A 113,481-nucleotide genomic window follows, 5' to 3' on the forward strand; every position below is an offset into this window, starting at 1 on the left:
GGGGCATCAGCCCAGAGCACGTCGTCGGCGTCGATGGCGTCATTCCCGATCCGAAGACGGTCGACGATCCGGCGCGGCGCGCCGCGATCGAGACCGCGCTCGACTATATGGGCCTGCAAGGCGGCGCACCGATTGCCGGCACGCCGATCGACTGGGTGTTCATCGGCTCCTGCACCAACAGCCGGCTGAGCGATCTGCGCGCCGCGGCCGAGGTCGCGCGTGGCCGCAAGGTCGCGGCCGGCGTGCGGGCCTGGGTGGTGCCGGGCTCGGAAAACGTCAAGCGCGAGGCGGTGGCCGAGGGGCTCGACAAGATCTTCATCGACGCCGGCTTCGAGTGGCGCGAGCCGGGCTGCTCGATGTGCCTTGCCGCCAATGGCGAGGTGGTGGCGCCCGGGCAGCGCTCGGTCTCGACCTCGAACCGCAATTTCGTCGGCCGCCAGGGGCCGCGCGCCCGCACGCATCTGGCGAGCCCCGCGAGCGCGGCGGCCTCAGCCATTGCCGGCGCGATCGCCGATGTCAGGATGATGGGACGCCAGTGATGCCGAAACCGTTCGACAAGCTCACCGCAACCGCTGCGCCGATCATGCGCGCCAATATCGACACCGACGTCATCATCCGCATCGAGCGCCTGGTCGGCAATTCGATCCGCGGCACGCTCGGCAAATGGGCGTTCGGCTCGCTGCGCTATCTGGCCGACGGCTCGGAGAATCCGGATTTCATTCTCAACCGCGAGCCGTACCGCGAGGCCGAGATCCTGGTGACGGGGCCGAATTTCGGCTGCGGCTCGTCGCGCGAAGGCGCGGTGTGGTCGCTGCAGGAGCGCGGCATCCGCGCCATCATCGGCTCCGGCTTCGGCGACATCTTCTTCGCCAACTGCTTCCAGAACGGAATCCTCCCCGTCATCGTCGACAAGGCGGTGGTGGATTCGCTTGCCGCCGACATCGAGGCGACGCAGGGCGCAGGCAAGGTCTCGATCGATCTGGAGGCCCAGACCATCGTCTCGCCGTCGGGCGCGCGGCATTCGTTCGAGATCGACCCGCGGCGGCGCGACGGGCTCCTGAAGGGGCTCGACGAGGTGGCGCTGACGCTGCAGCGCGACGACGAGATCCACGCCTTCCAGGCCGCCGACCGCGCGGCGCGGCCCTGGATTCATTCTACAAGGACACCCGCTTCAAGGACACCTGCATGAGCACGCAATCCAACATGGTCAAGGTCGCCGTCGTCGGCGGCGAGGGCATCGGCCCCGAGGTCACCGCGCAGTCCCGCCGCGTGCTCGACTGGTTCGCGGCCAAACGTAACGTGCCGATGACGCTGCGCGAGGCGCAATACGGCCTGATCCCGTATCTGGCGACCGGCAAGGTGCTGCCCGAGGACACGGCCGAGGCGATGGACGAGGCCGACGCGATCCTGTGGGGCGCGACCGGCGGGCCGGAGACGACCGAAGTGCCCGCGGCCGCGCGCAAGGCAGGCAGTCTGCTGGGCCTGCGCAGCAAATACGATCTCTACGCCAATTTGCGGCCGATCGTGGCGAGCCCGGCGCTGTCGGCGTCGGCGCCGCTCAAGGCCGAGGTGCTCGACGGCGTCGATTTCGTCATCATCCGCGAATTGACCAGCGGCATTTATTTCGGCGAGCCGCGCGGCATTGAGACATTGCCCGATGGCCAGCGCCGCGGTTTCAACACCGAGCAATACACCACCAACCAGATCCGCCGCGTGGCGCGCTCGGCGTTCGAGCTGGCGCGGACCCGGCGCAACAAGGTCTGCTCGGTCGACAAGGCCAATGTGCTGGAGACCAGCGTGGTCTGGCGCGAGGAGGTGATCAGGCTGCACAAGGAGGAGTTCTCCGACGTCGAGCTGACCCACCTCTATGTCGACAACGCCGCGATGCAGATCGTGCGCGAGCCACGGCAGTTCGACGTGATGGTGACCGGCAACATCTTCGGCGACATCCTGTCCGACTGTGCGGCGATGGCCTCGGGCTCGCTCGGCATGCTGCCGTCGGCCTCGCTCGGGCCGGTCGATCGCTTCGGCCGGCGCAAGGCGCTGTATGAGCCGGTGCATGGCAGCGCGCCCGACATCGCGGGCAAGGGCATCGCCAATCCGCTCGGCTCGATCCTCAGCGTCGCGATGCTGCTGCGCCTGACGCTGAACCGCCCCGAGGATGCCGACCTCCTGGAAAAGGCGGTGCAGACCGCGCTGGCGTCCGGTGCGCGCACGGCCGATATCGCCGAGGCCGGCGCGAAAAAACTCTCGACCGTCCAGATGGGCGATGCTGTGCTCGGCGCGCTGGACAGGATTTCGGCCAAGGAGCACGCGTGATGGCTGATGTCGCCATGCCCCACATTTCGAGGCGATCGGCGCTGACGGTGATCGCCGCCAGCGGCGCGGCGCTGGCTACGGGGCGTGCGTGGGCGCAGGCGGCCACCGGCCGCGCGATCTATCCGGTCGCGGTGCCGGTCTATCAGACGCAATTTGTTGCGGATCGCATCGGCTTCTTCAAGGAAGCCGGGCTCGACTGCAAGCTGCTGCAGGGCGGCAGCGGCGTGAAGACCCGCGAGATCATCGCCTCGTCGCAGGGCGATATCGGCATCGGCGACGTCACCCATCCGATGCAGCTGACCAATCACGGCCGCGCCGCGCGCGTGCTGCTGCCGGTCGACACACGGTCGAACTCGGTGATGTTCATCATCCGCAAGGATCTGAAGGACCAGGGCATCAACTCGCTGGAGGCCTTCACCCAATGGAAGCGGCCCGACGGCCGCAAGCCGATCGTCTCGGTCTCCTCGCTCGGCGGCACCAACCATGTCTGGGCGTCCTACTACATGGAAACCATGGGTCTCGACGACAAGGTGACCTGGATCGGCACCGGCAATGTCGACACCATGCTGGGGTCGCTGAAATCGAAGCAGGTCGATATCCTGGTCAGCTCGCTGTCGCTGCTCAACGAGGCACAGCAGCAGGGCTGGGGTGAACTGCTGTTCGACGGCACCGACGAGGCGATCTGGAACAAGCATATTGGCGGCAAGGTGCCGGTGACCGCGCATTTCACGCTGCAGGCAACCATCGACAAGGACCCTGCCAAAATGCAGGCCTTCGTCACCGCGCTGTGGCGTGCGTCGCAGTGGATCAAGACGCACAAGCCGACGGAGGTTTATGACGCGATCGAGCCCTATGTCGGCAGCACCTCGCGTGACGCCAATCTGCTCGAGATCACGGCGATCCAGAAGGTCGCGGACTATGAGGGCACGATCGACGCCGCAAGCTTTGCGCGCGGCGAGAAGGTCTGGTTCCGCGAGATGACCGGCATCAAGCCGCTCAAGATCGCCGACGTGGTCAACTCCAACCTGATCGACGCGGCGCGAAAGGCCTATCCGGGTTGAGCGCGCTCGAGACGAGCGTCACTCTGTCACCGCGCGCCTCGGCCGACCGCCGCGTCGAGGTCAACGGCCTGTGCAAGTCGTTCCAGCTTGCCAAAACCACGATCGAGGCGGTGCGCGACGTCACTTTCGACGTCCGGCGCGGCGAGTTCGTCGCGCTGCTCGGGCCGTCGGGCTCGGGCAAGAGCACCGTGCTCAACATGATCGCCTCGCTGATCCGCCCCACCGGCGGCGAGATCCTGATCGACGGCAAGCGCGTCGTCGCCGGCAAGGCGACGCCCGATGTCGGCTACGTCTTTCAGCGCGACACGCTGTTCCCCTGGCGGACGGTGGCCGACAATATCGGCTATGGGCTGGAGCTCGCGGGCGTGGCCGTGAGCGAACGGAAAGCGCGCATCGCGGAATGCGTCGCGCAGGCTGGGCTGAAGGGATTTGAGAACGCCTATCCGTCGGCGCTGTCGGGCGGCATGCGGCAGCGCGCGGCGTTGATGCGGACCCTGATCGTCGAGCCGCAGATCCTGTTGATGGACGAGCCGTTCGGCGCGCTCGATACCCACACCAAGATCGACATGCACGAGGTGCTGCTCCGGATCTGGGAACGCGAGCAGCAGACCGTGCTGTTCGTGACCCACGATCTCGGCGAGGCGCTGACACTCGCCGACCGCATCATCCTGTTCTCGGCGCGGCCGGGCCGGATCAAGGACATGTTCGAGGTCGACTTCGCCCGCCCGCGCGATGCGGTGAAGGTGCGCGAGACCCCGCATTATGCCGAGCTGTTCCAGCACATCTGGCATTCGCTCGGCGAGGAATTCGTCAAGGGCCGCAGCCCATGAAGCGGTACAGCATGATGAACACGATCGGCTGGCAGGTCCTGATCTGCGCAATCGTGCTGTCGGTGTGGCAATGGGGCTATGACCTGCGTACGAAACTGCCGTGGCTGGTGCCGGATCTGCTCGATCCCTACTTCATCTCGAAGCCGTCGATGATCTACGAGAATTTCCTGATCCAGAGCTGCCTCAAATCGAAGCTCGGCGTCTTCAACGGCTGGTTCAACGGCGACTTCGCAAGGTGCCTGGCGCGCAACGAGAACAATCTCTGGGCGGCGACCGCCATCACGCTGAAGAACACCTTCTTCGGCTTCGTCACCGGCGTGGTCAGCGGTTTCGTCGCCGGGCTGATCCTGGGGCGATCCGACCGCCTCAGCGCGATTTTCCAGCCCTTCATCACCGCGGTGAATTCGATCCCGCGGATTGCGCTGGCGCCGATCATCGTGCTGGCGTTCGGGATCGGCGACATGTCGAAGATCGTGACCTCCTGGATCGTCGTGGTGTTCCTGGTGTTCTTCAACACCTTCGAGGGCGCGCGCTCGATCGACGAGGGTTTTACCAATGCTGCGCGTCTGCTCGGCGCCAGCGAGTGGCAGATCACCCGCACCGTGGTGATCCCCTCGACGATGGCCTGGGTGTTTGCCTCGCTGACGCCCGCCATTTCCTTTGCGTTGATCGGCGTGATCGTCGGCGAATTCATCGGCGCCGAGCGCGGCATCGGCCGTCTCATCATCGAGTCGGAGGCGCGCGGCGAGGCCTCGGGCATGATGGTCGCGGTCGTGGTGCTGATGCTGGTTGGTGTCGTGCTGTCGGCGATCATCTGGCGGCTGCAGGCCTATCTGCTGCGCTGGCAGCGGCAGCGCAGCGCCGAATAGAAAGCGGCCCGCGGCGACATTTGATTTATCGCGCACGGGCCACCTTGGGTGTTAGGCCGCCGTTTCCGACGGCGAGCTCTCGCCGTCGAGCCAATCCTGCTCCTTGGCCAGCGCGCGCCAGGCCGCTTCCATGCGCTTGAAGCGATTATAGGTCGGCTCGTCGTCGGCGCGCTCGGCAAGCTGCGCGCAGTTCTCCGCATTGTCGAGAAAGTGCTGCGATTGTTTCATGGAACGTCCTCCTGTTGCTGAGGACGTGGGACATCAATTCGGGCGATTCAACGCGCGGAACATGAGCATTTCGCCACGCTGGTGAATGTCTGTTCAGCGAGTTCCATGCGCGTTGATGATCGGCGCCGGTCCTAGGTCACCGGCGCCGGGTTGAACAGCGTCAGATCGTTGTGGATGCCCCAGCGATCCGACCACGGTTTTGTCCGCCCGCTCGCGACGTCGAGGATCAGCCGGAACAGGTCCCAGCCGGTCTCCTCGATGGTCTTCTCGCCGGTCGCGATGCAGCCGGCGTCGAAATCGATCAGATCCTTCCAGCGCCGCGCAAGCTCGCTGCGGGTCGCGACCTTGATGACGGGTGCGGCGGCGAGGCCATAGGGCGTGCCGCGGCCGGTGGTGAACACCTGCAAGGTCATGCCGGAGGCGAGCTGCAGCGTGCCGCAGATGAAGTCGCTCGCCGGTGTCGCCGCAAACAGCATGCCCTTCTGCCGCGCCTTCTCGCCGGGCGACAGCACGCCCGCGATCGGGCCGGAGCCCGACTTGACGATCGAACCCAGTGACTTCTCGACGATATTGGCGAGCCCGCCCTTCTTGTTGCCCGGCGTGGTATTGGCGCTGCGGTCGGCGCCGCCGCGGGCGAGATAGGCGTCGTACCATGCCATCTCGCGGATCAGCGCGCGGCCGACATCCTCGTTGACGGCGCGGCGGGTCAGAAGCTGGATCGCGTCGCGCACCTCGGTGACTTCAGAGAACATCACGGTGGCGCCGGCACGCACCAAGAGGTCCGCGGCGAAGCCGACGGCGGGATTCGCGGTGACGCCGGAGAACGCATCGCTGCCGCCGCATTGCAGGCCGATCACGAGATCGGCGGCCGGGCAGGTCTCGCGCGTGCGGGCGTTGAGGACCTTCAGCCGCGCCTCGGCCTGGGTCATGATCGCGTCGACGATGGCGCCGAAGCCGTCAAAGGCCTCGTCCTGCATCCGTACGATGGCGTCGCTGATGCCTTCCGGCACCAGCCGTTCCGGCGCGAGCTTCTCGCAGCCGAGCCCGACCACGAGGATCTCGCCGCCGAAATTCGGGTTGAGCGCGAGATTCTGCAACGTGCGGATCGGCACCACGGCATCGGGAGCGGTGATCGCGACGCCGCAGCCATAGGCATGGGTCAGCGGCACGACGTCGTCGACATTGGGATATTTCGGCAAGAGCTCAGTACGGATGCGCTTGACCGCATATTCCATCGTGCCCTTGACGCATTGCACGGAGGAGGAGATGCCGAGGATGTTCTTGGTGCCGACCGAGCCGTCGGGATTGCGATAGCCTTCGAAGGTAAAACCTTCGAGCGGCGGCAGGGCAGGCGGCACCGCGGTCGCGATCTCGAGCTGATCGAGCGGCGGCGCGTCCGGCATGCGGATGCGTGCCTCGTCGACCCATTCGCCGGCCAGGATCGGCTTAAGCGCATGGCCGATCACCTCGCCATAGCGGATGATCGGCGCGCCCTCGGCGATGTCTTCCAGCGCCGTCTTGTGGCCCTGCGGCACGAAGGCGCGCAAGGTCAGGCCGCAGGCGAAGCGGGAGCCCGCCGGCAGGCCGAAATCATTCACGACGATCGCGACATTGTCGCGTTCGTTGAGCTTGATGTAGCGGGGCTGCTCCTTCGCGCCGATCGACTGGTCCATGAGGGCTCTCCTGAGGTTTCGGCGCCAACGGCTTTCTTGCTTTACCCTTCCCGCTTGCGGGGGAGGTCGGCACGCGTAGCGTGACGGGTGGGGGCTCTCTCCGCGGTATGACTCGTGGAGAGAGCCCCCACCCCAACCCTCCCCCGCAAGCGGGAGAGGGGGCGCACTTCCCGTGCAATGGGTCTCAACCCGGGAACGTATAAGCCGTCTTCACCGTGGTGTAGAACTCGCGGGCATAGGCGCCCTGTTCGCGCGCGCCGTAGCTCGAGCCTTTGCGGCCGCCGAACGGCACGTGATAGTCGACGCCGGCGGTCGGCAGATTGACCATCACCATGCCGGCCTCGCTGTTGCGCTTGTAATGCGAGGCGTATTTCAGGCTTGACGTGCAGATGCCCGAGGCGAGGCCGAACTCGGTGTCGTTGGAGATCGCGAGCGCCTCCTCATAATCCTTGGCGCGGATCACGCAGGCGACCGGGCCGAAGATCTCCTCGCGGGCGATGCGCATGGTGTTGGTGGCTTCGGTGAACAGCGCCGGCTGCAGGTAGAAGCCGGGCGTCTCGCGGTTCAACAGCTCGCCGCCCCAATGCAGACGGGCGCCCTCATCCTGGCCGATCTTGATGTAGCGGAGGTCCTGGTCGAGCTGGCTCTGGTCGACCACAGGGCCGACATGCACGCCGCTCTTCAACGCGTCATCCACCGAAAGCCCCTTCATCCGCTCGGTCATCGCGGCGACGAAGCGGTCGTGAATCCCTGCGGTGACGATCAGGCGCGAGGACGCGGTGCAGCGCTGGCCGGTCGAGAAATAGGCGCCGTTGACGGCGACCTCGACCGCGACCTTGAGGTCGGCGTCGTCAAGCACGACCAGCGGGTTCTTGCCGCCCATCTCGAGCTGGAACTTCTTCATGGGGTTGGAGACCACGCAGGCCTGCGCGATCTTGCGGCCGGTCTGAACCGAGCCGGTGAAGGAGATCGCGGCGACGTCGGGATGTTCGAGCAGGGTCTGGCCGACCACCGAGCCCGAGCCGACCACGAGGTTGAAGACCCCTGCCGGAATGCCGGAGCGCGCGATGATCTCGGACAGCGCATGCGCCGAGCCCGGCACCAGCTCGGCCGGCTTGAACACCACTGAATTGCCGTAGCAGAGCGCGGGCGCGATCTTCCAGGCCGGGATCGCGATCGGGAAATTCCACGGCGTGATCATGCCGACGACGCCGACCGGCTCGCGGGTGATCTCGACATCGAGACCCGGACGAACCGATGCGCCCTTCTCGCCGATCAGCCGCAGCGCCTCGCCGGCAAAGAATGCAAAGATCTGCCCGGCGCGCGCCACCTCGCCGATGCCTTCCGGCAGCGTCTTGCCTTCCTCGCGCGCCAGCAGACGGCCGAGCTCTTCCTTGCGGGCGAGGATTTCGACCGAGATCCTGGTCAGCGCGTCAAAGCGCTCCTGCGGCGTCGCGCGCGCCCAGGCCGGGAAGGCGGCCTTTGCCGCGGCGATCGCCTTTTCGGTCTGCGCCTTGTCGGCCTTGGCGTATTCGCCGACGACGTCCTTGGTGTTGGAGGGATTGATGTCCCGCGTAATGCTTGTTCCGTCGACCCATTCGCCGGCGATGAAGTTCTTCTGGTGAGCGGTCATGTTTCCAACCTTTCTTTTCTAGCGCACGAGGCAGGGACGCTTGTCGTCGAAGGTCCAGCCGGGGATCAGGAACTGCATGGCCAGCGCGTCGTCGCGGGCGCCGAGGCCATGCTGCTTGTATAGCGCGTTCGCAGCTTCAATGGCACCGCGATCGACCTCGATGCCGAGACCCGGCCGATCCGGGATCGCGATCTTGCCGCCCTTGATCTGAAGGGGCTCTTTGGTCAACGCCTGGCCATCTTGCCAGATCCAGTGGGTGTCGATCGCGGTCACCTTGCCGGGCGCGGCGGCGCCGACATGGGTGAACATCGCCAGCGAAATATCGAAATGGTTGTTGGAGTGCGAGCCCCAGGTCAGGCCGTTGTCGCGGCAGGTCTGCGCCACCCGCACCGAGCCCTGCATGGTCCAGAAATGCGGATCGGCGAGCGGGATGTCGACCGCGCCGAGGCGCAGCGCGTGGGAGAGCTGGCGCCAGTCGGTCGCGATCATGTTGGTTGCGGTCGGCAGCCCCGTAGCGCGGCGGAACTCGGCCATGATCTCGCGGCCGGAGAAGCCGGCCTCGGCGCCGCAGGGATCCTCGGCGTAGGCGAGCACGCCACCCATGTTGCTGCAGAGCCGGATCGCCTCGTCGAGCGACCAGGCGCCGTTCGGGTCGAGCGTGACGCGGGCGTTGGGGAAGCGCTTGGCGATCGCGGTGACGGCCTCGATCTCTTGTTCGCCGGCGAGCACGCCGCCCTTGAGCTTGAAATCGGCAAAGCCGTAATGCGCCTGCGTCGCTTCGGCGAGGCGCACGATCGCGTCCGGCGTCATCGCGACCTGATGGCGCAGGTTGAACCAGTCCGGCTTGCCGGTCTCGCCCTCGACGTAAGGCAGGCTGGTCTTGCTGCGATCGCCGACGAAGAAGAGATAGCCGAGCGTCTCGACGCTGGCGCGCTGCTGGCCTTCGCCGAGCAGCGCCGCGACCGGGAGATTGAGATGCTGGCCGAGCAGATCGAGGAGTGCGGATTCCACGGCCGTCACCGCATGGATGGTGACGCGCAGATCAAAGGTCTGCTTGCCGCGGCCGCCGGCGTCGCGGTCGGCAAAGGCCTGGCGCATCGACGCCAGGATGTTGTTGCAGGCGCCAATGGTCTGGCCGACGACGAGGTCGCTTGCGTCCTCGAGCGTCTTGCGGATCTTCTCGCCGCCCGGCACCTCGCCGACGCCGGTGTGGCCGGAATTGTCGGTGAGGATGACCAGGTTGCGGGTGAAGAACGGCGCATGCGCGCCGCTCAGATTGAGGAGCATGCCGTCGCGGCCGGCCACCGGAATCACCTCCATCGCCGTGACGACGGGGGCGCCGGTAAAGCCGGTGCGGATCGTGTCTTGAATCATCTGCTCCTCCCTTGGTCTTCTTTCCGTTCTTGCGCCGCTTCGGCCTATTCTGCCGCTTGCTGTCTCGCAGCCTGCGGCAGCTTGGCCACCAGCGCCGCGAGCTCGGCGATCTCCTGCTCGGTGAGATCGGTGAGCGGCGGCCGCACCGGGCCGGAATCGCGGCCGATCACCTTCATGCCGGCCTTGATGATCGAGACCGCATAGCCCTTCTTGCGGTTGCGTATCGCGATCAGCGGCAGGATGAAATCCTTCAACCCTGCATGGATGGTCTGATGATCGCGCCGGCGCACCGCGGCATAGAAATTGGTGGCGAATTCCGGCACGAAGTTGAACACCGCCGACGAATAGGTGGTCACGCCCATGTCGAGATAGGGCAGCGCAAAGGTTTCCGCCGTGGGGAGCCCGCCGATATAGGTCAGGCGGTCGCCGAGTTTGGTGTAGACGCGGGTCATCAGCTCGATGTCGCCGATGCCATCCTTGTAGCCGACTAGGTTCGGGCAGCGCTCGCACAGGCGCGCCAGCGTATCGGGCTGGAGGATCGCATTGTCGCGGTTGTAGACGATGACGCCGATCTTGACCGACGCGCACACCGCCTCGACATGCGCGGCGAGGCCGTCCTGCTCGGCATGTGTCAAATAAGGCGGCAGCAGGAGCAACCCGTCGGCGCCCGCCTTCTCGGCGCCGATCGCGATCTCGCGCGCGATCGCGGTGCCGTAGCCGGTGCCGGCCAGCACGGGAACGCGGCCCTTGGTCTCCTCGACCGCGACCTTCACGACCTGCGGAACTTCGGATGGCGTCAGCGAGAAGAACTCGCCGGTGCCGCCGGCGGCGAACAGGCCGGCGACGTCATAGCCGCACAGCCAGTCCATATTGGCGCGATAGGTCGCCTCGTCGAACGAATGGTCCGCGTTGAACGGGGTCACGGGGAAGGACAGGAGGCCGCCACCGATTCTCGCGGCCATCTCCTGAGGGGTCATCTTGCTCATGGCACCACTCCTAAAATGCTGTTGGGAACGGATGCGCGAGCAGCGCGCGTCCATGGCGAGATTTCTAGGAAATCGTTCGATGCGCGTCCAAGCCAAACGCGGTATCGAGCGATGCACAATCTGCATCAATCGCCGCGCAGATGCGGGCCAGCGATTTCGGTGGCGATCTCGATCAATGCCGGCAGCAGCTGGTTCTCGTGATCGCGCCGCCATACCATGAACAGCTCGACCGGCACCGGCGTGCGCAGCTTCAGCGGCTTCAGCCGGACATCCGCGATTTTTAGGCTCGCGGCCGCTTCCGGCACGATCGCGACGCCGAGCCCGGCGCGCACCATGGCGAGGATCGAGTGGATCTGGCTGAGATGCTGGACATAGCGGGGCAGCACGTCGGCGCGGGTGAACATCGAGACCAGCAGATCGTGGAAGTAGCGCGCTTCATAGGGCGAATACATCACGAAGGGCTGGTCGTCGAAATCCTTGATGCTGACGGTCTCGGCCGCGGCCAGCGGATGCTTTTTCGGGATCGCCGCAAGCAGCGGCTCGGCCACGACGCGCCGGCTGGCGAATTCCGGCCGCGCGATCGGCGGGCGCAGCAGGCCGGCATCGATCTGGCCGGTGGTCAGCGCCTCGAACTGATCGCCGGAGACCATTTCCTTAAGGGAAAAATCGACCTCCGGCAGGCGGGAGCGGGCGGCCGCGATCAGGTCGGGCAGGAAGCCATAGGCGGCCGCGGCCGTAAAGCCGATCTTGAGCGAGCCGGTCTTGCCGAGCGCGATGCGCCGGGCGACCTGCGAAGCGGATTCCGCGAGCTTGAGGATACGCCGCGCCTCCGGCAAGAAGCTGCGTCCCGCCGGCGTCAACCGCACCGAGCGGCTGGTGCGCTCCAGCAGCGGCGCGTCGATGATGTGCTCGAGCACCTGGATCTGCCGGCTCAGCGGCGGTTGGGTCATGTTGAGCCGCGCGGCGGCGCGGCCGAAGTGCAATTCCTCGGCCACCGTGACGAAACAGCGGAGCTGGTTCAGGTCGAACATCGATGCTAGCCTGGAATGGATCGTTCGAGGATTTGTACGTTCTAGCATCGATGCCTCCCACTGGCCAAGAAGACAAAGACGGCGGCCGAAGCCGCCGTTGATGTGTCGTTATTCTCGCGGCGGCCCTATTGCGCCGGACTTGCCTCACGCCGCCTTCAGCTGCACCCGCTTGATCTCGCCGACGATGAAGAGGTAGGCGATCGCCGCGACCAGCGCGTTGGCGCCGACGAACACCAGCGCGCCGTTGAACGAGCCGGTGGCGGCCAGGATGTAGCCGATGATGATCGGCGTGGTGATCGAGGACAGGTTCCCGAAGGTGTTGAACAAGCCGCCGGAGACGCCGCCGGCTTCCTTCGGCGAGGTGTCCGAGACCACGGCCCAGCCGAGCGCGCCGATGCCCTTGCCGAAGAAGGCCAGCGCCATGAAGCCGACCACCAGCACCTGGCCGTCGACGTAGTTGCAGGCGATGATCGACATCGACAGCAGCATGCCGCCGACGATCGGGATCTTGCGCGCGATGGTCAGTGAGCCGGTGCGGCGCAGCAGGTAGTCCGAGATCACGCCGCCGAGCACGCCGCCGATGAAGCCGCACAGCGCCGGCAACGTCGCGACGAAGCCTGCCTGCAGGATCGAGAGCCCGCGCTCCTTGACCAGATAGACCGGGAACCAGGTCAGGAAGAAGTAGGTCAGGGTGTTGATGCAGTACTGACCGATGTAGACGCCGAGCATCATGCGGTTGGCGAGCAGCTGGCGGATGTGGTCCCAACTCGGGCCGCTGTCGTGCTTTTTACCGTCCTTCGCCGCGTCCATGTCGACCAGCGCGCCGCCCTCTTTGATGTAGTCGAACTCGGCCTCGTTGATCGCGGGATGCTCCTTCGGCTCGTGGATCGTCTTGATCCAGGCGATGCCCATGACGATGCCGAGCCCGCCCATCACGTAGAACACGTGGCGCCAGCCGTATTCGTGCGCGATCCAGCCCATCAGCGGCGCGAAGATCACGGTCGCGAAATACTGCCCGGAGTTGAAGAAGGCCGATGCGGTGCCGCGCTCATTGCCGGGGAACCAGGCCGCGACGATGCGGGCATTGGCCGGGAACGATGGCGCTTCGGCGAAGCCGACCAGAAAGCGCAGTGCGAACAGCAGGCCCACGGCCGCGCCCGCTGAGAGAAACCCGACCAGGCCCTGCAGCGCGGTGAAGATCGACCAGACGATGATGCTGATCGCATAGACCCACTTCGAGCCGAAGCGGTCGAGCAGCCAGCCGCACGGCACCTGGGCGATCACATAGGACCAGCCAAAGGCCGAGAATACGTAACCCATCGCGACGGGGTCGAGATGCAGTTCCTTGGAGAGCGCGGGGCCGGCGATCGAGAGCGTGGCGCGATCGGCATAGTTCACGGTGGTGACGAGAAACAGCATCGTCACGATCAGAAGCCGGACGCGGGATCGCCGCGCGTCCGCAGCGGACACAATCGCGCTCATTAGCGCCTCCTTGAAAAAATTTCCTCGGGGGCAGTCCTAGAGAGATGACGACAATGGGTCCAAGCCGAAACGGGTATTGATCCATACCGATTTTGAATGGATCGGCCCGGTGCGATGCCACCTTCGCCCCTGTTGCCTCGGCTCCCGAATTAATGTACTACAAGTACAGTTATTGTGAGCGCAGCGTCGCGCCCTGCATACTTGAGGTCGAATGCGCATGACCACGCCACGCGACTATGAGGTGTTCGAGGCCGGTGACGTGACCCTGCAGGGCGGCGCCGTGTTTCCGCAGCTGAGGCTGGCCTACAAGACCTACGGCACGCTCAACGCGGCCGAGGACAACGTCATCCTCTATCCGACGTCGTTCGCCGCCCAGCATTGCGACATCGAATGGCTGGTGCAGCCGGGCGGAGCGCTCGATCCCGAGCGTTACTTCATCGTCATCGCGAATCTGTTCGGCAATGGCCTGTCGTCCTCGCCCTCGAATTCGGGCGAGGTGCTCGGCGGCGCGCCGTTTCCAGCCTTCACCTATCATGATGCGGTCGCCGTCCAGCGGCGGCTGCTGGTCGAGCGGTTTGGCGTGACGAAGCTCGCGCTGGTGTACGGCTGGTCGATGGGCGGCATGCAGGTCTATCATTGGGCCGCGCGCTATCCCGACATGGTGGAGCGCGCAGCCGTGGTCTGCGGCAGCGCGCGGTGTTCGCCGTATAACCATGTGTTCCTCGAGGGGGTGAAGGCCGCGCTGACCGCCGATCCCGCCTACCGGGATGGCCGCTTTGTCAGCAAGCCTGCAGCAGGTCTTCGCGCGATGGGGCGCGTCTATGCCGGCTGGGCGATGTCGCATGAATTCTATCGCGAGGAGGTCTGGCGCGAGGCCGGCTTCAACTCATTGGAGGACTACCTCGCGGGATCGTGGGACGGCGCATTCGCGCGGCGCGATGCCAATGATCTGCTGGCGCAGATCGCGATCTGGCAAGCCGGTGACATCAGCCGCTGCGATGAATTCGGTGGCGACTTCGACCGGGCGCTGGCGGCGATCAAGGCGCACATTCTGCTGATGCCTGGCCGCACCGACCGCTATTTCGACCCGCGCGACAATGAGGATGAACTCGGCCGCCTGGTCAACGCGCGCTCCGCGGCGCTGCATGCCATTCCGTCGATCCACGGCCACCGCGCCGGCAATCCGGTCAACAACGCCGTAGACCGCGCCTTCATCAACGCCGAGATCTCGGCGTTGCTGCAACGCTGACATGTGAGACCGACCATGAGCACCGCAGAGACCAGTGCTGCCGGACCTCGCCTGAAGCCGCTCAGCCCGCTGATCCTCCGCGACCTGTCGACCAAGTCGAACCTTTCAGGCGCGGTGCGCGCGGCGAGCCATTACGGGATGATCGTTGTGGTCGGCGCGCTGATCTCTTTGCTCTCGTCGCGCTACGGTTTGCCGTGGGCGGTGCCGCTGATTGCATTGCAGGGCTACTTCGTCGCGTTCCTGTTCATGGTGGTGCATGAGACCGCGCACAAGACGGCGTTCCGCAGTCACGCCCTCAATCTGGCGGTCGGCAATCTGTCCGCCTTCATGATCGGATTGCCCTACCAATATTACTGCCTGTTCCACTGGGACCATCATCGCTACACCCAGGATCCGGAGAAGGACCCGGAGCTGATCGTCGGTCCCAAGCACGCGTCGGACACCCAGCTCGCGATCGCCTATTCCGGCCTGCTGCAGGTATTGGTGCGCATCCGCCTGATGTTGCGGCACGCGCTCACCGGGAAGGTGACCGTGCCGTGGATTCCGGAGCACAAGCGGGCGGCGATCGTGCGGGAAGCGAGACTCTATCTCGCGGGCTATCTGCTGTTGCTGGTGGCATCACTCGCGCTGCACAGCGCGATCCTGCTATGGGTGTGGATCGTGCCGCTGCTGGCCGGTCAGTTCGTCCTGCGTCCCTATCTCTATGCCGAGCACACCGGGTGCGAGCGGACGCGGAGTGCGTTCGAGAACACGCGCACCACGATGACAGGCCGGATCATGAAATGGTTCGCCTGGAACATGCCTTACCATGTCGAGCACCATGCCTATCCGACGGTGCCGTTCCATGCGCTGCCGAAGCTGAACGCCATCGTCGATGGCCATATCGTGTATCGCGGCAGCAACTACCGCGCCGTGACGCGCGAGACCTGGGCCTGGTTTCGCCGCCAGCGGCAGCACTCTTGAAGTTTGAGCATGATCTCGTCGGAAAACCGCGACGCACTTTTCCGGATCATGCTCTGCCTGATGAAGTTAGGCGTCTGCGTTCGGCCGGAGCACCAGATTGACGAGATTGCGGGCATAGGCCGGGGTCAACGGCTTGATGCCGAAGACGTAGCGATAGAACAGGCTGCCGTAGATCGCGTCATAGATATCGCCGGGCACGCCCGGCGCGCCGATGCTGCCGTCCTTCTGGCCGGCGGTGATGATCTCCAGCATCCTGCTGCGACGCAGACCGAGATAGCGCTCGTAGAACAGCTCCGCTGCGCCGGTCTTGGAGATGCATTCCGAGATCACCGCGAGTTGCACCCGCCCGAACTCGCCCTGCAGCGCCTCGACATAGGTCGCGACATGGCGGCGGATGCGAGCGACCGGATTGCCGGTTTCGGGCAACGGCACGGCGCGCGAGGCCTGGTCGAGGAAGGCATCGATCAGCAACGCCTCGCGCGACGGCCACCATTTGTAGATCGTCATCTTCGAGACGTTGGAGTGTTTGGCGATCGCATCGATGGTGGTGGCGGCAAGGCCAGTGGTCGCCATCAGCGAATAGGCGCTTTGCAGGATCGCGGCCGTGGTCGCGGCGGAGCGCGGCCGGCCGCGCCGCCCCGTTGTCGCATCCTCCGTCTCCGCCTTGCTGCTCGCCATGGCCAGGCTCGGTTTCCTGCGCCTTTGAATCATTGCACTGCATGCGGACATAGCATGAAATCGCGCGCTGTTTCAGATCATCGCCGCCGCTGGTAGTGTACAACGCGCAAGCCAAGGCTTAGCCCCGCCGCTGATCGAACAGGAGTGTCCCGTGAAGGCCGTCTACAGTGATCTGCACCGCAGCCATGATCCGCAATTCTTCCTGGTCCGCGGTGTGGTCCAGCGCACCACCGAGCAGCCCGAGCGCGCCGACCGTCTGCTGGCGGGCCTGAGGGCCGGCAAGCACACGCTGATCGAGCCGACAAAGTTCGGGCAGGGGCCGCGGGCGCGGGTGCACAGCCCGGAATATCTGAGCTTTCTCGCGGATGCCTGGGATGAATGGTCCGCGCTCGGCAATGCCGGGCCGGAGATGATCGCCAACATGCATCCGGTGCGTAACGCCGGCACCTATCCGAGCCATATCGTCGGCAAGCTTGGCTGGCACACGGTCGACACCGCGGCCCCGATCGGCCCCGGCACCTGGGCCGGCGCCTGCGCCTCGAGCGACGTCGCGGTCACCGCTGCGCAGATGGTGCTTGACGGCGAGGACGCGGTCTACGCGCTGTGCCGTCCGCCCGGCCACCATGCCTACCGCGATCTCGCCGGCGGCTTCTGCTTCCTCAACAACAGCGCCATCGCGGCCGAGCATCTGCGCCAGAAGCACGAGCGCGTCGCGATCCTCGATGTCGACGTGCATCACGGCAACGGCACGCAGGGCATCTTCTACGAGCGGCCGGATGTCTTCACCGTCTCGATCCACGCCGATCCGTCGTTCTTCTACCCCTTCGTCTGGGGGTACGCCCATGAGCGCGGCGCCGGAGGCGGTCTCGGCACCAATCTCAACATTCCGCTGGCCAAGGGCACCGGCGACGACGGCTACATGAAGGCGCTGGCGGCGGCGGAGCGGGCGATCCGCTCCTTCGCACCGACCGCGCTGGTGGTCGCGCTCGGCCTCGACGCGTCCGAGAAGGACCCGCTCGCCGGCCTCGCGGTCACCACCGACGGCTTCCGCCGCATCGGCGAGGGGCTGGCGCGGTTCGGCCTGCCGACGGTGCTGGTGCAGGAGGGCGGCTATCTCTCCGATATCCTCGGGGCCAATCTGACGGCCGTGCTGGGCGGGTTCGAGGCCGCGCGCTAGACGCGGTCTTGAGAAACGGTCTTGCAACGGGGCGTGGCGGATTTTCCGGATTGCAACCAAACCAAGAGCGTGCGGTTAATGTTGGGCGCTGACCCGTGGTCTTGCGCTGAGAGTGTTTGCCGATCAGGGCAGCCGACAACACGAGGACGGGCATGAGCGACTTGCTGCGTATCGCTATTGTCGGCTTCGGCGAGATCGCGTGCCGGCAGCATGTGCCGGCGATCGCGAAGATTTCGGGTGCGGCCCTGGTTGCGGTCGCCGATCCCGCCAAATCGCCCGCGGGCCTGCCGCATTTCCGCGACCTGCACGAACTGCTGCGCGACGGGCCGGAGATCGATGCGGTCGCGCTGTGCACGCCGCCGCAGATCCGTCACGCCCAGGCCGCCGCCGCACTCGCCGCGGGCAAGCACGTGCTGCTGGAAAAGCCGCCGGGCGCGACCGTTGCCGAACTCTCGCCGTTGATCGCCGCAGCGCATCAAGCAGGCCGGACATTGTTTGCGACCTGGCATTCGCGTTATGCGCCCGCGGTCGGGCCTGCGCGCAAGCTGCTCGCCGGCCGCACCATCAACAAGGTGACCATCATCTGGAAGGAGGACGTGCGCGTCTGGCATCCGGGCCAGGCCTGGATCTTCGAAGCCGGAGGTTTCGGCGTGTTCGATCCCGGCATCAACGCGCTCTCGATCCTGACCGAGATCCTGCCGCGCCCGCTTCTTGTCAGGAGTGCGACGCTGGATTTTCCCTCCAATCGGGAAGCGCCGATTGCCGCGGAACTCGAGCTCTCCGACGACAGCGGCTTGCCGATCCGTGCCGAATTCGATTTCCGCCAGACCGGTCCGCAGACCTGGGACATTCTTTGCGAGACCGATGCCGGGCTTGTGACGCTGTCAAAGGGCGGCAGACAGCTGCGCGACGGCAGCATGCTCGTCGTCGATGCCGCCGACGAGGAATATCCCGCGCTGTATCGCCGCTTCGTCGCACTGACGTCGGACGGCAAATCCGACGTCGATCTGGTGCCCTTGCAGCTTGTCGCCGACAGCTTCATGCTGGGGCGGCGGCGCCTTGTCGAGGCGTTCGAGGACTGACGATGACATCAGCCGGAACTAGTTGCGCGCCCTTCGGCATGTTGCCCGATGGTACCGTGGTCGAGCGCGTGACGCTGCGCGGCGAGCACGGCTTTGAGGCCGCCATCCTTCCCTTCGGTGCGACGCTGCAGGCGCTAGTAACGCCGGATCGCAACGGACAGTGCGACGACATCGTGCTCGGTCACGACGCGTTCGACTGCTATCTCGCGCAGCGCAAATTCTTCGGCGCGACCGTCGGGCGCTACGCCAACCGGATCGCCGGCGCGCGCTTCATGCTCGATGGCGAAACGGTGCGGCTCGACGCCAACAACGGCCCCAACGCGCTGCATGGCGGGCTGCAGGGTTTTGATCGCAAGCTGTGGCGGATCGCCGAACTCAGCGACGATCCGGGGCCGACGCTGGTGCTGGAGCGCGACAGCCCGCATGGCGAGGAGGGCTACCCGGGCAATCTGGCGACGCGGGTGACCTATCGCGTGCGCAGTCCGATGGAGCTTTCGGTGACCTATGAGGCGACCACCGACCGGCCGACCTGCCTCAACCTCACCAATCACAGCTTCTTCAATCTCGACGGTGCGCGCTCAGGCACGCAGATCCTCGATCACCGGCTCACGATCGCCTCCGAGCATTTTCTCGCGGTGGATGCCACGGCGATCCCGCTACAGGGGCCGCCGCGGCCGGTCGACGGCACGCCGTTCGACTTCCGCAAACCGGTCGCGATCGGCGCGCGGATCAGGATGAATGACGAGCAGCTGCAACTCGGGCGCGGCTATGACCACAATTTCTGTCTGGCCGAGGGGACCGGACCCCGTTTCGCCGCGCGCCTCGAGGCGCCGTACAGCGGCCGCGTGATGGAGCTGTTCACCGATCAACCGGGACTGCAGTTCTATTCCGGCAATTTTCTCGACGGCTCGACCGCCGGCAAGGGCGACCGGCTGTACCGCCAATCCGATGCGCTGTGTCTCGAGCCGCATGCCTGGCCCGATGCGCCGAACCGGCCCGACTTTCCCTCGGCGCGGCTCGATCCCGGGCAGACCTACCGGCGCACCGCCATCTATCGATTCTCGACCGTGTGAGTGATGCCATGACTGACCGTGCCGCCGAGCCGCTCATGGAAGAGGTGCCGACATCCGTGTTGTCGGCCGAACGTTGCCATCTCGGCGAAGGCCCGACCTACGATGCGTCAACCGACACCGCGTGGTGGTTCGACATCCGCGAGCGTCGCCTGTTCGAGCATCGTTTTGCCAGCGGACGGACCGTGATCCACAACCTGCCGAACATGGCGAGCGCGTTGGCGCGGATCGACGGTGAGCGGCAGCTTGTTCTCACCGACGACGGGCTCTATGTGCGGCAGATCGCCAATGGCCGCATGGAGCTGTTCGCTGCGCTCGAGGCCGACAACCCGGCGACGCGCTCCAACGATGCGCGCGTGCATCCGTCCGGCACGTTCTGGCTCGGCACCATGGGGCGCCAGGCCGAGCAGGGAGCGGGCGCAATCTACGCCCTGCACCGTGGTCGCATCACGCAGCTTTATCCTGACATCACGATCCCGAACGCGATCTGCTTTTCGCCGCACGGTGACATCGGCTATTTCGCCGATACCGCGCGCAATGCGCTGTACCGGGTGCCGCTCGATGCCGAGACCGGACTGCCGGTGGGGCAACCCGCCGTCCTGATCCAGCATCACGGCACTGGCGGGCTCGACGGCGCGATCGTCGATGCCGACGGGCTGATCTGGAACGCGCGCTGGGGCGGCGGCTGCGTCGACATCTATGATCCACTGGGCAAGCGTCTACGCTCGCTGCGCGTGCCGGCAAGCCAATCGAGTTGCCCGGCCTTTGTCGGCCGTGACTTCTCACGCGTACTGGTGACCTCGGCCTGGCAGGACATGGATGACGCGCAGCGCGCCGCCGATCCCGGGCATGGCAAGACCTTCCTGCTCGATGCGGCCGCGCGCGGCCGAGCCGAGCCCGACGTCAAACTGTCCTGACCGCGCGCTTGCCGGCCGCCTCGTTGACGCGACCTGATTATTTGGACGATAGTACAAATATGGTCCGCAAACCTGCCAAGTCTGGCGTTAAGGCCGACGTCAAGGCCGCAAGCTCACGCAAGCCCAACATGCGCGAGGCGATCCTCGCCGCCGCCGAGGAGTTGTTCTCGACCTACGGCTTCAACGCCGTCTCGGTGCGCGACATCGCGCAGGCGGCAGGCGCCAATCCCGGCAGCGTGACCTATCACTTCAAAACCAAGGACGGCCTGCTGCTGGAAATCTACCGGCGGCATTGTGGTCCGATGAACCGGCGGCGCTCCGAGCTTTTGGCGGCGGCGCGACGCGTGCGCGATTTGCAGGACCGGCTGGAGGCAATCGTGCGCGCCTATGTGCTGCCGGCCTTCACCTCGGGCAGCGACCTCGCCGGTGGCGGGACGCGGTTCACGCGGCTGCGCGCGATCATGTCGGCCGAAGGGAACGAGGTCGTGCGCAAGATCATCGCGCAGACCTTTGACGACACCAGCCACGCCTTCATCGATGCGATCCATGAAAGCCTGCCGCATATTCCGCGCACTGATCTGGTCTGGCGCGGTCACTTCCTGCTCGGCGCGCTCTACTACACGCTGGTGACGCCGGAGCGCGTTTCGCGCCTGTCGCGCGGCAGCGCCGACGGCACCGACGCCGGCCACGCCATCGAGGAACTGGTGCGCGCGACGGTGGCCGCGCTGCAGGCTCCTCCACTCGATCCTGTGACGCCTGCCCCGCGCAAGGCACCGGGTGCAATTCCCGGACGAGCGCTGACCTGATCCCGCGGAGGCGATCGCCATGGAGAAACTTCGGCTCCGCACCGTGCTCGGCAATCACCCGCACATCCAGGCCGTGAAGGATGGTGAGCTGCGCTCGGAGCTGTTCGACCTCGACTTCACCGAGTTCACGCCGACCAACGCCGCGTTCAAGCCGATGGTGCGCGAGCAGGCGTTCGACGTCTGCGAGATGGCCATCGTGACCTATCTGATGGCCCGCGCGCACGGCAAGCCGCTGGTGTTGTTGCCGGCAGCGATGGTCGGCCGCTTCCAGCACGGTCACGCGCTCTATCGCGCCGATCGCGGCGCGCTCGCGCCTGCCGACCTCGAGGGCAAGCGGGTCGGCATCCGCTCGTTCACGACCACGACGGGAGCATGGATGCGCGGCATCCTGGCCAACGACTACGGCGTCAACCTCGACAGCATCGACTGGGTGACCTTCGAGGACCCGCATATCGCCGAATATGTCGACCGCACCGAACGCGCGCCAAAGAGCAGCACCATCATCCAGATGCTGAAGGACGGCGAGCTCGACGCCGTGCTGGGCGAGACCTCGAGCGATCCCGCGCTCAAGCCGCTGTTCGCCGATCCGGCCGGCGAGGCGGCGCGGTGGTATGCGCGGCATGGTGTCGTGCCGGTCAATCATCTGGTGGTGGTGACAGAGCGGCTCGCGACATCGCGGCCGGATGTGGTGCGCAGCCTCTACGAGCTCCTCAAGCGCGGCAAGGCCAGGGCTGGTCCGTCCGGCGTGCCGGACCTGGTGCCGTTCGGCGTCGAGGCGAACCGCAGGCCGCTCGAACTGATGATCGACTATTGCGTCCAGCAGGCATTGATCCCGCGTCGCGTCGCGGTCGACGAACTGTTTGACGACACAATACGGGACTTGAACTGATGACAATCTCTAGCGATCCGCGGCAATGGCAGATCGGCATGCTCGGCTATGGCGAGGTCGGCCGCATCCTTGCCGAGGATCTGCGCAAGCAGGACGTCAAGGTCGCCGCCTATGACATCAAGCTCGATCGCGGGCAGGGCGCGCCGCTGCGCGCACACGCGGCGGAGATCGGCGTCGCGCTCGCGCAATCCCACGCCGATCTCGCGGCGCGGGCCGATTTCATCATCTCGGCGGTGACGGCGAGCCAGGCGGTGGCGGTGGCCGAGGCCTGCGCGCCGGCGATCGGGAAGGGCGCCTGGTTTCTCGATTTCAACTCGGCCTCGCCCGGCGCCAAGCAGCGCGCCGCCGCTCACATCGATGGCGCCGGTGGCCGCTACGTCGAGGGCGCGGTGATGACCTCGCTGCCGCCGTATCGGATCAAGGTGCCGCTGCTGCTCGGCGGCTCGGGCGCGCGGGAGCTGGCGCCGCTTTTGGTTGCGCTCGGCTTCGCGGCCAAGGTCGCGAGTGACGAACTCGGCGTGTCGTCGGCGGTCAAGATGTGCCGCAGCATCATGATCAAGGGCCTGGAGGCGCTGGTGATCGAGAGCTTTACCACCGCACGCGCCTATGGCGTCGAGGATGCGGTGCTCGCCTCGCTCAAGGAGACCTTCCCTGCCATCGATTGGGAGAAGCAGGGCGCCTATTTCTTCCAACGGGTGATCGAGCATGGCCGACGGCGCGCCGAGGAGGTGCGCGAGGTGGCGGAGACCGTGCGCGAGGCCGGGCTTGCGCCATGGTCTGCGTCTGCTACCGCCGAGCGGCAGGGTTGGATCGCCGATCTTGCCGATGAGGGCGTGTTCGGGCGTAAGGGAACGCCGGACTTCGCCCGCAGCGCAGACTGGCGGACCGAGGCCGATAGAATTCTCGCGCGCATCAAGTCCTGAAACCTGCTGCGGAGAATCCGTCGCGTTCCCTGCGGACGCGCGATGCGCTATTGCTCCTTGAACAGTTTTGGTCTGGAGGCACTTCCATGAAGAATTCCGACAAGGTCGTCGCCATCACGGGGGCGGCGCGCGGCATCGGCAAGGCCTGCGCGGCGCGTTTCCTGTCCGATGGCGCCAGGGTCGTCATCTCGGATGTCGACGCTGCTGGGCTCGTCCACACCGCCAACGAACTCGGACATGAGGATCGGTTGCGGGCCGTCGAAGCCGACGTCAGCAAGCGCGCCGATGTCGATCGCATCGTCGCTACGGCGGTCAAGGAGTTCGGCCGGCTCGACGTCATGGTCAACAATGCGGGCGTGGCGCGCAACCGCGACTTCCTCGAGATCAGCGAAGCCGAATTCGACGACGTCATGGGGATCAACCTCAAGGGCGCGTTCTTCGGCGTCCAGGCCGCAGCGCGGCAGATGATCGCGCAGGGCGGTGGCGGCGTCGTCGTCAACATGTCCTCGGTCAATGCGCTGCTTGCGATCCCCTCGCTTGCGACCTATGCGATGTCCAAGGGCGCCATGAAGCAGCTGACCTCGGTGGCCGCGGTGGCACTGGCGCCGCACGGCATTCGCGTCGTGGCGGTCGGGCCGGGCACGATCCTGACCGAGATGGTGGCGACGGCGATCTTCTCGTCGGAGGATGCGCGGCGCAGCGTGCTGTCGCGCACCCCGGCCGGCCGCTGCGGCGAGCCGAGCGAGGTCGCTTCCGTCGTGGCCTTCCTCGCCAGCGAAGATGCCTCCTACATCACTGGCCAGACCATTTACCCCGACGGCGGGCGGTTGATCCTCAACTACACGGTGCCGGTCAACGAGAAGAAGTAGAGGGCAGGTTCAATCGCGAGCACAGCGAAACTCCTCGGCCTGCCGTTGCAAGGGCGCATGCCAAAATATCGAAAACAACCCCATGCAAAGTAGCCCGCGGCCGGCGTTCGACACGGCAACTTGACATGTCGGGCAAATCGGCGGTATTATTCCGTTATTCAGAAATCACGCAAGTGGCGTCCTCATCCTCACCTGTCATCGCCCGGTTTAACCGGGCGACCCAGTACGCCGCGGCCCATCGGCTCAGGCACGACCGCCTCTGGAATACTGGATCACCCGCATGCGCGGGTGATGACACCGGATGGCTAGCGGCCCTTGAACTGCGGCTTGCGCTTCTCCATGAAGGCGCTGCGGCCCTCGCGGAAATCCGCGCTGTCCATGCAGTCGATGCCGATCTGCTTGATCGCGGCCATGTCGCGATCGGCGGGGTCCTTCAGCACCTGCGCGATGGTGATCTTGGCGGCCTTGATCGCCAGCGGCGCGTTGCCGGAGATGGTGCGCGCGATCTCCATGGTCGCGTCCCAGAGCTCGGCATCCGGCAGCACGCGATCGACGAGGCCGATCCGCAGCGCTTCGGTGGCGTCGATCCGCATGCCGGTATACATGATCAGCCGCGCCCACGACGGGCCGACCAGCGACACCAGATGGCGTAAGCCCTCATAGCCATAGGCGATGCCGAGCTTGGCGGCGGGAATGCCGAACTGGCCGCTGGCGCCGGAGATGCGGATGTCGGTCAGCATCGCGACCTGCATGCCGCCGCCGAGGCAGAAGCCGCGGATGCAGGCGATGGTCGGCTTCGGATAGTCGGCGAGCAAAGCGCGCTGGGCCGCGCTGCGCCGTGAATATTCCTCGGAAGCCTCGGCGTTGTGCCTGGTCTTCTCGAACTGGCTGATATCGGCGCCCGACACGAAGGCCTTGTCGCCGGCGCCGACCAGGATCACGACGCGGACATCAGGATCGTCGCGCAAGGCGATCAGCGCCTCGCCGAGCCCTTCCCACATCTCCAGCGACATCGCATTGCGCTTGTCGGGATTGTTGAAGGTGATGACGCCGACGCCATCGACCACGCTTTGCAGGATCTTGCCGTCGGCAAGCGATTGATCTGACATGTTTGGTATCCGAGGGTCCGGTCTGATTTCGGCCAAACCTAGCACCTGGGTGGAAGCCGGAGCAGGCGCTTTAGGGCACGGCGCGATTGCACCGGCGTGCGGCAACTCTCCCGATAGTTGTGTGGTCTGTAAAATAAACCGCTGCGCGCGTTACGCCAGCTGTTCCGGATCATCGGCCGCGCGTACGCGCGCAATACCCTCTTCGGTCGCATTCGCACCGGCCGCCGCGATCGCAATCTCCCGCGCGAGGTTGGTGCATTCGGCCCACAGCAGGAAGAACACCAGCGGCGGCCGTTCGCGCGCCTCCAGCATCCGCCGGCAGCGCTCCGCCGCACCGTCGAGCGCCCACCACTGCCGGGCGACGACCATGACCTTGCGGAAGCTTCGCAGCGTGCCGGAGAACTTTTGCGGGTCGGCACCCACGATGGTGCCGCAATGGTTCAACCAGTTCAGCCCGGCGTAGATCGCAATCCCGTAATCCTCGATCGGGGTGCCCGTGAAATCGACGACCGTGTTGTCGTGCGCGCGCTGGCGCAGGAAGGCGTCGATCATCTCCGCCTGGCGGGACGGATCGGCCAGCAGCGAGGTGTCCTGCCGCGGCACCATCGGAACATAGCGCATCGCTTCCAGCCGGGTGTGCTCCCAGATCGCTCTGGTATCGCCGAGCAGGTCGCCGGACTTGCGCTTGCAGGCCGGATAGACCAGCACGCCGTTGTCGGCGAGATCGAGATAGCGCGGCACGACCTTGTCGAGTGCGGCGAGAAACGCCAATGGATCGGTGAGGCCGCGCAAGTCGCCGGCGGCGTCCTCCGCGGGTGCAGGCTTGTTGACGCGTGTCCAGCCGAAATTGGCCATCCCCGGGCGCCCCGATCTCAACCTGTCCGTCAGGTTAAATGGAAAATGCGCCAAATCAACTGCGGCATTTGCCGCAACGCGCCCGCTGCTGCCGGTTGACGCGGGAAACCGCCGCGCCTAGCTCATGGTTAATCGGTGCGCAACGCGGTTGCCGCCGCCGCTTTCGGAACGTATCGCCCATGACTGCATCCGACCGCCGATCGCATTGGCAGACCGTCTATCTGACCAAGGGCGAGCAGCAGGTGAGCTGGTCGCAGGCCGATCCGCAGCCGTCGCTGCGCCTGATCGAATCCGTCGCGCCCGGGCGCGACGCATCGATCATCGATGTCGGCGGCGGTGCCTCGCGGCTTGTCGATGCGCTGCTGACGAGCGGCTTTCACGATGTCACGGTGCTCGATCTCTCAGAAGCTGCGCTGGCGAGCGCGCGGCAGCGGCTCGGCACGGCGGGCGAAGCGGTACGTTGGGTCGCCGATGATGCGACGGTCTGGCAGCCCCAGCGGGCCTTCGACATCTGGCACGATCGTGCGGCGTTTCATTTCCTCGTCGAGGAAAACGATCGCGCGGCCTATCTCGACCGGCTGCATCGCGGCGTCCGGGCAGGCGGCCACGCCGTGATCGGCACCTTCGCGCCTGATGGTCCGGAGAAGTGCAGCGGCCTGCCGGTGCAGCGCTATGATCCGGCAACGCTCAGCCGGACCATCGGTCCGGCCTTCGAGCTGATCGCCGAGGAGCGGCATCGGCACGTCACGCCCTGGGGAGCTGCGCAGTCGTTCCAGTTCAGTGTGCTGCGGCGGAAGTGACCGGCCGAAGAGGCGCGACTTGCCAAATCTGTGCAATATGTCGGTGAAGGTAGAGGCAGCCGAATTCGATGTCGCTGCCGGCCAGAAGGAGAGCGGAGATGACGGATGCGCCGCGCCCGATCCGCGAGATCGCGAGCTATCACGCCCATGTTTATTACGACCCCGCGACCAGCCGGATCGAGGCGGAACGGCTGCGCAACTGGATCGGTGAGCGCTTCCTGGTCACGCTCGGGCGCTGGCACGACGTCAAGGTCGGTCCGCACGATCAGGCGATGTATCAGGTGGCGTTTGCGGCCGAGCTGTTTCCGACCCTGGTGCCGTGGCTGATGTTGAACCATGGCAGCCTCAGCATCCTGGTCCATCCCAACACGACCAATCCGCGCCGCGATCATCGCGACGATCCGCTCTGGATCGGCACGCCGCTTGCCGTCCACGCCGACAAGCTGCCGGAAGAGTCCGAAATGGAGCAGGCGCCGGCGCCGAACACGTCGCCGACATTGCGGCCCTGAGCACCCGGTTGCCGGGATGCGTAAAGTTTGACGCAATTGTATTAAACAGCAAGGTCGATCGCGCGATGGTCGAGATGATCACCAAGACCGCGAAGATCATGCAGAAGCAGGTGGTCGCGGAATTCGTCGAGAGCCTCGCGATCCTGGACGAACTGCGCCAGATCGGGGTCGACTACGCCCAGGGCTACGCCATCGGGAAGCCGGTCCCGGTCTTCACCCTCTGGGAAGAAAAGATCGCCTGAGGCGCCGAAATTGTCCCGAATCGGGACTTTTTGGGCCATTTCGGCCCGCCGAGCGCTGATTCTCAGCCACTTTCCATCCGAAAAACGTTTAAAAAACCTCTCGTTGCCCGCTCTGTCTCGATTATGCCTTACTCTAATTCCCTGATATGATGAGTGATCGGTGAATCCCACGTGGGCCGGGCAACAGGCCCCAGAGCACCGTACTTGGGGATGATGGGTCAACGTACGACGAAAGCTGCCGGGCGTAGGTCGAGCCGCGGCATATCCCTGATGGGCAGCACGGCGTTTGCCGTGAGCGCGCTTGCGCTGTCGGCTGGCCTTGCCGCCTGGGCAGTCGGCATCGATCCCACCGCGTGGCTGCACGGACCGGCGCTCGCCAACAGCAGCGCCGCGCTGAGCTTCGAAGACCGGTTCGGCTCGCGCTCCACGCTCAATTCGGCCTCGCTTTATTATCCACTGCGCCGCGGGTTCCGTTCGAGCCGCGGCGATTTCAACACCGAGTTCGATCAGATCGAGGATGCGCTGGCCGGCCAGTTGCGTGACACGCAGACCGAACAACCCAGCCAGCCGGCGACGGCGTCCGTCGCCGCTACGATGTCTACGACGACGTCCACGGTGCCGATGCCGCGGTCACGGCCGGCCGAAGCCAATCTGCTGGCGCGGAACGATCAGCCCCCGCAGGCGCCGGTGCCGCAGGGCGACAACCGCACGTTCCTGCAGAAGATCGCCGACATGATGCCGGGCAAGCTGCAGCTTGCCTCGATCGATCCGAACGACGGATTGTTGTCCGGTCCGAGCCCCGATCTCGGCGCGCTCGGCTACGACAGCACCACGGCGGTCTACGACATCACCGGCCGCATCGTGTACATGCCCGACGGCACCAAATTCGAGGCGCATTCGGGCCTCGGCAATCTGCTCGACGATCCGGCACATGTGAATGCCCGTAACGCGGGCGCGACGCCGCCCGGCATCTACGAGATGAAGCCGCGCGAGAAGCTGTTCCACGGTGTGCCTGCGCTGCGCATGACCCCGGTCGATGGCAGCGACCCGTTCGGACGGGTCGGCCTGCTGGTCCACAGCTACATGCTCGGGCCGAACGGCGATTCCAACGGCTGCATCTCCGTGAAGCACTACGACAGGTTCCTGCAGGCCTACCGCAACGGTACGGTCAAGCGCATCGCCGTCATCGTCAGCATCAAGGACGTTAAGTCGGCATCGACGCGCGCGCCGTCGAACTCGTAGGCCGAGTATGGCGTCGCCAGCGTCGCTGGCGACTGATTTTTGCCTTATCATGCTTGGTCGGCGACGGCGGTTAGCCGATCTCTTTCCTGACCGTCGCGGCAGCGTCGCACATCGCCTTCAATTTTCCGAACGCGACGTGGCGCGGCATGTATTTCATGCCGCAGTCCGGTGCCACCACCAGCCGCTCCGCCGGCACATGCTTCAGGCCGTTGCGAATCCGATCGGCGACGACGGCGGCGGATTCGATCTCGGGATTGCCGAGGTCGAGTACGCCGAGCATGATCTTCTTCGATGAGAGATCCCTGAGCACGCCGAGATCGAGCTTCGGTTGGGCCGCCTCGATCGAAATCTGATCGGCGATGGTGTCGTCGAGCTCGGCAAGGAAGGAATAGCCGGCCGGCTTGGTCGAGCCCGGCACCACCGCGGCATAGCCGAAGCAGAGATGCACCACGGTCGGGATCGTGATGCCCTCGAGCGCACGATTGATCGCCTTCACCGCATAGCGCTTGGCGAGATCCGGATTGTTGCGCACCCAGGGCTCGTCGAGCTGGATGACGTCGGCGCCGGCATTCTCGAGGTCGCGTGCCTCGGCATTGACGGCCGCGGCGAAGGCCATCGCGAGCTCCTCGTCGTCCTTGTAGAACTCGTTCCTGGCCTGCTGACTCATCGTGAACGGGCCGGGCAGGGTGATCTTTGCGGCACGGTCGGTGTTGTTGCGCAGGAACTGCATGTCGTGCAGCTCGACCGGTCCCCTGCGCTTCACAGGGCCGACCACGCGCGGCACCGGCGTCTGCGCGTTGCCGGTGCGTGCCGTGATCATCGCGGGGTTGTCGGCATCGATGCCGTCAAGGGCGGTGGCAAACCGGTTGGAGTAGCTCTCGCGACGGATCTCGCCATCGGTCACGATGTCGATGCCGGCGCGCTCCATGTCCCTGATCGCCACGATGGTCGCGTCGTCCTGTGCTTCCTCGAGATGCTCGGCCGGCAGCCGCCACATTGCGTGCATGCGGGTGCGCGGCACCGACTTCGACAGCATGGCGCGATCGACCAGCCATTCCGGCTGCGGGTAGCTGCCGACGACGGTGGTGGGCAGCAGATGCCTGGGCAGGTTCATGATGTCCTCCTTCTTCTTGTTGCGTGGCCGGCTCAAGCCGCCCGCGTTGCAGTTGCCGCAACTTCGTTCTTCACCGGGTTGCGCAGCACGCCGATGCCGGAAACCTCGACCTCGACGACGTCGCCATCCTTCATCCACAGCGGCGGCGTGCGATAGGCGCCGACGCCGCCGGTGGTGCCGGTGACGATGACGTCGCCGGGCACGAGCTCGGTGAAGGTCGAGCAATAGGCGATCAGCGTCGCGACGTCGAACACCAAGTCGGAGATCGGCGCCGCCTGCACCTCGACGCCGTTGAGACGGGTTGCGATGTGCTGCTTGCTGATGTCGGAAAGTTCGTCGGTCGTCACCATCCACGGCCCGAAGCCACCTGTGCCGACGAAATTCTTGCCGGGCGCGAATTGCGAGGTGTGGCGCTGCCAGTCGCGGATGCTGCCGTCATTGTAGCAGGCATAGCCGGCGACATGGCCGAGCGCGGCCTCGCGCTTGATGCGCCGGCCGGCCTTGCCGATGATAACCGCCATCTCGCCCTCATAGTCGAAGCGCTCGGACTCCAGCGGCCGGATCATCGGCTGTCCGGCGCCGACCTGGCTGTTGGCGAAGCGGGTGAAGATCATCGGATGTGGCGGCGTCGGATGGCCGCTCTCGGCGAGATGCGTCGCATAGTTGACGCCGATGCAGAAGATCTTGTCGGGATCGGGCACCGTCGGCAGCAGCTCGATGTCCTTCAGCGCGTGATCGGCGCGCTCGCTTTGCAGCTTCCTCAGTTCATCGAGCGAGCCGCTCGTCAGCAGCGCCTTCAGCGTCGGGTACGCCGTCAGCCGCTTGCCGGCGTCGATCACCCCTGCATCGGTGACGATGCCGTAGCTTGCGGTACCCGCCGCCTTGAAACTTGCGATCTTCATGGTCTCTCACTCTCTTCGATGGAGGAAACATAGTCCTGGATAGGAAGTACGATGTCGCCGTTGCGGATAGGGACGCATTGCGGCGGAAAGTCCTGACGGAAGCGGGCGCCACTGGTCTCGGCGCGATCGAGGAAGCGGTCGAGATGCGCCATCGCGCCGGTCGGCAAATCGTGCAGCACCAGCAGCGTCCAAGGCTGCGCGCGGCATTGTTCGAGTGCACGCTCAGTCCAGCCGTCGGGATCGTCCCAGTCGCGCGGGATCGCGTTCCAGAGCACGCAGCTGTAGTTGTTGTGGACGAGATAATCGACCACGGAGGGTTTTAGCAGCCGATCGTCGAGATTGCCGCCGCCGCCAAACGGCCGGAACCAGCGGTTCGGGTGAGAGAGCTCGCCGATCGCGGCCTGGGTGCGGCCGATCTCGCGCTGGGCCGTGTCCGCGCCGGGCTGCTGGCCGAGCGGAACGCTGTGCGTATAGGTGTGATTGCCGATCCAGTGGCCTTCGTCGCGCGCGCGGGCGGCGAGGCAGCGGCGCGCGGGGTCGCCGAGTTTCTCGCCGATCACGAAGAATGTGGTCTTGATGTCGCGCTCGCCCAGGATATCGAGCACGCGTGGCGTCACGTCGGGCTCCGGTCCATTGTCGAACGTCAAGGTCAGGTCGAACACGTCGCGATCCCCTTACGTCGCCGGCTGCATCGCGCCGGAGCCGACTTCGTCGGCGGCGCTCTGGCCGGCGCGCGTGCCGGTCTGCCAGATCGCGGCCTTGCGCTCGACCCAGCGGATCGCGGTGTTGAAGGCGATCGCCATGAACAGCACCAGCAGCACGCCGGCGAACACGTGCGGGCTGTCGAGAATGGTGCGGTAGCGCGAGATCAAATAGCCGATCCCGGCCGAGGAGATCAGCATCTCCGAAACCACCACGCCGACGATGACGAGCGCGCCGCCGACCCGCAGGCCCGACAGCACGGTCGGTATCGCCGCGGGGATGATGACGCGGACCAGGCGCTGGCCCAGCGTCGCGCCCATGCTGCGGGCAGCGAGCAGCAGTTGCGGGTCGATGGTCTGAATTCCGGCCGCGGTCGCCAGCATGGTCGGCAGGAAGCCGTAGATCGAAGCGAAGGCGATCTTGGACTCCGAGCCGATGCCGAGCCACACCGTGAACACCGGATAGAGGATCACGAGCGGGACCGCATAGAGGCTCGAGACCATCGGCATGATCAGAAGCCGCGGCCGCGGCAGGCTGCCGACGATGGCGCCGAGCAGGATGCCGCCGCCGCAGGCGAACGCCATCGAGACCGCGACCTCGTAGAGCGTCACCGCGAGCGCATGGCCATATTCGGCGGCGTCGTTCCAGCCGGCGAGCAGGGTGGAGGACAGCGACGGCAGGAACAGTTCGGGGATCAACCCGGTGCGCGGCAACAGCTCCCACAGCGCAATCAGCGCTATGACGATCAGATGGCGAAGTGTTCTCGCGCTCATTGCTGTCTCACGCCGATTTGCGGATGTGGCGCCAGATGCGGTCGCGCAGCGCGCCGAAGGCGTCGCCGCTCAGCATCTCGTAGGTTCGCGGCCGCGGCAAATTGACCTGCAGCTGATCGACGATGCGGCCGGGCCGCGGCGACATCACGATCACCTCATCGGCGAGATAGACCGCCTCGGTCAGGCTGTGAGTCACGAACACGACGGTCTTGCCGGTCGCGGCCCAGATCCGCAGCAGCTCGTCGCCCATCGTCATGCGGGTCTGCTCGTCGAGCGCGGCGAACGGCTCGTCCATCAACAGCACCGGAGGGTCCTGCACCAGGCCGCGCGCGATCGAGACGCGCTGCTTCATGCAGCCGGAAAGCTCGTGCGGGTGACGCTTGCCGAAGCCTTCGAGGCCGACCAGCTTGAGCGCGTCCTGCGCCTTGGCCCGGCGCTCCGCCTTGGCGACGCCGCGCAGCGCCAGCGGAAACTCGACATTGTCTTCGGCGCTCAGCCACGGAAACAGGCTCGCTTCCTGGAACACGACGCCGACACGGTTCGGGTCGGGCTGCGGGATCGGCGCGCCGTTGATGGTGATGGTGCCTGAGGTCTGCGCGCGCAGCCCGGCCATCATCATCAAGAGCGTGGACTTGCCGCAGCCGCTCGGGCCGACCAGCACGACGAAGCGCCCCGGCTTGATGTCGAGCGAGACGTCCTCCAGCGCGACGACGTCCTGCGACCTGGTCCGGAACACCTGGCCGACATTCCTCACCTCGATCGCGCCGGCGCGCGGCGGCGGCTTCAATGGTGTCACGTTCGCCAATGGCTGCATCGTGTTTCCACCCATCTGATCAGTTCATTGAAGGTCATGGCGATCGCGGCGACCATCACGACGCCGGCGAGCAGCTGCTTCATCTGGAAATTCTCGCCCCAGGTCGCGATCTGGTGGCCGATGCCGTCGCGCGAGGCGTACATCTCGGCGAGGATCACGCCGGTGAGGTTGAAGATCATCGAAATCCGCAGCGCTTCCAGCAGCACCGGCAGCATGCTCGGCAGATAGACGCGGAATGCGGTCTGGATGCGCGTCGCGCCATAGGAGCGGGCCACCGTCAAATGCTCGACCTTGACCGATTCTACCGCCGTCGTGGTCGACATGATCACGATGAAGATCGTCGAGAAGAATCCGAACCCGACCTTCTGCGCAAAGCCGACGCCGAACACCAGGATGAACATCGGCAGGAAGATCGATTTCGGAATGCTGAAGGCGAAGAACAGCAGCGGCTTCGCCACATCGGCAAAATAGCGGTTCTCCGCGATCAGGAAACCGATCAACGCACCCATCGGCACCGCGAGCGCAAAGGCGGTCAACACTTCGGTCGCGGTCACCAGGAGATCGGTCCGCACGCTCGACCGTTGCAGGAGGTCGCCGAGCGTCATCAGCGTGTCCGATGCCGACGGCAGCAGGCGCGGATTGACGATGCCGGTCCGCGACAGCATCTCCCATAGCGCGAAGATCGCGATCACGATCGCAACCCGAGCGAGCTTGATGGCGAGGGTGGCCTGCATGTTACGGCTTGGTCGGCACCGGCTTGAACTTGGTCGAGATCACATCCCCGACTGGAACGATGTCCTTCAGTCCGCCGAGCTTGGCGAGATCGAGCGAGAGCTGCACCGCCGCCGGCACATTGGCCGCGCCCATGTTGCCGTCGGTCTCCAGCTTCATGATGGTGTTGTCGTATTCCATCGCGGCGATCTCGGCCGGCATCTCGTAGAGGTCGGCGATCAGCTTCACGGTGACGTCGCGGTTGGCGCGCATGAACTGCACGGCGCCATAGAGCGCATTGACGGCCTTCTGGACCACCTCTGGCTTGGCCTCGGCGAACTTGTCGAGCACGATCCAGCCCGCGGTGAGGTTCGGCGGTGCCGCGGTCGCATAGTCGAGGATGGTCTTGGCTTCGCCCGACTTGGCGACCTGGAAGCTCAGCGGCGAATAGACGACGGCGGCATCGACATTGCCGGCGAGCAGGTTCGGCACCAGGCCGCCGCCGCCGACCGGCACGCGGGTGAAATCGATCTTCCTGTCCTGGATGGTCCAGAGCGCGAGCAGGTCGGAGCCGGAGCCTGCTGCGGTGATCCCGACCTTCTTGCCGTTGAGATCCTTGACCTCGAGCGTCGACTTGGCCGGCACCATCAGTTGCCAGCCGAAATTGCCCATCGCGGCATTGGCGACGATCCGCGACATCACGCCCTTCTTGCGGCCGGCTGATACCAGCGACGGCGGATCGAGGATGATGTCGGCAGCACCGGCGGCCATGCCCTCGAAGGTCTCGGCGCCGCTGCGGTAGACGGTCAGCTCGGCCTTGATGCCTTCCTTCTCGAACAGTTTTTGCCGGACCGCGGTCTCGGCGATCGTCGTCGGCCAATAGGTCTTGGTGGGCAGGCCGACGCGGATCGTTTCGGCAGCATAGGCGGGGCCAGCCAGCACAGTGGTGGCGATCAGGGTTGCCAGCGCGCGGCGGCGCGTGATGCTCATGGTTCTGTTTCTCCCGGATTATCGATTGTTGTTATTTTCGTCGCGTCGCGCTCCGCAGAATCAGGTGGTGCCGTTGACCTCCGCAATGCGCGGAGCGGCGAGCTCGACGAATTCCCTGGTGATGCCAAAATGCTTTGACAATGCGCGAACGGCCGCATCCGCATCGCGTGCCAAGACGGCCTCCACGATCGCGGCGTGCTCGGCTTCGACGTCGCGCGTCCTGCCGACCTCGCGGCGGATCGAAAGCCGCCGATAGCGCTCGCTCTGCTCATGCAGCACATCGCGGAAGCCGAGCAGCCATTGCGAGCCGCAGGCATTGACCAGCGCGCGATGGAAAACGCGATGACGGACCACCCATTCCTCATAGTGCACGGTCGGATCGTCGGGATAGCGATGGGGAACGGCCTTCAGCGACTCCCAGGCGGCCGAGACCGAGTGCAGCCAAGCCTGGTCGCCGCGCTCGATCGAGCGCCGCAACGCCAGTCCCTCGATGTCGATCCGGGTCTGCGTGACGTCGGCGAGATCGGCGAGCGAGACCGGGCAGACGCGGAAGCCGCGCTGGTCGGAGGCCTGCACCAGGCCGTCGGCCACCAATCGTGACAACGCCTCGCGGACCGCGGCGAGGCTGACCGAGAACTGCTTGGCGAGGCCGGCGATGTGCAGCTTCTGGCCGGGAAGCAGCCGGGTCGACAGGATGTCGGCCCGCAGCCGCTCCTGAACCGCCGATGTCAGGCTTCGCGGCCCGTCGCCGGCCAAGCCCTCGCGAAAACTCAACCCTATGTTCATGGCCGGCAGACTGGCCGACGGCCTTTTTGCCGTCAATCGAAAATCGATTTTATGTGCCGGATTGGTCTAATAGTGCAGTTATGTATACTGAGATAATGGATTTCGGTGAAGATTTCACAAAACTTGCCGGACAATCGGAGATAATGTATACAGATAGAATTCAGATTAGGGAGGATAGCGTGCAAAAGCCCTTTCCAATGAACGCGTGGTACGCGGCCGGCTGGGATGCCGAGATCAAGCACGCGTTGTTGCCGCGGACGATCTGCGGCAAGCATGTCGTGATGTACCGGAAGGGCGACGGCGAGGTCGTGGCGCTTGAGGATGCCTGCTGGCATCGCCTGGTGCCGCTCTCCAAGGGCCGGCTCGATGGCGATACCGTGGTCTGCGGCTATCACGGCCTGAAATACAATGCGCAGGGCCGCTGCACCTTCATGCCCTCGCAGGAGACCATCAATCCGTCGGCTTGCGTGCGCGCCTATCCCGTCGTCGAGCGCCACCGCTTCATCTGGCTCTGGATGGGCGATCCCGCGCTGGCCGATCCCGCGCTGGTGCCCGACATGCACTGGAACCACGATCCGGCCTGGGCCGGCGACGGCAAGACCATTCACGTCAAATGCGACTATCGCCTGGTCGTCGACAATCTCATGGACCTGACGCACGAGACCTTCGTGCATGGTTCGAGCATCGGCAATGAGGCAGTCGCCGAAGCGCCGTTCGACGTCACCCATGGCGAGAAGACCGTCACCGTGACGCGCTGGATGCAGGGCATCGAGCCGCCGCCGTTCTGGGCCAAGCAGCTCGAGAGGCCGGGCCCGGTCGATCGCTGGCAGATCATCCGCTTCGAGGCGCCGTGCACCGTCAATATCGACGTCGGCGTTGCTCCGGCCGGATCGGGCGCGCCGGAGGGCGATCGCTCGCAGGGCGTCAACGGCTATGTGCTCAACACCATCACGCCGGAGACCGAGAAGACCTGTCATTATTTCTGGGCCTTCGTCCGCAATCACCGCATCACCGAGCAGCGCCTGACCTCGGAAATCCGCGATGGCGTCGCCGGCATCTTCCACGAGGACGAGATCATCCTGGAGGCGCAGCAGCGCGCGATGGACGAGAATCCGGACCGCGTGTTCTACAATCTCAACATCGATGCCGGCGCGATGTGGGCGCGGCGGGTCATCGACCGCATGGTGGCGAAGGAAAATCCGCCGCAGCAGCTGCAGGCGGCGGAGTAGGCCAAGCCATGGCGGAACGCGAAGCCGATCGCTCAGTGTCGCAGACCGTGCGGGCGCAGCTTGCGCTGCGCGACCTGGTTCTCTCCGGCCGGCTGCGACCGGGCGAGCGCATCTCGGAACTGCAGGCGGTCGAGATCACCGGGGTGTCGCGCACGCCGGTGCGGATGGCGCTGGTCCGGCTGGAGGAGGAAGGCCTGCTGGAGGCGATCCCGTCCGGCGGCTTCATGGTCAAGGCATTCTCCGAGCGCGACATTCTCGATTCGATCGAGCTGCGCGGCACGCTCGAGGGGCTGGCTGCACGCTTTGCCGCCGAGCGCGGCGTCTCGTCGCGCGATCTCGAGCCGCTGAAGCAATGCCTCAGCGAGATCGACGGCCTGGTGCGGCAGGATCCGATCTCGATGGAAGCCTTTTCGTCCTATGTCGCGCTCAACGCGCGCTTCCACGCGCTGCTCACCGAGCTGTCGCGCAGTCCGCCGCTGATCCGGCAGATCGACCGCGCCTCGGCGCTGCCGTTCGCCTCGCCGAGCGGCTTCGTGATGGCGCAATCGGCGTTGCCCGAGGCGCGCCAGATCCTGCTGATTGCGCAGGACCATCATCGCGTGGTGGTCGACGCCATCGAGAACCGCGAGGGCGCGCGCGCCGAGGCGATCATGCGCGAGCATGCCCGGCTTGCGGCGCGCAATCTGCGGCTGGCGCTGCGCAACCGCACCCATCTCGATCTGCTGCCGGCGCTGGCGCTGATCAATTCGGCGGCCGGCTGAGCGGAGCGTACCATGCGATTCATCGAAACCTGGACCTCCGCCACGCTGCTCGCGACGCACGACCTCACGCCCGGCATCCGCGAATTCCTGCTGCGCCCCGACGGCTTTGCTGCCGCGCCTTACCCCGTCGGCAGCCATATCAATGTCGGCGTCACCATCGAAGGCCAGCCGCAAACACGGTCCTATTCGCTGGTCGGCGAAGTCGATCCGCAAGGCTATCGGATCGCGGTGCGGCGAGCGCCGGATTCCCGCGGCGGCTCGCATTATATGTGGTCGCTCGCGCCGGGGGCGCGGCTCACCATCACGCTGCCGGCCTCGCTGGTCCAGCTCGACTGGACGCGGCGACAGTTCTGCCTGATCGCGGGTGGCATCGGCATCACGCCGATCGTCGGCGCGGCGCAGGCGCTGGCCCGCCACGACGCCGGCGTGACGCTGCACTATGCCGTACGCACGCGCAGCGATGCGGCGTACCTCGACCTGCTCGAACAGCTGCTCGGTGACCGCCTTGTCGTTCATGCCGGCGACGAGGGCAGCCGGCTCGACCTCGACAGTGTGTTCGCGGCGTTGCCGCCGGAGACGATGGCGTTGTTCTGCGGCCCGATGCGGATGCTGGATGCGGCGCGGCGCGCCTGGGAGGCGTCCGGTCGCCCGCTGTCTGATTTGCGCTACGAGACCTTCGGATCGAGCGGGCTGCTGCCGACCGAGGCGTTCCGCGTCCGGCTCAGGGGCCAAGGGACCGAACTGGGGACCGAATTCGTGGTCCCGCGCGACCGCTCGCTGCTGGACGTGCTCAACGAGGCCGGCCATGAGGTGATGAGCGACTGCCGGCGCGGCGAATGCGGCGTCTGCGCGATCGATGTCGTCGATGTCGACGGCGAAATCGACCATCGCGACGTCTTCTTCAGCGACCACCAGAAGCAGGAGAGCCGCAAGATCTGCGCGTGCGTCTCGCGTGCCCGCGGCACCATCACGGTCGACACCCTGCATCGGGCCGACGCGCTCTAACAGGCTCGACCGGTCACGGCATTCGATCAGGGCTACGCCGCGTGCACCGAGTGCTGCGGATCGTGATCGAGCAGGGCCGTGATCTCGCTGGCCGACATCGGCCGGCCGATCAGATAGCCCTGAACTTCGTCGCAACTGGTCTGGCGCAGATATTCGAGCTGATCCGCGGTCTCGACGCCTTCGGCCACCACGCCGATCTGCAGGTCCTGCGCGAGGCCGATCACTGATTTGACGATCGCGGCGCAATCCGGCTGGGTCAGCATGTCCCGGATGAAGGATTGATCGATCTTGATGCGGCTGAACGGCAGCTTGCGCAGATAGGTCAGTGACGAGAATCCGGTGCCGAAATCGTCGAGCGCGACCGTCAGGCCGAGTTCGAGCAGCGCGTTGAGGATCGCGGGCGCCGATCCGTATTTCGAGATCAGCATCGATTCGGTGATTTCGATCTCGAGCCGGTGGGGCGCGACGTTGGTCTGGGCAAGCGCGTCGACGATGGTCTGCAGGATGCCGACGTTCTGAAACTGGACCGCGGAGAAGTTGACCGCGATCCTGATGTCATCAGGCCAGCGCGCCAGCATCGCGCAGGCGCGGCGGATCACCCATTCGCCGAGCTGGTGGATCAGCCCGCTCTCCTCGGCAATCGGAATGAAGACGCTCGGCGGGATCAGGCCACGCGTCGGATGCTGCCAGCGCAACAGCGCCTCGAAGCCGGTGACGCGGCCTTTGCGGATGTCGAGGAACGGCTGGTAGACGAGGAACAACTGGTCCGCCTCGATGGCATGTTCCAGATCCCGCTGCAGGGCGCGGCGGTCGCGTGCCGACTCGTCGTCGCTGGCCTCGAAGAAGCAGATGGTGCCGGGACCGGATTTCTTCCCCCGGTAGAGCGCGATGTCGACGTGCTTGAGCAGATCGTGCGACGTGCTGCCGTCCCGCGGCGCGAGCACGATGCCGATGCTGAGCATTCCGTTGATCTCGAACCCGTCGATCGTAAACGGATCGGCAAAGGCCGCGACGAACCGCTCGGCGATCGCGAGCGCATCCTCGGGCCTGGTCAGGTTGGACATGATCAGCGCGAATTCATCGCCGCCGATCCGCGCGACATGCTCGGCCGCGCGCGTGCAGCGCTGCAACCGGGCCGCAACCTGCACCAGGAATTCGTCGCCCGCGGGATGGCCGAACCTGTCGTTGACCTCCTTGAAGCGATCGAGATCGAGCAGCAGCACGGCGAATTCCTCGCCCGAGCGCGCCAGCCGGTTCAACGCGCCGTTGAGCGCCTCGTTGAAGGCGACGCGGTTTGGCAGATGCGTCAGCGGATCCTGCCGCACGGTCCGTTCGGCCTCGTGCTGGGCGATGATCCGCCGCCTGAACTCGAACGCATTGACGAACACGCCGCGCAGCAGCACGGAGCCGTAGACCAGAACGAGGACGGCCAGCAGGAGATAGACGAAGTCGCCGTCCCGGCCGAGGCACATCGCGGTGCCGACGAAGATTGGTGCGGTGAATGCAATCGCGGCGATCGGGATGGTGGAGAAGGCGAAGGCGCCGCCGGCCAGCATGCCGGCGCACAGGCAGGTGATGACCAATTGTGCGCCGCTCGACGCGTTGGCGAAGAAGGCGACCGGGACGACGCCCCAGGCCGCTCCGAGCGCCAGCGCATTGCGCACCAGCCGGTACATGGTTCGGCGCGACACGAATTGCGGCTTGGCGATGCGGCGCGCTGCGCGCGCTTGCAGGCCGAAGAACAGCGCTGCGCTGCTCACGGCGGCGGCCCAGATCAGCGCGAAGGCCCAATCCGGCGATTGCCACAATGCAACGGCGAGCACCAGCGCGTTGCAGGCGTTGGCCAGCATGATGCCGAAGGAATAGCCGAGGACGAGCGACACCTGCTCGGCGCGGATGTGACCGGCAAGCGCTTCATCCGTCGGTGGTGCACCGAAGGCCGCAAGGTCGCCTGCGAACAAGGTCGCGAAATATGATCTCAGCTGGGTACGCATCTCGCTACATTGCTGCGCGGTCTGGCCATCGCGCAGTGGCGAAGAATTCTCTGCAAACCTTTGACAAACTATGAACTATTGGACCGGACCGAGCCACCGCGGGCTCACGTTTTGGTTCCACCGGCGGGCATTGCTAACAAATCGATACAAATGCGTGACGCGACGTCACGAGACGGCCAAGCCTGCCGGGCGCCACGCTGCTTGATCCCCCGCGGGTTTTTCGCAATGACTTGAGCAATGTCTTTGGTTCCCGCGACGGCAAACCAGAAGGTGCGCATGAGCCTCCCGACCACGAACCACGATCCCGGGTTCCGTATCACGCGGGCCAGCCATGTCGTCCTGACCGTGCGTGATCTCGTGGCGAGCCGGCAGTTCTACGAAAAGGTGATCGGGCTGATCCTGACCGCGGAGGAGGGCGATGCGCTCTATTTCCGCGGGGTCGAGGAGGCCTGTCATCACAGCCTGGTGTTGCGCAAGGGCGAAGGCGCCGTCTGCGCGCGGCTCGGCCTGCGGGTCTTCCAGGACGATGACCTCGACCGGCTCAAGGCCTTCTTCGAGGCGCATGGATGCTACGCGGCCTGGGTCGATGTGCCGCATCAGGGCCGCACCCTGCAGGCGAGCGATCCGGCCGGCACGCCGCTGGAGTTCTGCGCGACGATGCCGGTGGTGCCGCGCATGATCACCAGATTCACCCGCCATGCCGGCGGCTCGGCGCTGCGGCTCGATCACACGCAGGTGCTGACGCCGGAGGTGCGCAAGGCGTGCGAGTTCTACACCGCCGCAGGCTTTCGGCTCAGCGAATATATCGCGCCGGCCGGCACGTTCGATCTGCGCGGCGTGTTCCTGCAGCGCAAGGGCAATCCGCACGACATGGTGTTCTTCAATGGGGCGGGACCGCGGCTGCACCATTTCGCGTATCTCGCGCCCGAGGTTCATCATTTGCTCAACGCCTGCGATATCGCCGGCGAGCTCGGCTATGGCGCTGCGGTCGAACGCGGCCCGGGGCGGCACGGGCCGGGACACGCGATGTATGTCTACATGCGCGATCCCGACGGGCATCGCGTCGAGCTGTTCAACACGCACTACCAGATCATGGACATCGAGAGCGAGCCGATCGGCTGGGATCCCTCCGACCACAAAATCTCGTTTCCATGGGGACTGCCGGCGCGGCAGGCCTGGTTCGAGGAGGCGACACCGTTCGCCGATGTCGCGATCCGCGAGCCAGAGGTGAAACCGAAGCCGCTGACGCTCGAGAGTTACCTCGCGAAGTAGCATGGCACTCTCAGTCGCGAATCGCATCTATGACGTCGCCATCGTCGGGCTCGGGCCGGTCGGTGCGATCTTCGCCAATCTGCTCGCGAAAGCCGGCTTGCGAATCGCCGTCGTCGAGCGCGTCGCCGACATCTACGACAAGCCGCGCGCGATCACGCTCGATCATGAGGCACTGCGCGTGCTGCAGGCGATCGGGCTCGGCGATTTCATGGAGCAGGCGATCGCGCCGCACAACGGCTCGCACTATCTCGGCGTCGACGGCGAGATCATCAAGATCTTCGACCCGATGCCGCCGCCGTTTCCGCTCGGCTGGATCCCGAACGTCACCTTCGTGCAGCCGGATGTCGAGCAGGCGCTGCGCGACAAGCTCGCCGAATATCCGCATGCCGACGTTCTCCTTGCGGCCGCCGGCGTGGCGCTGCAGCAGGATGAGAACGCGGTGACGCTGACGGCGCGGCGCGAGTCCGGTGAGGAGTTCTTGATCCGCGCGCGCTATCTGGTCGGCTGTGATGGCGCCAACAGTTTTGTGCGCAAGCGGCTCGGCATCGGCCTGGAAGACCTCGCCTTCGATGAATGGTGGATGGTGGTGGACACGCTGACCAGCGAGCCCGCCAAACGGCCGTCCCGGAGTTTCCAGTATTGCTGGCCGTCGCGACCCGGCACCTTTGTGCCGGGGCCGCGCAATCTGCGGCGCTGGGAGATCAAGCTGTTGCCGGGCGAGGATCCCGATTTGGCCGGCATGCCCGACAACGTCGTGAAGCTGCTGAAAGGCTTCACCGACATCTCCGACCTCACGATCTGGCGCTCGGCGGTCTATCGTTTCCACGCGCTGCTCGGCGAGCGCTGGCGCGACCGCCGCGTACTGCTGATGGGGGACGCCGTGCACCAGACGCCGCCGTTCCTCGGGCAAGGGCTGTGCGCAGGCATCCGCGATGCCGTGAACCTTGCCTGGAAGCTGAGGCTGGTTCTCCGTGGCGATGCCGACGAGGCGCTGCTCGACAGCTACGAGGTCGAGCGCAAGCCGCATGTCCGCGCCGTCGTCGCCAGCGCCAAGGAGTTCGGCAAGATCATCGGCGAACTCGATCCTGAGGCTGCCGCCGAGCGCGACGTGCGGCTGCGTGCCGACCTGAAGGCCGGCAAGGCCGAAACCATCAGGCAGAAATTCATCCCCGATCTCGTCTCCGGTCTGATCGCGCGCGATGCCGATCTTGCCGGGCGGCTGTTCGTGCAGCCGCATGTGCGTGCGCCGGCCGGGCGGACCTGCCGGCTCGACGATCTGCTCAAGCCGGAGTTTGCGATCGTGACGGCGGCGGCAGAGCCGATGGCATGGCTGTCGGAGACGTCCTGTGCCGGGTGGCAGCGTCTCTCAGCTGAGCGCGTCGTCATCACCACATCGGGTGACAGCAGCGATGCCAACGGTATTTTGACCGTGGTCGAGCGCGACGGCCTGTTCGCAGACTGGATGCGGCAACATGGCGCCGCGGCGGTGATCGTCCGGCCCGACCGCTACGTCTTCGGTGCCGCCGGCGGTGCCGGCGAGCTCAATATGCTTGTCGAGCAACTGCTCCAGAACCTCAGCGCAGGGCGCTAGGCTTTTCAAGGCGGCGCTTTCTCTGTACCACCGGAAGAAAGAGATTCCGGGGAAAAAGAATTGCCGGGGGAAACCAGTGAACAACAAGAATGATGCGGCCGAATTCGACTACGTCATCGTCGGTGCCGGCTCGGCCGGTTGCGTGCTTGCCAGCCGCCTGAGCGCCGACGGCAAGCACTCGGTGCTGCTGCTCGAGGCCGGGCCAAAGGACACCAACATCTGGATCCATGTCCCGCTCGGCTACGGCAAGCTGTTCAAGGAAAAATCCGTCAACTGGATGTACCAGACCGAGCCCGAGCCGGGTCTCAACGGGCGGCAGGTGTTCCAGCCGCGCGGCAAGGTGCTCGGCGGCTCCAGCTCGATCAACGGCCTGCTCTATGTCCGCGGCCAGCACGAGGACTACGACCGCTGGCGCCAGCGCGGCAATGCCGGCTGGGGCTATGACGACGTCCTGCCCTATTTCAGGAAGGCGGAAGATCAACAGCGCGGCGGCGACAAGTACCACGGCGCGGGTGGACCGCTGCCGGTATCGGACTGGCGGCATCACGATCCGCTGTCGGAAGCCTTCGTTCATGCCGCGGCCGAGGTCGGCATTCCGACCAATCCGGATTTCAACGGCGCGACCCAGGAGGGCGCGGGCTTCTTCCAGACCACGACGCGGCGCGGCCGGCGCGCCAGCACGGCGCGGTCCTATCTGCGGCCTGCACTGACGCGCGGCAATCTGCATGTCGAGACCTCGGCGCTGGCGCAGCGCATCCTGTTCGACGGCAAGCGCGCGAGCGCCGTCGCGTACAAGCAGGACGGTCTCTTGCGAAGAGCCAAGGCGCGCAAGGAGATCCTGGTGTCGAGCGGCGCGTACAACTCGCCGCAATTGCTGCAGCTCTCCGGTGTCGGCCCCGCCGATCTCTTGAAACAGCACGGCATCGACATCGTGCTCGATGCGCCCGGTGTCGGCAACGACCTGCAGGACCACATGCAGGTGCGCATCGTCACGCGCTGCGCGCAGACCGTCACGCTGAACGATGTTATCAACCATCCGGTGCGCCGCGTCATGGCCGGGCTGCGTTACGCGGCGCTGCGCAAGGGGCCGCTGACGATTGCCGCCGGCACGTCGGGCGCGTTCTTCAAGACCAGCCCGCGGCTGGCGTCGCCCGACATCCAGATCCACTTCCTGCCGTTCTCGACCGACAAGATGGGCGAGAAGCTGCATCCGTTCTCGGGCTTCACCGCCTCGGTCTGCCAGCTGCGCCCGGAAAGCCGCGGCTCGCTGAAGATCAGGAGCGCGGACCCGAGCGTGCCGCCGGAAATCCGCATCAACTATCTGGCGACCGAGACCGATCGCCGCGCCTTCATCGACGGCATCCGCATCCTGCGCAAGATTTTGGCCGCGCCGGCGCTGAAGTCATACTCGGTCGGAGAGGTCGATCCCGGCGCCAAGGTGGTCAGCGACGACGACCTGCTGGATTTCTGCCGCCGCACCGGCAGCACGGTCTATCACCCGACCTCGACCTGCCGGATGGGCAACGATCCGCTCGCCGTCGTCGACCAGCGGCTCAAGGTGCGCGGCGTCGATGGCCTGCGCGTGGTCGATGCGTCGGTCATGCCGGACCTGATGTCGGGCAATACCAACGCGCCGACGATCATGATCGCGGAAAAGGCCTCGGATATGATTTTGGAGGATGCGAGGTAATATCTCGACCCGTCATCCTGAGGTGCGAGCACTTGCGAGCCTCGAAGGATGAACGGCCCCGCTCCATCAACTCGGAGAGGTCCGGGGCCGTCGACCCTTCGAGACGCGCGCAAGGGCGCGCTCCTCAGGGTGACGGTGATAGAGTAGGCTACAGGAGCCTCAGCCCTTATGCGCGCGTACCCGCGCGACCATTTGTTCGACATGGGCGATCGGCGTCTCCGGCAGGATGCCGTGGCCGAGATTGAAGATCAGCCGCCCCTTGCCGAAATTCTCCAGCACATCGTCCACCGCGCGGTCGAGCGCGGCGCCGCCGGTAATCAGCGCCAGCGGATCGAGATTGCCCTGCACGGCGACGCGGCTCTGCACGCGCTCGCGGATCATCGACGGCTCGGTTGCCCAATCGATCGAGACCGCATCGACGCCGGTTTGGTCGATATAGGCCGGCAGCATGCCGCCGGCGCCGCGCGGAAAGCCGATGATCCTGGCACCGGGGACCTGCTTGCGCACCCCGGCAACGATGCGCCGGGTCGGCTCGACCGACCAGCGGGCGAACTCGCGTGGCGGCAGCACGCCGGCCCAGGTGTCGAAGATCTGCAGGCAATCGGCGCCGGCCTTCAGCTGGCCGACGAGATAGTGGATCGAGTTCTCGACCAGGACGTCGATGATTTGAGCGAATGCCTCCGGATGGCGGTAGGCGAGCATCCGCGCGGGCGCCTGGTCCGGCGTGCCCTGTCCGGCCACCATGTAGGTCGCGACCGTCCATGGCGCGCCGCAGAAGCCGATCAGCGCGATGTCAGGCGCAAGCTCGCGGCGGACGCGGCGCAGCGCTTCGAAAACCGGCTCGAGCTTGCCGAAATCGGCCTGGGTCGCCAGCGCCGCGATCTCGCCGGGGGTTGCCAGCGGATCGAGCCGCGGCCCCTCGCCGGCCTCGAAGCGCACTGAACGCCCGAGCGCATAGGGGATCACCAGGATGTCGGAGAAGATGATCGCGGCGTCGAAATTGAACCTGCGGATCGGCTGCAGGGTGATCTCGGCCGCGAATTCGGGCGTGAAGCACAGATCAAGGAAGCCGCCGGCCTTGGCGCGCAACTCGCGGTATTCCGGCAGATAGCGGCCGGCCTGCCGCATCATCCAGAGCGGCGGCACGGGCTGCCGGTGGCCCGACAGGACGTCGATGAGCGGCTTCTTTGCGGAATCCTGGGGCACGCGGAAAGTTCCTGATCAGGTCAAATTTGCGCCCCTGATACACGCTGCGACGCAATGGGCCAAGGCGGTTCTGGAACCCCGGTTTGCTTGGGCGCGTTGTTCCGGAGAATGGAGGGACGACATGGCCGAGAAATTCGATCCTGCCGCACATGACAAGCATGCCGAGAAGCCGCACGAGGCGCAGGCTGCCGACCGCAAGGCCCGCAGCCGGCTCAAGGAGGGATTGGAGGATACGTTCCCGGCCTCCGATCCGGTCAGCGCGACGCAGCCGGCGCCGTCGAAGCACGACGGCAATCGGGACAATTAGCTGGTATATGCCAGCGGTTGCTAACCACGATGCGAGTTGGGTTCAACCGCGCGGCGAACGGGTAGCGGCGCGGCGGTGGCTCGAAGCGGACCACGAAGCCGCCCCGATCTTGTGATCGTCGGGACAGACTAGATGGGGCCGCCTTCGGGGCGCTGCATCCGGTCATATTCGAAGGTCACGCCGAGCCGGCGCTCCAGACGCCAGACCAGAATGCAGTGCCGCTGGATCGGCTCGCTCTCGATCTCGAGATCGAACGCAAACGGGAGTGCATCGTCGCTTTCCACCGCGAGCCCCGCGCCGCCGGTCGAGAGATTGAGCACAACGCATCCGACGCTGGTGTTGCGGAAGAAGATGGTTCCGCGCTTCATCAATACCGTACGCTGGCTGTCCGTCTTGTATCTTCTTATTGTTGTACTCACGGCAGTCTCCTACCCCCCGATCGATGCGGTCGCGATCGTTCCCCTAAAGCGCGATGAGATTTGGTTGAATCGTCATCGCGCTTTCGCCCCTTGTTTGAGCATGGTCTCTTCGGAAAACCGCCTGGTACTTTTCTTGGCACTTTTCCGGATCATGCTTTAGTTCACCAGCACCGCGCCGTCGCAGCGGACGCCCAGCACCCAAACGTCGACCTGGCCGAGCCCGATGCCGAGCGTCGCGAGCAGGGATGCCAGCACCTGATCGATTGGACTCGTCACGCCATTCAGGATGCTCATGACCAGCGCGCCCAATCCCGGGATCGGAAGCCCGAGCGGGCCGACGGTGATCGTGAGCGAGAGGTTGCCGAGCAGCGTGCTCGTCAGCGATGTAAGGAAGTTGGTCGTCGTCACCGTCTTCTTGGTTCCCGACTGGATGTCACTGTAGCTGAAATTGACGTTGGTCGGCGTGGTGTTGCCCATGCCGGCATGGGCGAGGCCGGTGACGGTGACGAGACCGAGATTGACCAGCGTCACCGGTGGTGGGTTTGGCTTGGTCGTGAAGTTGGTCATATCGGCCATCGTGACATTGCCGATCCATGCATCCACGATCCCGGGTGTCACGCCGACCGTCACCTGCGACGTGTTGATGTTCGGATGGCCGCAGGACACCGCGTTGAGCGTCGCGGTGCCCGAGGCGACCTCGACATAGACCGGGAGGTTGATCGCGGAAACGGCGCCGGAGCCGAGAACATTGACCGTCGCCAGGATCCTGGTCTGCGCGGTGTGCACGCTCACGCCCTGGGTGCCCATCGCGATCCAGCTCGAGCCGACCGGGCGCTCGCCGATCGTTGCGATCACGGAAACGTTGGCGATGCCGGGCAGGCCGAGATTGACCGAGGTTGCGATCTGATGGTTCCCGTTCGCGATCTGCGCCACGGTGCTAACGAGGTCGAATACCGAAATACTGGCGCCAACCTTGGGTTTCTGCCCGACCGTCAGGTTGGCAAAGGGGCCGAGGTCGACCAGTGTTCCAGGCGTAATCTTGGTTGAGGAGCCGGTGACGGCCTGGGAGATCGTCGACAGCGCGGTCGTCGCGGCGCCCGCGCCGTTGGCGATCTGCTGCGTGGTCAGCGCGGCCGCCATGATGTCGCCGACCTTGATGTTGCTGCTCAGCAGGTCGCTATAGGTGACGCCGGTCAGGTTGACCCGGGTCGCCAGCGCCGACAGGAAATCCAGCGCGTCGATCTTCGCGCTGATCAGCGAATTGTAGTCCATCACCGAGAGCGACAGCGTGGTGCCGAGCATCGAACCGAGCATCGCATTGAGCACGCCGCCGTTGACCGAGAGCAGCCGCGAGCCGATCGCGAACGACGCCATTTCGGTCGACGTCGCGGTGGCGGTGGTCCTGATCGTGAAGCTGCTCGCGCCGGTGATGTAGCGCGCGAAATAGAGCGGGGTCTGGGTATTCAGCGTGACGCGCGCGGCGTTGGGAGTGCCGACCGCCGGGGTCACGAAACGGGCCTGTGGCGCGACGGCGCTGTTTGCGGTGTAGGTCCCCGTCTCAACCTTGACCACCGCGCTGGCCGGATAGTTGTTCTGTGTCACCGTCGCGGTGGCGGCGTTGACCGGATTGTTCAGGTTGGCGGCGGCGACGATTGCGGCGAGATCGGCGGTGCTCTGGGTCTTGCGCCGGTCGGCGAAGATCGTGCCGAGGTCGATTGCAAGCCCGGCGCATCCGATCACGAGCGTCATCAGGCCGGCGCTGATCATCGCGAAGTTTCCGCGTTCGTCGGCGCCGAAGCGCCGCATCAGCATCAGCATGGCCGTCATCCTAGAATCCTCCGTACTGAATCGCCGCGGAGCGGACGATGGTGCTCGCGGGCTTGGGTACGAAAGGCAGGCTGTAGATGAAGTTGCCGGCCGCGTTGTAGTTGACCGTCACCACGTAGACGTTCGCGTTCGCCGGCGACGGCGCGGCATTGACCGTGAGATTTGCGGGAAGGAGCAACGGATAGGTGGATGCGTTGGCGGTGACGTAGCTCGTCGCGAGGCTGTTGCGCTCGGTGTCGGTCATTCCTGCGATAGACGACCGCGCCGCTTCGGCGGCGAGTTGCTGAACGCCATGCACCATCGCGAGATACGAGCCGAAAACGATGATGCCAAAAATGAAGGCGAGAAAAAGTGGCAGCATGAGCGCGAATTCGACCGCAGACGCGCCGCTTCGACAGCGAAAAAACCTGGGCATGGAACACCTCGAGACGCAAACTACCGCGTCACGTTGCGAGGCTTTGATTAAGGAAAACTATGAAAACGCTTCCGCGAATCAGTGACGTCAATTCAGATGAATGGCAGCACCAGGATTGATCGGGCGCGCGATGCCTTATGGGGTGATCACAATATTTGATGCTGTCTCCGCAGAAATCCGGGGTTCGATGCTGCTGCGGTGGCGCGTGCGTGTGCAGATGCAGTTATCCGATACCGTAGCTCTACGTGGAAATGCACGTAACAATACATATGGCCTGCAATAGAAGTGCCGTCGCGGCAAATTGTAGCTAAACGAAAGTGCAACCAAATGTTAGTATAGCTGAATCACATACTATGGAGATCGGAATTGCGTCCCGTGCTGAGATTGGAGCGCTCGCGATGCACAGACCACGCCAGCATCTGAATATTCCTACTGAGATCGTCCGCACCGTCGTTGCGATCGCTGAGACGGGAAGCCTGTCGAAGGCTGGGGAACGTCTCGGCCTCAGCCAGCCGGCGATCAGTTCCCAGGTCAAGCGACTGCAAAGCCTGATCGGCGGCGCACTCTTCGTCAGAACGGCAAACGGCACCACAACCACCGAGCTCGGCAAGGTCGCCGTGCAGCAGGCAAGGCGTATACTCGAAGCCAACGATCAATTGCTTCGGTTGGGCGGCAGTCATGAGGGACCGCAGCCGCTGCGGCTCGGAATCAGCACGATGCTCGCCGAGGAATTCCTCAAGCTTCATCCGGCCGAGGCTCTCGCCGACGTCCTGCTTCACGCGGACATGTCGCCGGCCGTCATCAGAGGATTGATCGACGGCTACATCGATATCGCCTTCGTCTATAGCAATCCTTCGCTCGAGAACGAGGACGAGGTGACGATCGCCGCCGAGGCCGACGAACGCTCGGTGTGGGTGCGTTCACGCGATTTTGTGCTGCGGCCCGGCGCGCCGATCCCGATCCTGGCGTGGCCGGGTGACGACTGGATGATCCGGACGCTCACCAAGCACAACATCTCCTACAAGATCGTGTTCAGGAGCCCGAACCACCAGCTGCGACTGGAAGCCGCACGGGCCGGATATGGCCTGACCGCGTGCCCCGAGCGGATGATCCCGCCCTTCCTGGTTTCGGCGAAGGACTATTATCTGCCGGAGCTTCCGGTGCAGAAGCGCCTGCTGTGTGTCCGCCCGGGCCTCGAAGGAAGTCGCGCGACGGCGATGGTGCAGCGGTTGTCGAGCCTGTTCTTCGCCGGCGCGAAGCCGGTCCGGCAGGTGAACAACATGTAATCCGCCGCCGCCGCATTGCGGCGGCATCGGTCAATAATGCGGTGGGCGCTCGTTGGCGGGCCCGGGCCCTTGGCGTTCGGCCTCCTGAAGCCGGTCGCGCAACTCGGCGACCTGGCGCATCAGCGCGTCGATCTGCTTCCACTGCGCCGTGATGGTCTGGTTCAGCGTCTCGATGGCTTCGTCCTGGTAGGTCAGGCGGACCTCCAGCGCATCGACCCGTTCGCTCAGCCTTGCAGCATCATTCATCGACGGCACCCGCGTGTTCGCGCTCGCGCTCGCGCAGGCCGTGGCCGAGCGCGACGCGCTCGTCGAACACGAAACAGTCGCCGCGCCAGCGACTGTCCTGCTGTGGAGTTTCCTCGAGATATTTCAGAATGCCGCCCTTGAGGTGATAGACCTCGGCAAACCCCTGCGCGAGCAGATAGGCGCTGGCCTTCTCGCAGCGGATGCCGCCGGTGCAGAACATCGCAATCCTGCGGTGCTTCCCGGGATCGAGATGACGGGCGGCAAATTCCTTGAACTGACCGAAGCTCGCGATCCTGGGATCCACCGCGCCTTCGAAGCTGCCCATCGCGACCTCGAACGCGTTGCGGGTGTCGAGCACCAGCATGTCGGGCGAGGCGATCAGCGCATTCCAGTCGGCGGCGTCGACATAGGTGCCGACCTGGCGCGTCGGATCGATCGTGGTGTCGCCGAGCGTCACGATCTCCTTCTTCAGCCGGACCTTGAGCCGCTGGAACGGCATCTGCGCGGCTTCGGAGTATTTCAGCTCGAGATTGTCGAGGCGGCCGCCGAACAGCGGCCCGTGCCCGAGCTCCGCGACGAAGGCATCGATGCCGTCGCCGGTGCCGGCAATGGTGCCGTTGATACCCTCATGGGCGAGCAGCACGCTGCCCTTGATGTGGAGCCCCGCGCAGAGCCCGCGCAGCGGCTCGCGCAGTGCGCGGAAATCGGGCAGCGCGGCGAACTGGTAGAAGGCGGCGACCTTGAACGGCATGGCCGGGGTTTATCAGGCCGGTCAGGTCCGCGAAACCCCGCAAAGCCATGCGTTATCGGGATAATTCCTCTGGCATGCCAGGCATTGCCCTGCCGGGGATGAATGTGCCATGTACTTGGCATCCATCCGCCGCAGCAGCATCAGAACATCACGATCAAGCGAGCTCTCCGCCATGAGGAATTTCCATTTCGCCGGCCGTTCCACGGTCCACGCCCAGAACGCGATGGTCGCGACCTCGCATCCGGAGGCGGCGCTCGTGGCGATCGAGGTGATGCGCGAGGGCGGTACGGCTGCCGATGCGGCGGTCGCGGCCTGCGCGCTGCTCGGCGTCATCGAGCCGCAATCGACCGGCATCGGCGGCGACTGCTTTGCGCTGATCCAGCCGAAGGGCGAGGGCAAGATCACGGCCTATAATGGCAGCGGCCGGGCGCCGATGGCGGCCACCGCCGACTGGTACCTCGAACGCAATATCCATTCGGTGCCGCTGACCTCGGCGCATGCCGTCAGCATTCCCGGCGCAATCGACGCCTGGGACGTCATCCTCAGGGATCACGGCAAGTTCGGCTTCGACCGGCTGCTGCAGCCGGCGATCAAGGCCGCCGAAGAGGGCTACGTGGTCGCGCCGCGCATCGCCTTCGACTGGAAGAACGGTTTTGAGAAGCTGAAGAACGGCACCAATACCGAGCGCTATCTGCTGCCGCATGGCAAGCCTGCGGTCGCCGGCGACGTGATCCGGCAGCCCGAGCTCGGCAAGACGCTGCGCGCGATTGCGCAAAAGGGCCGCGATGCCTTCTATAGCGGCGAGATTGCCGCCGACATGGTCGACACGCTGCGCGGCATCGGCGGCCTGCATACGCTGGAGGACTTTGCCGCGCATTCGACCGAGGCGACCTCGCCGATCGGCACGATGTACAAGGGCCACGACGTCTGGCAGTGCCCGCCGAACGGACCGGGCATCACCATGCTGGTCATGCTCAACATCCTGTCGCGCTTCGACCTGACGAAGTTCAAGCCGCTCAGCATCGAGCGCTTCCACCTCGAGGCCGAAGCCGCCCGCATCGCCTACATGATGCGCGAGCAGTACATCGGCGATCCCCAGCACGCGCATGTCGACGTCGCCGGCATTCTCTCCAGGGAGTTCGCCGACGAGCACATCAAGAACATCCGGATGGATGGCTTGCTCGATCTGCCCAACGTTGCGCCGCCGATGAATCCGTCAACCGTCTACATCACGGTGGTCGACAAGGACCGCAACGTCTGCTCGTTCATCAACTCGATCGCGCATTCGTTCGGCTCGGCGATCGTCTCCAACAAGACCGGCGTCCTGCTGCAGAACCGCGCCGGCGGCTTCCGCATCCAGCCCGGTCATCCGAATTGCATCGCGCCGGGCAAGCGTCCGCTGCACACCATCATCCCGGCGCTGGCCACCAGGAACGGCCGTGCCGTGATGCCGTTCGGCGTGATGGGCGGCCAGTACCAGCCGGTCGGCCAGACCCATGTGCTGACCAACATGCTCGACTATGGCTGTGACGTGCAGGAGGCGATCGACATGCCGCGCGGCCTGCATTACGAGGGCGTCTACCAGCTCGAGGATAGCGTGCCGGCGGAGATCGTCGAAGGCCTGAAGAAGATCGGCCACAAGACCACCAGCGTGGTCGCGCCGCTCGGCGGTGGCCAGGGGATCTGGATCGATTGGGACAAGGGCACGCTGACCGGCGGCTCCGATCCACGCAAGGACGGCTGCGCGCTCGGCTACTGATTGTCGCGGCCGGCGAAGCTGGACCGGCGGAACAAGGTGTTGTCGCGGGGGTTGGTGCTGGAAGCCCTTCCCCGCGAGGCCCGTCATCCGTTCCCTCGATTCAGATGATACTGACCAGGCCGATTTGCGCGGCGGCATCTCGCCGTGGTTTGTCGCCGCAACGCCACCGCCGCGTCCCGCGCTATCGGAAAATCTCACCTGCGATGCGCTTATCGTCGGCGCCGGCATCACCGGCTCGCTGGTCGCCGAGCGCCTGACCCGTCAGGGGCTCGACGTCGTCATCGTCGACCGTGAGCACCCCGGCCGCGGCAGCACTGCGGCAAGCACCTCGATGCTGTTGTGGGAGATCGACCGTCCGCTTGTCGAACTGACGGCGATGTACGGCTTCGAGCGGGCTGCGCGTGCCTATCGGGCAAGCCTCGATGCCGTGACCGGCCTGATCTCGCTGGTTCGTGACCACAAGCTGCCGGGAGAGATCAGAAACAAGCGCTCGCTCTATCTGGCGGCCGGCAGCTCCGTAGCCGAATTGCTCGATGAGCATCGGCTCCGCCGCCGCGCCGGCCTGCCCGGCGACTTCCTCGATCATGGACAACTGCTCGAGACCTACGGAATGGCGCGCGCCGGCGCGATCGTCTCGCCTGGCGCGGCGGATGCCGATCCGCTCCAGCTTGCCCGCGGTCTGCTCCACCTCGCGGTCACGCGCGGTGCGCGGCAGTTCGATGCGGAGGCCGTGGTATTCGATCCGGCAGGTGCCGCAGTCACGGTGGGATTCGAGGATGGCCACGAAATTGCCGCGAGGGCCGTCGTGCTGGCGACCGGCTACGTGATGCCGGATATCGTTCGGTCGAAGGTCCAGGCCGTGTCCTCGAGCTGGGCGATTGCGACCACGCCGCAGCCGCAGAACATCTGGAAGGATGGCGCGCTGATCTGGGAGAACGCGAAGGATTATCTCTACGCACGCACGACGCCGGCGGGGCGCATCATCATCGGTGGCGAGGACAGTGAGGAGATCATCGCGCCCGATGCGCGCGACCGCCTGATCCCGGAGAAGTCGCGGCGGCTCGCGCAACGTCTCGCCGCGCTCTGGCCGTTCGCGGCAACGGAGATCGAATACCGCTGGGCCGGGACGTTCGACACCACCAGCGACGGCCTGCCGCTGATCGGCCCGGTCCCCGGCGCGAAGGGTGTCTATGCCGCGTATGGCTATGGCGGCAACGGCATTACCTTCAGTTATCTGGCCGCGCAATTGATCGGTGATCTCGTCGCGGGCGGCACCTCGCCATTGCTCGACGATTTCGCGCTGGACCGCGATGGCGGCATAGCCGGTCACTGAAAAATGGCTAGGGAATTGCTCTGCGCTGGGCTAGAGACGGCCGTTCTTCACGAGAGGTGCAAGATGCGATCTTCCCGACGCACGATCATCAAGACTGCGTTCGCCGGACTTGCGGCGGCGGTCTCCACGTCCGTTGTCAGCGGGACGGCAACGGCCCAAACTGCAGGAAAGCCCATGACCACAGCCTCAGGCCTCCAGATCATCGACAGCAAGGTCGGCACCGGCGCCTCGCCGAAGCCCGGCCAGACCTGCGTCATGCACTACACCGGCTGGCTCTACGACAACGGCCAGAAGGGCAAGAAATTCGACTCCTCGGTCGATCGCAACGAGCCGTTCGAGTTTCCGATCGGCCAGGGTCATGTGATCAAGGGCTGGGACGAGGGCGTCGCCAGCATGAAGGTCGGCGGCAAGCGCACGCTGATCATCCCGCCTGATCTCGGCTATGGCGCGCGCGGCGCCGGCGGCGTGATCCCGCCGAATGCGACGCTGATGTTCGATGTCGAGCTGCTTGGCGTGAAATAATCGGGCGTGACGTAACGGCCCACAACAAGAGAGGGCGCAGCGATGAAGATCTCGATCCTCGACGATTATTTCGACACGCTGCGCACCCTCGATTGTTTCCGCAAGCTTGACGGCCACGACGTCACGATCTGGAACGATCACGTCCAGGACGTCGATGCGCTCGCCGAACGGCTGCGCGACACCGACGTGCTGGTGCTGATCCGCGAACGCACCCAGATCCGCACGCCGCTGCTCGAGCGGCTGCCGAAGCTGAAGCTGATCAGCCAGCGCAGCGTCTATCCGCATATCGATATCGACACCTGCACGCGGCTCGGCATCATCGTGTCGTCGGGCCAGCATGCCGACACCCCGTCCTACGCCACCGCCGAGTTCACCTGGGGCCTGATCCTCGCCGCGATGCGCGCGATCCCGCAGCAGATGGCGGCGCTGAAGGCCGGCAAGTGGCAGATCGGCGTCGGCCACACGCTGCGCGGCAAGACGCTCGGCATCTACGGCTACGGCCGCATCGGCGCCGTGGTCGCGGGCTACGGCAAGGCATTCGGCATGAACGTGCTGGTCTGGGCCCGCGAGCCGGCGATGGCCAAGGCGCGCGCCGACGGTTACGAGACATCAGCCAGCAAGGCTGATTTCTTTGCCCGCTGCGACGTGCTGTCGCTGCATATGCGGCTGGTCGACGCGACGCGCGGCATCGTCAAGGCGGAGGACCTCGCGCGGATGAAAGAGACCGCGTTGATCGTCAACACCAGCCGCGCGCCGCTGATCGCGCCCGGCGCGCTGGTCGATGCGCTGCTCGCCGGCCGGCCCGGCATGGCCGCGATCGACGTCTACGAAAAGGAGCCGCTGCGCGACACCGCAGACCCGCTGCTCAATATGGATAATGTGGTCTGCACGCCGCATCTCGGATACGTCTCACGCGACGAATACCAGATCCAGTTCACCGACATCTTCGATCAGATATTGGCCTACGCCGCCGGTGCGCCGACCGATGTGGTCAATCCGGATGTGCTGGCACATCCGGGCGTGCTGGCACATCCGCGCCCGCGCGGCTAAAGCTTCGCAGGGCAACGCGCGGCCGCGCCGGAACGTTCCGATTTTCCGCTCGCCTGCGCTCGCGCTTTTCGGTAGCGTTCCTTGCACGAACTTGACCAACGAGAGCAAGAACGATGAGCGGTTCCCACGATCACACCCATCCCCAAGATCACACCCATGACCACGATCATCACCATCACGACGACGAGCGCTGGAAGCACGACGGCGTCCGCGTGATTCCCGGCAATCAGCTCGACCCGAATGTGCCGTCGACCGCCGGCATGGACCGCAAGGCCGCGATCAATTTCGCCCGCGTCGGCGCCCAGAAACTGTGGGCAGGCACCGTCAGCATCAAGCCGGACGCCAAGACCGGCGCACATCATCACGGCCATCTCGAAAGCATCATCTATGTCGTGAAGGGCAAGGCGCGGATGCGCTGGGGCGAGAAGCTGCAGTTCACCGCCGAAGCCGGTCCCGGCGATTTCATCTTCGTACCGCCTTACGTGCCGCACCAGGAGATCAACGCCAGCCGCGATGAGGTGCTGGAATGCGTGCTGGTGCGCTCCGACGGTGAGGCGGTCGCGATCAATCTCGACATCGAGCCGATCGAGAAGCCGGAGACCGTGCTGTGGGTCGATCCGGTGCACCGGCATCCCGACGAGAAGAAATAACGTCGCGGCGCGGCCGCGACGAAAGACAATAATAACAAAACCAGGGGAGGCCAGCATGACGCTCGTTCGCTACGAGAGCGCGGATTACGTCGCGACCATCACGATGGCGCGCAGCGAGAAGCACAACGCGCTCAACGACGCGTTGTGTACGGAGTTGCGCGATGCCTGGCTGCGCTTTCGCGACAGCGATGACCGCGTCGCGGTGCTGGCCTCCGCCGAGGAGAAATATTTCTCCGTCGGCGCTGATGTCGGTGATCTCCCCGCCAACATGTGGCACGCCGTGCCGGGCCTTGGTGTCGAACTCGACAAGCCCGTGATCGCGGCGACGTCGGGCTGGGTCGTGGGTGGCGCCTTCGTGCTGGTCCAGATGGCCGACCTGTGCGTGGCGTCGGAGACGACACGTTTCATCTATCCCGAGGGAAAGATCGGCACCACCGCGGGCGGCGTGTCATCGGTGATGGCACGGATGCCACACAAGATTGCGATGGAATTTCTGCTGGTCGGCGAGGAAATGTCGGCGGAGCGCGCCTTCCAGATCGGCTTCGTCAACAAGGTCGCGCCGAAAGGTCAGCACGTCGTGATGGCGCAGGAGATGGCCGCGAAAATTGCCGGCAATGCGCCGCTGGTGGTCCGCGCGCTGAAGAAGCTGGCGCGCGAGGCCATGCCGAAGGGACCTCTCGAAACCGTTGCCGATGCGCGGCGGTTGCTCGATGAAGTCAGAGACAGCGAAGATCTCAAGGAAGGCGTCAAGGCCTTCGCAGAAAAGCGCAAGCCGAGGTTCACGGGGAAGTGACGCAGTCATTCCGGGGCGACGCGGAAGCGTCGAACCCGGAATCTCGCGCCACAATATCGAGATTCCCCGATGCGCAATTGCGCATCTGAGGTTCTCGCTTCGCGAGCCCCGGAATGACGAGGGGTAAGAGTTACGCAAACACCCGGTGATCGATCGCCCCGTTCGGCACCACATAGCCGTAGCGCGTATTCGACGGCTCCGCGCCTGCCTTCTCATACTGCGCCTTCATCATCGCGAAGCGATCGCCTTTCAGCTCGAGCATCGCGCGCTTCGGCTGGACGTTGTAGAGCCGCGCATTGTTGTCGCCGAAGATCGCCGCCTTCACCGGTCCGTCGGCGGGCCCAAGCGGCGCGTAGCCGAACTTCTTCTGCATCACTTCGGGGATTTCCAGCCGCCGCAGGCCCTCGATCTGCCATTGCGGCGCGCCGGTCCACAGCGCGTCGGTGCCCCAGCACACGTGATCGACGCCGAGCCCCTTGATCAGGGTGCCCATCAGCGCGGCGCAGACATTGGGCTCGGCGACGAGGGTGGTCGCGAACAATTGCCCGACATCGCCATAGACATTGCTGACGCCATACTGCGCCGGGATGTCGGCGAGATCGCTGGTCCAGGCGATCCGGCCGGTGCGCTCGAATTCGGCGAGCGCGACCCTTGGGTCGCCGCCCACATGGCGATAGGCCGAGTGATAGATCACGAAGTTGAGCTGCGGCCAGTCCTTGGCGGCCTGGCCGACATCGGCGACGTCGGCAAAGCCGCGCAGGTTCGGATATTGCTTCTCGATCCCGGGCGGGAACAGGCCCTTGTGGACGCAGACATTCTTGATGCCCGCCTTCACCATCTTCTCATAGCCCTTGTAGGCGACTTTCTCGTCGTCCAGCCGCCAGGGATAGCGGCTGATCTCCTTGTGGGTGTTGTCGCCGATCGTGTAGCCCTTGCAGGATTCAGGCTTCAGCGCCAATGCGGCATCGAGCTTGTCGAGCCAGCCGGGCTGGCCGGGGGTGAAGATCGCGTGGCAGAACACCCGGCGCGAGCCGGCCTCGTCGTTGATCTTCTTGCGCGCGTCCGCCATCTGCTCGTTGGTCAGGAACCAGTCCTGCTCGATATCCGACGGCGCCGAGGAGATCAGCGAAATCTTGGTGTCGGAATCGAGAAACATCTCCTTCTTGTAGTTGTTGAACTTGAGATCCTCGATGGTCTGCTCGTGGTCGCTGAGCTGCTTGTTCCAGCCGGCCTTGCCGACCGCCTTGCGCATTTCCACGAAGCCCATGATCCGGGTGTCGTCGCGCAGGAAATGCGTGTGCATGTCCATGATGAACTGGTCCTTCAGGCCGTTGGCGCGCTCTTGCGCCATCGCGGGCGTCGCGGCCTCGGCCGGGGTCACGTCGAACAGCTCCCCGTAGACCTGGTTCATCGCGACAAAGGAGGCGGCCATGCCGGCCGCGGTCTGGAAGAATCTGCGGCGGTCGAGGCCCTGCTTGCCGCCGAGATCGTCGGCCATCGCGAGCAGCCGCGCCTCGACCTCGCGCTGCCGTTCGTTCTGCGGATCGGGATAGAACTCGTCGCTGGAGACGATCTGGGTCGGGATCGGCGTTGGGTACTGGCACAGTTCGGAGGGCATCAAGGCGGCAAGTTCTTCGTCGGTCAGATTGCTGCTCATTCTTCGCTCCCGCTTCTCGCCGGATATTTCCGGTCGGACCGGGGCGGAGACTAGGACCAAGTCCATCCGTCGTCCGCGCCGATTGCCGGAAACAGCATTCACAAAATCGTGCATCGCATTTGCCGTCATTGCGGGGAGCGTACGCGACGAAGCAATCCATACTCCCGCAGCAAGCGGCGCCATGGATTGCTTCCGCCTTCGCCAAGGCTTCGGCGGACACGTCGCTTGCGCTCGCAATGACGGTTGTGGATGCTAGCATTGTGCAACCCAGGGGCCGAACGAAGCCCCGTCGTTCAGAAGGGGAGGCGAACCATGACGAATTCCGACCATTCGCGGCGCACCATCATCAAGGGCATCGGCGTTGCAACGGCAGCCGGTGTGCTCGGCGAAGCGCCGGCGCGGGCCGCAAGCGCAGTTCCGGCCGAAGGTGAAATCTGGAGCAGCGAATACTGGGCGAAGAAGGGCGACATCCCCCTGTGGATGTTCCGCAAGCGGATCGGTGCGCCGAAGCAAGGCGAGCCGCCGCGGCCAGTGGTGTTCTTCGTCCACGGCTCGTCGGTGACATCAAGGGTGTTCGACCTCACGGTGCCGGGCAAAGGCGAGTATTCGCTGCTCAATGTCTTTGCGCGCTACGGCTTCGATTGCTGGACCATGGACCACGAGAATTACGGCAAGTCGGGCCGCACCTCGGGTAATGCGGATATCGCAAGCGGCGTCGAGGATCTGAAGGCCGCGGTCGAGGTGATCGCCCGCGAGACCGGCGAGAGGCGATATCACTTCATCGGCGAATCCTCCGGCGCGCTGCGGGCCGGCGCCTTCGCGATGGCCGCGCCTGAGCGCATCGACCGCCTGGTGTTCGCCGCCTTCACCTACAAGGGCGAGGGCTCGCCGACGCTGGCAAAGCGCGCCGAGCAGCTCGCCTATTACCGCAGCCACAACATGCGCAAGCGCGACCGCGACATGATCCGCTCGATCGCGACCCGCGACCGGCCCGGCACATCGGACCCCGCAGTGATGGAGGTGCTGGCCGATGTCGAGATGCAGTTCGGCGACCAGATCCCGACCGGCACCTATCTCGACATGACCGCCAATCTGCCGGTGGTGCATCCGGAGAAGGTGCCGGCGCCGGTGCTGCTGGTCCGCGGCGAATATGACGGGATCGCGGCGGTCCCCGACCTCGAGGAGTTCTTCAACAGACTGCCGAACGGCGATCGGCAGTTCATCATCCTGCCTGGTACCGCTCATTCGGTGGCGCTGGCCACCAATCGCGAGCTGTTCTGGCATGTGACACGGGCATTTCTGACCATGCCGACGCCGATCGTGACCTGACGTCGGCCTGCGGCAGGACGCCGCAACAACAAACTACGCGGCGATGTCGGGAGGTGGCCATACGGTTCGTCCTCGGGGCACAACCCCGAGAAAAGGAGCCGTTCATGGCCAAGCCGACAATGATCTTCGTCAACCTGCCGGTCAGCAACCTCGCTCGCGCGACCGCCTTCTATGAGGCGATCGGTGCGACGAAAAATCCGCAATTCTCTGACGACACCGCCTCCGGCATGGTGATCTCCGACACCATCCACGTCATGTTGCTGACCCACGACAAGTTCCGGCAGTTCACGCCGAAGACAATCGCCGATGCCCGGACCACGAGCGAGGTGCTGATCTGCCTGTCCGCCGAGAGCCGCGACGCAGTCGACGGCTATGTCGCCAAAGCCAAGGGCGCCGGCGGTACTGCCGATCCGTCGCCGCAGCAGGATTACGGCTTCATGTACGGTCGCAGCTTCGAGGATCCCGACGGTCACATCTGGGAAGTGATGTGGATGGACGTCGAGGCCGCGATGAAGGCGCAGTCCGCCGCGGTCACCGCCTGAGCGCGCGCCGACAAGGAGCTCATCGATGTCAAAAGTGTCACCCTGCCTGTGGTTCGACGGCGAGGCCGAGGAGGCCGCGAACTTCTACGTCTCGCTGTTGCCGGATTCCCGCATCGACAAGATCCAGAACAACATCATCGACGGTCCGGCCGGAAAGGCCGGCACCGTGCTGGTGGTCGAGTTCACGCTGGCCGGTCAGCGCTTCATGGCGCTGAACGGCGGGATGCGGATGGAATACACCCATGCGATCTCGTTCTCGATCGACTGTGTCGATCAGGCCGAGGTCGATCGGCTCTGGGCCGCGTTGCTCGCTGGTGGCGGCAAGGAGGATCAGTGCGGCTGGCTGCGCGACCGCTTCGGCGTGTCCTGGCAGATCGTGCCGCGCCAGCTTCACAGCTATATCGGCGGCGCCGATGCGGCCGGCGCCGCGCGCGCGATGCAGGCGATGCTCGGGATGATCAAGCTCGACGTCGAAGGCCTGCGCCGCGCCTATGAAGGCAAGGCGGCGGCTTAACCTTCTCCCTCGCCCCGCTCTTGCGGGGAGAGGGTTGGGGTGAGGGGCCCATCCGCGATAACGGTGACAAGTGCGTTCGCGGAGGTTCCCCCTCACCCGAAATTCGAGCGACGCTCGAATTTCGACCTCTCCCCGCAAGCGGGGCGAGGTGGGCGCGCACCCTAATAATTGATCCTCAGTCCCACGCCGCCGTGAACCGTGTTGCCGACCGGCTGCGGCCCGGCGGTGCCGTTGACGAACAGGTCGGCGATCCAGCCCTTGGTGATGCGGAAGCCGACGCGGCCGCCATATTCGAACCAGCCCTGGTTGCCCATCGTTGGCACGATGGTGCCGTCGCCGGTGACGGTGGCGACGATGCCCGAATGGGTGGCGAAGGATTGCACCCAGCCGCCATTGATGTTGGTTTCGATGTTCGATCCGAACAGATGCGTCCACTGGCCGCCGATCTTCACCAGGCTGGTGCGATCGGTGCCGTCGGCGATCGTTGCATCGAACGGATTGAAGGCGACAGCGGGATCGCTGTAGCCCTTGACCCGCTGCCACAACTGCCAGACCTCGACCGAAGCCGCGAGCTCATCACGCGCCGACAGCCGGTTGATCCAGCCTGCGCGGCCGTAGACGCCGTAATTCTCACTCGAGGTCTGGCTGGTGATGGACACCGGGCCGAGGCTCGTCGCGTAGTTGCGGGTGTAGCGCACCTTCTCGGACGGCGAGAGGATGGTGCCGACGTCGAAGAACGGCCGCGACGAACCCCAGTCGACAAAGTCGTAGCGCAGCGCGAAGGCCCCAATCGGCGCGCTGGTGACGTTGTAGCCGCCTTCGCCATATTGCGTGTAGGCGATGCCGGCGAGCAGCGACAGGTTCGGCGTGATGGTCTTGCGGCCATGGATGCCGGCCGAGAACGAGCCGGCCGAGCCGAAGGCGCTGACGCAGTCGTTGCAATTGACCTGCTCGTTGACGCCGAGCAGCACCGTGCCGAGCACCCTGTTGGTGATCATCTGGTTGAAGCGCTGGTCGGCGAGGCCGTTGATCGAACCGCCGCTCGACGGCGCGCCAGTGATCGGTGTCGGGGTTGGTGTCGGCGTTGGAGTCGGAGTGGGTGTTGGCGTCGGTGACGGCGTTGGTGTGGGCGTAGGCGACGGCGTCGGCGTTGGTGTCGGAGTAGGCGTCGGTGTGGGGGTCGAATTACAGTTCGGCGATGCCGACAGCGTGCCTTCGGGAATTGAAGTACAGTTCGGCGTTGGAGTCTGCGCCTGGGCCGGCGCAGCCAGTGCCTGCAGCATTGCAAGCGACAGCGCCGTCGTCAGAGCGACCCACAGAATCAACTGATGCATGCGCCGTATCATGCTCAGCGTCCGCACAGCATGCCGGTGGGGTCGTCGTCGACCGGCGGCGTCACGGGCGTCGCATCGGCGAACTGGGTGACGGTGCAGAGCCCCGCCGCCTGGCTGCAGGTCGCGGCAAAGGTCCAGGGCGGAGTGTTGGTCTTCTGGATCGTGGTGCGGCCGCCGCTCGAAGTGATGATCGCGGTGTCGCCGGGCTGGGTCAGATCGAGGCACTGCCGGTTCGACGTGCACACCGTCGATGCGCCCTCCTGCAACACCACGGTGGTCTTGCCGCGCTGTGACAGGATATCGAGCACGGTGCCACGAACGCCGATGGTCGCAAGCGGTGTTGTGATCTTGTAGGCGGCCTTGTCGGAGTGGCCAGTGACGAAGCGGAACGCGCCGGAGGTGAGGCGGATCGCGACATCGCGGTAGTGATGCTCGTCGTCGAACACGGTGCGGTCGAGCTTGAGCGAGGAATTCGGGCCGAGCGAGAGGTTGGTGCTGTCAGCCATCACCAGCCGCGTGGCGCTCTCGAGACCGGTGCGCACCGTCTCGTCGCGCAGCAGTGCGTCGCCGACATTGATCGGCGTGGTCGCGGCCGCAACGCGGAGGACCTCGTTCTTCACCATGGCCGCTTCGCCGACGCGCGTCTGCGCCTGAGCGGGATGGGCCGTCAGCGCGACTGCAAGACCGAGCGCAAGAATGGAGAAAATGCTGTGAGGTGAATTCATTGCAATACCGATCGACCAACCCTGGCATCGTATCGGATCGCCCATGCAGCTGATATTGTATAATTGTCACAAGCTCTGCTGAGTTGAAGCGGTGCTGATGAATTCGAGGACGTTCAAGGAGTGGGCATGAAAGTGAGTTCTGATCACATTCGTCACATACGTCACACCCACCGGCGTAGCTCACACTTCGCTCACACTCGTTCCCCCCGAACCGTGCTCACGTTTTGAACATCGCATCCGAATCTTCTTCCGTTCTGTGGCGGCCCGCCGCGCGCACGGCGATCGTTGCGGCAATCATCTTCATCGTCGCCCATGTCGTGCTGCTGCTCGGGATCACGGCGCCGGACAAGCTCTATTTCGATGAGGTGCACTACGTGCCGGCGGCGCGGCAGATGCTATTGCCGGTAGCGCAGGAGCCGATGCTCAACCCGATGCATCCGCCGCTCTCCAAGGAGATCATCGCCCTCTCGATCAAGGCGTTCGGCGACGTGCCGCTCGGATGGCGCTATCCCGCGGCGCTGTTCGGCGCGCTGGCGCTGGTCGCCATCTATCTCGGCGGGCTCGCGCTGTTCGCGTCGCAGGAACGCGCCATCGCGGCGGTGCTGCTCGCCTTCTTCAACCAGATGCTGTTCGTGCAGTCGCGGATCGCGATGCTGGATATTTTCGCGCTCGCCTTCTGTCTGTTCGCGATCGCGGCTTTCGTCCACGGCTTCAGGCAGCAGCGGCCGCAGTCTGCCTTCGCGCTGGCGGGGTTAGCAGCGGGGCTTGCGTGCGCCTGCAAGTGGAGCGGGCTGTTCGTGCTCGCGACCTGCATCGCGATCGTCGCGGTGATCCGCTTGATGCAGGGCTGGCGCACGCGCTTTGCCGATGCCGATGCGGAAGACTGGTACCGGCCCGATTTGTGGCCGGATTTCCGTCTCCCTCACTTCATCGTCTGTTTCGTGCTGATTCCGTTGATCGTCTATCTCGCGACCTTCGTGCCGCTCTCCGGCCTCTCGTTCTCCGGCCTCATCGAGGCGCAGCGCCGCATCTTTGCCGACAACACCACAACGGCGATTGCAGGCCACACCTATATGAGCTCGTGGCCGTCCTGGCCGTTCCTGGTGCGTCCGGTCTGGTATCTGTTCGAGAAGGTCGGCGACGACGCCTTCGCGGCGATCGTGTTCCTCGGCAACCCGCTGGTGCTGTGGCCGGCCTTGATCGCGCTGATCGTGGCGCTGCGCGACTGGATCGTCAGGCGCCGCCGCGATGCGTTTCTGGTGCTTGCGTTCTACCTCGGCCCGTATCTCGCCTGGGCGCTGCTGCCGCGCACGCTCGGCTTCATCTATTACTATCTGCCGGCGGCGTGTACCGCGAGCTTCGTGCTGGTCTACGCATTGACGCGCAAGGGGGCGCCGCGCTGGCTGTTGTGGGCTTTCGTGGCGGCCGGATGCGCCGGCTTCATCGCGATGCTGCCGGTCACGGTCGCCGCGATCGGGACGTCGATGGCGACCTTCAACCGGCTGATGCTGTTTCAGAGCTGGATCTGATGGTCTTTGAATAAGGCGATCCGCCTGCCGAGGGGGAAGCGGATCGAGGCTGCGGGAGGTTATTTCGACGCGGTCTTGGTATCCATGTTGACGACCTGCACCCGGCGATTGGTCGGGTCCATCGGCGCGTTCGGATCCTTCGGCCGGGTCTTGCCGTAGCCGACGGTCACGAGGTCCGAGCCGTTGAGGCCGTAACGCTCGACCAGATACTTCTTGATGGTGTCGGCGCGGCGTTCCGACAGGTCCTGGTTATAGGCTTCGCCGCCGATCGCGTCGGTGTGGCCGGCGACGACGAAGGTCGAGCCCTTCATGCTGGCATCCGACAGCGCCTTGCCGAGCTCCTGCACCGCCTGGGTCGAGCCCTTGGCAATCTCCGCCGAGTTGTAGTCGAAGTGAATTTCCAGATCGATCTTCGGCTTGGTAGCGGCGATGTCGGCGATTTCCTGGCGTTCGCCGAGCGACAGCGAGCGGGTCTGCCGGTTGCGAACGGTGTTGAGGAAGCTCGCCTCCTTGGCCGAAGCGGCCGGGTCGACCTGCGTATCGGCCGAGAGGCCGCGGGTGGCCGACTTCGGCTTCAGCGCATTGAGGATCTGGGCGGCCGGAACGGTGTCGCTGCCGGCCAGTGCCACGCCCGCCGTCATCGACAGCGCAGCGGCGATTGCCGAAAGAGACAAGGAAAGAGAGCGGGTCATGGGTTTCGTCCTTAAATATGCGGCCAGCCAAGTTTGGCTTGCTGTCGTTTTGATGCCGAGAACCTAGGACCGGTTCAAAACCCGGTATGTGACATAAGTCACAGTTGGATGTGCAGGACCTGGCTTGTGCCAGCCAGGGCAGCGGAGAGGGTGAGCACCATGGCCCAAATCAATCGCGTCCTCCGCTCGATCAATGACGAGCATGCCGCGCGCTGCGTCGATATCTTCCTTCGCCCTGAAGGGACCACCGGCTTCGAAGAATACCGGCGGGACGTCGAAGACATCAGCGGCTGGTTTCCGGTTGGCGGTCATGCGTCCCGGGTGTTTCAAGAGGAGAGCGCCGCACTCGAGGCAGCGATGCGGGACGTTCCCTGGTTGCGGCGGGTCGTCGGATCGGCGTAGCCGGTCCTGCTCGCCCGCAAACACCGAAGCCTGCATGATTGTGCGCGAGCAGATTTCCGTCGCCCGGCTCTCCACAGCGGCGCGAATCTCACTACATTGCTGGCGCAATGCCCCGCGCCGAAGAACCCCTTTCGCTGAACAATGCCGCCGCCCGCCATATCTGGCTGCGCGCGCAGCGGCTCGATACCCAAGCGCCGTTCGGGCAGGGGGCTTCAGCCGTGGCGGCCGCCGTCGACCATCTCGGCTATGTGCAGATCGACACCATCAACGTGATCGAGCGCTGCCATCACCACATCCTGTTCACCCGGATTCCGGACTACCGCCGCGCCGACCTCAAGCAGGCGCAGAGCACCGACAAGAGCGTGTTCGAATACTGGACGCACGCGCTGTCCTACATTCCGTCCAAGGACATCGGCATCTTCCTGCCGGCGATGAAGGCGCACAAGCGCGAGGGCCATAAATGGTTCTCGTCGGTAACGGCGGCCGATACGCGCAAGGTGCTGCGGCTGCTGCGGGCCGGTCCGCTGACCATCCGCGACATCGAGGACGACGTGCTGACCGAGAAGGAGCATCTCTGGCAGAGCCGCAAGCCCTCCAAGCGCGCACTGCAGCTCGCCTTCTATGGCGGCGTGGTCACGATCAGCGAGCGCGCCGGCATGCTGAAGACCTATGAGCTGATGAGCAGGCACTTCGGCTGGGACAAGCCGCCGAAGCCGGCCCCGGCCTCGGCCATAACAGCCTATCTGCTCGACCGCGCGCTGCGCTCGCAGGGCATCGTCAGCCTGGATTCGATCTGCCATCTCGACGCGCCGAGCAAGAAGGCGGTGCGCAGCCTGATCGAGGCGAGGGTGCGCCGCAAGGAGTTGGTCCGGGTCGCGCTCGACGGCGCCGGCAAGCAGGAGCATTGGGCGCCCCCCGAGGTGCTGGAACAGAGCGGCGAGGGGGATCCTGCGCTGGTCCACATCCTGTCGCCGTTCGATCCCCTGATCATCCAGCGCAAGCGCACCGAGCTGTTCTTCGGCTATGGCCACCGCTTCGAGGCCTATGTGCCGAAGCAGAAGCGCCTGTTCGGCTATTTCGCGCTGCCCGTGCTGGTCGGCGACGACATCGTCGCCGCCCTCGACCTCAAGACCGACCGCCAGAACAAGAAACTCCTGATGCAGAAATGGAGCTGGGTCGGCAACGGCAAGAAACAGGCGTCGCGCAAGGAGCTCAAGCGCCGCATCGAGGAGGAGCTCGACCGCTTCGAGCGCTTTCAGCTGGCCGAATAAGTCCAGCTCGATCCGTCGTCACCCGCCGCCGGCCGCCGCGTCGGTTCCCGTTTGACGCTGTGTGCTATGAGTTTTTGCCATTGCTCAATGCGGAGCCAGCCAATAATCCTCTGGGCAAGCAACACCCTGGGGGAACTGATGAGCCAGACCGCAACCATTGCGCCAAGCACCGGCGCCCGCAGCGAGATCGAGACGACGACGATCCGCGCGATTTCCTGGCGGCTGATTCCGTTCCTGATCCTAGCCTACTTCTTCTCCTATCTCGACCGCGTCAATCTCGGCTTCGCCGCGCTCACCATGAACGCGGAGCTGAAATTCTCGCCGGTGGTGTTCTCGTTCGGGGCCGGCATCTTCTTCATCGGCTATTTCATCTTCGAGGTGCCGAGCAACCTCGCGCTGGAGAGGTTCGGTGCCAGCAAGTGGATCGCCCGCATCATGGTGAGCTGGGGCATTCTCTCGGCCCTGATGGCGGCGGTCTATGACGAGCACAGCTTCTACGCGCTGCGCTTCTTCCTCGGCGTTGCCGAGGCCGGCTTCTTCCCCGGCATCATCCTCTATCTCACCTACTGGTTTCCGGCCGAATACCGTGCCCGCTTCCTCGCCGCCTTCGCGCTCGCAGTTCCGATCTCCACCGTGATCGGCGCGCCAATCTCCGGCCTGCTGCTCGGGCTGGACGGCGTCATGGGGATGCAGGGCTGGCAGTGGCTGTTCATCATCGAGGGCGTGCCCTCGGTGCTGCTCGGCATCGTCACCTGGTTCTATCTCACCGACCGGCCGGAGAAGGCCGATTGGCTCTCGGCCGAACAGAAGGCGTGGCTGAAGGCGAAGCTCGACGCCGAGGTCGCGGCCAAGCAGGCGGCGAAGCATTTCAGGCTCGGCGAGGCGCTGTCTTCGCCGAGGGTGCTGGCGCTCAGCGCGATCTATTTCGGCTTCGTCGCCTCGCTCTACGGCATGCAGTTCTGGCTACCGCAGATCGTCAAGGCGTTCGGTCTGACCAATGCGCAGACCGGCTTCGTCACCGCGATCCCCTATGCATTCGGCGCCGCCGCGATGATCCTGTGGGCGCGGCATTCGGATGCCACGCGCGAGCGTGTGTTCCATGTCGGCGCGCCGCTGTTGCTGACGGCGCTGGCGCTCGGGGTCTCCAGCTACATCACCGATCCGACCATGACCATGGTGGTGCTGACCGTCGCCGCGATCGGCGTGTTCTGCACCTTCGCGGTGTTCTGGACGCTGCCGACCGCCTGGCTGTCCGGCACCGCCGCCGCCGGCGCGATCGCGCTGATCAACTCGATCGGCAACCTCGCCGGTTTCGGCGGGCCCTATCTGATCGGCTGGGTCAAGGAGGCCACCGGCAGCACATCGACCGGCCTGCTGGTGCTGTCGCTGTTGCCACTCGCGGCGGGCCTCTTGGTTTTCCTCGGCAACCACGAGACCAAGACCGAGTTCGCCGACGCGAAGTAAGGATAACGCCAGCGTAGCCGAGCCTTCGCCGCAAACATAGCTGTCATCGCCCGGCTTGACCGGGCGATCCAGTACGCCGCGGCGTCTCGTTTCAATTTCGACTGTCTCTGGAATACTGGATCGCCCGCTTTCGCGGGCGATGACAGTTTTGGGCGCAGCGATCGCCGTAGCCCGGATGGAGCGCAGCGCAATCCGGGGACCGTCCCTCGATTCGCGAGGTCCCGGATTTCGCTTCGCTTCATCCGGGCTTCTGTAACGGGCCTTTGTAAGTCAATCCCTTTTTGCGTGATCCACTCGCCGGGCACTTGCTTCTGTACGGGATCGGCGCGAAGGCCGTCGCCTGATGGGGTGCATTGAGGAGCCGGCCGGCCAATCTACGGAAGCGTGGTTGTGAGCCACTTCCCGGATGGCGGCCTGACCGGATCCATCGTCCCGGCGCAGGGACCTCGCTCAGGGAGAGCCTGGTGTCGTGGCCCGCCCAGAACCGATTGCTGCTCCTTGCTTAGGTTGCCGAGGCCTTGGCCATCGGGTTGAACGGTTTGGCGTCGGCGAGCATGCGATGCAGAACGACGGCGAGCTTGCGTGCGAGCGCCACCTTGGCCTTGCGCAGGCCTGCGCGCCGGGCGATCCGCATCGCCCAGCCTTTCAGCGCCGAGCAGTTCCTGACCGGCTTGGTCAGCATGACGTGAGCCGCCTGATAGAGCGCCTCGCGCACGGAGGCATCGCCGATCTTGCTGATGCGGCCGGTATAGTCGGTTTCGCCCGATTGGTACTTCTTCGGGGTGAGGCCAAAATGCGCTCCCGTCGCCTTCGAGGACCGGAAGCGCTTCGGGTCGTCGACCGCCGAGGCGTAGGTAAGCGCCACGATCGGGCCGACGGACGGTGTCGTCATCAGGAGGCGGGCTTGAGGGTGCGACCTGGCGAGCTTTTGGGTGTGCTTATCCAGGCCATTGAACTCGCGCCGCAGCACGGCGTGGGCTTCGAGCAGCGCCTGTGCCACGATCTCAAGTCCGGGATGGCCCGCTACGAGCTCCCGGATGCGTTCGGCGAACGTGCGCTCGGTGGTCGTGCCGACCTTCAGACCGAAGCCGCGGAGCACGCCGCGCAGGCTGTTCTCGATGTCGCGCAGCTTGGACTGCAGCAGCTTGCGTGCCGTCAGAACCGCCCGCGTCTCCTGCGCTTCGATCGACTTGCAGTGCACCGGCCGGAACCAGCCCAGCCGCATCAGTTGCGCGATCCCGCGGGCATCGTTGCGGTCCGACTTCACCGGCATCGCCTTGAAGGCATCGCGGACGTGCCGCGTCTCCAACAGTTCGACTGCCAGGCCCGCATCCCGCATCGCTGCGTAGAGCCATTGCGACAGCGGACCAGCCTCCAGCCCGATCCGTTCCAGCACCAACCCCAGCGACCGCAACCAGGTGATCAAGGCCTCCGGCTCACTCGCAACCCTCGCCTCGCGCAAAATCTTACCTGTCCCATCGACAAGGCAGACGCTCGAGCATTCCAAAGACACGTCGATTCCTGCATAGTGGTACATGGTCGTCCCTTAATGATGCTTGGAGCGGGCTTGCCCGACTCCGTTTATTGACACCATCAGTTTGAGGGACGACCGCCTTCCAACCAACAGGCCGCTCGCGAGCGCGCTTCCAAATCGCGCCGTAGCGAGCGGGCGGCCGGCCCGTTACCCCATCTACGCATCTTCCACGTTCCAACTCCAACTCGAACATCGCCGATCCCGCGCCCGACTCCGGCCCGTCCTCACGAATTGGTTATCACTGACGAATATTGACATTTGTCAGTGATAAATCGATACTCTTCATCAGTCGTCAGCCCGATGGAGATTTCCCGATGTTCGCCCGTTCCATTTTCTCGAGCTATTACAGGCTCTTGACGGGAGCCGCGCTGGCTTTTGCGGTGTTCGCGCTGGCCGGCTGCAATGAAAAGGCGGCCGAAAAGGCCGATCCGGGACGCCCCGTTCTGGTGGCGACCGTCCATTACGAAGCCGAAACCCCTGAGCGCAGTTTTGTCGGCACCGTGAAGCCCCGTATCGAAGCCGATATGGGCTTTCGGGTTGCCGGCAAGGTGGCCAAGCGGCTGGTCGAGGTCGGACAGACAGTCGACGTCGATCAGCCCTTGGCCACCCTCGACGAGGTCGATCTGAAGCTGCAGGCCGAGCAGGCGGAGGCCGAGTTCCGCGCCGCCACCGGCGTGCTGGCGCAGGCCGCGGCCGCCGAGCAGCGTGCCAAGGACCTCAAGGCCAAGGGCTGGACCACCGATGCGCAGCTCGATTCCGCCAAGGCTGCCGGCGACGAGGCCCGCGCCCGGCTGAACCGCGCCGAGCGTTCGGTCGAGCTGACCAAAAACTCCCTCTCTTATGCAACGCTGGTGGCCGACACCCGAGGTGTCGTCACAGCGACCATGATCGAGCCCGGCCAGGTGGTTGCCGCGGGCCAGGCCTCGATCCGTGTCGCCCGACTTGGCGAGAAGGAAGCTGTCGTCGCGATCCCAGAGACGCTTCTTGCTCGTGCCAGGTCGGGCGTTGCCACGGTGACGCTGTGGTCGGATGCGAAGAAGACCTATGCCGCAAAACTGCGCGAGGTCGCGCCGCAGGCTGATCCCGCCACCCGCACCTACCTCGCAAAGTTCTCGCTGCCGGACGCCGACGAGGCCGTCTCGCTCGGCATGACCGCAACCCTGACCTTGGCCGACAAGGCGAGCGAGCGCGTAGCGAAGCTGCCGCTGTCGGCGCTGTACAGCCAGGGCGGCGATCCCTCGCTCTACATCGTCGACGACAAGGGCGAGGTCGCACTGAAGCCGGTCAAGGTGACGGCCTATGAGAGCAACAACGTCGTCATCTCTGATGGCGTCGACGAGGGCGCCAAGGTCGTCGCCCTCGGTGTGCAGAAACTCGATCCGACCCAGAAGGTGCGGGTCGTGTCGTCGCTGTCGTTCTAACCCTCGCAATATCAGCGCAAACGGTTCTGGGACTTGATCTAGAACTTGGAGAGTTCGATGAAGCGCTTCAACCTTTCGGCCTGGGCGGTCAGCCATCCGACGCTGGTCCTGTTCCTGATGCTCGTGCTCGGCGTCGCCGGTTTCTTCTCCTACGAGAAGCTCGGCCGCGCCGAGGACCCGTTCTTCACCGTCAAGGTGGTGAACGTCTCGGTGATGTGGCCGGGCGCGACCTCGCAGGAAATGCAGATGCAGGTCGCCGATCCGATCGAGAAGAAGCTGCAGGAGCTGCCGTTCTTCGAGAAGGTGCAGACCTATTCCAAGCCGGGCTTCACGGCGATGCAGGTCACCTTCCGCGACTCGACCCCGCCGAAGGACGTGCCCTATCTGTTCTATCTCCTGCGCAAGAAGCTGGTCGACGTGCAGGGCCAGCTGCCGTCGGGCATCCTCGGCCCCGTGGTCAACGACGAATTCTCCGACGTCGATTCGATCCTCTACATGATGACCGGCGACGGCGCCGACTACGCGCAGCTCAAGAAGGTCGCGGAAGGCTTCCGCCAGCGCTTGCTGAAGGTGCCCGGCGTGACCAAGGTCGACCTCTACGGCACCCAGGACGAGCGCATCTATGTCGAGTTCTCGCATGCCAAGCTTGCGACGCTCGGCATCACGCCCCAGGCGCTGTTCGACTCGCTCGCCAAGCAGAACAACGTGACGCCTGCCGGCACCGTCGAGACCTCGTCGCAGCGCGTGCCGCTGCGCGTCACCGGCGCGCTTGACGGCGTCAAGGCGGTTGCCGAGACGCCGGTCGAGAGCAACGGCCGCGTGTTCCGGCTCGGCGATATCGCGACCGTCAGCCACGGCTATGTCGATCCGCCGAGCTTCACCGTGCGCCAGGAAGGCAAGCCCGCGCTCGGCATCGGCGTCGTCACCGCCAAGGGCGCCAACATCCTCGAGCTCGGCAACGAGGTCGAGAAGGCCACCGCCGACTTCATGAAGGCGGTGCCGCAGGGCGTCGAGGTCGAGCAGATCGCCGATCAGCCCAAGGTGGTCGAGCACGCCGTCGGCGAGTTCGTGCACTCCTTCGTCGAGGCGCTCGCCATCGTGCTGTTCGTCTCGTTCGTCGCGCTCGGCTGGCGCACCGGCATCGTGGTGGCGCTGTCGGTGCCGCTGGTGCTCGGCATCGTCTTCATCGTGATGAATGCCATGTCGCTCGATTTGCACCGCATCACGCTCGGCGCGCTGATCATCGCGCTCGGCCTCCTGGTCGACGACGCCATCATCGCGGTCGAGATGATGGTGGTGAAAATGGAGCAGGGCTGGGACCGCTTCAAGGCCGCATCCTTTGCCTGGGAATCTACCGCGTTTCCGATGCTCACGGGGACGCTGGTCACAGCCGCTGGCTTCCTCCCCATCGGCTTTGCCAATTCGGCGGTCGGCGAATATGCCGGCGGCATCTTCTGGATCGTGGCGATCTCGCTGGTCGCCTCCTGGTTCGTCGCGGTGATCTTCACGCCCTATATCGGCGTCAAGCTGCTGCCAAACATTAAGGTGCACCAGAACCACGATCCGCACGCGATCTACGAGACGCGGATGTATCGCGGCCTGCGCAGCGTGGTGCAATGGTGCGTCGATCATCGCGTCAAGGTGGTGGTCGCGACCGTCGGTGTCTTCGTCGCCTCGATCGTCGCGTTCGGCCACGTTCAGCAGCAGTTCTTCCCGCTGTCGGAACGGCCCGAGCTGTTCCTGCAGCTCCGCCTGCCCGAGGGCACCGCCTTCGGCACCACCGAGAAGGCAGTCAAGAAGGCCGAGAGCCTGCTGAAGGACGACAAGGACATCGAGACCTACACCGCCTATGTCGGCCAGGGCTCGCCGCGCTTCTGGCTCGGCCTCAACCCGCAGCTGCCGAACGAGGCGTTTGCCGAGATCGTGATCCTCGCCAAGAACGTCGACGCGCGCGAGCGCATCAAGGCGAAGCTCGAGCAGGCCGCCGCCGATGGTGCGCTGAACGAGGCGCGGGTCCGGGTCGACCGCTTCAACTTCGGTCCGCCGGTCGGCTTCCCGGTTCAGTTCCGCGTGATCGGGCCCGACGCCAACAAGGTGCGCGACATCGCCTACCAGGTGCGCGACGTGATGCGCCAGAACCCCAACGTCAAGGACGTCCAGCTCGACTGGAACGAGCAGTCGCCCTACCTGAAGCTCGCCGTCGACCAGGATCGGGCGCGGGCGCTCGGCTTGACCCCGCAAGAGGTCTCGCAGGCGCTGGCGATGCTGATCTCGGGCGCGCCGGTCACCACGATCCGCGACGGCATCGAGAAGGTCGGCGTGGTCGCCCGCGCGGTGCCGTCGGAGCGGCTTGATCTCGGCCGGGTCGGCGATCTCACCATCACGTCACGTAATGGTGTGGCGGTTCCGCTGCAGCAGATTGCGAAGATCGAATATGCGCATGAGGAGCCGATCCTGTGGCGGCGCAACCGCGACATGGCGATCACCGTGCGCTCCGACGTCGTCGACGGCGTGCAGGCGCCCGATGTCACCAACCAGATCTCGCCGAAGCTGAAGGACATCCAGGCCCATCTCGAGCCTGCCTACCGGATCGAGCCCGGCGGCGCGTTCGAGGAATCGGCCAAGGGCAATGCGTCGATCTTCATCCTCTTCCCCGTGATGGTGATGGTGATGCTGACGCTCCTGATGATCCAGCTGCAGAGCTTCTCGCGCCTGTTCCTGGTGTTTCTGACCGCGCCGCTCGGCATCGTCGGCGCCTCGCTCGGGTTGAACGTCGCCAACCAGCCGTTCGGCTTCGTGGCGCTGCTCGGCCTGATCGCGCTCGCCGGCATGATCATGCGCAACGCGGTGATCCTGGTCGATCAGATCGAGAGCGACGTGTCCTCCGGCCTGACCCGGCGCGAGGCGATCGTCGAGGCCACCGTCCGGCGTGCCCGGCCGGTGGTGCTGACCGCGCTCGCCGCGATCCTCGCCATGATCCCGCTGTCGCGCTCGGCGTTCTGGGGCCCGATGGCGATCACCATCATGGGCGGTTTGTTTGTTGCGACTTTCCTGACCTTGCTGTATCTGCCGGGCCTTTACGCCCTCTGGTTCCGCAAGACCCTCGAGGAGAGCGGCCCCGAGCAAACCGATACTGCGCCGCAGCATGCAGGAAAGGGACAACTCGCATTTCCGCTTGCTGAGGCTGCCGAATAATTGAAGATTGAGCAGGCCAACATGACGCTGATCCAGGAACATAGCGAAACCGACACCCGCGAACGGATTCTCGTGGTGGCGGAGCGTTTGTTCCGGCAGATCGGCTACCAGAAGACCACGGTGGCTGACATCGCCAAAGAGCTGCGGATGAGCCCCGCCAACGTGTATCGCTTCTTCGATTCGAAGAAGTCGATCCACGAAGGCGTGGCGCGCGGCCTGATGGGCGAGGTCGAAATCGAGGCGCAGCGCATCGCGCGCTCGGAAGGGCCGGCCGCGCCGCGCTTGCGCCAGATGATGACGACCATCAATCGCATGAACACCGAACGTTATGTCGGTGATTCCAAGCTGCATGAGATGGTCGAGGTCGCGATGCAGGAGGACTGGGACGTCTGTGTCGCCCATATGGAGTGTATCGCCGCTATTATCGGCGAGGTGATCGCGCAAGGAGCCGCGTCGGGCGAGTTCGAGGCCCCGGACCTGCAACTCGCCTCGCTGTGCGCCTGCACCGCGATGATGCGCTTCTTCCACCCCCAGATGATCGCCCAGTGTGCGACCAAGCCGGGCCCGACCATCGACCAGATGATCGATTTCGTGATCGCCGGCCTGTCGCCGCGCATCCGCGCCAATTGAGCGCCAGCACTGACGTTTTCGTCAGTTGACTCTTCCCGTATTGCAGGCAAATCGGGTTTGTAGCCCGGATGGAGCGCAGCGTAATCCGGGGCCATTTCCGCTTGTGAGACTGTCCCGGATTGCGCTGCGCTCCATCCGGGTTACCGTGGAGAGGAACGAGGCGTGACCGCAAAAGACCTGCACTTCTACGAGCCGAAGAACGGCCACGGCCTGAAGCACGACCCGTTCAACGCCATCGTGGCGCCGCGGCCGATCGGCTGGATCTCCTCGCGCGACAAGGGCGGCAACGTCAACCTCGCGCCCTACAGCTTCTTCAACGCCTTCTGCTACGTGCCGCCGATCATCGGCTTCTCCTCCACCAACTGGAAGGACAGCGTCGCCAACATCCAGGACACCGGCGAGTTCGTGTGGAATCTGGCGACGATGGATCTGGCCAAGCACATGAACGCGACGGCGGCGCATGTCGCGCGCGATGTCGACGAGTTCAAGCTCGCAGGCCTCACGCCGGTCGCCGGCAAGCTCGTCAACGTGCCGCGCGTCGCCGAAAGCCCGGTGTCGTTCGAATGCAAGGTCAGCCAGATCGTCCAGCTGCAGGGCGCCGACGGCAAGAAGGCCGAGGCGTGGCTGACGCTCGGCGAGGTCGTCGCCGTCCATATCGACAAGGCCTTCATCAAGGACGGCGCCTACCAGACCGGATTGGCCCACCCGATCGTCCGCGCCGGCCGCCGCGGCGACTATTTCGAGATCAAGCCGGAAAACATGTTCGAGATGATCCGGCCGGATTAAGTGCTGCTATCCTCTCCCTCTCCCCGTTCTTCACGGGGAGAGGGCTGGGGTGAGGGGCCGTCTCCGCGAGCCGTGAGCGTCGTGAGACCTGTACCCCCTCACCCGGAACGCATCTGGCGATGCGTTCCTTACCTCTCCCCGCAAGCGGGGAGAGGTAAGGAACGTCGCTCTCTGCGGTGCATTTGCACGCTCCGCGACGACGGCCCGCACCACAACAATGTGAAATTTCAGCGTGCAGTGATGAAAATCCGTCACTCGCAACCTCCAAGCGAGCAGTCTAACCTCCCGCGCGCCAGGCCGGATCAACGGCCGGCCAACAGAGTGGGAGGATGTGATGACACATCAAGAACGGCGCGATCCGAACGTGTCACGTCGAACGCTTGTCCAGGGATTGGCGGTTGGGGCAGCCGCCGTCGCAACCGGCGTCAGTAGTGCCCTGGCCCAGAACGCCCCCGCGCCGGTCGGGCCGCCGACCACGATCACCAGCCCGCCGCGCGACTTCAGTCCGCGCGGTGCGCCGACCACCTATTTCTGGGACCCCGACATCATCGCGGTCGATCCGTCGTTCAACGATCTCGCCCAGCCCAACACCTCGATCAAGCGGCTTCATACCGGTCTGTTGTGGGCGGAAGGTCCGGCCTGGAGCGCGCAGGGCCGCTATCTCTTGTGGAGCGACATCCCCAACAACCGGCAGATGCGCTGGTCGGAGGATGACGGCCATGTCAGCGTCTTCCGCACGCCGTCGAACTACTCGAACGGCAATTCGTTCGACTTCCAGGGCCGCCAGCTGTCCTGCGAACATCTTACCCGCCGCGTGACGCGTTACGAGAACGACGGCACCGCGACCGTGCTCGCCGATTCCTATCAAGGCAAGCGGCTGAACTCCCCGAACGACGTGGTCGCGCATCCCGACGGCAGCTACTGGTTCACCGATCCGCCCTATGGCGGCCAGCTCTATGAGGGCGAGCCTGATGCCGCCGGCGGACCAGGCAATCCGGCCGGCAAGCTCAATCCCCGGATCGGCCAGCCGGCGGGCTTCGTGCCGGCCAAGCGCGAGTTGCCGACCAATTGCTATCGCATCGATCCGTCCGGGCGCATCGATCTCGTGGTCAGCGAGGACCAGGTGCCGGACCCGAACGGCCTCTGCTTCTCGCCGGACTTCAAGAAGCTCTATGTAGTCTCGACCGGCAAGGGACCGGGCGACACCGGCCCCGGCGGCAACGGTGACGTCTTCGTGTTCGATGTCGGCGCCGACAACAAGCTCGCCAACGGTAAGCGCTTCAGCGATTTCACGATCGACGGCGTGAAGTGCGGACCCGACGGCATCCGCTGCGACGTCAACGGCAATGTCTGGTGCTCGAGTAATGCCGGCCGCGCGGTCGGCTACAGCGGCGTGACGGTGTGGTCGCCGGAAGGCAAGCTGCTCGGCCGCATCCGGCTGCCCGAGGTCTGCGGCAACATCACCTTCGGCGGCCCCAAGCGCAACCGCCTGTTCATGGCCGCAAGCCAGTCGCTCTACGCGGTCTACACCGCGACCCAGGGCGCCGGGCCTGCCTAAAGTATCCGCGTAGGAAACTGCGCTCCCTCTCCCGCTTGCGGGGGAGGGCTGGGGTGGGGGCTCTTTCCACGGTACAGACCGGATAGATACCCGACAGTTTAGACCGGCATGATTGCCGACAGGTTTCTAGAAGCATCGGCGGGAGGGCCCGACGATGCCGTTCAGAGAGACCAGTCGGATGGAAGAGCGTATCCGGATGCTTATGGAGTACGAGAGCGGGAACTGGAGCGTGTCGGAGTTGTGCCGCCGTCACGGTATCTGCCGCGACACGTTTTACGCATGGCGCCAGCGGAAGCAGAGCGGCGATCCGGAGTGGTTCAGGGACCGTTCGCACGCGCCGCAGCAATGCCGACAAACGACCGATGCGGCGATTGCAGAGAAGGTGATCGCGGCTCGGCAGCGCTTTCCCTATCTGGGACCGCGCAAGCTGCTCGCCCTGCTTGACCGCCAGGCGCCGGAGATCGATTGGCCGGCGGCGTCGACGATTGGGAGCATTCTCAAGCGCGCGGGGCTGATCTCGCCGGTGAAGCGCCGCCGCCGTCCGCTCGACCAGCGGCGTCCCTGCACGCCGGTGCAGGAGCCGAACGACGAGTGGAGCGTGGACTTCAAGGGTTGGTTCCGCACCCGCGACCAGTGCCGGATTGATCCGTTGACGGTGGCTGACAGCCACAGTCGCTTCCTGATCGAACTGCAGATCGTCGCACCGACGACCGAGGGCGTCCGCCCCCGCTTCGAGAGGGCTTTCCGCGAGCATGGCCTGCCGCGGGCAATCCGCTGCGACAATGGTTCGCCGTTCGGCTCGCGCGGCGCCGGCGGTCTCACCACATTGTCGGTCTGGTGGCTGAAGCTCGGCATTACGCCGCACTTCATCCGTCCGGCCTCGCCGCAGGAGAACGGTCGCCATGAGCGCATGCATCGCACCTTGAAGGCGCAAACATCGAGCCCACCGGCAGATAATGCGTCCGAGCAACAGGCCCGCTTTGACGCCTTCCGAGAGCATTACAATAAGGAACGTCCTCACGAAGCGCTGGGCCAACGGCCGCCGGAGGACGCCTATCGAGCATCTCAACGCACCATGCCGGATCGCGAGCAAGACCCCTGGTATGACGCCGATCACCAGGCCCGCCGTGTTCGCGGCAATGGGGAGATTAAATGGAAAGGCAAGTTCGTCTTTATCGGTCAGGCGCTGGTGAACGAACTTGTCGGCATCGCCGAACTCGATACCGGTGACCACGTCGTCCGCTTCTGCGACCTCGACGTCGGTCTCATCGACCGCCGCGGCCTGTTCACCCGGTTCGCTCCGCCTCGTGAGGGGCTGCGCGAACCGGGCGAACAGACCGCTTAACCCAAACTGTCGGGGATCATGCCGGTCCAAAATGTCGGGAATCATGCCGGTTGAACACACGAGTCGCATTGTGGAGAGAGCCCCCACCCGCATCGCATCTTCGATGCGATGCGACCTCCCCCGCAAGCGGGAGAGGTGCAGGGAGTCTGCCGCGAGACCGATCGAACTTGGTTTCACCCGCCGGCGCCATCTCCCGCTACCTGATTGTCGTACCTCAGCTTTCGGAACTGAACGCGTGGCGTGCCGTTAACAAAACGGCGCCTTGCCGCGTCAATTTCGCTTTATCTGCAAGGCGAAGTGTTCACCCGTGACCGGCACTTTCGGATAACATGGAGCATGATCCGAAAAAGTGGAGACCGGTTTTTCGAGAAGATCATGCTCCCAACATAAAGCTCCTATCCGCGCCGCCGATCCATGAGGACCCCACCATGAGCTTCCGCCGCGACTTCATCACCAAGCCGATCTTCTCCTGGGCGCGTGGCGTGCTGCCGACCATGTCGGACACCGAGCGCGAGGCACTGGAAGCCGGCGACGTCTGGTGGGACGCCGATCTCTTCACCGGCAATCCCGACTGGTCGAAATTGCTGACGTTCGCGCCGGCCAAACTGACCGACGAGGAGAACGCCTTCCTGCACGGTCCGGTCGACGAGCTCTGCAAGATGCTCGACGAGTGGAAGATCAACTGGGAATGGCGCGATCTGCCGCCCGAGGTGTGGGCCTTCATCAAGGCCAAGAAATTCTTCGGCATGATCATCCCGAAGGAATTCGGCGGGCTCGGCTTCTCGCCCTATGCGCATTCCGAAGTGGTGCGAAAGATTTCGTCGCGCTCGCTGACCGCGGCCGTCACCGTGATGGTGCCGAACTCGCTCGGGCCGGGCGAGTTGTTGATGCGCTTCGGCACCAGGGAGCAGCAGGACAGATGGCTGCCGCGCCTGGCCGCCGGCCAGGACATTCCGTGCTTCGGCCTGACCAGCCCGGAGGCCGGCTCGGACGCCGCCTCGATGATCGACACCGGCATCATCTGCAAGGGCAATTTCGAAGGCCGCGAGGTGCTTGGCCTCAAGCTGAACTGGCACAAGCGCTACATTACGCTCGGCCCGGTCTCAACGCTGCTCGGCCTCGCCTTCAAGGCCTATGATCCCGATCACCTGGTCGGCAGCGAGGAAGAGCTCGGCATCACCGTTGCGCTGATCCCGACCCATCTGCCCGGCGTCTCGATCGGCCAGCGCCATCTGCCGGCAATGCAGGTGTTCCAGAACGGCCCGAACTGGGGCCGCGATGTCTTCATCCCGCTCGACTACATCATCGGCGGCCAAGAGCGGATCGGCCAGGGCTGGAAGATGCTGATGACGGCGCTCGCCGCCGGCCGCGGCATCTCACTGCCGTCACTGTCGGCCGCCGGCGCCGCTTATGCCGCGCGCACCACCGGCGCCTATGCCCGCATCCGCGAGCAGTTCGGCATCTCGATCTCGAAATTCGAGGGAATCGAGGAGCCGCTGGCACGCATTGCCGGTACGGCTTATCTGCTCGACGCCGCGCGGCGGCTGACCTGCGCCGCGCTGAACGAGGGGCATCATCCCGCCGTCATCTCCGGCATCATGAAGCTGCACGCCACCGAGCGGATGCGGACCGCGATCGACGACGCCATGGACATCCATGGCGGCAAGGCCGTGATCGACGGGCCGCAAAACTATCTCGGTGGGCTCTATCGCTCGGTGCCGGTCGGCATCACGGTCGAGGGCGCCAACATCCTGACCCGCAATCTGATCGTGTTCGGGCAGGGCGCAATCCGTGCGCATCCTTATCTGTTGCAGGAGATGAATGCGCTCGGCGAGGCCGATCGCGACAAGGGCCTGACTGCGTTCGACACCGCGTTCTGGAAGCATGTCGGCCACAGCTTTGCGACCATGTTCCGCGCCTGGGGCCGCAGCTGGAGCTTTGGTCTGTTCGCACCGGCGCCTGACGCCGGCGAGGCCACCGAATTCTATCGCCAGCTGTCGCGCTATTCGTCGGCGTTCGCGCTCTGCGCCGACATGGCGCTGCTGACGCTCGGCGGCGCGCTGAAGCGCAAGGAGATGCTCTCCGCCCGCTTCGGCGATATCCTCTCCGAGCTCTATTTGCTGTCGGCCGCGCTGAAGCGGTGGCAGGACGAGGGCCGTCAGAAGGAAGATCTTCCGGCGCTGCAATGGTGCATGGCGTCGGGCTTCAAGACCATCGAGAACCGCTTTGCGGAAATCCTCGCCAATCTGCCGAACCGCTTTGTCGGCTGGATGCTGAAATTCCTGATCCAGCCGTTCGGCGCTCGCGTCACCGGTCCGTCTGATCGTGTCGTGCATCTCTGCGCGCAACTCGTGCTGTCGCCGTCGGCGGCACGCGACCGCCTGACGCCGGACCTCGCCTTTGTCGAGGATGATGGCGGCATCGCGCGGCTGGAGAAGGCCTTCCGCCTCGTCACCGAGGCCGACGATGCCGCCAAGCAGCTGCGCGCGGCGCGGCTGCATGACTGGAAGGAGGGCGTCAAGAAGGGCGTCATCACCGAGGCCGACGGCGAGAAGCTTGCCGCCGCCCACGAGGCCGTCGCAAAAGTCATCGAGGTCGATGATTTTGCGCCGGAGGCGCTGTCCCCGATTTACAAGAAAACCGCCGACGTGCATCAGTTCTTCCAGGAACTGGGTGAGCAGAGGGCGGCGAGCTGATGGCGCGACAAGTCTTTATCGTCGACGGCAGCCGGACGCCGTTCCTGAAGGCGCGCTCCGGTCCCGGCTCGTTCACCCCGGTCGATCTCGCCGTGCAATGCGGCCGGCCGCTGTTGGCGCGACAGCCGTTTGCGCCCACCGCCTTTGATCAGGTGATCCTCGGCTGCGTCAACGTGATCGCCGACGAGATGAACCCGGCGCGGGTCGCAGCACTCCGGCTTGGCATGGGCGAGAAGATGGTCGCCTTCACAGTGCAGATCAATTGCGGCTCCGGCATGCAGTCGATCGACACCGGCTACCGCTATATCCGAGAGGGCACCTCCGATCTGATCCTCGCCGGCGGCGCCGAGGCGTTGAGCCACGCACCGCTGGTCTGGCCCAATTCCGGCGTGCGCTGGTTTGCCGGCTTTGCCGGCGCCAAGGGTCTAGGTGCCAAGATCGCCGCCGCGCTGAAGGTCAAGCCGAGCTACTTCAAGCCGATCATCGGCCTCGAGCGCGGGCTGACCGACCCGATCACCGAGCTCAACATGGGGCAGACCGCCGAGAAGGTCGGGCACCTCTTCGGCATCACCCGCGCCCAGTCCGACGCCTACGCCGCCGAGAGCCACCAGCGGCTGGCCAACGCGCAAAAGGAAGGCTTCCTCAAGGGCGAGGTCGAGACCGCATTCGCCCGCGACGGCAAGTTCTACGACCATGACGACGGCGTCCGCCCGGACTCGACAGCGGAGACGCTGGCGAAGCTGAAGCCGGTGTTCGAGCGTCCGTGGGGCCAGGTCACCGCCGGCAATTCCTCGCAGATCACCGATGGCGCCTCCTGGGTGATCCTGGCGTCCGAAGCCGCCGTTGCAAAGCACGGGCTGACGCCGAAGGCTGTCATCCTCGACAGCCAGTGGTCGGCGCTCGATCCCTCGATCATGGGCCTCGGTCCGGTGCTGTCGGCAAGCGCGCTGCTCAAGCGCAACGAGCTGACGTTGCAGGACGTCGAGACCTGGGAGTTGAACGAGGCGTTTGCGACGCAGGTGCTGGGTTGCCTCGCCGCCTGGAATGACGACAAATTCTGCCGCGAGATTCTGGGACTTGACGGCGCGGCCGGCGAGATCGATCGCGCCAAGCTGAACGTCGATGGCGGCGCGATCAGCCTTGGCCATCCCGTAGGCTGCAGCGGCAACCGCATCGTGCTGCATCTGGTCAATGCGATGAAGCGGCTCGGCACCAGGCGCGGCGTCGCCACCGAATGCATCGGTGGCGGGCAGGGCGGCGCGATGTTGATAGAGACGGTGTGATCATGGATTCACGGATCATGGACGTTCTCGCCGACCGCGTGCTCGAACTCGGGCCGGCGCCGGCCGCCGACAGCCCGTACAGGAACTTCAAGCTGACGCGTGACGAGGACGGCATCGCCTGGCTGCTGTTCGATCGCGCCGGCGCCAGCGCCAACACATTGTCCGCCGATCTGCTCGAGGAGCTCGATGCCATCGTTGCGGCGCTGGAGAGCCAGCGGCCGGCCGGCCTCGTGGTGCGCTCGGCGAAAAAGAGCGGCTTCATCGCCGGCGCCGACGTCAACGAGTTTCGCGGCGCCAGCGACCCGCGCGCGGTCGAGACCGAGATCGGCCGGGCGCATGCCGTGATCGACCGGCTAGAGGCGCTGCGCGTGCCGTCGGTCGCCGTCATCCACGGCTTCTGCCTCGGCGGCGGCCTCGAGGTCGCGCTGGCCTGCCAGATGCGGATCGCGATCGATGATGCGCGGTTCGGCTTCCCCGAGGTGATGCTCGGGCTGCATCCCGGCCTCGGCGGCACGGTGCGCTTCACCGAGCTGGTCAATCCGATGCAGGCGATGACCTTGATGTTGACCGGCAAGACGATCGACGCGCGCCGCGCCAAGTCGCTCGGTCTGGTCGATGCCGTCACCCAGGAGCGCCATGTCCGCAACGCGGTGAAGGACGCGGTGTTCGGCCGGCTGAAGCGCGCCAAGCCGGGCGCGCTCAATACCATCCTCAATTTCGGTCCGGTCAGGGGCTTCCTGGCCTCGCGAATGCGCAGCGAGGCCGAGAAGGCCGCGCCGCGCAAGCACTATCCGGCGCCCTCAGCGCTGATCGATCTCTGGGAGAAGCACGCCGGCAACCGCGCGGCGATGCTGAATGCGGAGAAGGCCTCGTTCGCCAATCTGATGGTGACGCCGACCGCGCAGAATCTGATCCGCGTCTTCTTCCTGCGCGAGCAGATGAAGAAGGCGGCGGGCGGCGGCAACAAGGTTGCGCACGTCCATGTCATCGGCGCCGGCGCGATGGGCGGCGATATCGCGGCCTGGTGCGCCAACCAGGACATGCGCGTCACGCTCGCCGACATGAAGGCCGAACCGATCGCGGGCGCGATGAAGCGCGCGTCGGAGCTGTTCGGCAAGATCACGCGCAGGAAGATCGACCAGCGCGACGCGCTCGACCGGCTGATCCCCGACATGGACGGCGAAGGCGTCCGTAACGCCGATGTGATCATCGAGGCGGTGCCGGAAAAGCTCGAGTTGAAGCAGAAGGTCTACGCCTTGCTCGAACCGAAGATGAAGCCGGGCACGATCCTCGCCACCAACACGTCGAGCATCCCGCTGCAGGACCTGCGCACCACCCTGGCGCGGCCGGAGCGGCTGCTCGGCCTGCACTTCTTCAATCCGGTGTCGCGGCTGCAACTCGTCGAGGTCGTCAGCCATGACGGCACCGATGCCGCCATGCTCAAGGAGGCGCTGGCCTTCGTCGGCGCCATCGACCGCCTGCCGCTGCCGGTGAAGAGTTCGCCGGGCTTCCTCGTCAATCGCGCGCTGACGCCATACATGCTGGAAGCGATGATGATGCTGGACGAGAAGACCGACCAGCGCCTGATCGATGCGGCGGCCGTCGAGTTCGGCATGCCGATGGGCCCGATCGAGCTCGCCGACCAGGTCGGCCTCGATATCTGCCTCGATGTCGGCGACATGCTGCGCTCGAAGTTCGGCGATACGCTGCCGCCGACGCCCGCGTGGCTGCGCGAAAAAGTCGCCAAGGGCGAGCTCGGCCGCAAGACCGGCAAGGGTTTTTACACCTGGAAGGACGGCAAGGCGGAGAAGGCGCCGTTGCCGGAGACCGGTCCGAAGGTGACGGACGAGATGATCGATCGCCTGGTGCTGCCGATCTCGAACGTCTGCGTCGCCGCCTTGCGCGAGGGCATTGTCGACAATGCCGACATGGTCGACGGCGCGATGATCTTCGGCACCGGCTATGCGCCGTTCCGCGGCGGCCCGCTCAATTATGCGCGCAGTCGCGGCGTCGACAATGTGGTGTCGACGATGCAGGCGCTGATGCGTAAGTTTGGCGGACGGTTTGCACCGGATACCGGCTGGGAGGCCTTCAAGTGACCGAGACCCAAGCGCCCGAAACTCACGCCCACGCGCCGCCGATCAACGGCAACGAGCCGCAGGGCGATCTCTGCATCCGCACGCTGGCGATGCCGGCCGACACCAACGCCAATGGCGATATCTTCGGCGGCTGGCTGCTCAGCCAGATGGACGTCGGCGGCGGCGTGTTCGCCTCCAAGCTGGCGAAGTCGCGCACCGTGACGGTTGCGATCGAGGCGATGAATTTCCGCAAGGCGGTCTATGTCGGCGATCTCGTCTCGGTGCACGCCAACCTCGTGCGCGTCGGCCGCACCTCGATCACGGTGCATCTCGAAGCCTGGGTGCTGCGCCGCCGCGAGCAGCAGTCGATCCTCGTGACCGACGGCAATTTCACCTACGTCTCGATCGACGAGCAGGGCCATCCGCAACCGATCCAGCGCGACGGCGCGACGATCGAGACCTGAACTCTACGCGCGCCTGTGTCGCTGATTCGGCGCGAGAGCAAACGCGACGAAACTGAGTCCGGAGCGTGGTTTGATTGCAAAGGACCGGAGCTGCGGCGCTTCGCCTCGCAAAAATACCCGAGGAACAAACAGCCAGTCACTCCGTTGTCGGCCCGAGTCAAATCGAGGCCGACAATGTCCGACAGTTACGTGATCGAAGTGAGTTCTCAGACAGCGGGTATCGTGGTGCGCGATAGGCGTGGTTATCAGTTCTTTGCTGCGTCGCAACTTTTCCAGCGCTTGGAAGGCCAGATCTTCCGCAACGCCCGCGAGGCTGAGCGCGCGGCGCGCCGGCTCCTCAGCGGTCAGCCCGTGCTGATGGCGTCGTAACTGACCTTGGCGCGTCATTTGCGCGTGCCGCAATTACCTGTATTGATGCATCCGGGCTCACGGAAACATCTCTCGGATGTCGCAGGCACATGGCAGAGCGTCGCAGACACAAGGCAAGGCGCTGCTGTTCGATATCGACGGCACGCTCGCCGATACCGATCCGCTCCATCTGGCAGCGTTCAACCGCGTGCTCGGTCCTCACGGGCATGTGTTCGATCACGCGCGCTTCGGCAAGGAGCTGCAGGGCTTCTCCAACGCCTCGATCGGCGATCGCTTCCTCGCACATGAGCCGCCGGATCGCCGCGCAATCATCCTTGGCGAGAAGGAGCGGACATTCCGCGAACTGGTCAGCGGCCAGATCGTGCCGGTGCCGGGATTGATGACGCTGCTCGACCGGGCTGATCACGCCGGCGTGCCCATGGTAGCGGTGACCAATGCGCCGCGCCCGAATGCTGAGCTGCTGCTCTCGGGACTGGGCATCGCGCATCGCTTCAAGGCTGTCGTGATCGGTGACGAATTGGCACACGGCAAGCCGCATCCATTGCCCTATCTCGAAGGACTGCGCCTCGCAGGCGCGTCGGCATCGGCCTCGCTGGCGTTCGAGGATTCGCGGTCCGGCGTGCAGTCCGCGACGGCCGCAGGCATCGCGACGATCGGGATGCGAACCGGGCTCAGTCATGCCGATCTGCTCGCGGCCGGCGCGGTCGCGAGCGCGGCGGCGTTCGACGATCCCGAATTGATCCGCCGGGTTGCATTGGCCATGTCTTGGTAGGGGCTGCGTGGTGAGGAATCGCGCAGGCACCCACCGCCTCGACATTGCTGCAACGCAGTTCTTAACCCCACTGATGCTTGCTCGTTGACCTCGGTGCCGAACGGTCGCAACATGGGAGACTCGCCGTTTCAAGGGGGCCGCCGTGGCCGGACTCTCCCATCGCCAGACTGAAATCCTCAACATCGCGCGCGCATTCGGCCGGGTCATGGTCGAGGATCTCGCCAGGCGATTCGAGGTGTCGGCGCAGACCATCCGCAAGGATCTCAACGACCTCTGCGACCAGCGCTCGCTGACCCGCATCCATGGCGGCGCGATCATCGCCTCCGGCGTCGAGAACCTCGCCTATGAGGCGCGCCGCTTCGTCGCCGCCGAGGAGAAGAAGGCGATCGGCGCCGCCGCGGCCGCGCGGATTCCGAACGGCTGCTCGTTGTTCATCAATATCGGCACCACGACGGAGGAGGTCGCGAGCGCGCTGACCTCGCATGAGGACCTCCTGGTCATCACCAACAACCTCAACGTCGCGATGCTGCTGTACCGCCATCCGCGCATCGAGGTGGTGGTCGCCGGCGGCACGGTGCGCCGCGCCGACGGCGCGGTGGTCGGCTCCACCGCGACGCAGCTGATCGGCCAGTTCAAGGTCGATTACGCCATCATCGGCGCATCCGCGATCGACGAGGAGGGCGCGCTGCTCGACTTCGATTATCGCGAGGTGCAGGTCGCGCAGGCGATCATCGCCAACGCGCGCAACGTCATGCTGGTCTCGGATTCGACCAAGCTTCGCCGCAGCGCGCCGGTGCGCATCGCGCATATGAGCCAGATCCAGACCTTCGTGACCGACTCGCCGCTCCCCGCGGGCCTCGCCAACATCTGCCACAGCCGCGGCATCGAAGTCGTCGTCGCGATGGACAAGCCGCAGAGCGATCTCGACGACAATGCTGAGCCCGCACCGGCGACGCTGCGCAGCGCGTAAGCCGAGGCCGTCCTCTCCGCGTAGGCGAATTAGCCGCGCCTTCTATTTTAATCCCGTCACCCTGAGGAGCGCGTAGCGCGTCTCGAAGGGTCGACGGCCACCAGCGGGGCCGTGCACCCTTCGAGGCTCGCTCCGCTCGCACCTCAGGGTGACGGGGTGCTGTCGTCGCATGGGGTAACGGCGAGAGGTTTGTGGACTCGCTGCCCCAGCCGCGATCACCTCGCCCAAAAAATCCACAGCCAAAGTTCCCTGTTTTCACTTTGCTTTCGTTTTTGGTTGTGATCTACTCCAATCCGAAAGTAAAACCGTCAAAGCGAAAACGGTTGCCGGGGGAAGCGTTCTTTGGACCAGATTTACGACCTCGCCATCATTGGAGGCGGCGTTAATGGCTGCGGCATCGCGCGCGATGCGGCGGGCCGGGGTAACTCTGTTTTCCTCTGTGAAATGAATGACTTGGCCAGCGGGACGTCGTCCTGGTCGACCAAGCTCGTGCATGGCGGTCTGCGCTATCTCGAATATTACGAGTTTCGTTTGGTGCGCGAGGCGCTGATCGAGCGCGAGATTCTCTGGCAGATCGCGCCCCATATCATTCGTCCGCTGCGTTTCGTTTTGCCGCACCACGCCGGCCTGCGCCCGGCCTGGCTACTGCGGCTCGGCCTGTTCCTTTACGACCACATTGGCGGCCGTCACTTGCTGCCGGCGACGCGCTCGGTCGATCTGACGCGCGACGTGGTCGGCAAGCCGCTGATCCCGGGCCGCTACACCAAGGGCTTTGAATATTCCGACTGCTTCGTCGACGACGCGCGGCTGGTTGCGCTGACCGCGCGCGATGCCGCCGATCGCGGCGCCGAGATCCGCACCCGCACCCGCGCGGTCGAGATCAGGCAGGTCGACGGCGTCTGGCATCTCACGGTCGAGGACAGCGTCAGCGGTGCGCGCAACACCATCAAGGCACGCGTGCTGGTCAATGCCGGCGGTCCCTGGGTCGAGCAGGTGCTGGCGTCGGGCGCCGGTGTCAACGCGCGCGCCAAGGTGCGGCTGGTGCAGGGCTCGCACATCGTGGTGCCGAAGCTCTACGACCACGACCGTGCCTACATCTTCCAGAACGCCGACGGCCGCATCATCTTCGTCATTCCCTATCAGGACGATTTCTCGCTGATCGGCACCACCGATCGCGACTATGACGGCGATCCGGCCAAGGTGAAGGCGTCGCAGGAGGAGATCGAATATCTCTGCGCCTCCGCCAGCGCCTATCTTGCCAAGCCGGTGAAGCCCGAGGACGTGGTCTGGAATTACTCCGGCGTGCGTCCGCTGTATGACGACGGCGCCAGCGATGCCAAGGCGGCGACCCGCGATTACGTGTTCGAGCTCGATACGCCCGGCGGTGCGCCGCTACTGTCGATCTATGGCGGCAAGATCACGACCTATCGCCGTCTCTCCGAGGAGGCGCTGGAGCGGCTGTCGCCTTACCTCCGCGGCACAAAGGCGCAGGAGGGTTGGACCGGCAAGGCGCCGCTGCCCGGCGGCGACATGGATGTCTCCGCGGTCGCGGCGCTATCGGCCGAATTGGTTCGCAACTACCCGTTCCTTACGCAACAGCACGCCAATCGTCTCGCGCATGCCTACGGCACGCGCGCCAGCAAAGTCTTGGGCAATGCAGCATCGGCCGAAGATCTCGGCCGCTCGTTCGGCGCCACCTTGACGGAGAGCGAAGTCAGGTACCTGATGGCAAACGAATGGGCTCGGACTGCGGACGATGTCGTCTGGCGACGATCCAAGCTGGGCTTGCGGATGACGGCGGGTGAAATCGCCGCGCTCGACGAGTGGATGCTCGCCAACCGCGTGTCCGGTGAACGTCCCCTCCGCGAAGCGGGAGGACGGGCATGAGCGTCACACTGCAGAATGTCACGCGGACCGTGGATGGCATTGCGACCATCCGCGACGTGTCGCTGACGCTGGAGCGCGGCACGCTCAGTGTGTTGCTCGGGCCGACGTTGTCGGGCAAGACCTCGATCATGCGGCTGCTCGCCGGCCTCGACAAGCCGACCACCGGCCGCGTGCTGGTCGACGGCAAGGACGTCACCGGGGCGGACGTGCGCCAGCGTTCGGTCGCGATGGTCTATCAGCAGTTCATCAACTATCCCTCGCTCACGGTTTACGAGAACATCGCCTCGCCGCTGCGGGTGCAGGGCAAGCCGCGCGCCGAGATCGAGAAGCGGGTGGCGGAAGCCGCCGGCCTGCTGCGGCTCGAGCCGTTCCTAAAGCGCACGCCGCTGCAGCTCTCCGGCGGCCAGCAGCAGCGCACCGCGATTGCCCGCGCGCTGGTCAAGGGCGCCGATCTCGTGCTGCTCGACGAGCCCTTGGCCAATCTCGATTACAAGCTGCGCGAGGAGCTGCGCGCCGAGCTGCCGCGCATCTTCGAGGCCTCCGGCGCGATCTTCGTCTACGCCACCACCGAGCCGTCGGAAGCGCTGCTGCTCGGCGGCGACACCGTGTGCATGTGGGAAGGAGAGGTGCTGCAAATCGGCGCGACGCCGAAGGTCTACCGCCATCCCGACACGCTGCGCGTCGCCCAGGTGTTCTCCGATCCGCCGCTCAACATCATCGGCATCGAGAAGAAGGGCGCCCAGGTGATCTATGCCGGCGGCGAGCAGGCGCCCGCGGCCGGCCTTTACGCCACGCTGCCCGACGGCATCTACAAGATCGGCTTCCGTGCGCACCAGCTCGAGGTCGGTAGCTCCGCAGCCGGCCGCCACAAATTCTCCGCCACCGTGACGGTGACCGAGATCACCGGCTCGGAGAGTTTTGTGCACGTTCATGTCCACGATTCGAACTGGGTCGCGGTGCTGCACGGCGTGCATGAATATGAACCCGGGCAGGTGCTTGAAGCCGCGCTCGATCCCGAAAACATCTTTGTGTTTGACGCCGCTGACCGCCTGGTCGCGTCGCCCGCGACCGCGTTTGCAAGCGAATTGTATGGCGATTCGCTTGCGGCACGCGCGTCGGCCAGCAAGAGCAATTGAGGGAGATGCCCGATGGCCCGCATTGACCTCGTCGATCTCGCGCAGTCCTACAGCGGCAATGATGCGCCGCCGGAATCCTTTGCGCTGAAGCCGGTGACGATGACCTGGCGGCAGGGCGGCGCCTATGCGCTGCTCGGGCCGTCCGGCTGCGGCAAGACCACGCTGCTCAACCTGATCTCCGGCATCGTGATCCCGTCGCGCGGCAAGATCCTGTTCGACGGCCAGGACATCACGCCGCTGTCGACGCAGAAGCGCAACATCGCGCAGGTGTTCCAGTTCCCTGTGATCTACGACACCATGACGGTCGGCGAGAACCTGGCCTTCCCGCTGAAGAACCGCGGCGTCGCCAAGGCCGAGGTCGATACGCGGGTCAGGCAGATCGCCGATCTGCTCGACCTCACGCCGTACCTGAACCGCAAGGCGACCCGGCTCACCGCCGACGCCAAGCAGAAGATCTCGCTCGGCCGCGGGCTGGTGCGCTCCGACGTCGCCGCGGTGCTGTTCGACGAGCCGCTGACCGTGATCGATCCCGAGCTGAAGTGGCAGCTGCGCTCGAAGCTGAAGGCGCTGCATCGCGAGCTCGACCTCACGATGATCTACGTCACCCACGACCAGACCGAGGCGCTGACCTTTGCCGACACCGTCGTCGTGATGCATGACGGCCGTGTGGTGCAGAGCGGCACGCCGGCCGAATTGTTCGACAAGCCGGCGCATACCTTCGTCGGCTATTTCATCGGCTCACCCGGCATGAACATCGTGCCCGCCGAGGTCAGTGGCCACGAGGCGCGGGTCGACGGCCATGTCATCGGCCTGAATCGAAACTATGGTGTGCTGCCGGCGGGCAAGAAAATCGAGATCGGCGTGCGGCCCGAATTCGTCGACGTCGCGGCGCCGGCACCTGGCCTGCTGTCGGCCACGATCGAGCGGATCGACGATCTCGGCCGCATCCAGTTTGCCCGTGTTCGCGTCGGCAACACCAAATTCGCCGCGCGCGTGCCGCCGGGCTTCTCGGTCTCCGGCGATACCGCCGGGCTGATCTTCAATCCCGCGCATGTCCACGTCTATGCCGACAGCCATTTGGTGGAAGGGGTCGCCTGATGGACAAGACGATCAACCAAAAAGCCTGGTTCCTGGTGCTGCCGGTGTTCCTGGTGGTGGCGTTCTCGGCGGTGCTGCCGCTGATGACCGTCGTGAACTATTCGATGCAGGACACCTTCGGCAACAACCAGTTCTTCTGGAACGGCGTCGGCTGGTTCAAGGAGCTGCTCGATCCCTCGACCGATCTCGGCGGCCGCTTCCTGGCCTCGCTCGGTCGCAATTTGTTGTTCTCGGCGATCATCCTCGCGATCGAGGTGCCGCTCGGCATCATCGTCGCGCTGTCGATGCCGCGCGAGGGCTGGAGCGTCGCGGCCTGTCTCGTCATCCTCGCGCTGCCGCTGCTGATTCCGTGGAACGTGGTCGGCACCATCTGGCAGATCTTCGGCCGGCCCGACATCGGCCTGCTGGGCTATACGCTGAACCATCTCGGTATCAACTACAATTACGTCTCCAATGACCTCGACGCCTGGGTCACGGTGATCGTGATGGACGTCTGGCACTGGACCAGCCTCGTCGCGCTGCTGTGCTACGCCGGCCTGAAGTCGATCCCCGACGCCTATTACCAGGCGGCGCAGATCGACGGCGCCTCGCGCTGGGCGGTGTTCAAGGCGATCCAGCTGCCGAAGATGAACCGCGTGCTGCTGATCGCGGTGCTGCTGCGCTTCATGGATAGTTTCATGATCTACACCGAGCCGTTCGTGGTCACCGGCGGCGGCCCGGGCAACTCCACCACCTTCGTCTCGATCGAGCTCGTCAAGATCGCGCTCGGCCAGTTCGACCTCGGCAAGGCCGCGGCGCTGTCGCTGGCCTACAATCTCATCATCCTGATCGTGTGCTGGGTGTTCTACACCGTGATGACCAATGCCGGCGCCGAGCGTCCGGTCAAGGGAGGAGCGGCATGATGCATTCGATCCCCGGCCGCCGCCTCATCATGGCGCTGTTCCTGATCTTCCTGCTGTTGCCGATCTACTGGCTCGTCAACATGAGCTTCAAGACCAACGCCGAGATCGTCTCGACGATGACGCTGTGGCCGCATACGCCGACGCTGCAGCACTACAAGCGCATCTTCACCGACGAGAGCTGGTATTCGGGCTATATCAATTCGCTCGAATATGTCGTGCTCAACACCATCATCTCGATCGCGGTGGCATTGCCGGCGGCCTATGCGTTCTCGCGCTACCGCTTCCTCGGCGACAAGCATTTGTTCTTCTGGCTGCTGTCGAACCGCATGGCGCCGGCGGCGGTCTACGCGCTGCCGTTCTTCAACCTGTATTCGGCGATAGGCCTGTTCGATACGCCGTGGGCGGTTGCGCTCGCGCACTGCATCTTCAACGTGCCGCTGGCGGTGTGGATCCTCGAAGGCTTCGTCTCCGGCGTGCCGCGCGAGATCGACGAGACCGCCTTCCTCGACGGCTATTCGTTCCCGCGCTTCTTCATCAAGATCCTGGTGCCGCTGATCGCGAGCGGCATCGGCGTCGCCGCCTTCTTCTGCTTCATGTTCTCCTGGGTCGAGCTCCTGCTGGCGCGCACGCTGACCTCGGTGCAGACCAAGCCGATCGCGGCGATCATGACGCGCACGGTCTCCGCCGCCGGCATGGACTGGGGGCTGCTTGCCGCCGCCGGCGTGCTCACCATCATTCCGGGCGCGCTGGTGATCTGGTTCGTCCGCAACTACATCGCGCGCGGCTTCGCGCTCGGCCGGGTCTAGGATGATGATGAAGCAATCAGGCAGCATCTCAACGCCGGACTTCACCTCTCCCATGGGGAGAGGTCGGATTTGGCGCGGAGCGGCAAATCCGGGTGAGGGGTTTCGCTCGATCGATAGACCGTACCCCCTCACCCCAACCCTCTCCCCATGGGAGAGCGGGCGCAGCGCATCGTGTGGAGGGATTTGAGTCATGGAATCCATCGCATGGATGGCCTGGACGCTGCCGACCGCGATCTTCTTCGCGCTGTTGGCCTCGACGCTCGGCGCCATGACCTGGCTCGCGGCGGTCTATCCGGAGGCCGAGCGGGTCGGCGTGCTGCGCATCCCGACCACGCGCGGCGATCGTTTGTTCATTTCGCTGGTGCTGGCGGCGGTGATCCACCTTTTGTGGATCGGCCTCGTCGGCACCGATACGATCTTCACGCTGCCGATCGGGGAGGGCGTGGAGATTTCGAGCCTGTGGCTCGCAACGCTGATTTCGCTTCTTTCAGCCGTCGCGATTTTTCGCACCGTCTGACGAAAGCGAAGAAGAGCAGATCCGGGGTCTACCCGGGCCTGAGGTTTTGGTTTGTCGCTGCAACCGGAGGAAACTATATGCCACATTTGAGAACGACAAAGGATAGTCTTTTGACTATGACCAGCGCCGCCGCGCTGATCGCAGCTTCGCTCGCGGTCGCCGCGCCGGCGCGTGCGGCCGATGAAGCCGTGATCCAGAAGTGGATCGCGGAATTCCAGCCCTCGACGCTGTCGAAGGCAGACCAGAAGAAGGAGCTCGAGTGGTTCGCCAAGGCCGCCGAACCCTTCAAGGGCATGGAGATCAACGTCGTGTCGGAAACGATCACGACGCACGAATATGAATCGCAGACGCTGGCCAAGGCGTTCTCCGAACTCACCGGCATCAAGCTCAAGCACGACATCATCCAGGAAGGTGACGTGGTCGAGAAGCTGCAGACCCAGATGCAGTCCGGCAAGAATGTCTATGACGGCTGGATCAACGACTCCGACCTGATCGGCACGCACTTCCGCTACGGCCAGACCATCGTGCTCTCGGACTACATGAAGGGTGAGGGCAAGGACGTCACCGACCCGATGCTCGACGTCGACGACTTCATCGGCAAGTCGTTCACGACCTCGCCGGACGGCAAGCTCTATCAGCTTCCCGACCAGCAGTTCGCGAACCTCTATTGGTTCCGCTACGACTGGTTCACCAACCCCGACTACAAGGCCAAGTTCAAGGCCAAGTATGGCTACGAGCTCGGCGTGCCCGTGAACTGGTCGGCCTATGAAGACATCGCCGAGTTCTTCACCAACGACATCAAGGAGATCAACGGCGTCAAGGTCTATGGCCACATGGACTATGGCAAGAAGGATCCCTCGCTCGGCTGGCGGTTCACCGACGCCTGGCTGTCGATGGCCGGCAACGGCGACAAGGGTATCCCGAACGGCCTGCCGGTCGACGAGTGGGGCATCCGGATGGAAGGCTGCCGTCCGGTCGGCTCCTCGGTCGATCGTGGTGGCGACACCAACGGTCCGGCCGCGGTCTACTCGATCACCAAGTATCTCGACTGGCTGAAGAAGTATGCCCCGCCGCAAGCCCAGGGCATGACGTTCTCGGAAGCCGGCCCGGTGCCTGCGCAGGGCAACATCGCCCAGCAGATCTTCTGGTACACCGCCTTCACCGCCGACATGGTGAAGCCGGGCATCGCCGTGATGAACGCGGACGGTACGCCGAAGTGGCGTATGGCTCCGTCGCCGCACGGCTCGTACTGGAAGGAAGGCATGAAGCTCGGTTATCAGGACGCCGGTTCCGCCACGCTCTTGAAGTCGACCCCGCCGGATCGCCGCAAGGCAGCCTGGCTCTATCTGCAGTTCATCGTTTCCAAGTCGGTGTCGCTGAAGAAGAGCCATGTCGGTCTCACCTTCATCCGTGAGTCCGATATCTGGGACAAGTCGTTCACCGAGCGTGCGCCGAAGCTCGGCGGCCTGATCGAGTTCTACCGCTCGCCCGCGCGCGTGCAGTGGACCCCGACCGGCAACAACGTGCCCGACTATCCGAAGCTCGCGCAGCTGTGGTGGCAGAACATCGGCGATGCGTCGTCCGGTACCAAGACGCCGCAGCAGGCGATGGACGCGCTCGCCGCGGCCCAGGATTCGGTGATGGAACGTCTTGAGAAGTCCGGTGTGCAGGGTGCCTGCGGACCGAAGCTGAACAAGAAGGAATCCGCCGAGTTCTGGTTCAAGAAGGCCGAGAAGGACGGCACCATCGCTCCGCAGCGCAAGCTCGCGAACGAGAAGCCGAAGGGCGAAACCGTCGACTACGACGCGCTGATCAAGTCGTGGCCGGCCACCCCGCCCAAGCGCGCCGAAGCCAAGTAAGGCAGGCGTACCAGCCCACGCCATCCGAACACGACGAAAGGCCGGGAGCGATCCCGGCCTTTTTTGTTTTCTCCATTGTCATCGCCCGGCTTGACCGGGCGATCCAGTACGCCGCGGCGTCTCGATCAATCGCTGGCGTCTCTGGAATACTGTCATGCCCCGCCTTCGCGAAGCATGACAGTCTTTGGTCCACTCTACTCCGCCGCCTCGGTCGCCTTCAGCGTCGGATAGTCCGTGTAGCCCTTGGCGCCGCCGCCATAGAAGGTCGTCTTGTCCCACTCGTTGAGCGGAGCGCCGGCCTTGAGCCGCTCGACCAGGTCGGGGTTGGAGATGAACGGCTTGCCGAACGCGATCAGGTCGGCGGCGCCGGCCTCCAGCACCTTCTCGGCCAGCGCGAAGTCGTAGCCGTTGTTGGCGACGTAAGCCTGCTTGAAGCGCTTGCGCAGCGAGGCGTAGTCGAACGGCGCGATGTCCCGCGGGCCGCCGGTCGCGCCTTCGATGACGTGAATATAGGTCAGCTTCAGCGCGTTGAGCTGATCGACAATGTAGTCGAACAGCAGCTGCGGATTGGAGTCGGAGACGTCATTGGCCGGCGTCACCGGCGAGATGCGGATGCCGGTGCGATCGGCGCCGGCCTCGGCGGCGACCACCTTGGAAACCTCAAGCATCAGCTTTGCGCGGTTCTCGATAGAGCCGCCGTAAGCGTCGGTGCGCTTGTTGGTGCTGTCCCTCGCGAACTGGTCGAGCAGATAACCATTGGCGCCGTGGATCTCGACGCCGTCGAAGCCGGCAGCCAGCGCATTCGCGGTGCCGCGCTTGAAGTCCTCGATGATCCCGGGGATTTCCGACAGCTCGAGCGCGCGCGGTTCGGAGACGTCGGCAAAGGTGCCATTGACGAAGGTCTTGGTCTTGGCCTTGAGCGCGCTCGGCGCCACCGGCGCACCGCCGTTCGGCTGCAACGCGACATGCGAGATGCGGCCGACATGCCAGATCTGGATGAAGATGCGGCCGCCGCGCTCATGCACGCGGTCGGTGACCTTGCGCCAGGCCGCGACCTGCTCCTTCGAATAGATGCCGGGCGTGTCCTGATAGCCCTGGCCCTGCTGCGAGACCTGGCTCGCCTCGGATATCAGCAGGCCGGCGGAGGCGCGCTGGCCGTAATAGTCCACCGCGAGCGGGCTCGGCACCATGCCAGGCGGCACCGCGCGGTTGCGCGTCAGCGGCGCCATCACCAGGCGGTTCGGCAGCGTCAGCGCGCCGAGCTTGAAGGGTTCAAGGAGTTTGGTCGGTTGGCTCATGGATATGTCCCAGGGAGTGACGAATGGAGAAGAGTTGTGCATTGCGGCGACAAGCGCAATGGCCGAGGCATTCGCGGACCGCAGGTTAGCTGCGCACAATCCCGCCCATGTGGCCGGCATCGAGGAACAGGGTGTGCGCGTTCACATAGGAGGATTCATTCGAAATCAGGAACAGCGCAGTATAGGCGACCTCCCAGCCGGTGCCCTGCCGGCCGAAAGGCACTGTCACGGCGCGGTCCGTCCGCCTGCGGCTGGCGTCGCGGCCCATCGGCGTATCCATGAAGCCGGGCGCGATCACATTGCAGCGAATGCCCTTGTCCTCGCCGGCTCGCGCGATCGCCCGTCCCAGCGCGATCTGCGCCGCCTTGGAGGATTCATAGGCCGGGTTGCGGCCACCGGCGCGCTGGCTTGCCATCGAGGAGATCAGGATGATCGCGCCACCGAACGCCATCACCTCGAGCGCCTTCTGCGCGAACAGCATGTGGCTGCGCACATTGACCGCATAGTCGCGGTCCCAGGCTTCTGCCGTCATTTTGGGCAGCGACAGGCCGGAGGAAATGCCGACATTCAGCGCCAGCCCGTCGAGCCCGCCGAGCGTTTGCGCGCAGCGCTCGACCGAAGGCGCGATCGCTGCAACGTCGGAGACATCGACCACATCGGTGAAGGCCTTGCCGCCTTCCTTGCTGATCTGCGCGACGGTGTCGTCGGCGGCTTCCTTGTTGACGTCGAGGCAGGCGACCGAGGCGCCCTCGCGCGCGAACAGCACGCTCATCGCGCGGCCGTTGCCGATCGGCGGCTCAGCGTCCACGGTGGTGCGCTGTCCCGCGCCGACCACGATAATGCGCCGGCCGTTGAGGCGGCCGTGGTTCTTTGCCAGTCCCAGCGCTTCGGCATGCAGCGACGCGGATGGATCGATGGCTTTCGGTGCGTGGGTTGTGGTCGACATGGCGCGCTCCCTGACGTCTTGTTGTTGTCAGGGAGCAGTAGCACGGCCGTGCGTGCGAGGCGACGTGTCCGCCGTAGCGTTGGCGAGAGGTGAGAAAATCCCGCCGCGGGGAATATCGCGTCAGCTCACGCCGAGGAAATCGCGCTTGCCGATCTCGACGCCGTTGTGGCGCAGGATGCCGTGCGCGGTGACGGCGTGGAAATAGAAGTTCGGGAACGAAAACGCGTTGAGGAACTGCTGGCCCTTCAGGGTCATGGTGCGGCCGGGGCCGACCGGGAAGGTGACGTCCTTGGCATCGCCGCCGTCGAACTGCTCCGGCTTGAACGACTTCACATAGTCGATCGTGTTGGCGAGCCGCTGCTTCAATTCGGCGAAGGTGGTCTCGGTGTCGGGTGTCGACGGCACATCGCTATGCGTCAGCCGCGCGCAGCCTCTCGCGGCGTGATCGCAGACCAGCTGTACCTGCTTGGTCAGCGGCAGCATGTCCGGATAGAGCCGCGATCCGAGCAGCACCTCGGGCGCGATCTTCTTCGCATCGCAATGCGCCTCGGCCTTGCTGAGCAGGCCGCTAAGGCTGTTGAGGATCTGCAGATAGGCGGGGACGACGGCGTCATAAAAGGACATGTGTTGCTCTTCTTGGTTCTGATGAAATCCAAATCTGCCGAACGGCGATGCTGCAAATGGGGCTGCGAAGGGAAGAATACAACCGCGGAAGGCTGTAACACTTGGTCAAATATTTCCCGAGGGGCGCCCTCGTAATCCGTCATCCTGAGGAGCCGCGAAGCGGCGTCTCGAAGGATGCACGGCCCCACTGGTGGCCGTCGACCCTTCGAGACGCGCTGCGCGCTCCTCAGGGTGACGGTTCAAGCGCACTGCTCGCTACGCAGAAAGCTCAAGGACGTCCTACCGCATCCCCGGCATCGCGGCTTCCGCCGGCTGCGCCCGCGGTCCGCGCATCCGGGCCAAGAGCTCCGTGGTCGGCCAGGAATCCGCGGGCAGGCCATACTTCATCTGCATCGCCTTGACCGCGCTGCGGCTCGCCTGTCCGAGCACGCCGTCGACCTTGCCGACGTCGTAGCCGGCGCGTGCCAAGAGCGACTGTAGCTCCTTGATCTCGTTGAACGGCAGCTGCGCGACCGGCGCGTGAGGGCGCTGCATCGGCGGCGCGCCGGCAATGCGGCCGGCGAGATAGCCGGCGGTGGTCGAATAGATCAGCGAGTTGTTCCACTCGGTGTAGGCGGCGAAATTCGCGTAGGCGAGGAATGCCGGGCCCATCCGGCCCATCGGCAGCAACAGCGAGGCCGGCATCTCGTCATTGGCGAGCGGCTTGCCGTCGGTCGTGGTGACGCCGAGCGCAGCCCATTTCGAGCGCGGCAGCTTGATGGTGAGGTCGGCCTGGTCCCAAGGGAAATTCGCGAAGTTCGTTGCCTGCGGCACGCGCACCTCCTGCAGCCACGGCTCGCCGCGCCGCCACTTCAATCCGTTGGCGATGTAGTTCGCGGTCGAGCCGATCACGTCGGGGCCGCTGGCAAGCAGATTGCGATGGCCGTCGCCGTCATAGTCGACGGCGTAGTTGAAATAGTGCGTCGGCAAGAATTGCGTCTGGCCGAGCTCGCCGGCCCACGAGCCGATCATCTCGTCGGGCGTCAGGTCGCCGCGCTCGATGATCTTCAGCGCCGCGATGGTCTCGCCCTGGAACATCTCCGAGCGGCGGCAATCATAGGCCAGCGACACCAGCGATTTCAGCGTCGGCAGATTGCCCATCTGGACGCCGAAGTCGCTCTCCAGTCCCCAGAACGCGGCGATCACCGCCGGCGGCACGCCATACTCCTTCTCGGCGCGCGCGAACGCGGCCGCATATGTCTTGATGTATTGCTGGCCCTGCTGCATCCGATAGTTCGCGGCCATGCGGCCGGCGAACTGGGTGAAGATCTGCCCGAACACGCGCTGGCCGCGGTCGCGGTTGACGATGCCCTGGTCATAGATCAGGTACGGCGCGCTCTCCGCGATCGTGCGTTGCGAGACGCCGGCGGCCATCGCCTTCTGCTTCAGCTCAGTGAGGAAGCGATCGAAGCTCTGCCCGGCATGGCAGGACGCAGCCCGCGGCGAGGCGGCGACCACCGGGCGCGGCCTGACGGGCGCGGGACCCGCAGGGTTGGGCAGCGGCTGCTGCGCCGAGGCGGCCGTCGAGAGCGCCAGCGCCGCCGCTGCTACAGCGATCATGATCGGGGCGCGGAGGGAAGATGCTGGCATCGATGTCACCGGCTGGATCGGGGATAGGGCCCGCCCTGCATACACCAGGGCGACACCGGGCAACAACGGGGGTGCCGCCGCTAGACCAATTGGCCTTCGGCAGTGTGAATAGCCGCCGCTATGATCGGCCGGTGATTCGCGGGCAGGGGTGTCGGCGGATCGATCACGCCCGGAGGGAGCCATGTGGAGTTTTCTCGAGCGTCTTTTGGATTCGTCGACGCTTTCGCCGCACGGCATCTGCCTGCTGTGGGAGCCGGAGCTGATCTGGCTCCACGTGATTTCCGACGCACTGATTGCCGCTTCGTATTTCTCGATCCCGTTTGCGCTGGCGATCCTGGTCTCCAAGCGGCGCGATTTCCAGTTCGGCTGGATGGCCTGGCCGTTCGCCGCCTTCATCCTCGCCTGCGGGCTGACCCATGTGTTCTCGATCTACACGCTGTGGGTGCCGATCTACGGTCTCGAAGGCCTGCTCAAGGCGCTGACCGCGATTGCCTCGATCTTCACCGCGGTCCTGCTCTGGCCGCTGATCCCGAAAATCCTGGCGATCCCGACCGAGGCGCAGCTGCGCGAGGCGCATGTCGCGCTCGCCGAGGAGGGACGGCAACGCCAGCGCTCGGAAGTCCTGCTTGAGCGCTTCCGCGAGGCCGAAGCCAATGAGAGCAAGATCCGCCAGGCGCAGAAGATGGAGGCGGTCGGCCAGCTCACCGGCGGCATCGCCCACGACTTCAACAACATCCTCACCGTCATCACCGGCACCATCGACATTTTGTCCGAAGCGGTCACCCATAACCGGCAGCTGGTCGAGATCACCTCGCTGATCCGCGACGCCGCAGACCGCGGTGCTTCGCTGACGCGGCATCTGCTCGCGTTTGCGCGCAAGCAGCCGCTGCAGCCGAGCGACGTCGACGTCAATGCGCTGATGGTCGATACCATCGAGCTGCTGTAGCCGACCATCGGCGACCATGTCGACATCGATTTTCGCGCCGCACTCGATCTGCCGCGTGCGCTGGTCGATTCCAACCAGCTCGTCACCGCGATCATCAACCTCGCGCTGAACGCGCGCGACGCGATGCCGAAGGGCGGCCGGCTCACGATCGAGACCCGCACCGCCGAGCTCAAGCCTTCAGACGTGCACGGCCATGACGGGCTCGCCGCCGGCGACTATGTCGCGATCGCGCTGACCGACAACGGCCAGGGCATCGCGGAAGCCGATCTGGCAAAAGTGTTCGAGCCGTTCTTCACCACCAAGGATGTCGGCAAGGGCACCGGACTCGGGCTTTCCATGGTCTATGGCTTCGTCAAGCAGTCCAACGGCCACATCGTGCTCGACAGCGAGGTCGGCCGCGGCACCCGCGTCATGCTCTATCTGCCGCGTGCGGCAGTGGTCTCGCCGGCCGCGGCGCCGGAGCGGCGGCAGCCGGATGTTCGCGGCGCGCAGGAAATCGTGCTCGTGGTCGAGGACGACAAGCTGGTGCGCTCCTACGTGCTGACCCAGATCGAGAGCCTCGGCTACACCACGCTGTCGGCCAACAGTGGCTCTGAAGCGCTCGCCGTGCTCGACAGCGGCGCGCCGGTCGATTTGCTGTTCACCGACGTCATCATGCCCGGCGCGATGAACGGGCGCGAGCTCGCCACCGAGGCGCAGAAGCGGCGGCCCGGCCTGTGCGTGCTGTTCACGTCGGGCTACACCGAGAATGCCATCGACCAGGACGGCAAGCTCGAGCAGGGCATCCTGTTCCTCGGAAAGCCCTACAGCCGGGCCCAGCTCGCCCGCATGCTGCAGGTGGCGCTGCGCGAGGGGGAGCGGCAGCTCGCGCGGCAGGAGCCGGCGGAGTAGGCGCGATCCCGCAGCCCGGATGAAGCGAAGCGATATCCGCGGCGGTGGTCCCGCATGTCGCTTTCGCTCATGCGGGCTACAATCTGCCGCAGATGACCGATCGTTAATCCCCGCCGCGTCGCTGCGACGCACTGGTTCCCCTTGCGGCGCGCGCAGCAAAATCCCTACCTCAGCGGCGTCAGTTGTGGCAGCATTCCGCTCGCCGTGAGGGAACCACGATGAACTATTTCCGCACCGCGCTCCTGCTTGCCGGCCTCACCGCCCTGTTCATGGGCGTCGGCTATCTGATCGGCGGCGGCACCGGCGCCGTGATCGCGCTGATCGTCGCGGCTGCGACAAACCTGTTCGCCTACTGGAATTCCGATCGCATGGTGCTGTCGATGTACGGCGCCCATCAGGTCGATGCGCGTTCCGCGCCCGAACTCTATGACCTCGTCGCTGAGCTCGCGCAACGCGCAAGCCTGCCGATGCCGCGCGTGTTCCTGATGGACGAAGCGCAGCCCAATGCATTTGCGACCGGCCGCAATCCGGAGAACGCCGCCGTCGCCGTCACCACGGGTCTGATGCAGCAGCTCAGCCGCGAGGAGCTCGCCGGCGTGATCGCGCACGAGCTTGCGCATATCAAGCATCACGACACGCTGACCATGACCATCACGGCGACGATCGCCGGCGCGATCTCGATGCTGGCGCAGTTCGGCATGTTCTTCGGCGGCAACCGCAACAACAACGGCCCCGGCATCATCGGCTCGATCGCGATGATGATCCTGGCGCCGCTCGGCGCTGCGCTGGTGCAGATGGCGATCAGCCGCACCCGCGAATATGCCGCCGACAATTATGGCGCGCGCATCGTCGGGCAGCCGATGTGGCTGGCGTCCGCGCTTGCGAAGATCGAGAACGCCGCGCATCAGATGCCAAACATGGAGGCCGAGCGCAATCCGGCCACCGCGCATATGTTCATCATCAACCCGCTGTCGGGCCACGGCGTCGACAATCTGTTCAGCACCCACCCCTCGACCGCGAACCGCATCGCGGCGCTGCAGCAACTCGCCGCCGAGCTCGGCACCCAGACCGCGCCGCTTTCCACCGGCGCAAGCTATCCGCCGCGCAGCCCGTGGGGCGGATCACAGGGCCAGCGCGGCCCGTGGGGCTGAAGGTTCTGGGCTGAATATCCTGGCGCTGAAGATTCTGGGCTGAAGATGGCAGGCGAGGTCACGCCTTTGCCGTCAGCACCACATCGTCCATGAACAGCGCGTCGATGCCGGACTTGCGGAACGTGACGATTGCGTCGGTCGGGGCGCAGACGATCGGCTCGCTGTCATTGAAGGACGTGTTGACGACAAGGGGCACGCCGGTCTTGGCAAAGAAGCAGGAGATCAGCTCGTGAAAGCGCGGATTTGATCTGCGGCTGACGATCTGGACCCGGGCGCTGCCGTCGCGGTGCAAAACCGCCGGGATGAGATCGCGCCGATCAGGCTTGACGGGACATGCAAACAGCATGAAGGCGTGACTGGCCGTCGGCGCGCCGACCTCGAACCATTCCTCGGCGTGCTCGGCCAGTACGCTCGGCGCAAAGGGGCGGAAATCTTCCCGGTGCTTGACCTTTTGATTGAGGATATCGCGCATGTCCGGCCGCCGCGGGTCGGCGAGCAGGGAGCGGTTGCCCAGCGCGCGCGGCCCGAACTCCATGCGGCCCTGGAACCAGGCGACGATCTTGCCGCCGGCGATCATGTCGGCGGCATCGCGCGCCGGCGATGTGCTGCGCCGTGCCTTGAGCCCGGCCGACTTGACCGCCGCCAGAATCTCGCGCCGCTTGAATGCGGGCCCGAGATACGGCGTGTCGTTGCCGCGCTCGGGGGAACGCTTGTGCTTTGCGCAATGCACGGCGAAGGCGGCGCCGATCGCCGTGCCCGCGTCGTGCGGCGCGGAAGGGATGAACACGTTGGTGAATTCGCCGGATCGCCGGACCAGTTCATTGGTCACGCAATTGAGCGCGACGCCTCCGGCAAGACACAGATTGTCCGATGGCACCCTGCGCTTGAGGCGGCGGACGGCCGCGACGACCGCGGCATCCGTCGCCGCCTGCAACGCGGCCGCCATGTCGGCATGCCGCGGCAGTATTTCGCCGTCCTCGTAGCGCGGCGGCCCGAACACTGCTTCCATTCTGGCGTAACGCTCCGGGCTGTTGCCGAGATACTCCGGCGACACCCCGTAGTTCACCCCATCGGCACGCATGATCGACTCGAACTGCTGACGGAAAACCTCGGGATCGCCGTAAGCTGCGAGGCCCATGACTTTCGACGCGTCGTAATGCGAGAAGCCGAGATAGCCGCTGAACACCTCCCACAGGAAACCGATCGAATGCGGATATTCGAATGTCTCGACGGTCTGGATGCGGGTGCCGGCGGCCTTTGCCAGCGAGGTGCCCGCGGTCTCGCCGATTCCATCGATGGTGAGGATGGCCGCGTGATCGAAGCCCGACGGGAAGTAGGCGGATGCGGCGTGCGCCATATGGTGAGGCACGAAATGCAGCCGCTGCCGCAGTGAGCGTCCGAGCAGGTCGTCGATGGCGCCGGGCACCTGACCAAGCCGGAGCCGAAAGGTCTCCTCCAGCCGCGGATCCCACCACTCGGCGCGATATCGCTTGCGGCGCTGCCTCGGATCGAACGAGTATGCGACGTGATCGATATCGTGCGCGGTGAGCCCGGCATGGTTCAGGCAAAAGCGGATTGCGCGTTCGGGGAGTTGATGCGGGTTGTCGAACTCGGCTGGCTTGCCGTGCTTGATGCGGTTGAACCGCTCCTCCTCGGCGGCCACCACGAGCCGGCCGTCAACCAGCAGCGCGGCGGCGGACTCGTGATACACCGAGTTGATCCCAAGGATATTCACCTGCGTCCCCCCATACGCCTGACCGTCACAGCAGACTAGAGCGTTCTCGAGCGAAGTGGATACCGGTTCGCGTGAAGAAAACGCGTCAAACAAAAATCTAGAGCCCCGTTCCGATTTTATCGGAACGGAAATGGCTCTAGTCAAGCTGTCCGGAACAGTAAGGCAGTATCGAGGCTGCGCACTGAAGACCAAAAGCCGCAGTTCGCGCCGCTTGAAAACGCGCTATGTGCTCGCTGCGTCGAGCCGCTCGACCTGGCCCTTGGTCAGCTCGAGTTTGGTTGCAGCGACCAGCGTCGCGACCTGCTCGGGCCTGGTTGCGCTGGCAATCGGCGCGGTGATCGAGGGCTTTGCCATCAGCCAGGCCAGCGCGACCGCGGCCGGCTCGGCGCGGGTTTCCGCGGCGACCTCATCGAGGCCGGCCAGGATGCGCATGCCGCGCGGGTTCATGTATTTTGGAATGCTGCGCGAACCGCGCGGGCTCTTGGCGAAGTCGCTCTCCGAGCGGTACTTGCCGGTCAAAAATCCCGCGGCAAGCGAGAAGAACGTGATCACGCCGACGTCGTTCGCCTCGCAGACCCGTTGCAGCGCGCCTTCGTAGCTCGTTCGCTCCATCAGGCTGTATTCGGGCTGCATGCTCTCGTAGCGCGGCAGCCCGTTCGCTTTGGAGATATCGAGCGCGTCCTTGAGCCGCTCCGCCGAGAAATTCGAGGCGCCGATCGCCTGGACCTTGCCCGCCTTGATCAGTTTGTCGTAGGCCGCCAGCGTCTCTTCCTGCGGGGTCGTCTCATCGTCCTTGTGGGACTGGTAGAGATCGATGAAATCGGTCTGCAGCCGCCGTAGCGAGTCCTCGACGGCGCGCGCGATATAGTCCGGCTTCAGCCCGACATTGTCGTTGCCCATGTCCATACCGACCTTGGTGGCGAGGATGACGCGGTTGCGGTTGCCGCGCGCCTTCATCCATTTGCCGATGATCGTCTCGGATTCGCCGCCGCTATGGCCCGGCGCCCAGCGCGAATAGACGTCCGCCGTATCCAGGAACGTCAGCCCGTGCTCCAGCACGGTGTCGAGCAGGCGGAACGACGACGTCTCGTCGACGGTCCAGCCGAACACATTGCAGCCGAAGCACAGGGAGGGGACAGTGAGGCCGGAGCGGCCGAGCGCGCGATGCTTCATGAGTTTTCTTTCGCTTGTTCTTGAGGGCAGGCACCGGACACTGAGGCAGATCGCCTTTGTTTGCAAGGCGCTGAGCGACGCCCACACCGCTCTGGTTGCATCACAGGCGCCATGCTCGTTCGTGCGTCAGGTCAGGCAGGCTGCCCCTCGGCGCCGCGTCGATCACGGCGCGACTTTCGCAACGCGCAGGAACGCGATTTCATTTGTCGGGCGCTTGATGTAGATTGCCCGGCGAGCTGCCACCGGTCGCGCCGAATTCCGGAGAATGAGCGGCAGCGCACATGGCCATCGGCAGGCCACCTCTTCTCATTTCAGTACGAAATCTGCTGCTGCCCGGGTCACGCCCGGGTGAAACGCTTTTCTCATTTCAGCCAAATGGAGCGATTGCCATGCATTTCTGCTTCTCAGGTGAATACACCCCGCGTGCTCTCAACAACATCATGGAGAACCCGGCGACCAATCGCTATGAGGCCGCCAGGAAGTTGATCGAAGCGGCCGGCGGCAAACTGATTTCGATGTACAGCACGTCGGTCGATGGCCCCGGCGTGATGGTGATCTTCGACGTGCCGGATCCGACCGTCGCGCCTGCCATCAGCGGCGTGGTCGTGGCAGCCGGCACCATGCAGAATGTGAAGCTGACCCGGCTGTTTACCCAGGACGAGATCAAGGTGGTGCGGCAGCACGCGAGCAAGCTGAAGGCTGCCTACACCCCGCCCGGCGGCTAGCAGGCCGGAGGATCAAGCACCGCTGATCGTCTGACGTTCGGTGTCCTCTCGCGCGGCGGCGCTACCCGGCGCTCCGCGCGAAGGCGAGGGCCGTTGCGCGCGTCGCTGATCCGGGGCGCGTCAACGGATGGGCAACACGCTCAGGCGGATGTCGCGGGCACGTGCATGCCGGTTCGCAAGCCCCGGCCGGTTGTGCCGTCGCCTGACGTCCGCCGCCTCGTGTTTCAACATTCGGCATCAGCGTCGCAGCCGCCCCTCAAGCAGGCGGCGTGTCCAGGTAGACGTAGAGCGCCGCGATCTTGCCGTCCCGCACGATGATGAAATCCACGCCGGTGTACGCAGGCTTCTCGCCTTGCGGCCCGGAGCCCCATGCCAGGCGTCCCGAATTGTGCAGGACCTGCGGCGCGCCATGAGGCGTGTAAGCAACGTGCGTATGCGTCGCCCGGAGATCGCCGGCGAACTTGTCGAGTGCATCGTGGCCCACCCACACTGTCATCGCCCGGCTTGACCGGGCGATCCAGTACGCCGCGGCCTCTCGGCTCAAGCACTGGCGTCTCTGGAATACTGGATCACCCGCATGCGCGGGTGATGACGCCGCGTTATTTGGAATGTGTCCCTGTCATTGCGAGGAGCGATAGCGACGAAGCAATCCATTGTTCTACATGCGGCGAAATGGATCGCTTCGCTTCGTTCGCAATGACGGCTACAATTGCGACCGGATATAAATGGAGAAACAACTCCAATGGTCGAGCAACAAGGTGGCTGTTCGCGGCGCAGGGCCGTTGCGGCCATTTTCGTCATTCCCGCCTCACTTCTCCTGCGGCCCGCCTCTGCGTCCGACAAGATGACCAAACCCCAAGCCGAGTATCAGGACACGCCGAACGGCATCTACTCCTGCGGCGCGTGCACGTTGTTCGTCGAACCCGACGGCTGCAAGGTGGTTGAGGGCGCCATCAGCAAGGACGGCTGGTGCAAGGCATTTGCGGCAGTGGATTGAGCTCACAGCTCCCGCGCATTCGAGAACGCGAACGACGACACCCGCCGCGTCGTCTCGTCCAGGATCAGGGTCCGCGTGATCGGCGGCTCGGCGCGCTGGCTGCAATTCTCGCGCTCGCAGAGCCGGCAGTTGACGCCGATCGGGGTGCCCTCGACCTTCTCCAGATCCATGCCGGTCGCATAGACGAGCTTGGCCGCATGACGGATTTCGCAGCCGAGCCCGATCGCAAACCGCGGCTGCGGCTGCGGATAGGGCGCCACCGGCCGGCGCACCGTCTGCGCGATCGAGAAATAGCGCGTGCCGTCGGGCAGCTCGATCACCTGGCTGAGCAGGCGGTCCGGCATGTCGAAGGTCGAATGCACGTTCCAGAGCGGACAGGTGCCGCCGAATTTGGAGAACGGAAAGGTGCCGGACGAAAACCGCTTCGACACGTTGCCGGCATTGTCGACGCGCAGCAGGAAGAACGGCACGCCCCGTGCGTTCGGCCGCTGCAAGGTGGTGAGACGGTGGCAGACCTGCTCGAAGCCGGCGTTGAAGCGCTGCGCCAGCACGTGGACGTCGTAGCTCAAGGCTTCGGCGGCGGAATGAAACGCCTGATAGGGCATCATCGCCGCCGCGGCGAAATAATTGGCGAGCGTGATGCGGTAGAGCCTGCGCGCGGTGTCGTCGAGCGGACCGGCGCGGCTGACGATCGCGTCGATCGCTGTGCCGCATTCGACAAAGCCGATCTGCAGCGCGAGCTGGAAGCTGCGGCCGGCACTGTCGACCAGCTCGGAGATCAGGAGCTGCCGGCGATGCCGGTCGAAGCGGCGCAGCGTCTCGCGCATCACGTCGACCGGCATCACGCGGGTGACGGTCGAATGTTTTTCGCGCAAGCGCGCGCTGAGTGCCGTGAACAGGCCTTCGGTCGGCACGTTGAGCTCGTCGCGCAGATTTTCCGCCGCGGTCTCGAGCTCCGGAAAATAGTTGCGGTTGGCCTCGATCAGGTCGCGCACCCGCTCGATCGGGTTGGCGTCGAACTGCGAGCCCTCGCGATCGGCCATCTGCGCCGCCACCAGCGTCTCGCCGCGGCGCGCCTCGGTATAGGCGGCGTAGAGCCGCTGCAGCGCATGGGTCACGCCGGGGCAGAGCTCGGCGAGGTCGCGCAGCTCCTGCTTCGGCAGGTCGATCTGGCGGAACAAGGGATCGGAGAAGATCTCGTTGAGCTCCGCGAAGAAGCGGTCCTCGTCGGCGGTGGCGAGGTCGCGCAGATCGAGATCGTAGGTCTCGGCCAGCCGCAGCAGGATCTGCGCCGTCACCGGGCGCTGATTGCGCTCGATCAGATTGATGTAGGAGGGCGAGATGCCGAGCCCCTCGGCGATCTGGGTCTGCGACAGTCCCAGTTGCTGGCGGATCCGCCGGAACCGCGGACCGACAAACAGTTTCTTTCCGGATTCAGACGGCATGGGGTGCTCCTAGGCGGTGCTACTTCGCCTCGCCCCGCCTGCGGGGAGAGGCCGACGCGCACCGAGCGATGCGAAGCTTCGCGCGGAGTGCTGCGGGTGAGGGGCCCTCCACGAGTCCTGTTGTGGAGAGAGGCCCCTCACCCCAACCCTCTCCCCGTAAGAACGGGGAGAGGGAGATGTAAGCATGACAGCCTTCCTGACCTATTATGTGACAAAATTTACAAATCGACATTTATTACAAGTTCAGATGTTACATGACATCACCAATAAAAAACAAGGCATCTATACGAGCTTCCTGTTTTCGCGTTTAGCTCTTGGCAGGCGGTTCGCAACACGCTGTCAAGAATGTCGATTGGAGGGAGAGCAGGCAGCACGCCGGCCTGCCCACGATCGACCTCTCTGACGGCAGGGTGCGGCGATCAAGGTTTCGGCGGCTCGGCAAAGGCAGGCCGATTTTTTAGAGGAGACTGATGATGAGCAAGGGCAGCAATTTCTGGGTGATCGGCGGCGAGTTCGGCTCGATGAACTTCCACAAGCTCGTCGAAGGCTCGGCCCAGGTGCAGGGTCCGTTCAAGACCCGCAAGGAAGCCGAGGATGCGTGGCGCGTGGTCTCGGAAGAGAACCGCCACAAGGCCGGCGTGCGCTTCTCCATCGTCGAGGAGCCGTCGCGGGTTTCGGCCTGACGGCTTCCCTTATCAACGAGCTAAGAAACGTCCAAGGACGGCAGCCCCATCCGGTTCATCCGGGTGGGGCTGTCCGCTTTCGGAACACTGCCGCGGTCTTTGAACTGGGGATAAGTGGCCCCCTAAGTGCTTGGGAACCAACGTGCTTTGCGGACGGCATGGTTGCTGATAGGTTAATCGACAAGGCAACCCGTCACCACGAGGCCGCAAGGCATGTCCGATCCGCACAACACCGGCAGCGAGGCGCGCGAGATGCGGCCGACGCTGCGAGAGGCGCTGCGGCGGGCGCGGATCGAGGCGGCCGATCGCACCGGCGTCGTCGTCGAGTTGCGCGACGCCGAGGTGGCACGGCTCGAGATCCTCAACGACGCGCTCGATCCCTTGTTCGCGCAGGTGCCGGAGAAAGTCGATCTGTTCGACCGCGGCATCAGCCAGGGCGAGACGCCGCGGCTGTGGATCGACGTCGTCGCCCATGTGCTGATGGGACGCGACAAGCGCATCTATCGCTTCGTGCAGGACACCCGCTTCGGCCGCATCGTGCTCGCCGAATCGCACGACGTGCCCGTGATCGTCGACGCCGTCACCGATTATGTCGCGCGCCGCATGATCGAGCGCGAGCATGCGATGGTGGCAACGCCGCTTCCGGCTGCCGAGCCGGCGCCGCCGCCGCCCGTGCCGGTGGTGGCGCCGAAGCGCCGCGGCGGGTTCGGCATGTTCGTGCTCGGCTTCATCATGGGCGCGCTGGCGCTGTTCGGCTACGCGCTGTTTGCGAGCTGGCAGAATTTCTAGCAGCTGAGGGGCGGGGGCATCGTGGTTGTGACACCCGCCTCGGCATTTTTCGGCGTGCTGGCGGCGGCCGCGGTGGTCGGCAGCGCCGTGCTGTTCGGCAAATGGCAGAGGTTGCGGCGCGCCGAATATATCCGCACCTTCAAATGGCCGGCGGGTCTGCTGGGGCGGCTCGAGAAGCGTCACCCGGGTTTCATGCGCAAGGACAGCGCGCTGGTTTCGCGCGGCCTGCGGCAGTTTTTCCTCGCCTATCTGATGAGCGGCAAGCGCTACGTCTCGATGCCATCGCAGGCCGCCGACGACCTCTGGCACGAATTCATTCTCTACACCCGCGAATATGATGCGTTCTGCCGCCGCGCCTTCGGCGGCTTCCTGCATCACACGCCGGCCGTCGTGCTGGTGAAGGAACGGCGCCGGAGCAATGAGGGGCTGCGGCGGGTCTGGTGGTATTGCTGCAAATACGAGAACATCGATCCGGTCAGGCCGACGCGGCTGCCGCTGTTGTTCGCGCTCGACGCCAAGCTGAACATTGCCAACGGCTTCGTCTATCACACCGATTGCGAGGCGCTGCGCCGCAGCGGCATTGCCGGTGATAGCCCCTATTGCGGCGGCGATTTCTCCGACTCGTCGATCGACGGATCGTCGGCGGGCTTCGGCGATGCCGGCAGCGATGGAAGTGGCGGCGGGGATGGTGGCGACGCTGGCGGCCATGGCGGCGGCGATGGTGGGGGTGGTGGCGACAGCGGAGGTGGCTGCGGTGGTGGTTGTGGCGGCGGCGGGGGTGGGGACTAGGACAGCCGCGTTTGCTTCAACTCGCGAATGCCATCGTGCTTGCCGAAGCCGCGCACGGTCTGCTCGCAGCGCCAGGCGTTGCCGTCGCGCTCGATCGAGAACAGATTGTAGGCGGCCGCCGGATAATGCTTGCGTGCCAGCGCCGATGCCGACGGCACGCCGATCGCGGGGATCTTGCGCTCGGGGCCGTCGAACCACATCGTCGAGTGGATGTGGTCGTGGCCATGCAGCACCAGCTCGACCCCGTGCCGCTTGAGCAGCGCCAGCAGCTGATGCGAATCGGTCAGCCGCTTGGCGCGTCCGTCGGAGTGCAGCGGATGATGCACCAGCAGCACGCGGAAGGCGTCCTCGCGCGACAGCTGCGCAAGGATCGTCTCCAGCGCGCCGAGCTGGGCGTGGCCGAGCCAGCCGGTTGCCATCAGCGGCGGCGTCGGCACCGCCGAGGAGACCCCGATCAGCGCCACCGGCCCGCGGCGGCGCACGAAGGGAAAGTGGGTCGCTGCGTCATCGGCGTCGCCGCGCAGATATTCGCCGAAGTGACCAACGAAGCGATGCCGCGTCGCGCGCACATAGGCGTCGTGATTGCCGGGGACCACGGTCACACCGGAGGGATCGCCGACGCCCTCCAGCCATTGCCGCGCCGGATTGAACTCGGCATCCAGCGCCAGATTGACGAGATCGCCGGTCACGGCGACATGGTCCGGCTGCTGCGCCTGCATGTCCGACACCAGCGCATCGAGCACGTCGCGGCGATGATATTTGTGACGGTTGCGCGTCCAGTTCAAATAGCCGAAGGCGCGCTTGCCGGCGAGATCGCGCAGCCGCGCCGCCGGCAGCGGCGGCAGATGCGGATCCGACAGATGCGCGAGGCGGAATGCCGCCATCATGCGATTCCCCTAAGGATTGCCCGTGAAAACTGGCCGGCAACCGGTCATGTCGTGCTATCCCGAACGTCCTGCCCTGTATTGGCAAGAGCTGCGCGGGCGCGCAAGGATCAAAGCAAGGATCAATGCAAGGATCAAACAGCATGATGTCGAGGGTTCAGTGACGATCCTTGAGGGCTTACGCAAGCGCTACGAACCGCAGATCAGGTGGGTGTTTCATTTCTACTGGCGGTTGGCCCGCAGCATG

At 65.0% G+C, this 113,481-nt stretch carries 108 protein-coding genes and 1 pseudogene (2 of these 109 running past the window's edge); 70 read left to right on the plus strand and 39 right to left on the minus strand.

What is annotated here, in order from left to right:
* The 6 genes in view from leuC to V5279_RS10465 are tightly spaced (each overlapping or abutting the next) and all read left to right on the plus strand, a layout consistent with a single transcriptional unit that may run on beyond the window.
* A protein-coding gene (gene leuC / locus V5279_RS10440) for a 3-isopropylmalate dehydratase large subunit (protein ID WP_338697043.1) crosses the window boundary here: on the plus strand, positions 1–539 show its 3' portion. The gene continues 868 nt to the left of window position 1, outside the view; only the last 539 of its 1,407 coding nucleotides appear in the window; its start codon lies beyond the left edge, outside the window; it ends in the stop codon at positions 537–539.
* Positions 539–1,189, plus strand: a complete 651-nt coding sequence (gene leuD, locus V5279_RS10445; RefSeq protein WP_166303439.1) for a 3-isopropylmalate dehydratase small subunit — start codon at positions 539–541, stop codon at positions 1,187–1,189. Before leuC ends, leuD begins: the two co-directional genes overlap by 1 nt.
* On the plus strand, positions 1,186–2,319 hold the full coding sequence (leuB, locus tag V5279_RS10450) for a 3-isopropylmalate dehydrogenase (protein ID WP_338697046.1): 1,134 nt from the start codon (positions 1,186–1,188) through the stop codon (positions 2,317–2,319). Before leuD ends, leuB begins: the two co-directional genes overlap by 4 nt.
* Entirely contained in the window at positions 2,319–3,380 is a 1,062-nt protein-coding gene (locus tag V5279_RS10455) for an ABC transporter substrate-binding protein (protein ID WP_338697048.1), read from the plus strand. The genes leuB and V5279_RS10455 overlap by 1 nt, the downstream gene beginning before the upstream one ends.
* The gene (locus V5279_RS10460; protein WP_338697050.1) at positions 3,377–4,210 is read left to right on the plus strand and encodes an ABC transporter ATP-binding protein; all 834 of its coding nucleotides are present in this window, start codon (positions 3,377–3,379) and stop codon (positions 4,208–4,210) included. The genes V5279_RS10455 and V5279_RS10460 overlap by 4 nt, the downstream gene beginning before the upstream one ends.
* On the plus strand, positions 4,207–5,079 hold the full coding sequence (locus V5279_RS10465) for an ABC transporter permease (protein ID WP_338697052.1): 873 nt from the start codon (positions 4,207–4,209) through the stop codon (positions 5,077–5,079). Before V5279_RS10460 ends, V5279_RS10465 begins: the two co-directional genes overlap by 4 nt.
* A gap of 51 nt (positions 5,080–5,130) precedes the next feature.
* On the opposite strand, the gene V5279_RS10470 is transcribed toward V5279_RS10465, so the two are convergent.
* From V5279_RS10470 to V5279_RS10500, 7 genes are all read right to left on the minus strand, one after another.
* Positions 5,131–5,307, minus strand: coding sequence for a hypothetical protein (locus V5279_RS10470; RefSeq protein WP_165126055.1), 177 nt, complete (start codon positions 5,305–5,307; stop codon positions 5,131–5,133).
* A gap of 131 nt (positions 5,308–5,438) precedes the next feature.
* Entirely contained in the window at positions 5,439–6,980 is a 1,542-nt protein-coding gene (gene garD / locus V5279_RS10475; RefSeq protein ID WP_338697056.1) for a galactarate dehydratase, read from the minus strand.
* 184 nt (positions 6,981–7,164) lie between these two features.
* The gene (locus tag V5279_RS10480) at positions 7,165–8,613 is read right to left on the minus strand and encodes an aldehyde dehydrogenase family protein (protein ID WP_338697057.1); all 1,449 of its coding nucleotides are present in this window, start codon (positions 8,611–8,613) and stop codon (positions 7,165–7,167) included.
* 18 nt (positions 8,614–8,631) lie between these two features.
* The gene (gene gudD, locus V5279_RS10485; RefSeq protein WP_338697058.1) at positions 8,632–9,987 is read right to left on the minus strand and encodes a glucarate dehydratase; all 1,356 of its coding nucleotides are present in this window, start codon (positions 9,985–9,987) and stop codon (positions 8,632–8,634) included.
* Between the two features lie 44 nt (positions 9,988–10,031).
* Positions 10,032–10,973 (minus strand): 5-dehydro-4-deoxyglucarate dehydratase, encoded by a 942-nt coding sequence (gene kdgD, locus V5279_RS10490; RefSeq protein WP_338697059.1) that lies wholly within the window; start codon positions 10,971–10,973, stop codon positions 10,032–10,034.
* A 125-nt stretch (positions 10,974–11,098) separates the two neighbouring features.
* Entirely contained in the window at positions 11,099–12,004 is a 906-nt protein-coding gene (locus V5279_RS10495; RefSeq protein WP_338697060.1) for a LysR substrate-binding domain-containing protein, read from the minus strand.
* A gap of 144 nt (positions 12,005–12,148) precedes the next feature.
* The gene (locus tag V5279_RS10500) at positions 12,149–13,486 is read right to left on the minus strand and encodes an MFS transporter (RefSeq protein ID WP_338697061.1); all 1,338 of its coding nucleotides are present in this window, start codon (positions 13,484–13,486) and stop codon (positions 12,149–12,151) included.
* Between the two features lie 217 nt (positions 13,487–13,703).
* Between V5279_RS10500 and V5279_RS10505 the strand changes: the two genes are divergently transcribed.
* Together V5279_RS10505 and V5279_RS10510 are read left to right on the plus strand one after the other, a co-directional pair.
* Positions 13,704–14,735, plus strand: coding sequence for an alpha/beta fold hydrolase (locus V5279_RS10505; protein ID WP_338697063.1), 1,032 nt, complete (start codon positions 13,704–13,706; stop codon positions 14,733–14,735).
* A gap of 15 nt (positions 14,736–14,750) precedes the next feature.
* Positions 14,751–15,698 (plus strand): fatty acid desaturase, encoded by a 948-nt coding sequence (locus V5279_RS10510; protein WP_338697065.1) that lies wholly within the window; start codon positions 14,751–14,753, stop codon positions 15,696–15,698.
* A 66-nt stretch (positions 15,699–15,764) separates the two neighbouring features.
* Here the strand turns inward: V5279_RS10510 and V5279_RS10515 are convergent, their stop codons facing one another.
* Positions 15,765–16,376, minus strand: a complete 612-nt coding sequence (locus V5279_RS10515; protein WP_338697067.1) for a TetR/AcrR family transcriptional regulator — start codon at positions 16,374–16,376, stop codon at positions 15,765–15,767.
* Between the two features lie 151 nt (positions 16,377–16,527).
* Here V5279_RS10515 and V5279_RS10520 point away from each other — a divergent pair, with 151 nt between their 5' ends.
* From V5279_RS10520 to V5279_RS10555, 8 genes are all read left to right on the plus strand, one after another.
* Entirely contained in the window at positions 16,528–17,553 is a 1,026-nt protein-coding gene (locus tag V5279_RS10520) for a histone deacetylase family protein (protein ID WP_338697069.1), read from the plus strand.
* A 152-nt stretch (positions 17,554–17,705) separates the two neighbouring features.
* Positions 17,706–18,635 carry a Gfo/Idh/MocA family oxidoreductase gene (locus tag V5279_RS10525; RefSeq protein ID WP_338697071.1) on the plus strand — a complete coding sequence of 310 codons (930 nt, stop codon included), beginning with the start codon at positions 17,706–17,708 and terminating at the stop codon, positions 18,633–18,635.
* Positions 18,636–18,637: 2 nt separating this feature from the next.
* Positions 18,638–19,708, plus strand: a complete 1,071-nt coding sequence (locus V5279_RS10530) for an aldose epimerase family protein (protein ID WP_338697073.1) — start codon at positions 18,638–18,640, stop codon at positions 19,706–19,708.
* A 35-nt stretch (positions 19,709–19,743) separates the two neighbouring features.
* Positions 19,744–20,622 (plus strand): SMP-30/gluconolactonase/LRE family protein, encoded by an 879-nt coding sequence (locus V5279_RS10535; protein WP_166308189.1) that lies wholly within the window; start codon positions 19,744–19,746, stop codon positions 20,620–20,622.
* A gap of 59 nt (positions 20,623–20,681) precedes the next feature.
* Positions 20,682–21,428 (plus strand): TetR/AcrR family transcriptional regulator, encoded by a 747-nt coding sequence (locus V5279_RS10540; RefSeq protein WP_338697075.1) that lies wholly within the window; start codon positions 20,682–20,684, stop codon positions 21,426–21,428.
* Between the two features lie 19 nt (positions 21,429–21,447).
* Positions 21,448–22,317 (plus strand): hypothetical protein, encoded by an 870-nt coding sequence (locus V5279_RS10545; protein ID WP_338697077.1) that lies wholly within the window; start codon positions 21,448–21,450, stop codon positions 22,315–22,317.
* Positions 22,317–23,240, plus strand: coding sequence for a DUF1932 domain-containing protein (locus tag V5279_RS10550; protein ID WP_414645915.1), 924 nt, complete (start codon positions 22,317–22,319; stop codon positions 23,238–23,240). Before V5279_RS10545 ends, V5279_RS10550 begins: the two co-directional genes overlap by 1 nt.
* A gap of 86 nt (positions 23,241–23,326) precedes the next feature.
* A complete protein-coding gene (locus V5279_RS10555; RefSeq protein ID WP_166303475.1) occupies positions 23,327–24,109 on the plus strand; it encodes an SDR family NAD(P)-dependent oxidoreductase in 783 nt (260 codons plus the stop codon).
* A gap of 305 nt (positions 24,110–24,414) precedes the next feature.
* On the opposite strand, the gene V5279_RS10560 is transcribed toward V5279_RS10555, so the two are convergent.
* Together V5279_RS10560 and V5279_RS10565 are read right to left on the minus strand one after the other, a co-directional pair.
* Positions 24,415–25,218, minus strand: a complete 804-nt coding sequence (locus tag V5279_RS10560) for an enoyl-CoA hydratase (protein WP_338697081.1) — start codon at positions 25,216–25,218, stop codon at positions 24,415–24,417.
* 150 nt (positions 25,219–25,368) lie between these two features.
* Complete coding sequence (locus tag V5279_RS10565) at positions 25,369–26,073, minus strand: hypothetical protein (RefSeq protein WP_338697083.1); 705 nt, start codon at positions 26,071–26,073, stop codon at positions 25,369–25,371.
* Positions 26,074–26,252: 179 nt separating this feature from the next.
* On the opposite strand from V5279_RS10565, the gene V5279_RS10570 reads away from it, so the two are divergent.
* The 4 genes from V5279_RS10570 to V5279_RS10585 all read left to right on the plus strand — a co-directional run bounded on the left by V5279_RS10570 (position 26,253) and on the right by V5279_RS10585 (position 28,866).
* Positions 26,253–26,873, plus strand: coding sequence for a class I SAM-dependent methyltransferase (locus tag V5279_RS10570; RefSeq protein ID WP_166298789.1), 621 nt, complete (start codon positions 26,253–26,255; stop codon positions 26,871–26,873).
* Positions 26,874–26,971: 98 nt separating this feature from the next.
* Positions 26,972–27,382, plus strand: a complete 411-nt coding sequence (locus tag V5279_RS10575) for a DOPA 4,5-dioxygenase family protein (RefSeq protein WP_338697086.1) — start codon at positions 26,972–26,974, stop codon at positions 27,380–27,382.
* A 65-nt stretch (positions 27,383–27,447) separates the two neighbouring features.
* A complete protein-coding gene (locus tag V5279_RS10580) occupies positions 27,448–27,624 on the plus strand; it encodes an EAL domain-containing protein (RefSeq protein ID WP_338697088.1) in 177 nt (58 codons plus the stop codon).
* Between the two features lie 270 nt (positions 27,625–27,894).
* Positions 27,895–28,866: a DUF2778 domain-containing protein gene (locus V5279_RS10585; RefSeq protein ID WP_224741388.1), complete on the plus strand. Its 972-nt coding sequence runs from the start codon at positions 27,895–27,897 to the stop codon at positions 28,864–28,866.
* Between the two features lie 70 nt (positions 28,867–28,936).
* Here V5279_RS10585 and V5279_RS10590 read toward each other — a convergent pair whose 3' ends face one another.
* The 8 genes from V5279_RS10590 to V5279_RS10625 are packed head-to-tail and all read right to left on the minus strand — an operon-like array spanning position 28,937 to position 35,646.
* On the minus strand, positions 28,937–29,980 hold the full coding sequence (locus tag V5279_RS10590) for a cobalamin-independent methionine synthase II family protein (protein ID WP_338697091.1): 1,044 nt from the start codon (positions 29,978–29,980) through the stop codon (positions 28,937–28,939).
* Between the two features lie 32 nt (positions 29,981–30,012).
* Positions 30,013–30,882 (minus strand): fumarylacetoacetate hydrolase family protein, encoded by an 870-nt coding sequence (locus tag V5279_RS10595; RefSeq protein WP_338697092.1) that lies wholly within the window; start codon positions 30,880–30,882, stop codon positions 30,013–30,015.
* Positions 30,879–31,544 carry a polysaccharide deacetylase family protein gene (locus tag V5279_RS10600; RefSeq protein WP_338697094.1) on the minus strand — a complete coding sequence of 222 codons (666 nt, stop codon included), beginning with the start codon at positions 31,542–31,544 and terminating at the stop codon, positions 30,879–30,881. Before V5279_RS10600 ends, V5279_RS10595 begins: the two co-directional genes overlap by 4 nt.
* Positions 31,545–31,556: 12 nt before the next feature.
* On the minus strand, positions 31,557–32,357 hold the full coding sequence (locus V5279_RS10605; RefSeq protein WP_338697096.1) for an ABC transporter permease: 801 nt from the start codon (positions 32,355–32,357) through the stop codon (positions 31,557–31,559).
* Positions 32,358–32,364: 7 nt separating this feature from the next.
* On the minus strand, positions 32,365–33,171 hold the full coding sequence (locus V5279_RS10610; RefSeq protein ID WP_338697098.1) for an ABC transporter ATP-binding protein: 807 nt from the start codon (positions 33,169–33,171) through the stop codon (positions 32,365–32,367).
* On the minus strand, positions 33,150–33,905 hold the full coding sequence (locus tag V5279_RS10615; RefSeq protein ID WP_338697100.1) for an ABC transporter permease: 756 nt from the start codon (positions 33,903–33,905) through the stop codon (positions 33,150–33,152). Before V5279_RS10615 ends, V5279_RS10610 begins: the two co-directional genes overlap by 22 nt.
* A 1-nt stretch (position 33,906) precedes the next feature.
* Positions 33,907–34,872: an ABC transporter substrate-binding protein gene (locus V5279_RS10620; RefSeq protein ID WP_338697102.1), complete on the minus strand. Its 966-nt coding sequence runs from the start codon at positions 34,870–34,872 to the stop codon at positions 33,907–33,909.
* A gap of 60 nt (positions 34,873–34,932) precedes the next feature.
* Complete coding sequence (locus V5279_RS10625; RefSeq protein WP_338697104.1) at positions 34,933–35,646, minus strand: GntR family transcriptional regulator; 714 nt, start codon at positions 35,644–35,646, stop codon at positions 34,933–34,935.
* A gap of 191 nt (positions 35,647–35,837) precedes the next feature.
* Here V5279_RS10625 and V5279_RS10630 point away from each other — a divergent pair, with 191 nt between their 5' ends.
* The 3 genes from V5279_RS10630 to V5279_RS10640 are packed head-to-tail and all read left to right on the plus strand — an operon-like array spanning position 35,838 to position 38,653.
* Entirely contained in the window at positions 35,838–36,887 is a 1,050-nt protein-coding gene (locus tag V5279_RS10630) for an aromatic ring-hydroxylating dioxygenase subunit alpha (RefSeq protein ID WP_338697105.1), read from the plus strand.
* Between the two features lie 8 nt (positions 36,888–36,895).
* A complete protein-coding gene (locus V5279_RS10635) occupies positions 36,896–37,648 on the plus strand; it encodes a GntR family transcriptional regulator (RefSeq protein WP_166298781.1) in 753 nt (250 codons plus the stop codon).
* A 12-nt stretch (positions 37,649–37,660) separates the two neighbouring features.
* Complete coding sequence (locus tag V5279_RS10640; RefSeq protein ID WP_338697107.1) at positions 37,661–38,653, plus strand: PDR/VanB family oxidoreductase; 993 nt, start codon at positions 37,661–37,663, stop codon at positions 38,651–38,653.
* Positions 38,654–38,685: 32 nt separating this feature from the next.
* Here V5279_RS10640 and V5279_RS10645 read toward each other — a convergent pair whose 3' ends face one another.
* On the minus strand, positions 38,686–40,647 hold the full coding sequence (locus V5279_RS10645) for a putative bifunctional diguanylate cyclase/phosphodiesterase (RefSeq protein WP_338697109.1): 1,962 nt from the start codon (positions 40,645–40,647) through the stop codon (positions 38,686–38,688).
* A 276-nt stretch (positions 40,648–40,923) separates the two neighbouring features.
* Here V5279_RS10645 and V5279_RS10650 point away from each other — a divergent pair, with 276 nt between their 5' ends.
* From V5279_RS10650 to V5279_RS10660, 3 genes are all read left to right on the plus strand, one after another.
* The gene (locus V5279_RS10650) at positions 40,924–41,919 is read left to right on the plus strand and encodes a VOC family protein (RefSeq protein ID WP_338697111.1); all 996 of its coding nucleotides are present in this window, start codon (positions 40,924–40,926) and stop codon (positions 41,917–41,919) included.
* A gap of 1 nt (position 41,920) precedes the next feature.
* A complete protein-coding gene (locus V5279_RS10655) occupies positions 41,921–43,510 on the plus strand; it encodes a bifunctional 3-(3-hydroxy-phenyl)propionate/3-hydroxycinnamic acid hydroxylase (protein ID WP_338697113.1) in 1,590 nt (529 codons plus the stop codon).
* 76 nt (positions 43,511–43,586) lie between these two features.
* Positions 43,587–45,200, plus strand: coding sequence for a choline dehydrogenase (locus V5279_RS10660; RefSeq protein WP_338697115.1), 1,614 nt, complete (start codon positions 43,587–43,589; stop codon positions 45,198–45,200).
* Positions 45,201–45,359: 159 nt separating this feature from the next.
* Here V5279_RS10660 and hemE read toward each other — a convergent pair whose 3' ends face one another.
* Entirely contained in the window at positions 45,360–46,406 is a 1,047-nt protein-coding gene (gene hemE / locus V5279_RS10665; RefSeq protein ID WP_338697117.1) for a uroporphyrinogen decarboxylase, read from the minus strand.
* A 121-nt stretch (positions 46,407–46,527) separates the two neighbouring features.
* Here hemE and V5279_RS10670 point away from each other — a divergent pair, with 121 nt between their 5' ends.
* A complete protein-coding gene (locus tag V5279_RS10670) occupies positions 46,528–46,713 on the plus strand; it encodes a hypothetical protein (RefSeq protein ID WP_165126033.1) in 186 nt (61 codons plus the stop codon).
* Positions 46,714–46,841: 128 nt separating this feature from the next.
* Here V5279_RS10670 and V5279_RS10675 read toward each other — a convergent pair whose 3' ends face one another.
* From V5279_RS10675 to V5279_RS10685, 3 genes are all read right to left on the minus strand, one after another.
* Positions 46,842–47,132 carry a PilZ domain-containing protein gene (locus V5279_RS10675; protein WP_338697119.1) on the minus strand — a complete coding sequence of 97 codons (291 nt, stop codon included), beginning with the start codon at positions 47,130–47,132 and terminating at the stop codon, positions 46,842–46,844.
* A 156-nt stretch (positions 47,133–47,288) separates the two neighbouring features.
* Complete coding sequence (locus V5279_RS10680) at positions 47,289–48,959, minus strand: pilus assembly protein TadG-related protein (RefSeq protein ID WP_338697121.1); 1,671 nt, start codon at positions 48,957–48,959, stop codon at positions 47,289–47,291.
* Between the two features lies 1 nt (position 48,960).
* Complete coding sequence (locus tag V5279_RS10685) at positions 48,961–49,374, minus strand: TadE/TadG family type IV pilus assembly protein (RefSeq protein WP_338697123.1); 414 nt, start codon at positions 49,372–49,374, stop codon at positions 48,961–48,963.
* Positions 49,375–49,772: 398 nt separating this feature from the next.
* On the opposite strand from V5279_RS10685, the gene V5279_RS10690 reads away from it, so the two are divergent.
* Positions 49,773–50,660 (plus strand): LysR family transcriptional regulator, encoded by an 888-nt coding sequence (locus tag V5279_RS10690; protein WP_338697125.1) that lies wholly within the window; start codon positions 49,773–49,775, stop codon positions 50,658–50,660.
* Positions 50,661–50,690: 30 nt separating this feature from the next.
* Here V5279_RS10690 and V5279_RS10695 read toward each other — a convergent pair whose 3' ends face one another.
* Positions 50,691–50,906 carry a SlyX family protein gene (locus V5279_RS10695; RefSeq protein WP_338697127.1) on the minus strand — a complete coding sequence of 72 codons (216 nt, stop codon included), beginning with the start codon at positions 50,904–50,906 and terminating at the stop codon, positions 50,691–50,693.
* Positions 50,899–51,657, minus strand: coding sequence for a rhodanese-related sulfurtransferase (locus V5279_RS10700; RefSeq protein ID WP_338697129.1), 759 nt, complete (start codon positions 51,655–51,657; stop codon positions 50,899–50,901). Before V5279_RS10700 ends, V5279_RS10695 begins: the two co-directional genes overlap by 8 nt.
* 172 nt (positions 51,658–51,829) lie before the next feature.
* On the opposite strand from V5279_RS10700, the gene ggt reads away from it, so the two are divergent.
* From ggt to V5279_RS10730, 6 genes are all read left to right on the plus strand, one after another.
* Positions 51,830–53,416 carry a gamma-glutamyltransferase gene (ggt, locus tag V5279_RS10705; protein WP_338697131.1) on the plus strand — a complete coding sequence of 529 codons (1,587 nt, stop codon included), beginning with the start codon at positions 51,830–51,832 and terminating at the stop codon, positions 53,414–53,416.
* A gap of 124 nt (positions 53,417–53,540) precedes the next feature.
* Entirely contained in the window at positions 53,541–54,749 is a 1,209-nt protein-coding gene (locus tag V5279_RS10710; RefSeq protein WP_338697133.1) for an FAD-dependent oxidoreductase, read from the plus strand.
* Positions 54,750–54,812: 63 nt separating this feature from the next.
* A complete protein-coding gene (locus tag V5279_RS10715) occupies positions 54,813–55,271 on the plus strand; it encodes an FKBP-type peptidyl-prolyl cis-trans isomerase (RefSeq protein WP_338697135.1) in 459 nt (152 codons plus the stop codon).
* Between the two features lie 42 nt (positions 55,272–55,313).
* The gene (locus V5279_RS10720) at positions 55,314–56,321 is read left to right on the plus strand and encodes a D-2-hydroxyacid dehydrogenase family protein (RefSeq protein WP_338697137.1); all 1,008 of its coding nucleotides are present in this window, start codon (positions 55,314–55,316) and stop codon (positions 56,319–56,321) included.
* A gap of 113 nt (positions 56,322–56,434) precedes the next feature.
* Positions 56,435–56,971, plus strand: coding sequence for a cupin domain-containing protein (locus tag V5279_RS10725; protein WP_338697139.1), 537 nt, complete (start codon positions 56,435–56,437; stop codon positions 56,969–56,971).
* 55 nt (positions 56,972–57,026) lie between these two features.
* On the plus strand, positions 57,027–57,764 hold the full coding sequence (locus tag V5279_RS10730; protein ID WP_338697141.1) for an enoyl-CoA hydratase/isomerase family protein: 738 nt from the start codon (positions 57,027–57,029) through the stop codon (positions 57,762–57,764).
* A 130-nt stretch (positions 57,765–57,894) separates the two neighbouring features.
* On the opposite strand, the gene V5279_RS10735 is transcribed toward V5279_RS10730, so the two are convergent.
* Entirely contained in the window at positions 57,895–59,421 is a 1,527-nt protein-coding gene (locus V5279_RS10735; protein WP_338697143.1) for an amidohydrolase family protein, read from the minus strand.
* A 312-nt stretch (positions 59,422–59,733) separates the two neighbouring features.
* Between V5279_RS10735 and V5279_RS10740 the strand changes: the two genes are divergently transcribed.
* The 3 genes from V5279_RS10740 to V5279_RS10750 all read left to right on the plus strand — a co-directional run bounded on the left by V5279_RS10740 (position 59,734) and on the right by V5279_RS10750 (position 61,806).
* Positions 59,734–60,750: an alpha/beta hydrolase gene (locus tag V5279_RS10740; protein ID WP_338697145.1), complete on the plus strand. Its 1,017-nt coding sequence runs from the start codon at positions 59,734–59,736 to the stop codon at positions 60,748–60,750.
* A gap of 104 nt (positions 60,751–60,854) precedes the next feature.
* Positions 60,855–61,292: a VOC family protein gene (locus tag V5279_RS10745; protein ID WP_166298762.1), complete on the plus strand. Its 438-nt coding sequence runs from the start codon at positions 60,855–60,857 to the stop codon at positions 61,290–61,292.
* A 25-nt stretch (positions 61,293–61,317) separates the two neighbouring features.
* A complete protein-coding gene (locus V5279_RS10750) occupies positions 61,318–61,806 on the plus strand; it encodes a VOC family protein (RefSeq protein ID WP_166298761.1) in 489 nt (162 codons plus the stop codon).
* A 161-nt stretch (positions 61,807–61,967) separates the two neighbouring features.
* Here the strand turns inward: V5279_RS10750 and V5279_RS10755 are convergent, their stop codons facing one another.
* Positions 61,968–63,140 (minus strand): hypothetical protein, encoded by a 1,173-nt coding sequence (locus V5279_RS10755; protein WP_338697149.1) that lies wholly within the window; start codon positions 63,138–63,140, stop codon positions 61,968–61,970.
* Between the two features lie 14 nt (positions 63,141–63,154).
* Entirely contained in the window at positions 63,155–63,865 is a 711-nt protein-coding gene (locus V5279_RS10760) for a FecR family protein (protein WP_338697151.1), read from the minus strand.
* A 224-nt stretch (positions 63,866–64,089) separates the two neighbouring features.
* Between V5279_RS10760 and V5279_RS10765 the strand changes: the two genes are divergently transcribed.
* Positions 64,090–65,394, plus strand: coding sequence for a phospholipid carrier-dependent glycosyltransferase (locus V5279_RS10765; RefSeq protein ID WP_338697153.1), 1,305 nt, complete (start codon positions 64,090–64,092; stop codon positions 65,392–65,394).
* A 59-nt stretch (positions 65,395–65,453) separates the two neighbouring features.
* Here V5279_RS10765 and V5279_RS10770 read toward each other — a convergent pair whose 3' ends face one another.
* On the minus strand, positions 65,454–66,086 hold the full coding sequence (locus V5279_RS10770) for an OmpA family protein (RefSeq protein ID WP_338697155.1): 633 nt from the start codon (positions 66,084–66,086) through the stop codon (positions 65,454–65,456).
* Positions 66,087–66,245: 159 nt separating this feature from the next.
* On the opposite strand from V5279_RS10770, the gene V5279_RS10775 reads away from it, so the two are divergent.
* The 3 genes from V5279_RS10775 to V5279_RS10785 all read left to right on the plus strand — a co-directional run bounded on the left by V5279_RS10775 (position 66,246) and on the right by V5279_RS10785 (position 69,223).
* Positions 66,246–66,488, plus strand: a complete 243-nt coding sequence (locus V5279_RS10775; RefSeq protein WP_338697157.1) for a hypothetical protein — start codon at positions 66,246–66,248, stop codon at positions 66,486–66,488.
* 107 nt (positions 66,489–66,595) lie between these two features.
* Positions 66,596–67,759 (plus strand): winged helix-turn-helix domain-containing protein, encoded by a 1,164-nt coding sequence (locus V5279_RS10780; protein ID WP_338697159.1) that lies wholly within the window; start codon positions 66,596–66,598, stop codon positions 67,757–67,759.
* Positions 67,760–67,897: 138 nt separating this feature from the next.
* Positions 67,898–69,223 (plus strand): MFS transporter, encoded by a 1,326-nt coding sequence (locus V5279_RS10785; RefSeq protein ID WP_338697161.1) that lies wholly within the window; start codon positions 67,898–67,900, stop codon positions 69,221–69,223.
* Between the two features lie 502 nt (positions 69,224–69,725).
* On the opposite strand, the gene V5279_RS10790 is transcribed toward V5279_RS10785, so the two are convergent.
* Positions 69,726–70,760, minus strand: a complete 1,035-nt coding sequence (locus tag V5279_RS10790; protein ID WP_166294930.1) for an IS110 family transposase — start codon at positions 70,758–70,760, stop codon at positions 69,726–69,728.
* Between the two features lie 311 nt (positions 70,761–71,071).
* Here V5279_RS10790 and V5279_RS10795 point away from each other — a divergent pair, with 311 nt between their 5' ends.
* From V5279_RS10795 to V5279_RS10890, 20 genes are all read left to right on the plus strand, one after another.
* On the plus strand, positions 71,072–72,178 hold the full coding sequence (locus V5279_RS10795) for an efflux RND transporter periplasmic adaptor subunit (protein WP_338697163.1): 1,107 nt from the start codon (positions 71,072–71,074) through the stop codon (positions 72,176–72,178).
* Positions 72,179–72,235: 57 nt separating this feature from the next.
* The gene (locus V5279_RS10800; RefSeq protein WP_338697165.1) at positions 72,236–75,373 is read left to right on the plus strand and encodes an efflux RND transporter permease subunit; all 3,138 of its coding nucleotides are present in this window, start codon (positions 72,236–72,238) and stop codon (positions 75,371–75,373) included.
* Positions 75,374–75,394: 21 nt separating this feature from the next.
* Complete coding sequence (locus tag V5279_RS10805; RefSeq protein ID WP_166298752.1) at positions 75,395–76,003, plus strand: TetR/AcrR family transcriptional regulator; 609 nt, start codon at positions 75,395–75,397, stop codon at positions 76,001–76,003.
* Positions 76,004–76,165: 162 nt separating this feature from the next.
* Complete coding sequence (locus tag V5279_RS10810) at positions 76,166–76,789, plus strand: flavin reductase family protein (RefSeq protein ID WP_338697167.1); 624 nt, start codon at positions 76,166–76,168, stop codon at positions 76,787–76,789.
* Between the two features lie 334 nt (positions 76,790–77,123).
* Positions 77,124–78,347, plus strand: coding sequence for an SMP-30/gluconolactonase/LRE family protein (locus tag V5279_RS10815; RefSeq protein ID WP_338697169.1), 1,224 nt, complete (start codon positions 77,124–77,126; stop codon positions 78,345–78,347).
* A 154-nt stretch (positions 78,348–78,501) separates the two neighbouring features.
* The gene (locus V5279_RS10820) at positions 78,502–79,692 is read left to right on the plus strand and encodes an integrase core domain-containing protein (RefSeq protein ID WP_166203831.1); all 1,191 of its coding nucleotides are present in this window, start codon (positions 78,502–78,504) and stop codon (positions 79,690–79,692) included.
* Between the two features lie 428 nt (positions 79,693–80,120).
* The gene (locus V5279_RS10825) at positions 80,121–82,388 is read left to right on the plus strand and encodes an acyl-CoA dehydrogenase (RefSeq protein ID WP_338697171.1); all 2,268 of its coding nucleotides are present in this window, start codon (positions 80,121–80,123) and stop codon (positions 82,386–82,388) included.
* A complete protein-coding gene (locus V5279_RS10830; protein ID WP_338697172.1) occupies positions 82,388–83,671 on the plus strand; it encodes an acetyl-CoA C-acetyltransferase in 1,284 nt (427 codons plus the stop codon). The genes V5279_RS10825 and V5279_RS10830 overlap by 1 nt, the downstream gene beginning before the upstream one ends.
* A gap of 2 nt (positions 83,672–83,673) precedes the next feature.
* Entirely contained in the window at positions 83,674–85,770 is a 2,097-nt protein-coding gene (locus V5279_RS10835) for a 3-hydroxyacyl-CoA dehydrogenase NAD-binding domain-containing protein (RefSeq protein WP_338697174.1), read from the plus strand.
* An 89-nt stretch (positions 85,771–85,859) separates the two neighbouring features.
* Positions 85,860–86,213, plus strand: coding sequence for an acyl-CoA thioesterase (locus V5279_RS10840; protein WP_051346527.1), 354 nt, complete (start codon positions 85,860–85,862; stop codon positions 86,211–86,213).
* Positions 86,214–86,387: 174 nt separating this feature from the next.
* Positions 86,388–86,582 carry a hypothetical protein gene (locus V5279_RS10845; protein ID WP_338697176.1) on the plus strand — a complete coding sequence of 65 codons (195 nt, stop codon included), beginning with the start codon at positions 86,388–86,390 and terminating at the stop codon, positions 86,580–86,582.
* 76 nt (positions 86,583–86,658) lie between these two features.
* On the plus strand, positions 86,659–87,354 hold the full coding sequence (locus V5279_RS10850; RefSeq protein WP_338697178.1) for an HAD-IA family hydrolase: 696 nt from the start codon (positions 86,659–86,661) through the stop codon (positions 87,352–87,354).
* Positions 87,355–87,496: 142 nt separating this feature from the next.
* Complete coding sequence (locus tag V5279_RS10855) at positions 87,497–88,324, plus strand: DeoR/GlpR family DNA-binding transcription regulator (protein ID WP_166214359.1); 828 nt, start codon at positions 87,497–87,499, stop codon at positions 88,322–88,324.
* A gap of 342 nt (positions 88,325–88,666) precedes the next feature.
* Complete coding sequence (gene glpD, locus V5279_RS10860; protein WP_338697182.1) at positions 88,667–90,211, plus strand: glycerol-3-phosphate dehydrogenase; 1,545 nt, start codon at positions 88,667–88,669, stop codon at positions 90,209–90,211.
* Complete coding sequence (locus V5279_RS10865; protein WP_338697184.1) at positions 90,208–91,347, plus strand: ABC transporter ATP-binding protein; 1,140 nt, start codon at positions 90,208–90,210, stop codon at positions 91,345–91,347. Before glpD ends, V5279_RS10865 begins: the two co-directional genes overlap by 4 nt.
* Positions 91,348–91,359: 12 nt before the next feature.
* Positions 91,360–92,445: an ABC transporter ATP-binding protein gene (locus V5279_RS10870; RefSeq protein WP_338697186.1), complete on the plus strand. Its 1,086-nt coding sequence runs from the start codon at positions 91,360–91,362 to the stop codon at positions 92,443–92,445.
* Positions 92,445–93,347 (plus strand): carbohydrate ABC transporter permease, encoded by a 903-nt coding sequence (locus V5279_RS10875; protein WP_029082997.1) that lies wholly within the window; start codon positions 92,445–92,447, stop codon positions 93,345–93,347. The genes V5279_RS10870 and V5279_RS10875 overlap by 1 nt, the downstream gene beginning before the upstream one ends.
* A complete protein-coding gene (locus V5279_RS10880; RefSeq protein WP_029082996.1) occupies positions 93,347–94,153 on the plus strand; it encodes a carbohydrate ABC transporter permease in 807 nt (268 codons plus the stop codon). Before V5279_RS10875 ends, V5279_RS10880 begins: the two co-directional genes overlap by 1 nt.
* A gap of 190 nt (positions 94,154–94,343) precedes the next feature.
* On the plus strand, positions 94,344–94,670 hold the full coding sequence (locus tag V5279_RS10885) for a DUF2160 domain-containing protein (RefSeq protein WP_029082995.1): 327 nt from the start codon (positions 94,344–94,346) through the stop codon (positions 94,668–94,670).
* Positions 94,671–94,786: 116 nt separating this feature from the next.
* A complete protein-coding gene (locus tag V5279_RS10890; protein ID WP_166307367.1) occupies positions 94,787–96,529 on the plus strand; it encodes an ABC transporter substrate-binding protein in 1,743 nt (580 codons plus the stop codon).
* Positions 96,530–96,723: 194 nt separating this feature from the next.
* Here V5279_RS10890 and V5279_RS10895 read toward each other — a convergent pair whose 3' ends face one another.
* The 4 genes from V5279_RS10895 to V5279_RS10910 all read right to left on the minus strand — a co-directional run bounded on the left by V5279_RS10895 (position 96,724) and on the right by V5279_RS10910 (position 100,996).
* On the minus strand, positions 96,724–97,827 hold the full coding sequence (locus tag V5279_RS10895) for an alkene reductase (RefSeq protein WP_338697189.1): 1,104 nt from the start codon (positions 97,825–97,827) through the stop codon (positions 96,724–96,726).
* Between the two features lie 85 nt (positions 97,828–97,912).
* Positions 97,913–98,773, minus strand: coding sequence for an SDR family NAD(P)-dependent oxidoreductase (locus V5279_RS10900; RefSeq protein WP_338697191.1), 861 nt, complete (start codon positions 98,771–98,773; stop codon positions 97,913–97,915).
* A gap of 120 nt (positions 98,774–98,893) precedes the next feature.
* The gene (locus V5279_RS10905) at positions 98,894–99,397 is read right to left on the minus strand and encodes a DUF1993 domain-containing protein (protein ID WP_338697193.1); all 504 of its coding nucleotides are present in this window, start codon (positions 99,395–99,397) and stop codon (positions 98,894–98,896) included.
* 279 nt (positions 99,398–99,676) lie between these two features.
* Positions 99,677–100,996, minus strand: coding sequence for a lytic murein transglycosylase (locus V5279_RS10910; RefSeq protein WP_414645944.1), 1,320 nt, complete (start codon positions 100,994–100,996; stop codon positions 99,677–99,679).
* A 211-nt stretch (positions 100,997–101,207) separates the two neighbouring features.
* Between V5279_RS10910 and V5279_RS10915 the strand changes: the two are divergent.
* Positions 101,208–102,863: pseudogene (locus V5279_RS10915) on the plus strand (ATP-binding protein).
* 218 nt (positions 102,864–103,081) lie between these two features.
* On the plus strand, positions 103,082–104,014 hold the full coding sequence (gene htpX / locus V5279_RS10920; protein ID WP_338697196.1) for a zinc metalloprotease HtpX: 933 nt from the start codon (positions 103,082–103,084) through the stop codon (positions 104,012–104,014).
* A gap of 58 nt (positions 104,015–104,072) precedes the next feature.
* Here htpX and V5279_RS10925 read toward each other — a convergent pair whose 3' ends face one another.
* Both V5279_RS10925 and V5279_RS10930 read right to left on the minus strand, forming a co-directional pair.
* Positions 104,073–105,749: a carbamoyltransferase family protein gene (locus tag V5279_RS10925; RefSeq protein WP_338697198.1), complete on the minus strand. Its 1,677-nt coding sequence runs from the start codon at positions 105,747–105,749 to the stop codon at positions 104,073–104,075.
* Between the two features lie 222 nt (positions 105,750–105,971).
* Positions 105,972–106,922, minus strand: a complete 951-nt coding sequence (locus V5279_RS10930) for an aldo/keto reductase (RefSeq protein ID WP_338697200.1) — start codon at positions 106,920–106,922, stop codon at positions 105,972–105,974.
* Positions 106,923–107,311: 389 nt separating this feature from the next.
* Between V5279_RS10930 and V5279_RS10935 the strand changes: the two genes are divergently transcribed.
* Positions 107,312–107,647: a GYD domain-containing protein gene (locus tag V5279_RS10935; RefSeq protein ID WP_338697202.1), complete on the plus strand. Its 336-nt coding sequence runs from the start codon at positions 107,312–107,314 to the stop codon at positions 107,645–107,647.
* Between the two features lie 256 nt (positions 107,648–107,903).
* On the opposite strand, the gene V5279_RS10940 is transcribed toward V5279_RS10935, so the two are convergent.
* Complete coding sequence (locus V5279_RS10940) at positions 107,904–108,143, minus strand: hypothetical protein (RefSeq protein WP_338697204.1); 240 nt, start codon at positions 108,141–108,143, stop codon at positions 107,904–107,906.
* Between the two features lie 246 nt (positions 108,144–108,389).
* Between V5279_RS10940 and V5279_RS10945 the strand changes: the two genes are divergently transcribed.
* Positions 108,390–108,644 carry a high potential iron sulfur protein gene (locus V5279_RS10945; RefSeq protein ID WP_338697206.1) on the plus strand — a complete coding sequence of 85 codons (255 nt, stop codon included), beginning with the start codon at positions 108,390–108,392 and terminating at the stop codon, positions 108,642–108,644.
* 2 nt (positions 108,645–108,646) lie between these two features.
* Here V5279_RS10945 and V5279_RS10950 read toward each other — a convergent pair whose 3' ends face one another.
* Positions 108,647–110,089: a helix-turn-helix domain-containing protein gene (locus V5279_RS10950; protein WP_338697208.1), complete on the minus strand. Its 1,443-nt coding sequence runs from the start codon at positions 110,087–110,089 to the stop codon at positions 108,647–108,649.
* A 184-nt stretch (positions 110,090–110,273) separates the two neighbouring features.
* Here V5279_RS10950 and V5279_RS10955 point away from each other — a divergent pair, with 184 nt between their 5' ends.
* From V5279_RS10955 to V5279_RS10970, 4 genes are all read left to right on the plus strand, one after another.
* Complete coding sequence (locus tag V5279_RS10955) at positions 110,274–110,492, plus strand: hypothetical protein (RefSeq protein WP_338697210.1); 219 nt, start codon at positions 110,274–110,276, stop codon at positions 110,490–110,492.
* Positions 110,493–110,562: 70 nt separating this feature from the next.
* Positions 110,563–110,772 carry a DUF4170 domain-containing protein gene (locus V5279_RS10960; protein ID WP_029083693.1) on the plus strand — a complete coding sequence of 70 codons (210 nt, stop codon included), beginning with the start codon at positions 110,563–110,565 and terminating at the stop codon, positions 110,770–110,772.
* A gap of 213 nt (positions 110,773–110,985) precedes the next feature.
* On the plus strand, positions 110,986–111,561 hold the full coding sequence (locus tag V5279_RS10965; RefSeq protein WP_338697213.1) for a hypothetical protein: 576 nt from the start codon (positions 110,986–110,988) through the stop codon (positions 111,559–111,561).
* Between the two features lie 21 nt (positions 111,562–111,582).
* Complete coding sequence (locus V5279_RS10970) at positions 111,583–112,350, plus strand: hypothetical protein (protein ID WP_338697215.1); 768 nt, start codon at positions 111,583–111,585, stop codon at positions 112,348–112,350.
* Here V5279_RS10970 and V5279_RS10975 read toward each other — a convergent pair.
* On the minus strand, positions 112,347–113,234 hold the full coding sequence (locus V5279_RS10975; RefSeq protein ID WP_338701118.1) for a metallophosphoesterase: 888 nt from the start codon (positions 113,232–113,234) through the stop codon (positions 112,347–112,349). The genes V5279_RS10970 and V5279_RS10975 overlap by 4 nt on opposite strands.
* A 160-nt stretch (positions 113,235–113,394) precedes the next feature.
* Here V5279_RS10975 and V5279_RS10980 point away from each other — a divergent pair, with 160 nt between their 5' ends.
* Positions 113,395–113,481, plus strand: partial view of an NUDIX domain-containing protein gene (locus V5279_RS10980; RefSeq protein ID WP_338697217.1) — the start only. Its footprint extends 402 nt past the window's final position; the window shows 87 of its 489 coding nt (coding positions 1–87); it begins with the start codon at positions 113,395–113,397; its stop codon lies beyond the right edge, outside the window.

It is taken from the genome of Bradyrhizobium sp. 26S5, assembly GCF_036923295.1.
In the GTDB taxonomy this organism is placed as follows: domain Bacteria; phylum Pseudomonadota; class Alphaproteobacteria; order Rhizobiales; family Xanthobacteraceae; genus Bradyrhizobium; species Bradyrhizobium septentrionale.

Bases quoted from the DNA above. Each gene is read 5' to 3' on its own strand.
- gudD (WP_338697058.1), bottom strand. From the start codon at position 9,987: ATGATTCAAGACACGATCCGCACCGGCTTTACCGGCGCCCCCGTCGTC.
- V5279_RS10585 (WP_224741388.1), top strand. From the start codon at position 27,895: ATGGGCAGCACGGCGTTTGCCGTGAGCGCGCTTGCGCTGTCGGCTGGC.
- V5279_RS10965 (WP_338697213.1), top strand. From the start codon at position 110,986: ATGTCCGATCCGCACAACACCGGCAGCGAGGCGCGCGAGATGCGGCCG.
- V5279_RS10775 (WP_338697157.1), top strand. From the start codon at position 66,246: ATGGCCCAAATCAATCGCGTCCTCCGCTCGATCAATGACGAGCATGCC.
- V5279_RS10725 (WP_338697139.1), top strand. From the start codon at position 56,435: ATGAGCGGTTCCCACGATCACACCCATCCCCAAGATCACACCCATGAC.
- V5279_RS10575 (WP_338697086.1), top strand. From the start codon at position 26,972: ATGACGGATGCGCCGCGCCCGATCCGCGAGATCGCGAGCTATCACGCC.
- V5279_RS10620 (WP_338697102.1), bottom strand. From the start codon at position 34,872: ATGAGCATCACGCGCCGCCGCGCGCTGGCAACCCTGATCGCCACCACT.
- kdgD (WP_338697059.1), bottom strand. From the start codon at position 10,973: ATGAGCAAGATGACCCCTCAGGAGATGGCCGCGAGAATCGGTGGCGGC.
- V5279_RS10550 (WP_414645915.1), top strand. From the start codon at position 22,317: ATGACAATCTCTAGCGATCCGCGGCAATGGCAGATCGGCATGCTCGGC.
- V5279_RS10695 (WP_338697127.1), bottom strand. From the start codon at position 50,906: ATGAATGATGCTGCAAGGCTGAGCGAACGGGTCGATGCGCTGGAGGTC.
- V5279_RS10745 (WP_166298762.1), top strand. From the start codon at position 60,855: ATGGCCAAGCCGACAATGATCTTCGTCAACCTGCCGGTCAGCAACCTC.
- V5279_RS10955 (WP_338697210.1), top strand. From the start codon at position 110,274: ATGACAGCCTTCCTGACCTATTATGTGACAAAATTTACAAATCGACAT.
- V5279_RS10820 (WP_166203831.1), top strand. From the start codon at position 78,502: ATGCCGTTCAGAGAGACCAGTCGGATGGAAGAGCGTATCCGGATGCTT.
- V5279_RS10870 (WP_338697186.1), top strand. From the start codon at position 91,360: ATGGCCCGCATTGACCTCGTCGATCTCGCGCAGTCCTACAGCGGCAAT.
- V5279_RS10510 (WP_338697065.1), top strand. From the start codon at position 14,751: ATGAGCACCGCAGAGACCAGTGCTGCCGGACCTCGCCTGAAGCCGCTC.
- V5279_RS10840 (WP_051346527.1), top strand. From the start codon at position 85,860: ATGCCGGCCGACACCAACGCCAATGGCGATATCTTCGGCGGCTGGCTG.
- V5279_RS10615 (WP_338697100.1), bottom strand. From the start codon at position 33,905: ATGCAGGCCACCCTCGCCATCAAGCTCGCTCGGGTTGCGATCGTGATC.
- V5279_RS10735 (WP_338697143.1), bottom strand. From the start codon at position 59,421: ATGAGCAGCAATCTGACCGACGAAGAACTTGCCGCCTTGATGCCCTCC.
- V5279_RS10635 (WP_166298781.1), top strand. From the start codon at position 36,896: ATGGCGGAACGCGAAGCCGATCGCTCAGTGTCGCAGACCGTGCGGGCG.
- V5279_RS10845 (WP_338697176.1), top strand. From the start codon at position 86,388: ATGTCCGACAGTTACGTGATCGAAGTGAGTTCTCAGACAGCGGGTATC.
- htpX (WP_338697196.1), top strand. From the start codon at position 103,082: ATGAACTATTTCCGCACCGCGCTCCTGCTTGCCGGCCTCACCGCCCTG.
- V5279_RS10720 (WP_338697137.1), top strand. From the start codon at position 55,314: ATGAAGATCTCGATCCTCGACGATTATTTCGACACGCTGCGCACCCTC.
- V5279_RS10750 (WP_166298761.1), top strand. From the start codon at position 61,318: ATGTCAAAAGTGTCACCCTGCCTGTGGTTCGACGGCGAGGCCGAGGAG.
- V5279_RS10880 (WP_029082996.1), top strand. From the start codon at position 93,347: ATGCATTCGATCCCCGGCCGCCGCCTCATCATGGCGCTGTTCCTGATC.
- V5279_RS10835 (WP_338697174.1), top strand. From the start codon at position 83,674: ATGGATTCACGGATCATGGACGTTCTCGCCGACCGCGTGCTCGAACTC.
- V5279_RS10545 (WP_338697077.1), top strand. From the start codon at position 21,448: ATGGAGAAACTTCGGCTCCGCACCGTGCTCGGCAATCACCCGCACATC.
- V5279_RS10455 (WP_338697048.1), top strand. From the start codon at position 2,319: ATGGCTGATGTCGCCATGCCCCACATTTCGAGGCGATCGGCGCTGACG.
- V5279_RS10975 (WP_338701118.1), bottom strand. From the start codon at position 113,234: ATGGCGGCATTCCGCCTCGCGCATCTGTCGGATCCGCATCTGCCGCCG.
- V5279_RS10740 (WP_338697145.1), top strand. From the start codon at position 59,734: ATGACGAATTCCGACCATTCGCGGCGCACCATCATCAAGGGCATCGGC.
- V5279_RS10945 (WP_338697206.1), top strand. From the start codon at position 108,390: ATGGTCGAGCAACAAGGTGGCTGTTCGCGGCGCAGGGCCGTTGCGGCC.
- V5279_RS10800 (WP_338697165.1), top strand. From the start codon at position 72,236: ATGAAGCGCTTCAACCTTTCGGCCTGGGCGGTCAGCCATCCGACGCTG.
- V5279_RS10950 (WP_338697208.1), bottom strand. From the start codon at position 110,089: ATGCCGTCTGAATCCGGAAAGAAACTGTTTGTCGGTCCGCGGTTCCGG.
- V5279_RS10960 (WP_029083693.1), top strand. From the start codon at position 110,563: ATGAGCAAGGGCAGCAATTTCTGGGTGATCGGCGGCGAGTTCGGCTCG.
- V5279_RS10540 (WP_338697075.1), top strand. From the start codon at position 20,682: ATGGTCCGCAAACCTGCCAAGTCTGGCGTTAAGGCCGACGTCAAGGCC.
- ggt (WP_338697131.1), top strand. From the start codon at position 51,830: ATGAGGAATTTCCATTTCGCCGGCCGTTCCACGGTCCACGCCCAGAAC.
- V5279_RS10755 (WP_338697149.1), bottom strand. From the start codon at position 63,140: ATGCATCAGTTGATTCTGTGGGTCGCTCTGACGACGGCGCTGTCGCTT.
- V5279_RS10815 (WP_338697169.1), top strand. From the start codon at position 77,124: ATGACACATCAAGAACGGCGCGATCCGAACGTGTCACGTCGAACGCTT.
- V5279_RS10560 (WP_338697081.1), bottom strand. From the start codon at position 25,218: ATGTCAGATCAATCGCTTGCCGACGGCAAGATCCTGCAAAGCGTGGTC.
- leuB (WP_338697046.1), top strand. From the start codon at position 1,186: ATGAGCACGCAATCCAACATGGTCAAGGTCGCCGTCGTCGGCGGCGAG.
- V5279_RS10825 (WP_338697171.1), top strand. From the start codon at position 80,121: ATGAGCTTCCGCCGCGACTTCATCACCAAGCCGATCTTCTCCTGGGCG.
- garD (WP_338697056.1), bottom strand. From the start codon at position 6,980: ATGGACCAGTCGATCGGCGCGAAGGAGCAGCCCCGCTACATCAAGCTC.
- V5279_RS10805 (WP_166298752.1), top strand. From the start codon at position 75,395: ATGACGCTGATCCAGGAACATAGCGAAACCGACACCCGCGAACGGATT.
- V5279_RS10680 (WP_338697121.1), bottom strand. From the start codon at position 48,959: ATGACGGCCATGCTGATGCTGATGCGGCGCTTCGGCGCCGACGAACGC.
- V5279_RS10830 (WP_338697172.1), top strand. From the start codon at position 82,388: ATGGCGCGACAAGTCTTTATCGTCGACGGCAGCCGGACGCCGTTCCTG.
- V5279_RS10515 (WP_338697067.1), bottom strand. From the start codon at position 16,376: ATGGCGAGCAGCAAGGCGGAGACGGAGGATGCGACAACGGGGCGGCGC.
- V5279_RS10500 (WP_338697061.1), bottom strand. From the start codon at position 13,486: ATGAGCGCGATTGTGTCCGCTGCGGACGCGCGGCGATCCCGCGTCCGG.
- V5279_RS10530 (WP_338697073.1), top strand. From the start codon at position 18,638: ATGACATCAGCCGGAACTAGTTGCGCGCCCTTCGGCATGTTGCCCGAT.
- V5279_RS10465 (WP_338697052.1), top strand. From the start codon at position 4,207: ATGAAGCGGTACAGCATGATGAACACGATCGGCTGGCAGGTCCTGATC.
- V5279_RS10865 (WP_338697184.1), top strand. From the start codon at position 90,208: ATGAGCGTCACACTGCAGAATGTCACGCGGACCGTGGATGGCATTGCG.
- V5279_RS10565 (WP_338697083.1), bottom strand. From the start codon at position 26,073: ATGGCCAATTTCGGCTGGACACGCGTCAACAAGCCTGCACCCGCGGAG.
- V5279_RS10690 (WP_338697125.1), top strand. From the start codon at position 49,773: ATGCACAGACCACGCCAGCATCTGAATATTCCTACTGAGATCGTCCGC.
- V5279_RS10850 (WP_338697178.1), top strand. From the start codon at position 86,659: ATGTCGCAGGCACATGGCAGAGCGTCGCAGACACAAGGCAAGGCGCTG.
- V5279_RS10570 (WP_166298789.1), top strand. From the start codon at position 26,253: ATGACTGCATCCGACCGCCGATCGCATTGGCAGACCGTCTATCTGACC.
- V5279_RS10795 (WP_338697163.1), top strand. From the start codon at position 71,072: ATGTTCGCCCGTTCCATTTTCTCGAGCTATTACAGGCTCTTGACGGGA.
- V5279_RS10590 (WP_338697091.1), bottom strand. From the start codon at position 29,980: ATGAACCTGCCCAGGCATCTGCTGCCCACCACCGTCGTCGGCAGCTAC.
- V5279_RS10595 (WP_338697092.1), bottom strand. From the start codon at position 30,882: ATGAAGATCGCAAGTTTCAAGGCGGCGGGTACCGCAAGCTACGGCATC.
- V5279_RS10580 (WP_338697088.1), top strand. From the start codon at position 27,448: ATGGTCGAGATGATCACCAAGACCGCGAAGATCATGCAGAAGCAGGTG.
- V5279_RS10770 (WP_338697155.1), bottom strand. From the start codon at position 66,086: ATGACCCGCTCTCTTTCCTTGTCTCTTTCGGCAATCGCCGCTGCGCTG.
- V5279_RS10610 (WP_338697098.1), bottom strand. From the start codon at position 33,171: ATGCAGCCATTGGCGAACGTGACACCATTGAAGCCGCCGCCGCGCGCC.
- V5279_RS10785 (WP_338697161.1), top strand. From the start codon at position 67,898: ATGAGCCAGACCGCAACCATTGCGCCAAGCACCGGCGCCCGCAGCGAG.
- V5279_RS10890 (WP_166307367.1), top strand. From the start codon at position 94,787: ATGACCAGCGCCGCCGCGCTGATCGCAGCTTCGCTCGCGGTCGCCGCG.
- V5279_RS10480 (WP_338697057.1), bottom strand. From the start codon at position 8,613: ATGACCGCTCACCAGAAGAACTTCATCGCCGGCGAATGGGTCGACGGA.
- V5279_RS10895 (WP_338697189.1), bottom strand. From the start codon at position 97,827: ATGAGCCAACCGACCAAACTCCTTGAACCCTTCAAGCTCGGCGCGCTG.
- V5279_RS10650 (WP_338697111.1), top strand. From the start codon at position 40,924: ATGAGCCTCCCGACCACGAACCACGATCCCGGGTTCCGTATCACGCGG.
- V5279_RS10605 (WP_338697096.1), bottom strand. From the start codon at position 32,357: ATGAGCGCGAGAACACTTCGCCATCTGATCGTCATAGCGCTGATTGCG.
- V5279_RS10535 (WP_166308189.1), top strand. From the start codon at position 19,744: ATGGAAGAGGTGCCGACATCCGTGTTGTCGGCCGAACGTTGCCATCTC.
- V5279_RS10875 (WP_029082997.1), top strand. From the start codon at position 92,445: ATGGACAAGACGATCAACCAAAAAGCCTGGTTCCTGGTGCTGCCGGTG.
- V5279_RS10670 (WP_165126033.1), top strand. From the start codon at position 46,528: ATGGCCGAGAAATTCGATCCTGCCGCACATGACAAGCATGCCGAGAAG.
- V5279_RS10730 (WP_338697141.1), top strand. From the start codon at position 57,027: ATGACGCTCGTTCGCTACGAGAGCGCGGATTACGTCGCGACCATCACG.
- V5279_RS10470 (WP_165126055.1), bottom strand. From the start codon at position 5,307: ATGAAACAATCGCAGCACTTTCTCGACAATGCGGAGAACTGCGCGCAG.
- V5279_RS10910 (WP_414645944.1), bottom strand. From the start codon at position 100,996: ATGATCGCTGTAGCAGCGGCGGCGCTGGCGCTCTCGACGGCCGCCTCG.
- V5279_RS10940 (WP_338697204.1), bottom strand. From the start codon at position 108,143: ATGACAGTGTGGGTGGGCCACGATGCACTCGACAAGTTCGCCGGCGAT.
- V5279_RS10505 (WP_338697063.1), top strand. From the start codon at position 13,704: ATGACCACGCCACGCGACTATGAGGTGTTCGAGGCCGGTGACGTGACC.
- V5279_RS10900 (WP_338697191.1), bottom strand. From the start codon at position 98,773: ATGTCGACCACAACCCACGCACCGAAAGCCATCGATCCATCCGCGTCG.
- V5279_RS10655 (WP_338697113.1), top strand. From the start codon at position 41,921: ATGGCACTCTCAGTCGCGAATCGCATCTATGACGTCGCCATCGTCGGG.
- V5279_RS10700 (WP_338697129.1), bottom strand. From the start codon at position 51,657: ATGCCGTTCAAGGTCGCCGCCTTCTACCAGTTCGCCGCGCTGCCCGAT.
- V5279_RS10935 (WP_338697202.1), top strand. From the start codon at position 107,312: ATGCATTTCTGCTTCTCAGGTGAATACACCCCGCGTGCTCTCAACAAC.
- V5279_RS10495 (WP_338697060.1), bottom strand. From the start codon at position 12,004: ATGTTCGACCTGAACCAGCTCCGCTGTTTCGTCACGGTGGCCGAGGAA.
- leuD (WP_166303439.1), top strand. From the start codon at position 539: ATGCCGAAACCGTTCGACAAGCTCACCGCAACCGCTGCGCCGATCATG.
- V5279_RS10930 (WP_338697200.1), bottom strand. From the start codon at position 106,922: ATGAAGCATCGCGCGCTCGGCCGCTCCGGCCTCACTGTCCCCTCCCTG.
- V5279_RS10685 (WP_338697123.1), bottom strand. From the start codon at position 49,374: ATGCCCAGGTTTTTTCGCTGTCGAAGCGGCGCGTCTGCGGTCGAATTC.
- V5279_RS10645 (WP_338697109.1), bottom strand. From the start codon at position 40,647: ATGCGTACCCAGCTGAGATCATATTTCGCGACCTTGTTCGCAGGCGAC.
- V5279_RS10555 (WP_166303475.1), top strand. From the start codon at position 23,327: ATGAAGAATTCCGACAAGGTCGTCGCCATCACGGGGGCGGCGCGCGGC.
- V5279_RS10780 (WP_338697159.1), top strand. From the start codon at position 66,596: ATGCCCCGCGCCGAAGAACCCCTTTCGCTGAACAATGCCGCCGCCCGC.
- V5279_RS10760 (WP_338697151.1), bottom strand. From the start codon at position 63,865: ATGAATTCACCTCACAGCATTTTCTCCATTCTTGCGCTCGGTCTTGCA.
- V5279_RS10525 (WP_338697071.1), top strand. From the start codon at position 17,706: ATGAGCGACTTGCTGCGTATCGCTATTGTCGGCTTCGGCGAGATCGCG.
- V5279_RS10885 (WP_029082995.1), top strand. From the start codon at position 94,344: ATGGAATCCATCGCATGGATGGCCTGGACGCTGCCGACCGCGATCTTC.
- V5279_RS10715 (WP_338697135.1), top strand. From the start codon at position 54,813: ATGCGATCTTCCCGACGCACGATCATCAAGACTGCGTTCGCCGGACTT.
- V5279_RS10640 (WP_338697107.1), top strand. From the start codon at position 37,661: ATGCGATTCATCGAAACCTGGACCTCCGCCACGCTGCTCGCGACGCAC.
- V5279_RS10905 (WP_338697193.1), bottom strand. From the start codon at position 99,397: ATGTCCTTTTATGACGCCGTCGTCCCCGCCTATCTGCAGATCCTCAAC.
- V5279_RS10790 (WP_166294930.1), bottom strand. From the start codon at position 70,760: ATGTACCACTATGCAGGAATCGACGTGTCTTTGGAATGCTCGAGCGTC.